The 113969-nt window shown below is 67.7% G+C and carries 110 protein-coding genes, 2 tRNA genes and 1 pseudogene (1 of these 113 running past the window's edge); 75 read left to right on the forward strand and 38 right to left on the reverse strand.

The features are described from left to right. The first annotated feature begins 227 nt into the window (after positions 1-227). Both E3O48_RS17575 and cls read left to right on the forward strand, forming a co-directional pair. Positions 228-404 carry a hypothetical protein gene (locus tag E3O48_RS17575; RefSeq protein WP_166788623.1) on the forward strand — a complete coding sequence of 59 codons (177 nt, stop codon included), beginning with the start codon at positions 228-230 and terminating at the stop codon, positions 402-404. A 6-nt stretch (positions 405-410) separates the two neighbouring features. Continuing rightward, positions 411-1874, forward strand: coding sequence for a cardiolipin synthase (cls, locus tag E3O48_RS05560; protein ID WP_134537624.1), 1464 nt, complete (start codon positions 411-413; stop codon positions 1872-1874). A gap of 59 nt (positions 1875-1933) precedes the next feature. Here the strand turns inward: cls and E3O48_RS05565 are convergent, their stop codons facing one another. From E3O48_RS05565 to E3O48_RS05600, 8 genes are all read right to left on the reverse strand, one after another. Next, positions 1934-3040, reverse strand: a complete 1107-nt coding sequence (locus E3O48_RS05565; RefSeq protein WP_134537625.1) for a Gfo/Idh/MocA family protein — start codon at positions 3038-3040, stop codon at positions 1934-1936. Then, positions 3037-3864 (reverse strand): sugar phosphate isomerase/epimerase, encoded by an 828-nt coding sequence (locus E3O48_RS05570; RefSeq protein ID WP_134537626.1) that lies wholly within the window; start codon positions 3862-3864, stop codon positions 3037-3039. Before E3O48_RS05570 ends, E3O48_RS05565 begins: the two co-directional genes overlap by 4 nt. A 73-nt stretch (positions 3865-3937) precedes the next feature. Beyond that, entirely contained in the window at positions 3938-6205 is a 2268-nt protein-coding gene (locus tag E3O48_RS05575; protein WP_134537627.1) for a glycoside hydrolase family 3 N-terminal domain-containing protein, read from the reverse strand. Next, positions 6202-7260, reverse strand: a complete 1059-nt coding sequence (locus E3O48_RS05580) for an ABC transporter permease (RefSeq protein WP_134537628.1) — start codon at positions 7258-7260, stop codon at positions 6202-6204. The genes E3O48_RS05575 and E3O48_RS05580 overlap by 4 nt, the downstream gene beginning before the upstream one ends. A gap of 1 nt (position 7261) precedes the next feature. Further along, on the reverse strand, positions 7262-8257 hold the full coding sequence (locus E3O48_RS05585; RefSeq protein ID WP_134510914.1) for an ABC transporter permease: 996 nt from the start codon (positions 8255-8257) through the stop codon (positions 7262-7264). Beyond that, complete coding sequence (locus tag E3O48_RS05590; RefSeq protein ID WP_134537630.1) at positions 8254-9066, reverse strand: ABC transporter ATP-binding protein; 813 nt, start codon at positions 9064-9066, stop codon at positions 8254-8256. The genes E3O48_RS05585 and E3O48_RS05590 overlap by 4 nt, the downstream gene beginning before the upstream one ends. Next, positions 9063-9887: an ABC transporter ATP-binding protein gene (locus E3O48_RS05595; RefSeq protein WP_134537631.1), complete on the reverse strand. Its 825-nt coding sequence runs from the start codon at positions 9885-9887 to the stop codon at positions 9063-9065. Before E3O48_RS05595 ends, E3O48_RS05590 begins: the two co-directional genes overlap by 4 nt. Before the next feature lie 71 nt (positions 9888-9958). Continuing rightward, a complete protein-coding gene (locus E3O48_RS05600) occupies positions 9959-11614 on the reverse strand; it encodes an ABC transporter substrate-binding protein (protein WP_134537632.1) in 1656 nt (551 codons plus the stop codon). A 175-nt stretch (positions 11615-11789) separates the two neighbouring features. On the opposite strand from E3O48_RS05600, the gene E3O48_RS05605 reads away from it, so the two are divergent. The 6 genes from E3O48_RS05605 to E3O48_RS05630 all read left to right on the forward strand — a co-directional run bounded on the left by E3O48_RS05605 (position 11790) and on the right by E3O48_RS05630 (position 23050). Next, on the forward strand, positions 11790-12416 hold the full coding sequence (locus E3O48_RS05605) for a TetR/AcrR family transcriptional regulator (RefSeq protein ID WP_134537710.1): 627 nt from the start codon (positions 11790-11792) through the stop codon (positions 12414-12416). Between the two features lie 165 nt (positions 12417-12581). Further along, positions 12582-15107, forward strand: a complete 2526-nt coding sequence (locus E3O48_RS05610) for an ATP-dependent Clp protease ATP-binding subunit (RefSeq protein ID WP_134510918.1) — start codon at positions 12582-12584, stop codon at positions 15105-15107. Between the two features lie 245 nt (positions 15108-15352). Beyond that, entirely contained in the window at positions 15353-15859 is a 507-nt protein-coding gene (locus E3O48_RS05615; protein ID WP_134510919.1) for an amino-acid N-acetyltransferase, read from the forward strand. Between the two features lie 185 nt (positions 15860-16044). Continuing rightward, positions 16045-20820 carry an ExeM/NucH family extracellular endonuclease gene (locus E3O48_RS05620; protein WP_134537633.1) on the forward strand — a complete coding sequence of 1592 codons (4776 nt, stop codon included), beginning with the start codon at positions 16045-16047 and terminating at the stop codon, positions 20818-20820. Positions 20821-20953: 133 nt separating this feature from the next. Beyond that, the gene (locus E3O48_RS05625; protein WP_134537634.1) at positions 20954-21586 is read left to right on the forward strand and encodes a hypothetical protein; all 633 of its coding nucleotides are present in this window, start codon (positions 20954-20956) and stop codon (positions 21584-21586) included. 150 nt (positions 21587-21736) lie between these two features. Beyond that, complete coding sequence (locus E3O48_RS05630; RefSeq protein WP_134537635.1) at positions 21737-23050, forward strand: UDP-glucose/GDP-mannose dehydrogenase family protein; 1314 nt, start codon at positions 21737-21739, stop codon at positions 23048-23050. A gap of 88 nt (positions 23051-23138) precedes the next feature. Here E3O48_RS05630 and E3O48_RS17760 read toward each other — a convergent pair whose 3' ends face one another. Beyond that, complete coding sequence (locus E3O48_RS17760; RefSeq protein ID WP_174774760.1) at positions 23139-23915, reverse strand: CPBP family intramembrane glutamic endopeptidase; 777 nt, start codon at positions 23913-23915, stop codon at positions 23139-23141. 126 nt (positions 23916-24041) lie between these two features. Here E3O48_RS17760 and E3O48_RS05640 point away from each other — a divergent pair, with 126 nt between their 5' ends. The 7 genes from E3O48_RS05640 to E3O48_RS18285 all read left to right on the forward strand — a co-directional run bounded on the left by E3O48_RS05640 (position 24042) and on the right by E3O48_RS18285 (position 31670). After that, the gene (locus tag E3O48_RS05640) at positions 24042-25457 is read left to right on the forward strand and encodes a polysaccharide biosynthesis tyrosine autokinase (RefSeq protein ID WP_134537636.1); all 1416 of its coding nucleotides are present in this window, start codon (positions 24042-24044) and stop codon (positions 25455-25457) included. A 2-nt stretch (positions 25458-25459) separates the two neighbouring features. Then, positions 25460-26083 carry a low molecular weight phosphatase family protein gene (locus E3O48_RS05645; RefSeq protein WP_241982415.1) on the forward strand — a complete coding sequence of 208 codons (624 nt, stop codon included), beginning with the start codon at positions 25460-25462 and terminating at the stop codon, positions 26081-26083. A gap of 1 nt (position 26084) precedes the next feature. Next, positions 26085-27074, forward strand: coding sequence for a hypothetical protein (locus E3O48_RS05650; protein WP_134537637.1), 990 nt, complete (start codon positions 26085-26087; stop codon positions 27072-27074). 77 nt (positions 27075-27151) lie between these two features. Beyond that, the gene (locus E3O48_RS05655) at positions 27152-28639 is read left to right on the forward strand and encodes a sugar transferase (RefSeq protein WP_134537638.1); all 1488 of its coding nucleotides are present in this window, start codon (positions 27152-27154) and stop codon (positions 28637-28639) included. Between the two features lie 152 nt (positions 28640-28791). Continuing rightward, on the forward strand, positions 28792-29742 hold the full coding sequence (locus tag E3O48_RS05660; protein ID WP_166788624.1) for a glycosyltransferase family 2 protein: 951 nt from the start codon (positions 28792-28794) through the stop codon (positions 29740-29742). Beyond that, positions 29743-30963: a lipopolysaccharide biosynthesis protein gene (locus E3O48_RS05665; RefSeq protein ID WP_134537640.1), complete on the forward strand. Its 1221-nt coding sequence runs from the start codon at positions 29743-29745 to the stop codon at positions 30961-30963. Positions 30964-31193: 230 nt separating this feature from the next. After that, entirely contained in the window at positions 31194-31670 is a 477-nt protein-coding gene (locus E3O48_RS18285) for a DapH/DapD/GlmU-related protein (protein ID WP_370249255.1), read from the forward strand. Between the two features lie 34 nt (positions 31671-31704). On the opposite strand, the gene E3O48_RS05675 is transcribed toward E3O48_RS18285, so the two are convergent. Then, complete coding sequence (locus E3O48_RS05675; protein WP_134537642.1) at positions 31705-32385, reverse strand: glycosyltransferase; 681 nt, start codon at positions 32383-32385, stop codon at positions 31705-31707. A 497-nt stretch (positions 32386-32882) separates the two neighbouring features. Beyond that, positions 32883-33536: a hypothetical protein gene (locus tag E3O48_RS18290; RefSeq protein ID WP_134537643.1), complete on the reverse strand. Its 654-nt coding sequence runs from the start codon at positions 33534-33536 to the stop codon at positions 32883-32885. 1137 nt (positions 33537-34673) lie between these two features. Between E3O48_RS18290 and E3O48_RS18295 the strand changes: the two genes are divergently transcribed. From E3O48_RS18295 to E3O48_RS18305, 9 genes are all read left to right on the forward strand, one after another. Beyond that, positions 34674-35087, forward strand: coding sequence for a serine O-acetyltransferase (locus tag E3O48_RS18295; protein ID WP_370249295.1), 414 nt, complete (start codon positions 34674-34676; stop codon positions 35085-35087). 336 nt (positions 35088-35423) lie between these two features. Then, positions 35424-37235, forward strand: coding sequence for a DUF4012 domain-containing protein (locus E3O48_RS05690; protein WP_134537645.1), 1812 nt, complete (start codon positions 35424-35426; stop codon positions 37233-37235). Positions 37236-37290: 55 nt separating this feature from the next. Continuing rightward, entirely contained in the window at positions 37291-37821 is a 531-nt protein-coding gene (locus tag E3O48_RS05695) for a sortase (protein WP_134537646.1), read from the forward strand. 280 nt (positions 37822-38101) lie between these two features. Further along, a complete protein-coding gene (locus tag E3O48_RS05700; protein WP_134537647.1) occupies positions 38102-38377 on the forward strand; it encodes a type II toxin-antitoxin system Phd/YefM family antitoxin in 276 nt (91 codons plus the stop codon). Next, positions 38374-38637: a type II toxin-antitoxin system RelE/ParE family toxin gene (locus tag E3O48_RS05705; protein WP_134537648.1), complete on the forward strand. Its 264-nt coding sequence runs from the start codon at positions 38374-38376 to the stop codon at positions 38635-38637. The genes E3O48_RS05700 and E3O48_RS05705 overlap by 4 nt, the downstream gene beginning before the upstream one ends. A gap of 293 nt (positions 38638-38930) precedes the next feature. Beyond that, complete coding sequence (locus E3O48_RS05710; protein ID WP_134537649.1) at positions 38931-39257, forward strand: biopolymer transporter Tol; 327 nt, start codon at positions 38931-38933, stop codon at positions 39255-39257. A 134-nt stretch (positions 39258-39391) separates the two neighbouring features. Beyond that, on the forward strand, positions 39392-39844 hold the full coding sequence (locus E3O48_RS05715) for a hypothetical protein (protein ID WP_134537650.1): 453 nt from the start codon (positions 39392-39394) through the stop codon (positions 39842-39844). An 85-nt stretch (positions 39845-39929) separates the two neighbouring features. Next, positions 39930-40325, forward strand: a complete 396-nt coding sequence (locus E3O48_RS18300; RefSeq protein WP_370249261.1) for a hypothetical protein — start codon at positions 39930-39932, stop codon at positions 40323-40325. Positions 40326-40347: 22 nt separating this feature from the next. After that, a complete protein-coding gene (locus E3O48_RS18305) occupies positions 40348-40755 on the forward strand; it encodes a hypothetical protein (protein ID WP_370249264.1) in 408 nt (135 codons plus the stop codon). Here the strand turns inward: E3O48_RS18305 and E3O48_RS18170 are convergent. Both E3O48_RS18170 and E3O48_RS05725 read right to left on the reverse strand, forming a co-directional pair. After that, on the reverse strand, positions 40752-40874 hold the full coding sequence (locus E3O48_RS18170; protein ID WP_255453714.1) for a hypothetical protein: 123 nt from the start codon (positions 40872-40874) through the stop codon (positions 40752-40754). The genes E3O48_RS18305 and E3O48_RS18170 overlap by 4 nt on opposite strands. A 162-nt stretch (positions 40875-41036) precedes the next feature. Beyond that, positions 41037-41375, reverse strand: coding sequence for a hypothetical protein (locus E3O48_RS05725; RefSeq protein WP_134537651.1), 339 nt, complete (start codon positions 41373-41375; stop codon positions 41037-41039). On the opposite strand from E3O48_RS05725, the gene E3O48_RS05730 reads away from it, so the two are divergent. The 5 genes from E3O48_RS05730 (at position 41368) to E3O48_RS05735 (ending at position 43447) form a co-directional block, all read left to right on the forward strand. Continuing rightward, positions 41368-42003: a hypothetical protein gene (locus E3O48_RS05730; protein WP_134537652.1), complete on the forward strand. Its 636-nt coding sequence runs from the start codon at positions 41368-41370 to the stop codon at positions 42001-42003. The two genes, E3O48_RS05725 and E3O48_RS05730, sit on opposite strands and share 8 nt — an antisense overlap. Before the next feature lie 60 nt (positions 42004-42063). Then, positions 42064-42216 carry a hypothetical protein gene (locus E3O48_RS17585; protein ID WP_166788627.1) on the forward strand — a complete coding sequence of 51 codons (153 nt, stop codon included), beginning with the start codon at positions 42064-42066 and terminating at the stop codon, positions 42214-42216. A gap of 109 nt (positions 42217-42325) precedes the next feature. Beyond that, positions 42326-42472 carry a hypothetical protein gene (locus E3O48_RS17590; protein ID WP_166788628.1) on the forward strand — a complete coding sequence of 49 codons (147 nt, stop codon included), beginning with the start codon at positions 42326-42328 and terminating at the stop codon, positions 42470-42472. Positions 42473-42627: 155 nt separating this feature from the next. Next, on the forward strand, positions 42628-42783 hold the full coding sequence (locus E3O48_RS17595; RefSeq protein WP_166788629.1) for a hypothetical protein: 156 nt from the start codon (positions 42628-42630) through the stop codon (positions 42781-42783). A gap of 112 nt (positions 42784-42895) precedes the next feature. Further along, positions 42896-43447 carry a hypothetical protein gene (locus E3O48_RS05735; RefSeq protein ID WP_134537653.1) on the forward strand — a complete coding sequence of 184 codons (552 nt, stop codon included), beginning with the start codon at positions 42896-42898 and terminating at the stop codon, positions 43445-43447. A 118-nt stretch (positions 43448-43565) separates the two neighbouring features. Here the strand turns inward: E3O48_RS05735 and E3O48_RS05740 are convergent, their stop codons facing one another. Genes E3O48_RS05740 through E3O48_RS05750 form a run of 3 tightly spaced genes read right to left on the reverse strand, consistent with a single transcriptional unit; the run spans position 43566 to position 45108 of the window. Then, a complete protein-coding gene (locus E3O48_RS05740) occupies positions 43566-43901 on the reverse strand; it encodes a hypothetical protein (RefSeq protein ID WP_134537654.1) in 336 nt (111 codons plus the stop codon). A gap of 56 nt (positions 43902-43957) precedes the next feature. After that, on the reverse strand, positions 43958-44599 hold the full coding sequence (locus tag E3O48_RS05745; RefSeq protein ID WP_134537655.1) for a hypothetical protein: 642 nt from the start codon (positions 44597-44599) through the stop codon (positions 43958-43960). Then, complete coding sequence (locus E3O48_RS05750; protein WP_370249269.1) at positions 44596-45108, reverse strand: RNA polymerase sigma factor; 513 nt, start codon at positions 45106-45108, stop codon at positions 44596-44598. The genes E3O48_RS05745 and E3O48_RS05750 overlap by 4 nt, the downstream gene beginning before the upstream one ends. Before the next feature lie 175 nt (positions 45109-45283). Here E3O48_RS05750 and E3O48_RS05755 point away from each other — a divergent pair, with 175 nt between their 5' ends. From E3O48_RS05755 to E3O48_RS17960, 10 genes and pseudogenes are all read left to right on the forward strand, one after another. After that, on the forward strand, positions 45284-45721 hold the full coding sequence (locus E3O48_RS05755; RefSeq protein WP_134537657.1) for an Asp23/Gls24 family envelope stress response protein: 438 nt from the start codon (positions 45284-45286) through the stop codon (positions 45719-45721). Further along, on the forward strand, positions 45718-45912 hold the full coding sequence (locus tag E3O48_RS05760; protein ID WP_241982416.1) for a DUF2273 domain-containing protein: 195 nt from the start codon (positions 45718-45720) through the stop codon (positions 45910-45912). Before E3O48_RS05755 ends, E3O48_RS05760 begins: the two co-directional genes overlap by 4 nt. Before the next feature lie 101 nt (positions 45913-46013). Then, on the forward strand, positions 46014-46325 hold the full coding sequence (locus tag E3O48_RS05765; RefSeq protein WP_174774761.1) for a hypothetical protein: 312 nt from the start codon (positions 46014-46016) through the stop codon (positions 46323-46325). Continuing rightward, entirely contained in the window at positions 46322-46903 is a 582-nt protein-coding gene (locus tag E3O48_RS05770) for a DUF6286 domain-containing protein (RefSeq protein ID WP_134537658.1), read from the forward strand. Before E3O48_RS05765 ends, E3O48_RS05770 begins: the two co-directional genes overlap by 4 nt. Next, a complete protein-coding gene (locus E3O48_RS05775; protein ID WP_134537659.1) occupies positions 46900-47526 on the forward strand; it encodes a hypothetical protein in 627 nt (208 codons plus the stop codon). Before E3O48_RS05770 ends, E3O48_RS05775 begins: the two co-directional genes overlap by 4 nt. A 78-nt stretch (positions 47527-47604) precedes the next feature. Further along, complete coding sequence (locus E3O48_RS05780; protein ID WP_370249297.1) at positions 47605-48228, forward strand: Dps family protein; 624 nt, start codon at positions 47605-47607, stop codon at positions 48226-48228. Positions 48229-48281: 53 nt separating this feature from the next. Beyond that, positions 48282-49337, forward strand: a complete 1056-nt coding sequence (locus E3O48_RS05785; protein ID WP_134537661.1) for an acyl-CoA dehydrogenase — start codon at positions 48282-48284, stop codon at positions 49335-49337. Next, a complete protein-coding gene (locus E3O48_RS05790; RefSeq protein ID WP_134537662.1) occupies positions 49331-50728 on the forward strand; it encodes a bifunctional PIG-L family deacetylase/class I SAM-dependent methyltransferase in 1398 nt (465 codons plus the stop codon). Before E3O48_RS05785 ends, E3O48_RS05790 begins: the two co-directional genes overlap by 7 nt. Further along, positions 50725-51528: a glycosyltransferase family 2 protein gene (locus E3O48_RS05795; protein WP_241982417.1), complete on the forward strand. Its 804-nt coding sequence runs from the start codon at positions 50725-50727 to the stop codon at positions 51526-51528. The genes E3O48_RS05790 and E3O48_RS05795 overlap by 4 nt, the downstream gene beginning before the upstream one ends. Positions 51529-51732: 204 nt before the next feature. Beyond that, positions 51733-51903 (forward strand): annotated as a pseudogene (locus E3O48_RS17960) (IS3 family transposase); the annotation flags it as partial. A 421-nt stretch (positions 51904-52324) separates the two neighbouring features. Here the strand turns inward: E3O48_RS17960 and E3O48_RS05800 are convergent. Both E3O48_RS05800 and E3O48_RS17865 read right to left on the reverse strand, forming a co-directional pair. After that, positions 52325-53113 carry a hypothetical protein gene (locus tag E3O48_RS05800; RefSeq protein WP_134537663.1) on the reverse strand — a complete coding sequence of 263 codons (789 nt, stop codon included), beginning with the start codon at positions 53111-53113 and terminating at the stop codon, positions 52325-52327. A gap of 424 nt (positions 53114-53537) precedes the next feature. After that, positions 53538-53744, reverse strand: coding sequence for a hypothetical protein (locus E3O48_RS17865; protein ID WP_134537664.1), 207 nt, complete (start codon positions 53742-53744; stop codon positions 53538-53540). Between the two features lie 86 nt (positions 53745-53830). On the opposite strand from E3O48_RS17865, the gene E3O48_RS05810 reads away from it, so the two are divergent. Then, positions 53831-54667, forward strand: coding sequence for an alpha/beta fold hydrolase (locus tag E3O48_RS05810; RefSeq protein WP_134537665.1), 837 nt, complete (start codon positions 53831-53833; stop codon positions 54665-54667). A gap of 386 nt (positions 54668-55053) precedes the next feature. Beyond that, positions 55054-55683, forward strand: coding sequence for a glutamate-cysteine ligase family protein (locus E3O48_RS05815; protein ID WP_134537666.1), 630 nt, complete (start codon positions 55054-55056; stop codon positions 55681-55683). Positions 55684-55697: 14 nt separating this feature from the next. Here the strand turns inward: E3O48_RS05815 and E3O48_RS05820 are convergent, their stop codons facing one another. The 4 genes from E3O48_RS05820 to E3O48_RS05835 all read right to left on the reverse strand — a co-directional run bounded on the left by E3O48_RS05820 (position 55698) and on the right by E3O48_RS05835 (position 58987). Then, a complete protein-coding gene (locus tag E3O48_RS05820; protein ID WP_134537667.1) occupies positions 55698-57338 on the reverse strand; it encodes a hypothetical protein in 1641 nt (546 codons plus the stop codon). A 7-nt stretch (positions 57339-57345) separates the two neighbouring features. Next, positions 57346-57996, reverse strand: coding sequence for an RNA polymerase sigma factor (locus E3O48_RS05825; protein WP_166788630.1), 651 nt, complete (start codon positions 57994-57996; stop codon positions 57346-57348). Positions 57997-58162: 166 nt separating this feature from the next. Then, positions 58163-58549: a hypothetical protein gene (locus E3O48_RS05830; protein ID WP_134537669.1), complete on the reverse strand. Its 387-nt coding sequence runs from the start codon at positions 58547-58549 to the stop codon at positions 58163-58165. After that, entirely contained in the window at positions 58550-58987 is a 438-nt protein-coding gene (locus E3O48_RS05835; protein WP_134537670.1) for a hypothetical protein, read from the reverse strand. Positions 58988-59438: 451 nt separating this feature from the next. Here E3O48_RS05835 and E3O48_RS05840 point away from each other — a divergent pair, with 451 nt between their 5' ends. From E3O48_RS05840 to E3O48_RS05855, 4 genes are all read left to right on the forward strand, one after another. Beyond that, on the forward strand, positions 59439-60743 hold the full coding sequence (locus E3O48_RS05840; protein WP_166788631.1) for an HNH endonuclease signature motif containing protein: 1305 nt from the start codon (positions 59439-59441) through the stop codon (positions 60741-60743). 135 nt (positions 60744-60878) lie between these two features. Then, positions 60879-63122: a UvrD-helicase domain-containing protein gene (locus E3O48_RS05845; protein ID WP_134537672.1), complete on the forward strand. Its 2244-nt coding sequence runs from the start codon at positions 60879-60881 to the stop codon at positions 63120-63122. Between the two features lie 353 nt (positions 63123-63475). Then, positions 63476-64249, forward strand: coding sequence for an HAD-IIB family hydrolase (locus E3O48_RS05850; RefSeq protein ID WP_134537673.1), 774 nt, complete (start codon positions 63476-63478; stop codon positions 64247-64249). A gap of 306 nt (positions 64250-64555) precedes the next feature. Beyond that, a complete protein-coding gene (locus E3O48_RS05855; RefSeq protein WP_134537674.1) occupies positions 64556-65641 on the forward strand; it encodes an LCP family protein in 1086 nt (361 codons plus the stop codon). Between the two features lie 31 nt (positions 65642-65672). Here E3O48_RS05855 and E3O48_RS05860 read toward each other — a convergent pair whose 3' ends face one another. Beyond that, positions 65673-66302: a VanZ family protein gene (locus E3O48_RS05860; protein ID WP_134537675.1), complete on the reverse strand. Its 630-nt coding sequence runs from the start codon at positions 66300-66302 to the stop codon at positions 65673-65675. A 189-nt stretch (positions 66303-66491) separates the two neighbouring features. Here E3O48_RS05860 and E3O48_RS17970 point away from each other — a divergent pair, with 189 nt between their 5' ends. Both E3O48_RS17970 and E3O48_RS05865 read left to right on the forward strand, forming a co-directional pair. Continuing rightward, positions 66492-66668 (forward strand): hypothetical protein, encoded by a 177-nt coding sequence (locus tag E3O48_RS17970; protein WP_241982418.1) that lies wholly within the window; start codon positions 66492-66494, stop codon positions 66666-66668. Beyond that, the gene (locus E3O48_RS05865; protein WP_241982419.1) at positions 66662-67519 is read left to right on the forward strand and encodes an MsnO8 family LLM class oxidoreductase; all 858 of its coding nucleotides are present in this window, start codon (positions 66662-66664) and stop codon (positions 67517-67519) included. Before E3O48_RS17970 ends, E3O48_RS05865 begins: the two co-directional genes overlap by 7 nt. 42 nt (positions 67520-67561) lie before the next feature. Here the strand turns inward: E3O48_RS05865 and E3O48_RS05870 are convergent, their stop codons facing one another. The 5 genes from E3O48_RS05870 to E3O48_RS05890 all read right to left on the reverse strand — a co-directional run bounded on the left by E3O48_RS05870 (position 67562) and on the right by E3O48_RS05890 (position 73361). Next, positions 67562-69031 (reverse strand): DHA2 family efflux MFS transporter permease subunit, encoded by a 1470-nt coding sequence (locus E3O48_RS05870; RefSeq protein ID WP_134537676.1) that lies wholly within the window; start codon positions 69029-69031, stop codon positions 67562-67564. 2 nt (positions 69032-69033) lie between these two features. After that, a complete protein-coding gene (locus E3O48_RS05875; protein ID WP_134537677.1) occupies positions 69034-69597 on the reverse strand; it encodes a PadR family transcriptional regulator in 564 nt (187 codons plus the stop codon). A gap of 101 nt (positions 69598-69698) precedes the next feature. After that, a tRNA-Pro gene (locus E3O48_RS05880) sits at positions 69699-69772 on the reverse strand. A gap of 56 nt (positions 69773-69828) precedes the next feature. Next, positions 69829-70803, reverse strand: coding sequence for a metallophosphoesterase (locus tag E3O48_RS05885; protein ID WP_134537678.1), 975 nt, complete (start codon positions 70801-70803; stop codon positions 69829-69831). After that, on the reverse strand, positions 70800-73361 hold the full coding sequence (locus E3O48_RS05890; RefSeq protein WP_134537679.1) for a transglycosylase domain-containing protein: 2562 nt from the start codon (positions 73359-73361) through the stop codon (positions 70800-70802). The genes E3O48_RS05885 and E3O48_RS05890 overlap by 4 nt, the downstream gene beginning before the upstream one ends. Positions 73362-73445: 84 nt before the next feature. Here E3O48_RS05890 and E3O48_RS05895 point away from each other — a divergent pair, with 84 nt between their 5' ends. Continuing rightward, positions 73446-73580 carry a DUF4177 domain-containing protein gene (locus E3O48_RS05895; protein ID WP_241975069.1) on the forward strand — a complete coding sequence of 45 codons (135 nt, stop codon included), beginning with the start codon at positions 73446-73448 and terminating at the stop codon, positions 73578-73580. Between the two features lie 2 nt (positions 73581-73582). Next, positions 73583-74053 carry a RidA family protein gene (locus E3O48_RS05900; RefSeq protein WP_134510945.1) on the forward strand — a complete coding sequence of 157 codons (471 nt, stop codon included), beginning with the start codon at positions 73583-73585 and terminating at the stop codon, positions 74051-74053. A 165-nt stretch (positions 74054-74218) separates the two neighbouring features. Here the strand turns inward: E3O48_RS05900 and E3O48_RS05905 are convergent, their stop codons facing one another. Then, positions 74219-75406: an acyltransferase gene (locus E3O48_RS05905; RefSeq protein ID WP_134537680.1), complete on the reverse strand. Its 1188-nt coding sequence runs from the start codon at positions 75404-75406 to the stop codon at positions 74219-74221. A 163-nt stretch (positions 75407-75569) separates the two neighbouring features. Next, positions 75570-77525, reverse strand: a complete 1956-nt coding sequence (gene acs / locus E3O48_RS05910) for an acetate--CoA ligase (protein ID WP_134537681.1) — start codon at positions 77523-77525, stop codon at positions 75570-75572. A 691-nt stretch (positions 77526-78216) separates the two neighbouring features. On the opposite strand from acs, the gene E3O48_RS05915 reads away from it, so the two are divergent. From E3O48_RS05915 to E3O48_RS05935, 5 genes are all read left to right on the forward strand, one after another. Continuing rightward, complete coding sequence (locus E3O48_RS05915; protein WP_134537714.1) at positions 78217-79248, forward strand: TadA family conjugal transfer-associated ATPase; 1032 nt, start codon at positions 78217-78219, stop codon at positions 79246-79248. Beyond that, on the forward strand, positions 79245-80237 hold the full coding sequence (locus E3O48_RS05920; RefSeq protein ID WP_241982421.1) for a type II secretion system F family protein: 993 nt from the start codon (positions 79245-79247) through the stop codon (positions 80235-80237). Before E3O48_RS05915 ends, E3O48_RS05920 begins: the two co-directional genes overlap by 4 nt. A 505-nt stretch (positions 80238-80742) precedes the next feature. Beyond that, entirely contained in the window at positions 80743-80943 is a 201-nt protein-coding gene (locus E3O48_RS05925; RefSeq protein ID WP_134537682.1) for a DUF4244 domain-containing protein, read from the forward strand. Further along, positions 80924-81271, forward strand: coding sequence for a TadE family type IV pilus minor pilin (locus tag E3O48_RS05930; RefSeq protein ID WP_134510949.1), 348 nt, complete (start codon positions 80924-80926; stop codon positions 81269-81271). Before E3O48_RS05925 ends, E3O48_RS05930 begins: the two co-directional genes overlap by 20 nt. Next, on the forward strand, positions 81271-81633 hold the full coding sequence (locus E3O48_RS05935) for an Rv3654c family TadE-like protein (RefSeq protein ID WP_134537683.1): 363 nt from the start codon (positions 81271-81273) through the stop codon (positions 81631-81633). The genes E3O48_RS05930 and E3O48_RS05935 overlap by 1 nt, the downstream gene beginning before the upstream one ends. Before the next feature lie 60 nt (positions 81634-81693). Here E3O48_RS05935 and E3O48_RS05940 read toward each other — a convergent pair whose 3' ends face one another. After that, positions 81694-81936: a hypothetical protein gene (locus tag E3O48_RS05940; protein WP_134537684.1), complete on the reverse strand. Its 243-nt coding sequence runs from the start codon at positions 81934-81936 to the stop codon at positions 81694-81696. Positions 81937-82124: 188 nt separating this feature from the next. Here E3O48_RS05940 and topA point away from each other — a divergent pair, with 188 nt between their 5' ends. The 16 genes from topA (at position 82125) to E3O48_RS06020 (ending at position 100199) form a co-directional block, all read left to right on the forward strand. Continuing rightward, positions 82125-85112 (forward strand): type I DNA topoisomerase, encoded by a 2988-nt coding sequence (gene topA / locus E3O48_RS05945; protein WP_134537685.1) that lies wholly within the window; start codon positions 82125-82127, stop codon positions 85110-85112. Beyond that, entirely contained in the window at positions 85109-85729 is a 621-nt protein-coding gene (gene tmk, locus E3O48_RS05950) for a dTMP kinase (RefSeq protein WP_241982422.1), read from the forward strand. Before topA ends, tmk begins: the two co-directional genes overlap by 4 nt. A gap of 60 nt (positions 85730-85789) precedes the next feature. Next, positions 85790-87013 carry a DNA polymerase III subunit delta' gene (locus E3O48_RS05955; RefSeq protein WP_134537687.1) on the forward strand — a complete coding sequence of 408 codons (1224 nt, stop codon included), beginning with the start codon at positions 85790-85792 and terminating at the stop codon, positions 87011-87013. A gap of 33 nt (positions 87014-87046) precedes the next feature. Continuing rightward, the gene (locus E3O48_RS05960; protein WP_241982423.1) at positions 87047-88597 is read left to right on the forward strand and encodes an alpha/beta hydrolase; all 1551 of its coding nucleotides are present in this window, start codon (positions 87047-87049) and stop codon (positions 88595-88597) included. Between the two features lie 72 nt (positions 88598-88669). Further along, positions 88670-89308 (forward strand): TetR/AcrR family transcriptional regulator, encoded by a 639-nt coding sequence (locus E3O48_RS05965; RefSeq protein WP_134537688.1) that lies wholly within the window; start codon positions 88670-88672, stop codon positions 89306-89308. 52 nt (positions 89309-89360) lie between these two features. After that, positions 89361-89436, forward strand: a tRNA-Thr gene (locus tag E3O48_RS05970). Between the two features lie 219 nt (positions 89437-89655). Further along, the gene (locus E3O48_RS05975; RefSeq protein ID WP_134537689.1) at positions 89656-90639 is read left to right on the forward strand and encodes a Gfo/Idh/MocA family protein; all 984 of its coding nucleotides are present in this window, start codon (positions 89656-89658) and stop codon (positions 90637-90639) included. A gap of 109 nt (positions 90640-90748) precedes the next feature. Continuing rightward, complete coding sequence (locus tag E3O48_RS17780; protein ID WP_134537690.1) at positions 90749-93031, forward strand: bifunctional diguanylate cyclase/phosphodiesterase; 2283 nt, start codon at positions 90749-90751, stop codon at positions 93029-93031. Positions 93032-93095: 64 nt separating this feature from the next. Beyond that, positions 93096-94538, forward strand: a complete 1443-nt coding sequence (locus tag E3O48_RS05985; RefSeq protein ID WP_194088063.1) for a D-alanyl-D-alanine carboxypeptidase/D-alanyl-D-alanine-endopeptidase — start codon at positions 93096-93098, stop codon at positions 94536-94538. A 28-nt stretch (positions 94539-94566) separates the two neighbouring features. Beyond that, positions 94567-95157 (forward strand): isochorismatase family protein, encoded by a 591-nt coding sequence (locus E3O48_RS05990; RefSeq protein WP_134537692.1) that lies wholly within the window; start codon positions 94567-94569, stop codon positions 95155-95157. Continuing rightward, complete coding sequence (locus E3O48_RS05995) at positions 95158-95922, forward strand: alpha/beta fold hydrolase (protein WP_241982424.1); 765 nt, start codon at positions 95158-95160, stop codon at positions 95920-95922. It begins immediately after the preceding gene. Positions 95923-96185: 263 nt separating this feature from the next. Further along, complete coding sequence (locus E3O48_RS06000) at positions 96186-96791, forward strand: DUF4397 domain-containing protein (protein WP_134537693.1); 606 nt, start codon at positions 96186-96188, stop codon at positions 96789-96791. Positions 96792-97017: 226 nt separating this feature from the next. Further along, the gene (locus tag E3O48_RS06005) at positions 97018-97860 is read left to right on the forward strand and encodes a DUF4397 domain-containing protein (RefSeq protein WP_134537694.1); all 843 of its coding nucleotides are present in this window, start codon (positions 97018-97020) and stop codon (positions 97858-97860) included. 13 nt (positions 97861-97873) lie between these two features. Beyond that, complete coding sequence (locus tag E3O48_RS06010; protein WP_134537695.1) at positions 97874-98530, forward strand: sortase domain-bontaining protein; 657 nt, start codon at positions 97874-97876, stop codon at positions 98528-98530. 33 nt (positions 98531-98563) lie between these two features. After that, positions 98564-99220: an RNA polymerase sigma factor gene (locus E3O48_RS06015; protein WP_134537696.1), complete on the forward strand. Its 657-nt coding sequence runs from the start codon at positions 98564-98566 to the stop codon at positions 99218-99220. Next, entirely contained in the window at positions 99207-100199 is a 993-nt protein-coding gene (locus E3O48_RS06020) for an anti-sigma factor domain-containing protein (protein WP_134537697.1), read from the forward strand. Before E3O48_RS06015 ends, E3O48_RS06020 begins: the two co-directional genes overlap by 14 nt. A gap of 129 nt (positions 100200-100328) precedes the next feature. Here E3O48_RS06020 and hpaD read toward each other — a convergent pair whose 3' ends face one another. The 7 genes from hpaD to E3O48_RS06055 form a co-directional block, all read right to left on the reverse strand. Beyond that, entirely contained in the window at positions 100329-101405 is a 1077-nt protein-coding gene (gene hpaD / locus E3O48_RS06025; protein WP_134537698.1) for a 3,4-dihydroxyphenylacetate 2,3-dioxygenase, read from the reverse strand. Positions 101406-101544: 139 nt separating this feature from the next. Further along, complete coding sequence (hpaE, locus tag E3O48_RS06030) at positions 101545-103083, reverse strand: 5-carboxymethyl-2-hydroxymuconate semialdehyde dehydrogenase (RefSeq protein WP_134537699.1); 1539 nt, start codon at positions 103081-103083, stop codon at positions 101545-101547. A gap of 2 nt (positions 103084-103085) precedes the next feature. Further along, the gene (gene dapA / locus E3O48_RS06035) at positions 103086-104045 is read right to left on the reverse strand and encodes a 4-hydroxy-tetrahydrodipicolinate synthase (protein WP_134537700.1); all 960 of its coding nucleotides are present in this window, start codon (positions 104043-104045) and stop codon (positions 103086-103088) included. A 107-nt stretch (positions 104046-104152) separates the two neighbouring features. Continuing rightward, a complete protein-coding gene (locus tag E3O48_RS06040; protein WP_134537701.1) occupies positions 104153-104836 on the reverse strand; it encodes a GntR family transcriptional regulator in 684 nt (227 codons plus the stop codon). Beyond that, the gene (locus E3O48_RS06045) at positions 104836-106317 is read right to left on the reverse strand and encodes a fumarylacetoacetate hydrolase family protein (RefSeq protein WP_134537702.1); all 1482 of its coding nucleotides are present in this window, start codon (positions 106315-106317) and stop codon (positions 104836-104838) included. Before E3O48_RS06045 ends, E3O48_RS06040 begins: the two co-directional genes overlap by 1 nt. Positions 106318-106528: 211 nt before the next feature. Next, positions 106529-107872, reverse strand: a complete 1344-nt coding sequence (locus E3O48_RS06050) for an MFS transporter (protein ID WP_134537703.1) — start codon at positions 107870-107872, stop codon at positions 106529-106531. A 161-nt stretch (positions 107873-108033) separates the two neighbouring features. Then, entirely contained in the window at positions 108034-108753 is a 720-nt protein-coding gene (locus tag E3O48_RS06055) for an IclR family transcriptional regulator (protein ID WP_134510990.1), read from the reverse strand. Positions 108754-109047: 294 nt separating this feature from the next. On the opposite strand from E3O48_RS06055, the gene E3O48_RS06060 reads away from it, so the two are divergent. The 5 genes from E3O48_RS06060 to E3O48_RS06085 all read left to right on the forward strand — a co-directional run. Next, the gene (locus E3O48_RS06060) at positions 109048-109716 is read left to right on the forward strand and encodes a hypothetical protein (RefSeq protein WP_134537704.1); all 669 of its coding nucleotides are present in this window, start codon (positions 109048-109050) and stop codon (positions 109714-109716) included. A gap of 82 nt (positions 109717-109798) precedes the next feature. After that, complete coding sequence (locus E3O48_RS06065; protein ID WP_134537705.1) at positions 109799-111274, forward strand: NAD-dependent succinate-semialdehyde dehydrogenase; 1476 nt, start codon at positions 109799-109801, stop codon at positions 111272-111274. 309 nt (positions 111275-111583) lie between these two features. After that, positions 111584-112381, forward strand: a complete 798-nt coding sequence (locus E3O48_RS06070) for an RNA methyltransferase (RefSeq protein WP_134537706.1) — start codon at positions 111584-111586, stop codon at positions 112379-112381. Positions 112382-112663: 282 nt separating this feature from the next. Then, the gene (locus tag E3O48_RS06080; protein WP_134537707.1) at positions 112664-113890 is read left to right on the forward strand and encodes a thiolase family protein; all 1227 of its coding nucleotides are present in this window, start codon (positions 112664-112666) and stop codon (positions 113888-113890) included. Beyond that, a protein-coding gene (locus E3O48_RS06085) for an SDR family NAD(P)-dependent oxidoreductase (RefSeq protein WP_134537708.1) crosses the window boundary here: on the forward strand, positions 113890-113969 show its 5' portion. 997 nt of this gene lie beyond the right edge of the window; only the first 80 of its 1077 coding nucleotides appear in the window; its start codon is at positions 113890-113892; its stop codon lies beyond the right edge, outside the window. The genes E3O48_RS06080 and E3O48_RS06085 overlap by 1 nt, the downstream gene beginning before the upstream one ends.

Genomic DNA, 113969 nt, shown 5'->3' on the forward strand with positions numbered 1-113969 from the left:
TTCAGCTGTGGATAGGCCAACCCTCCAAGGTCGGTAACCCACGTATATCTGAACGGAGGCCCCAGCCTCAAGAGCCGGACACCCTCATATCGTCTAGCGGATTCGGCGGCGGGCCAGGCGGGCCAGGCGGGCCGGGCGGCCCGGGCGGGCCGGTCGCCCGTGCCTGGGCAAGCATCCGGGAACCGGTCCGTTCCCGGCGCCGGTTATCCCGTATCGTAGAGAAGGATATGGACAACTTCTGGGTTAGCGCATTCTGGTCGCTCGTGCCCACCGTGCTGGTCGGGCTGATCTTCTGGCTGGTGATGCGGTCCATCCTCCGGGCCGACCGCACCGAGCGGAAGGTCTACGCCCGCATCGAGGCGGAAGAACGCGCCAAACTCGGGCTCGACAAGCCGGTCACCTGACCCGGCATGTTCGGCATCGACATCTCGACCTTCATCCTGGTGGTCGCCCTCGCCGTTGACTTCACCATCCGCGTGGTCGCCGTCATCGTCGTGCCGCGCAACCGCCGACCCACCTCCGGCATGGCCTGGCTGCTGACCATCTTCTTCATCCCCTACCTCGGCGCCCTGCTCTTCCTGATGATCGGCTACCGCACCCTGCCGAAGAAACGGCTGGAGAAGCAGGAGGAGATCAACCAGTTCATCCTCGATAGCACCGAGGGGATGGAACAGGTGCGCCGGGACCACGTCTGGCCGCCGTGGTTGGATTCCGTCGTCGAACTCAACCGCAACCTCGGGTCGATGCCGCTGGTCGGCGGCAACCAGGCCCGGCTGCTCGGCGACTACGAGGGCACCCTCGCCGAGATGGTCGCCGACATCGACAAGGCCCGCAAGTATGTGCACGTCGAGTTCTACATCCTCTCCCTCGACAAGACCACGGCCTCGTTCTTCGACGCCCTGGAGAACGCCGTCAAACGCGGAGTGACCGTGCGGGTGCTGATGGACCACATCCAGTCGATGCGCAAGCCCGGCTACCGCAAGACCCTGCGCCGGCTCACGGCGTCCGGCGTGAAGTGGGAGCTGCTGCTGCCGCTCCAGCCGCTCAAGGGCAAGTGGCAGCGCCCCGACCTGCGCAACCACCGCAAGCTCGTCATCGTCGACGGCGAGGTCGGCTACATGGGCTCGCAGAACATCATCGACCGCAGCTACAACATGCCTGGCAACATCCGTCGCGGACTCAAATGGAAAGACCTGATGACCCGGCTCGAGGGGCCGATCGTGTCCGGGCTCAACGCGATCTTCATCACCGACTGGTACGGCGAGACCGACGACCTGCTCACCCGTGACATCGAACCGGCGGATGCCGAGGTCGTGCCGCACTCGCTGGACTGCCAGGTCGTGCCCAGCGGTCCCGGGTTCGAAGGCGAGAACAACCTGCGCCTGTTCCTCGCGCTGCTCTACTACGCCCAGGAACGCATCATCATCACCAGCCCGTACTTCGTGCCGGACGAGTCGATCATGTACGCGATCACCACGGCCACCCAGCGCGGGCTGCACGTGGAACTGTTCGTCTCCGAGGTCGGCGACCAGGCGCTGGTCTACCACGCGCAGCGCTCCTACTACGAGGAGTTGTTGCGGGCCGGCGTGATCATCTACCTGTACAAGGCGCCGTACGTGCTGCACGCCAAGCACTTCACCATCGACGACGAGGTCGCCGTGATCGGGTCGAGCAACATGGATATGCGCTCGTTCAGCCTCAACTTCGAGGTGTCGCTGATGGTGCGCGGCCGCTCCTTCGTGCGCGAGCTCCGGGCGGTCGAGGACGGCTACCGGGCCGACAGCCGCCGGCTCACGCTCGACGAGTGGATGCAGCAGCCGCTGCGCTCCACCGTGCTCGACAACCTCGCCCGGCTCACCAGCGCCGTGCAGTAGCGGCGAGGGGCGCCGAGTCCGCACGATCGTCGCCCTGCACTGGGGCGCCGCCGACCTGGTCAGCAGGTCCGGGAGGCGGGATTCCAGGTGGCATCCAGCGGTGTGGGCTGGGCGACGCGCGACGTCACGTCGACCGGCAGGCCGGACTCCGCCGCGACCGAGATTGCGAGCAACACGTCGAGCACATGGGCCGCGACGGCACCGCTCGCGCGCTCGCGCTCGCCGCCGCGAATCGCTCGGGCGAGGTCGAGCACGCCCGAACCGCGTCCGTAGGTGGAACCTGTCGCGGTGAGGGTCATCGGCTCCGTGTGGCCGAAACGCCACAGTGTGGAGTCGCCCTCGAACGTGTTCGGATCAGGCAGGACGATCGTGCCGGCCGTGCCGCTGATCTCCATGAAACCCATCCGCGGCAGGGCGTTCTGAAAGCTGAACGTCGACTGTGCCGACTGCCCGCCGGCGAACTCGACGAGAGCGGCGTAGTGCGTGGGCACCTCGACGGGGAACTCGAGACCGGCACGCGGGCCGCTGCCGATGGTGCGCACGGGGAACGACTTCGAGGAGACGGCGCTCACCCGGCTGGCGGCACCGAATGCGTGTATCAGCGTCGCGACGTAGTACGGACCCATATCGAACAGCGGGCCGGCGCCGTGGGCGAAGAGAAACTCCGGATTCGGGTGCCAGGCCTCCGGGCCGGGGACATGGAACATCGTCGTCGCCGTCAGCGGGTCGCCGATGTCACCGCGAGCGATTGCCCGCATGGCTGTCTGGATGCCCGCCCCGAGCACAGTGTCCGGCGCGCAGGCGACTCGCAGGCCCGCCGCGTCGGCTGCGGCGAGCAGGGCCGCCCCCGCCTGCTGGTCGAGGGCGAGCGGCTTCTCACTCCAGACGTGCTTGCCGGCCGCGATGATGAGCTCGCCGACCTCCGTGTGGACGGCCGGGATGGTGAGGTTCACGACGATCTCGATATCGTCGATCGCAAGGAGCTCGTCGACGGAGCCGTGCCCGGGTATCCCGAAGGCCTCGGCCTGCGCACGAGCACGGCTTAGGTCGATGTCGGCGACGAACAGGACCGACAGGTCCGGGAACGCCGTCATGTTCTCCAAGTAGGTACCACTGATCACCCCGGCACCGATGACGCCGACGCCGACCGGACCGGTGCCGCTCACTGGGCAACCGCCGCGTCGCCGGCGGTGTCGTTCCGGGCGAGCCAGGCGAAGGACGCCGCGACGCCCTCGAAGATGTCACCGCTGTATCCATCGAACTCCACCACCCGTAGCGCGTGCGGCGCCGCCGCGAGGATAGCGGGGATGTCGACGTCCCCGCTGCCCGCGGGAACCTGGTCCCTGAAGGCCTTCGCGAGGGCGTCGGGCACCTCCAGGGCGCTTTCGCTGCTCGGCAACGAGGTGGCGATGTCTCCGGCGACGCGGCCGTCCTTGATGTGCAGGAACTGCACGCGCTCACCGAGCGACCGAAGCAGCGCTGGGGTGTCCGCGCCGCCGACCGTCGACCAGAATGTGTCGATCTCCAGGGTGACGTCGGGGGCGAGGCGCTCGAGGAACAACTCGAAGATCGACCGGCCGGTGACCCGGTTCGAGAACTCCCAGTTGTGGTTGTGGTAGCCGAACCGCAGGCCGGCAGCAGCCGCCTGGACCTGCAGTTCGTTCACCCGGCCGGCAAGGCGGGAGGCGTCGTCGGCCGTCTGCCAGCGGGCGCTCGGAATGAACGGGTCGATCACGGTGCCGATGCCGAGCTGGGCAGCCGCGTCGAAGGTCCGTGCCGGGTCGTCCGAGTCGATGACGGAGGCGTGACCGGACGGAGCGGAGACGCCCGCAGCGGCGAAGGCCCGCTCGTACTCGTCCGCTCGCTCAACGAAGGCGTACGGTTCGACCTTCGTGAAGCCGATCTCGGCGAGTCGCGCGACGGCGCCGTCGAGATCGGCGGAAATCGCATCCCGCACCGTGTAGAGCTGGATGGAGGGTGAGGTCGTCATTTGCTACTCCTGGTGATGGTGTTGGTGTTGGTGTTGCGGCGGATTCGCACATCCGTTGACGAGGTCTCACGCCCTACGGGCGCGGGGTCGTTACGGTGAACGCCGCCCCGAGCAGCGTGGAATCCCGTGACGACGGACCGACCAGGAGCTCGAACTGCCCCGGTTCCACGACTCGTCGACCTGCGGCATCCACGATGCTGCACTCGGCGACGGGAAGTTCCAGCCGCACGCGCGCGGACTCACCGGGTGCCAGCCCGACCTGACGGTAGGTCTTGAGCTCCTTGTCGGTCCAGCTCACCGAGGTGACCGCATCCCGAACGTATGCCTGCACCGTTTCCAGCGCCGGCCGCGCACCGGTGTTTCGCACCGTTATCTGCGCGACGATCGTGTCCGATGCCGTGAGCGCCGTCTCCTCCAGCACGAGATCCTCGTACTGGACGGTGGTGTAACTGCGCCCCTCACCGAAGGCCCAGGCAGGCGACTGGGTGAGGTCCGCGTAGCGGTCGCCGTGCTGGCCGCGGATCTGGTTGTAGTACGTCGGCTGCTGCCCGGCGTGCCGCGCGAACGAGATCGGCAGGCGCCCGGACGGCTCCACCTCGCCGACGAGGATCTCGGCGAGAGCACGCCCACCCTGCATTCCCGGACTCGCCGTCCAGACCACGGCTGCGGCTCGCTGGACGGATGCCGGCAGCACGAGCGGTTTTGACGCGAGCAGCACGACGACCACCGGCTTCCCGGTCGAGATCAGCGCGTCCAGAAGGGCGTTCTGCCCGCCGATGAGCTCGAGCGTCGCCGTGGACCGACCCTCGCCGACGAGTTCGATCCTGTCGCCGACGACGGCGATCACGACATCCGCCTGGTCCGCCGCGGCGACGGCCTCGATGATGAGCGTCTGATCGGGCTCGCACGGCACGACGTGCGACGGGCGGGGCTGACCATCCGGGAAGGTCGGGCCGGCGGGATCCGGCTCCAGGGTGAGGATGTCGGCGCCGCGCGCATGGGTCACGACCCAGTCAGCCGGCGCGATCCGCCGGATGCCGTCGAGCACGGTCGTGATCATCTCCCGCGGCTGCCCGGCGAGCCAGCCGACCTGGCCCGATCCACCGGCCCAGTCGCCCAGTTGCGTCTGAGCGTCGTCAGCCAGTGGTCCCACCACGGCGACCCGCGTCGAGCGCGCAGCGGACAGCGGCAACACTCCGTCGTTCTCGAGCAGCACGATCGATCGGCGGGCCACCTCCAGGTTCAGCTCCGCGTGCGCAGCATTGCCCACGATTCCGGCCAGGTCCGCACGGGGAAGCCGCGGGTTCTCGAAGAGCCCGAGCTCGAACTTCAGCGTGAGGATGCGGGCCACAGCCGGGTCGAACGCGCTCGCGTCGAGAAGTCCCTGGTCGACGGCGGCCAGCGCACCCTCGAAGAACCCCGGGGTCGTCATGATCATGTCGTTGCCGGCCTGCACGGCGGCGGCGGCCGCGTGCGCATAGTCGGGTTGCACCTTCTGCTCCCAGACCATCCGGCCGACGTTGTCCCAGTCGGTGACCAGGGTGCCGGTGTACCCCCACTCGCCACGCAAGACGTCGCTGAGCAGCCACTCATTGATCGTGATCGGCACGCCGTCCATGCTCTGGTAGCCGAGCATGAAGGAACGGCAGCCCGCGCGGGCCACCCGCTCGAACGGCGGCAAGAACCAGGAGCGGAGCTTGCGACGGGAGAGGTCCGACTCGCTCGAGTCACGCCCGCCCTGCGTCTCCGAGTAGCCGGCGAAGTGCTTGGCGGTCGCGAGGATCGCCGTCGGATCGGCCAGGCCGTTTCCCTGATAGCCCCGCACCATCGCCGCCGCGAGCTCGCCGATGAGGAAGGGATCCTCGCCGAACGTTTCGCCCACCCGCCCCCAGCGCAGGTCGCGAGCGATGCACAGCACGGGGGAGAAGGTCCAGTGCACACCCGTGGCCGCCACCTCGACCGCCGTCGCCCGGGCGACCCGCTCGAGCAGGTCTGCGTCCCAGGATGCCGCCATCGCCAGCTGCGTCGGGTAGATCGTCGCGCCCTCCCAGAACGAGTGGCCGTGGATGCAATCCTCAGCGACAATCAGCGGAATGCGCAGCCGGGTGTGGGCGGAGAGTTCATTGGCACGCAGGATCGACTCCGGTGAGGTGTGCAGGATCGATCCGGCATGTTTCCGCAGCACCTGGTCGTCGAGGTCCTCCTGCGCATCGAGTTGGAGCATCTGCCCGACCTTCTCCTCCACCGACATCCGTGCGAGGAGGTCGGCGACGCGTTCGGGAATGGGGAGCGCGGGGTCCTGGTACGGGAGGGAGTCGGTGGAAGACCTGGAGATCGTCATTTCGTGTTCCCTGCCTGACGCCGCGCCGGGGTCTCGACGGTGCGGACGACGGTCATCGTGGCGTTGACGTCGAGGCCCTTCTTCTTCATCGCCCTGGCTCGCTCCCCGGCCGAACGCAGGCGCGGGTTGACGTACTCGTCGATGCCGAAGTTGATCAGCGACAGCGCGACGCCGAGGATGGCGATGCAGAGTCCTGCCGGGACGTACCACCACCAGAAGTCCGGGAAGGCGCCGTTCTGCTGGGCCCAGAACAGGATCGTGCCCCAGTTCAGGTTGGTGATGGGGATCACGCCGATGAAAGCGAGGGTGGTGAGGCCCAGCACCGCTGCGGTGACGGTGCCGACGAAGCTGGAGGCGATGATCGCCATCAGGTTCGGCAGCATCTCCACGAGGATGATGCGGTGCAGAGGCTCGCCGTTCGCGCGGGCGGCCTGAATGAAATCGCGGTTTCGCAGCGACATCGTCTGCGCACGGAGCACGCGTGCGCCCCATGCCCAGCCGGTTGCGGCCAGCACGGCGGCGATGAGGATGAGCGGCGGGTTCTCGAACTGGGACGCGACGATGATGATCAGCGGCAGCCCGGGGATGACGAGGAACACATTCGTCACCGCGGAAAGCGACTCGCTCCGCCAGCCTCGGGTGTACCCCGCGACGACACCCATGACCACGGCGATCGCGGTGCCGATGATCCCGGCCAGGAATCCGACGATGAGCACACCGCGGGTGCCGTAGATGATCTGGCTGAGGATGTCTTCCCCCATGTGCGTCGTGCCGAGCAGGTGGGTCCAGGACGGCGCCTGACGGAGAGCCGTGAAGTCCTTCTCGAGCGCGCCGTACGGGGCGAGGAAATCGCCGAGCAGAGCGACCGCGACGAAGGCGCCCAGGATGACGAGTCCGGTCAGTGACTTCGGGTTGCGGAACATCGCGAACGCCGACGCCAGCTGCGACCAGAACGTCTTCTCCCTGGGCGGAGTGGTCGCTGCCGGTGAACGCCCTGTCTCCGGTTCCGGGCTGCCGACGCTTGCCGGTCCGGCCAGGTTTTCTGCGGTTGTCATCTCAGGCCTCCGTCTGACGTGTGCGGGGATCGAGGATCGCATAGGCGACGTCCGCGAGGACGTTCGCGCACAACACCGCCATCGTGATGATGAGGAACACGCCCTGCATGAGCGGGTAGTCCTTCGCATTGGTCGCGTCCAGCAACAGCTTGCCGATGCCGGGATAGGAGAACACCATCTCCATCACGATCGTGCCGCCGACGATGAATCCGATGGACAGCGCGAAACTGGACAGCTGCGGCAGCATCGCGTTGCGGGCGGCATAGTGCCAGAGCACGCGACGGTTCGGCAGGCCCTTGGCCTGTGCCACAGTGATGTAGTCCTCGTCGAGCACAGTGAGCATCATGTTGCGCATGCCGAGGATCCATCCGCCCAGCGACGCGATGACGATCGTGATCGCCGGCAGTGCGCCGTGAGCGATCACCTGCCCGATGAAGTCGGCCGTGAAAACCGGCGACGACCCCTTGTCGTAGGCGTGCGAGGCGGGGAACCAGCCCAGGGTCGACGAGAAGACCGCGATCGCGATCAGTCCGAGCCAGAAGTACGGCACCGTGCTGAAGAAGGTCGAGATCGGGACGATCACATCCGCTCTGCTGCCGCGCCGCCAGCCGATGAGGGCGCCGGTTGCGGTGCCGAGAACGAACGACACGATCGTGGCGATCCCGACGAGGCCGAGCGTCCACGGCAGAGCCGAGGAGATGATGTCACCGACGGGCGCGAGGCCGTTGGAAAAGGAGCGTCCGAGGTCGCCGCTGAACAGGAGCTGCCAGTAGCCCGTGTACTGCTCCCAGACGGAGCTGTTCTGGTCGAGGCCGAAGAGGATGCGCAGGGACCGCTCGGCCTCCGGGCTGATCTGCCCGGCATTGCGCTGCATGTAGGCGGTGACGGGGTCGCCCGCCATCATGCGCGGCAGGAAGAAGTTGATGGTGATCGCCGCCCACGCCGTGAACAGGTAGAACGCGGAACGGCTGGCGATGAAGCGGACCGGGATCTTCACGCGACACCGCCCCGGGGGCGAGTCGATGCCCTGGCGAAGTGCTTCTCCGGGTCGGGCGAAGCCGACCGGAGCTCCCGGGTGTACTCGTGCTGAGGGTTCAGGATGACGTCGTCGGCGGGTCCGTGTTCGACCACGCGGCCCTGGTGCAGCACCATGATCTGGTCGCTGAAGTGACGCGCTGTGGCGAGGTCGTGGGTGATGTAGAGCACACCCAGCCCCTCCTCCCTCTGCAGATCGGCGAGCAGGTTCAGCACACCGAGGCGGATCGACACGTCCAGCATCGACACCGGCTCATCGGCGACGAGCAGCGAGGGTCGCGACGCGAGCGCCCGGGCGATCGCGACGCGTTGGCGCTGTCCGCCCGAGAGTTCGTGCGGGCGGCGGTCGATGACCGCATCCGCGTCCAGGCGCACCCGTTCCAGGAGGCGCCTGACCACTGTCTCGGTCTCAGCCTTGGGGACGACGTTGTCCAGCCGCAGCGGACGCTCGATGTGGTATCGGATCGAGTGGTAGGGGTTGAGCGAGGCGAACGGATCCTGAAAGATCATCCGCAACGTCTGGCGGTAGCTGCGAAGGCCTCGGCCGTGGCGCGGGATCGGCTTGCCGTCCAGCAGCACCTCCCCACTGGTGGGGGTCTCCAGCTGGGTGAGGATTTTCGCGATGGTCGACTTGCCGCTGCCGGACTGGCCGACCAGGGCGATGGTCTCCCGATCGTGCAGGGTGAAGCTGACGTCGTCGAGGGCGAGCATTGTCGATGCCCCGCGCACCCGGTAGCGTTTGGAGACGTTCACAAATTCGAGCGTGGTCATCGGACCAGCACTCCCCTCTCGCCGGTCAGGCGGGGAAAGGACGCCAGCAGCGTCTTGGTGTACTCGTGCTGCGGGTGCTCCCAGAGCTCGCGCGCGGGTGCGAGTTCGATGATTTCGCCGCCCCGCATCACGGCGATCCGGTCGCTGATCTCCAGCAGCAGGGGGAGGTCATGGGTGATGAAGATCACCGAGAAGCCGAATTCGTGGCGCAGCATCGAGATCTGACTCAGGATCTCGCGCTGCACGAGCACATCCAGTGCCGTGGTCGGCTCGTCCATCACCATCAGCTGGGGGCGCAGAGCGAGCGCCATGGCGATCATCACGCGCTGGCGCATGCCACCGGAGAGCTCGTGCGGAAAGGAGCGGATGCGCTCGCGTCCGACGGCGACGAGCTCCAGCAACTCCTCGCACGCGGCGCGGCGCTCGCGCCTGCTCAGGTCGGGACGGTGCACGCGGAACACGTCGCCCAGTTGTGCGCCGATCGTGGTGACGGGATTGAGCGCGTTCATCGCCCCCTGGAACACCATCGAGATCTTGTCCCACCGGAAGCGTCGCATCTCTTCGACGTCGAGCGCGTTGACGTCGATGTCGACACCGGATGCGTCGTGGAAGGTCACGCTCCCGCTTTCGATCACCGCGGGTGCACGCAGCAGGCGCTGCAGGCCATAGGCGAGCGTGGTCTTGCCGCACCCGCTTTCGCCGGCGAGCCCGAGGATCTCGCCGCGCTGCAGTTCGAGGGTGACATGTTTCACCGCTTCGACGGGCGGATCGACGTCATACACGATCGAGAAGTCGTGCACAGTGAGGAGAGGATCAGGCATGGTTCGTCGCTTTCGTGAAGGTCGGCGATGAAGGGGCGGATGCTGCGGCATCCGCCCCTCCCTGATTCGAGTTACTCGACCGGCTTGAGTTTCGTGAGGATCAGCGGGACGGTGACCTGCAGGGGGTCGGCCGTCGCGTACTGGTCCTTCTCGTTCGGCCAGCCCACGTAGTTGCGGGTGTTGTACTCGCCCAGCACCGGGTGGGTGCCGACCGGGATGACCGGCACGTCATCGACGAAGACGCTCTGGATCTCTCCCAGCGCTGCCGTGCGCTCCTCATCGGTCGCCGAGGTCGCGTACGTGTCCAGCAGTTCGGTGGCACGCGCGTTGTCGTAGCGACCGAAGTTGTAGTCCACCTCGTCGCCCGTCAGGAGCCAGCGTCCGTCCATCGTGTCGGAGTAGAGGTCGTACGGTGTGGTGCCGCTGTCGGTCCAGTGCATGATGGCGTCGAAGTTGCCGGAGCGCTTGTTGGCCCACCAGGTGTCGGCGTCAGGCGTGTTCACCTTCGCGTCGGCGCCGAGGGTCTTCGTGACCTGGTCGGCGATGAGGCTGATGCCGGTGACGTAGTCGTTCCAGCCCTGCGGAACCTCGACGGTGAACGAAACAGGCTCGCCGTCGGGGTCGATCAGGGCCTTCTTGGCCCAGGTGTATCCGGCGTCGGTGAGGAGCGCCCGAGCACCCTTGACGTCCATCGAGAGTTCCTTGCCCTGGTACTGGGTCGCGATGTACTGCTCGCCGACGGGGGTCGGCAGACCGGTCACCGACTTCAGTTGGGGGCCGGCCTTCTCGCGGGCGATCTCGGTGTGCGCCGCGCGGTCGATGACCATGTTGACCGCCTGACGGAATGCCAGGTTGTTGAAGGGCTTCTTCTGGTGGTTGAGGAACAATACGTCGGGCGCCATCACATTCGCCGCCCAGAAGACGTTGTGGTCGGGGTCCTTGTCGACGAATGCGCTCTTCACATTGGGGATGAACGCCTGCGCCCAGTCGGCATCGCCGCTGGCGAGGGCCGTGGTCAGCGCGGTGTTGTCGTTGTACGAGACGTAGTACAGGGTCGGCACGGCGAGGTCGCCGCCCCAGTAATCGTCGCGGGCCCGCATCGTGACCGACTGGCTGCTGAAGCTGTCCAGCGTGTACGGGCCGGTGCCGACGGGCTTGGGGTTGGTGTCCGTGGTCGGGTCAGCCACATCGGCCCAGATGTGCTTCGGAACCATCGGGATGTGCAGAACCTGCGCCTGCTTGACGAACTTCGACTCGGCGAAGGTGAGGACAACGGTCTCGCCGTCCTTCACGATGTCGGTCAGTTGCAGGTTGCCCGTGTCGAACGCGGGAGTATTGCGGATGATGTCGAAGGAGAAGACGACGTCGTCGGCGGTGAATTTCTCACCGTCGTTCCAGGTCACGCCGGAGCGTGGGGTGACGGTGAGCTGGGTGTAGTCGGCATTCCAGTCGACCTTCTCGGCCAACCAGGGGGTGGTCTCGTTCTTGCCGACCGCGTTCACCATCGCGAGGGGTTCGAAGATGACGTTCTTGTAGCCGAACTTGTTCGCGGACGAATCGCCGACCCAGGGGTTGTTCGACTCCGTGGCAATCACGCCGTCGGGCTTCGCGATGGTGAGTGCGGCTCCGGCCTCCGGCTGCGAGCCGGGTGCGGCGCCCCCGGCGCAGCCGGTGAGGGCGAGAGCCGCCACCAGTCCGACGCCGATGAAGGTTGATCTGAGCCTCATTGCTACTCCTTCTGTGATGCAGCACCACCGTGGTGCCCTTTCCCCATCAACTTACTTACTGGTCAGTAAGTTGAGGCCGACGCTACCAACAAGTCACTAATATGGCAAGCGTTGGATGTTGGACCTGATCGTCGTCGCTGAAGGGAGCACCGTGCCGCACGAAGCCAAGAGCAACATGCCCCGCACCAGGCCGGCGACACAGCGCAAGCGCCGGGAGATCCTCGATGCGGCCATCGACATCTTCGGGAACAAGGGCTACGCCAACGGAACCCTTGCCGAGATCGCCGAACAGGTCGACATCACCCACGCCGGAGTGCTCCATCACTTCGGGTCGAAGCAGAACCTGCTGCTCGAGATGCTCACCTACCGCGATGAGACGGACGTCGCGGATCTCGACGAGCACCACATCCCGAACGGACCGGAGCTGTTCCTGCACCTGGTGCGAACCGCCCTCGTGAACTCGCGGCGCGCCGGCGTCGTGCAGGTCTACACCGTTCTCTCGGCCGAGTCCGTCACGGACGATCACCCGGCACGCCCGTTCTTCGAGGATCGGTACTCGACACTGCGAGGCCTGGTCGCGGATGCATTCCGCGTACTGTGCGAGCAAGAGGGAATCGCCGAGCCTGCGACGATCGGCGCCGCGTCGGCCAGCATCCTCGCCGTGATGGACGGGTTGCAGCTGCAATGGCTCCTGCACCCGCAGGACATCGAGCTCGCGGAGACCAGTGAGTTCGCCATCCGAGCGATCGTCAACGGGGTGCTTCATCCGGGACCGGAGCTGTCCCAATATATTCGAGGGTGACGCGAGCACTCGGGGTGCGCGTCGTGTCGCCGCAGGTCAGCCGCGGATCAGCCGCGGAGCGTCATCCGTCACGCCTGCGGCGAACAGAGGCGCGGTTTGGGGGGTTCCCTCGTTACTCTCGATGTATCGGCGCCACAACTGCCCTGGTGCCAAGGGAGCGATCACATGTTTGAGAGATTTACCGACCGAGCTCGTCGCGTCGTCGTCCTGGCCCAAGAAGAGGCCAAGATGCTCAACCACAATTACATCGGCACCGAGCACATCCTGCTCGGGCTGATCCACGAAGGCGAGGGTGTGGCCGCCAAGGCCCTCGAGAGCCTGGGCATTTCCCTCGACGCCGTGCGCGAGCAGGTGCAGGACATCATCGGCCAGGGCCAGCAGCAGCCGACCGGGCACATCCCGTTCACGCCGCGCGCCAAGAAGGTGCTCGAACTGAGCCTGCGCGAAGCGCTGCAGCTCGGCCACAACTACATCGGCACCGAGCACATCCTGCTCGGCCTCATCCGCGAGGGTGAAGGCGTTGCCGCCCAGGTGCTCGTCAAGCTCGGCGCCGACCTCAACCGGGTGCGTCAGCAGGTCATCCAGCTCCTCTCCGGCTACCAGGGCAAGGAGCAGGTCCAGGTTGGGGCCAATGAGACGGCGAGCGGTCCGGCGGGCAGCCAGATTCTCGACCAGTTCGGCCGCAACCTCACCCAGGCCGCGCGCGAGAACAAGCTCGACCCGGTGATCGGGCGCGAGAAGGAGATCGAACGGGTCATGCAGATCCTGTCCCGGCGATCGAAGAACAACCCTGTCCTGATCGGCGAGCCCGGCGTCGGCAAGACCGCCGTCGTCGAGGGCCTCGCCCAGGCCATCGTCAAGGGCGACGTGCCCGAGACCCTGAAGGACAAGCAGCTCTACTCGCTCGACCTCGGCTCCCTGATCGCCGGCAGCCGCTACCGCGGTGACTTCGAGGAACGCCTGAAGAAGGTCACCAAGGAGATCCGCACCCGCGGCGACATCATCATCTTCATCGACGAGATCCACACCCTCGTCGGTGCCGGTGCCGCCGAGGGCGCCATCGACGCGGCCTCGATCCTCAAGCCGCTCCTCGCCCGCGGCGAGCTGCAGACCATCGGTGCGACCACGATCGACGAGTACCGCAAGCACTTCGAGAAGGATGCCGCGCTCGAGCGCCGCTTCCAGCCGATCCAGGTGGCCGAGCCGTCTCTGCCCCACACCATCAACATCCTCAAGGGGCTGCGCGACCGCTACGAGGCGCACCACAAGGTCTCGATCACCGACGGGGCCCTCGTGGCCGCGGCGAACCTCGCCGACCGCTACGTCTCCGACCGGTTCCTCCCCGACAAGGCCATCGACCTGATCGACGAGGCCGGCGCGCGCCTGCGCCTGTCGATCCTCTCCAGCCCGCCCGAGCTGCGCGAATTCGACGAGAAGATCGCCGTGGTGCGCGCCGCCAAGGAGACCGCGATCGAGGAGCAGGACTTCGAGAAGGCCGCCGGCCTGCGCGACGAGGAGAAGAACCTCCTCGGCGAGCGTCTGCGCCTGGAGAAGAAGTGGAAGTCCGGCGACGTCAAGACCACCGCCGTCGTCGACGAGGGCCTGATCGCCGAGGTGCTCGCCCAGGCGACCGGCATCCCCGTGTTCAAGCTCACCGAGGAGGAGTCCTCGCGGCTCGTCTTCATGGAGAAGGCCCTGCACCAGCGTGTCATCGGCCAGGAGCAGGCCATCGCAGCCCTCGCCAAGACCATCCGCCGCACCCGCGCCGGCCTGAAGGACCCCAAGCGTCCCTCCGGTTCGTTCATCTTCGCCGGCCCCACCGGCGTCGGCAAGACCGAGCTGGCCAAGGCGCTCGCCGAGTTCCTCTTCGACGACGAGGCCGCCATGATCTCCCTCGACATGAGCGAGTACGGCGAGAAGCACACCGTCTCCCGGCTGTTCGGTGCACCTCCCGGCTTCGTCGGCTTCGAAGAGGGCGGCCAGCTCACCGAGAAGGTGCGCCGCAAGCCGTTCTCCGTGGTGCTGTTCGACGAGATCGAGAAGGCCCACCCCGACATCTTCAACTCGCTCCTCCAGATCCTGGAGGAGGGCCGGTTGACGGACGGCCAGGGTCGCGTGATCGACTTCAAGAACACCGTGATCATCATGACCACCAACCTCGGCACCAAGGACATCAGCGGCGCGCCCGTCGGGTTCCAGCTCGAGGGTGACACGACCACCAGCTACGACCGGATGGCCGGCAAGGTCAAGGAAGAACTCAAGAAGAACTTCAAGCCCGAGTTCCTCAACCGCGTCGACGAGGTCATCGTCTTCCCGCAGCTGACCAAGCCCGAGCTGCTGCAGATCGTGGACCTGTTCATCAAGCGTTTGAGCGACCGCCTGCTCGACCGCGACATGACCGTCGAGCTGACCCTCCCGGCCAAGGAGCACCTGATCGAGGTCGGCTTCGACCCCACGCTCGGCGCCCGGCCGCTGCGCCGCGCGATCCAGCGCGAGGTGGAGGACCGCCTGTCGGAGAAGATCCTGCAGGGCGAGCTGAACGCGGGCGACCACGTGCACGTCGACTTCGTGGCCGGCGAGTACGTCTTCACCACCACGGCGCGCAAGTCCGCGGTGTCGGTCGGCGTCAACACGACCGCTGCCCTGGGCACCGGGCCGGGCACGCCCGACCTCGCCGTGACCAGCGAGTAACAGCACAGCAGCAGCGAACCAGGCGGCAACGCCTCGAAGGGCCCGGCCATCCGCCGGGCCCTTCCTCGTTCCCTTCCTCGTTCCCTGCCGGTGTTCCCCGGTCGGGGAGGGCGAGGTGGGAGGGTGGCTAACTCAGGAGATCCGGCCGGGCCCGCCGCCGCACCCTCGGAAAACCGGGGGCGACTTCCGTAGACTGGAACGGTTTTCCTGAATTAGCCACGCGAGGAAGGGCCGGTAAGCGCCACATGCAGGAGTATTCGGTGCGCCGGGCGCGCACAAGCGACGTGCCGCGCATCCAGGCGCTGGTCGCGCCGCTCGTGCAGGAGCGCATCCTGCTCGGCAAGGAGAGCGTGGTCTTCTACGAGGCCGTGCAGGAGTTCCGGGTGGTCGAAGACGCCGACGGCAACCTGATCGGCTGCGGCGCCCTGCACGTGATGTGGGAGGACCTCGGCGAGGTGCGCACCCTGGCCGTCACCGCCGACCGGCTCGGCCGCGGCGTCGGCCACGCCCTGATCGACCGGCTCGAAGCGGATGCCCGCGAGCTCGGCCTGACCCGCCTCTTCTGCCTCACGTTCGAGGTGCCGTTCTTCAGCCGGCACGGCTTCACCGACATGGGCTCGGAGACGGTCGACCCGCTCGTCTACGCCGAGTTGGTGCGCTCCCATGACGAGGGGGTCGCCGAGTTCCTCGACCTCGCCCGGGTGAAGCCGAACACCCTCGGAAACACCCGGATGGTCAAGCGGCTGGTCTGATCCGGAACGGTCGGCGCAGAGGTTACCCGTTCGGGTGCCGCTCATGTGGGGGTAATTCCGGCCGATCCTGCTCATTAGAGCGACACGCCGGTGCCGCCCGAACCGTTCACCGTTTGGTCTGCCATTTGTCGCCGGTCTTCCCTATCTTGGCCTTGACCGCTTCCGGTCGATGAATGGGGAGAACAATGTCATCTGCACCTCGAAGCCGGTTGCGCCTATTCGGCGCCGCACTGCTGGGAGTGAGCCTCGTCGCCGCTCCGCTCTTCGCCCTCCCGGCGCAGGCGAGCACGGCCGGCACCGGCGTCATCATCAACGAGGCGTACCTCAACGGTGGCAGCGCGGGGGCGAGCTACCTGAACAAGTTCGTCGAGCTCTACAACCCCACGGATGCCCCGGTCACCCTCGACGGAACCTCGCTCCAGTACCGCTCCGCCACCGGGGCCGCGAACCCGACCGGCGTGCTCGCGCTGACCGGCCAGATCCCGGCCAGGGGCTACTTCCTCGTGCAGGGCAACTCGAACGCCGCCAACGGCGCCGCGCTGCCGGCCCCCGACGCTTCCCTCGCCTTCTCCTTCGCCGCCGGCGGCGGAACGCTCTTCCTCGCCGGCCAGGCCACCGCGCTGACCATGCCGGCCACCGGCTCGCTCGTCGGCACGCCGGGGATCATCGACCTGCTCGGCTACGGCAGCTCCAACACCTTCGAGACCGCGGCCGCCCCCGCCGCATCCGTCACTACCTCGCTCGCCCGCACCGGCCAGGTCGACACCGACGCCAACGCGGCGGACTTCACCGCCGCCGCGCCGACCCCAATGAACGCGGCGTCCACCCCGACGCCCACACCGACCCCGACCCCGACGCCGACGCCGACGGACACCCCGACGCCGACTCCCACCCCGACGCCGACCCCCACGCCCACCCCGGCCGACGCCCTGCCGATCAGCGAGATCCAGGGCACGACCGACGTGAGCCCCAAGGTCGGCAGCACCGTGACCACCTCCGGGGTCGTCACCGCCGCCTACCCGGCCGGCGGCTTCAAGGGCTTCTACCTGCAGACGCCCGGCACCGGCGGCGCCCTCGACCCGGCCGCCCACCCGGCCTCCGACGGCATCTTCGTCTACACCGGCACCCTGGCCTCCACGGTGGCCGTCGGCGACTTCCTCTCCGTCACCGGCGCCGTCAGCGAGTACTTCGGCCTGACCCAGCTGAGCGTCCCCGCCCTCACCGACCTCGCCCCGCTCGATCCGGCCGGCATCGTGCCGCCGCAGCCGGCCACCGTCGCCCTGCCGCGTGAGGCCGCCGCCCGCGAATCCCTCGAGGGCATGCTCCTTGCCCCGGCCGGCGACTTCACCGTCACCAACAACTACTCGACCAACCAGTACGGCGAGATCGGCCTCGCCGCCGGCACCACCGCGCTCGTCACGCCGACCGCCGTGGCCCGCCCCGGCACGGCCGAGTACACCGCCGCCGTCGCCGACAACAAGGCCAGGGCGGTGACCCTCGACGACGGTGCCACCACCAACTATCTGGCCGCCGCGAACAAGGCCAAGCCTGTCCCTTACCTGTCGACGGATGCCCCGGTGCGCGTCGGCGCGGCCGTCACCTTCACCAGGCCGGTCATCCTCGACTTCCGCAACAGCGCCTGGAAGTTCCAGCCGACCGCCGAGCTCGTGCCCGCCACGGCCGCCACCGTGCAGCCGGCCACCTTCGCCGACACCCGCACGGCGGCGCCGCGCGAGGTGGGCGGCGACATCCGCCTGGCCACCTTCAACGTGCTCAACTACTTCCCGACCACCGGCGACTCGCTCACCGGCTGCACCTACTACACCGACCGGGCCGGCACGCCGATCACCGTGAACAGCGGCTGCGACGCCCGCGGCGCAGCCACCCAGGTCAGCTTCGAACGGCAGCAGGCCAAGATCGTCTCGGCGATCAACGCGCTCGGCGCCCAGGTCGTCTCGCTCGAGGAGATCGAGAACACGGCCCGGTTCGGCCAGAACCGCGACGCCGCCCTGTCCACCCTGGTCGACGCGCTCAACGCCGCCGCCGGCAGTCCGGTCTGGGCGTTCGTGCCCTCACCGGCCGTGCTCCCCGCCTCCGAAGACGTGATCCGCACCGCGTTCATCTACAAGAAGGACGCCGTCGAGACCGTCGGGGCCTCGAGTATCCTCGACGTGCCGGCCTTCGTCAACGCCCGCCAGCCGCTCGCCCAGGCGTTCCAGCTGGTCGGCGACACCGGCAGCTCGTTCCTCGCCATCGTCAACCACTTCAAGTCGAAGGGGTCCGGCACCGGCGTCGACGCCGACACCGGCGACGGCCAGGGTGCCTCGAACGCCTCCCGGGTCAACCAGGCGACCGCCCTCGTCGGCTTCGCCGACAAGCTCAAGACCGACACCGGCATCAAGCGGGTCTTCCTCACCGGCGACTTCAACGCCTACGACAAGGAAGACCCGATCAAGGTCATCACCGACGCCGGCTACCTCAGCCAGGAGGCCAAGAGCGGCGAGTACACCTACGCGTTCGGCGGGGCCGTCGGCTCCCTCGACCACGTGTTCGCCTCGACCGAAGCGGATGCCGCCGTCACCGACGTCGACGTTTGGAACATCAACTCGGTCGAGTCCGTCGCACTCGAGTACAGCCGGTACAACAACAACGTCACCGACTTCTACCGCGCCGACCCGTACCGTTCCTCCGACCACGACCCCGCGGTCGTCGGCCTGAAGCTGGCCAGTCCCACCGATGTGAACATCAACCTGCTGAACATCAACGACTTCCACGGCCGGATCGACGCGAACACGGTCAAGTTCGCCGGAACCGTCGAGCAGCTCCGCGCCGAGTACGGTGACGCGGCCACCCTGTTCCTCTCCAGCGGCGACAACATCGGCGCCTCGCTCTTCGCGTCGGCGTCGCAGAAGGACAAGCCCACCATCGACGTGCTGAACGCCCTCGGGCTCAAGGCCTCCGCGGTCGGCAATCACGAGTTCGACCAGGGCTTCGCCGACCTCACCGGCCGGGTCACCGGCGCCGCCGACTTCGACTACCTCAGCGCCAACGTCTACCTCGCGGGCACCCAGACCCCGGCCCTGCCGGAGTACACGATCGTCGACGTCTCCGGAGTCAGGGTGGGCGTGATCGGCGCCGTCACCGAGGAGACCCCCTCGCTCGTCTCGCCCAACGGCATCTCCACCCTCAGCTTCGGCGACCCGGTCGCCGCGGTGAACCGGGTCGCGGCGCAACTGAGCGACGGCAACCCGGCCAACGGTGAAGCCGACGTGCTCGTCGCCGAATACCACGAGGGTGCCGGGGCCGGCGCGCCCGAGGGTGCCACCCTCGAGCGGGAGCTCGCCGTCACCGACAGCGCCTTCGCGAAGATCGTCACCCAGACCGCCGCCGGCGTCGACGCGATCTTCACGGGCCACACCCACAAGCAGTACGCGTGGAACGCCCAGGTACCCGGAGCCGCGGCGGGCGTCACCCGCCCGGTGCTGCAGACCGGCAGCTACGGCGAGAACATCGGCCAGGTCGTGCTCAACTTCAACAAGGCATCCGGCGTCACCACCACCGTCAAGAACCAGGACGTGAAGCGGTCGACGACCGCCGACGCCACCCTGGTCGCCGCCTACCCGCGGGTCGCCACCGTGAAGACGATCACGGATGCCGCCCTCGCCCAGGCCGCCGTCATCGGCAACCAGCCGATCGGCTCGGTGACCGCCGACGTGACCCGCGCCTGCACCGGCGGCACCGCGCCCTGCGCCGAGAACCGTGCGGCCCCGTCGGCGATGGGAACCCTCGTCGCCAACTCGCTGCGCGAGTCGCTCGCCGACCCGCTCAAGGGCGGCGCCGAGATCGGCGTCGTCAACCCCGGCGGCATGCGCGCCGACCTCAGCCAGGCGCCGGACGGCGTCGTCACCTACGCCGAGGCCAACGCGGTGCTGCCGTTCCTGAACAACCTGTGGACGACCAGCCTCACCGGGGCCCAGTTCAAGACGGTGCTCGAGCAGCAATGGCAGCGCGACGCGGCCGGCAACGTGCCGAGCCGGCCCTACCTGCAGCTCGGGTTGTCCGACAACGTGAACTACACCTTCGACGCCACCCGCGCCGAGGGTGACCGGATCACCGGCATCTGGATCAACGGCGCCGCCATCGACCCGGCGCGCTCCTACCGGGTCGGGTCGTTCAACTTCCTGCTCACCGGCGGGGACAACTTCCGCGGTTTCCTCGCCGGCACGGGAACGCGCGACTCCGGTCTCGTCGACCGGGACGCGTGGATCAGCTACCTCAGCGCCCGCAGCCCGGTCACCCCGTCATTCGCCGCCCGCCAGGCGAGTGTCACGGGTGCGCCGACCACACCGGTCAGCCGCGGCGACTCCGTCACGTTCAGGGTCGGCGACCTCAACCTGACCTCGCTCGGCGCACCGAAGAACACCGAGCTGACCCTGCTCTGGCCGGGCAGCAACGCCACCCTCGGCACGGTCGCGGTGGATGCCGCAGGCACCGCAGCGGTCACGGTCACCGTGCCCGCCGACGCCCCGGCAGCCGGCGTGCTCGAGCTGACGGCGAAGGAGTCCGGCACGATCGTGCGAGTCCCGTTCGCGGTCAACGTGCCGGTGCCGCCCGCCGCCGCGCCGACCCCGGCGTCGTCCCGCGCCCTGACCAAGGCCCTGAAGAACACGATCGCCACCGACCAGCGGGTCTACCACGCCGGGGACACCGTGACCATCTCGGTCGGAGCCTCCCACGCGGCCGAGTTCGTCTCGGCCTGGGTGCGGTCCACGCCGGTCAACCTCGGCGGCTGGCTCACCGTGGACGCGCAGGGCACGGTCACGGTGACCCTCCCGGCCGACCTCCGTCCTGGCAACCACGACATCGTCGTGCAGGATGCGTCGGGTGCCGTGATCGGCTGGTCCGAGATCAAGGTTGACAAGGTGAAGACCCCGAAGCCGCCGCACGGTCACGACGACTAAGACCAACCGTGCAGAGGTCGGAACCGGTGCCATCCAGGCCCGGTTCCGACCTTTGTTCGATGGGAACCCGGCAAAGAGGACCGACACGCTCGGCATTCCCGGCCGCGGGCGGGAACCTCGTTAGCCTTGATCCATGTCGACGATCAAACATCCGGTCGGCCCCCAGTCCAGCAAGGTGTACTGGCGCCGTCGTCTCGTAGTGGGCCTCGGCCTGCTCTTCGTGCTTGTCATCATCATCCTCATCATCGTGCGCCCCGGCGCCAGCAACGGCCAGCCCGACGGCAAGCCGAAGGCGCCGGCATCCACCGCGTCGACGGATGCCCCCGCCGCCGCGGCCACCGATCCGGCCGCCGTCCCCGCGAAGTGTGACCCGGCGCAGGTGCAGGTGGAGGCCACCACCGACGCCGACACCTATGAGCCCGGCACGATGCCGCAACTCTCGCTCAGCATCACCAACACGGGCTCGGCGCCCTGCGTCATCAACGCGGGCACCGCGAAGCAGGTGTTCACGATCTCCAGTGGCAAGGACGTCTACTGGAAGTCCACGGACTGCCAGACCGACCCCAGCGACGCCGACGTCACCCTGGAGCCCACTGTTCCGGTGAGCTCGACCACCCCCGTCACCTGGGACCGGATCCGTTCCAGCCCCGACACCTGCGATTCCGACTCCCGGCCGGCAGCCCCGGCCGGCGGCGCCTCGTACCACCTGGCCGTGACCGTGGACGGCATCGAGGCGACGACCCCGAAGCAGTTCATCCTCGACTGACCGCCCCGTCGCCCAGGCTGCCCGACACCGGCTGGACTGCAGCAGAATCGTCACCCCATCGAAGGCCCTGAACTCGCGTTCGGGGCCTCCCGACTGCGGACAGGTCCCGTTCACGGACTGCCCGTAGGCTGAATGGATGGAGAACATCGCATGAGAATTTCCGTGATCGGCTGCGGCTACCTGGGTGCCGTGCACGCGTCGGCGATGGCCGAACTCGGCCACGACGTCATCGGCATCGACATCGACTCCCGCAAGATCGAGCAGCTCGCCGCGGGCAAACCGCCGTTCTACGAGCCGGGGCTGCCGGAGATCCTCACCTCGGCCATGGCCTCCGGCCGGCTTCGGTTCAGCACCGACATCGAGGATGCCGCGGGCGCCCAGGTGCACTTCATCGGCGTCGGCACGCCGCAGAAGGCCGGCAGCCACGCCGCCGACCTCCGCTACGTCGACGCCGCCGTGCAGTCCCTGTTGCCGCATCTGGCCGACGGCGACCTGGTCGTGGGCAAGAGCACGGTTCCCGTCGGAACGGCCGCCCGCCTCGCCGAGGTCATCGAGCGCTCCGGCACGGGCGCGACCCTGGCCTGGAACCCCGAGTTCCTGCGCGAGGGCTTCGCCGTGAAAGACACGATCAGCCCCGACCGGCTGGTCTACGGAGTGCCGTCCGGTCACGCGGGGGAGCAGGCCACGGCTCTGCTCAACGAGGTCTACGCCTCGGCCATGGCCGCGAACACACCGCTGATCGTCACCGACTATGCCACGGCCGAGCTCGTCAAGGTGGCCGCCAACGCGTTCCTGGCCACCAAGATCAGCTTCATCAACGCCATGAGCGAGATCGCCGATGTCTCCGGCGCCAACATCACCGAGTTGGCGGATGCGATCGGCTTCGACAACCGCATCGGCCGCCGGTTCCTCAACGCGGGCGTCGGCTTCGGCGGCGGTTGCCTGCCCAAGGACATCCGCGCCTTCACCGCCCGGGCGGAGGAGCTCGGCCGGGGAGACTCGGTCGCCTTCCTCAAGGAGGTCGACACGATCAACATGCGCCAGCGCCAGCGCGTCGTCGCGATGACCCTGCAGGCGCTGGACAAGCCGGTCTACACCGCGAAGGTGGCGGTGCTCGGCCTGAGTTTCAAGCCGCACTCCGACGATGTGCGCGACTCGCCGGCGCTTGACGTGGCCGTGCAGTTGCGCGGGCTGGGCGCCGATGTCGTGGCGACCGACCCGCAGGGGATCGAGAACTCGCGGCTGCGGCATCCGCAGCTCACCTACTCGACCTCGGTCGAGGAGACCCTGCGGGGCGCCGACGCGGTGGTGCTCGTCACCGAATGGGCCGAGTTCAAGAAGATCGACCCGATCTGGGCGGCCGGCCTGGTCCGAGTTCCCATCATCATCGACGGCCGCAACACCCTCGACGCCGCCGCCTGGCGAGCCGCCGGCTGGACCTACCAGGGCCTCGGCCGCCCGTAGCCCCGCCCGGTGGTCGAGCGAGTCTCGGGGGTTGAGCCAGTCTCGGTGGTCGAGCCTGCACCGGTGGTCGAGCCTGTCGAGACCCCACTCACCCCAGGGCGCCGAACACGGCCGGCAGCACAACCAGCGCATTGAACGTGACATGCGCAATCACCGCCCCGCCGAGCCTCCCGGTCGCCGCGGCGACGGATCCGGCCGCGAGCCCGAACACGAACGTCGACAGCCCGGCCACGACGACCACGGTGACCGACTCCGCGTCGAGCACGTGCAGCAGCGCGAACACGGCGGCGCTGACGACTACGGCGAGGCCGAGTGCCACGGGGCGCGGCGCATCCGTGCTGCCGGCCACCGCGCGCAGCAGCAGGCCGCGGAAGAAGACCTCCTCAACGAACGGCGCGATGAGAACGGGCGCGAGCAGCGCGCCGAACAGCCACCAGCCGTCGTAGACCGGGGTGCCGAGCAGCGCGGGAGAGCCGCCCATCTGCCCATAGCCGGCGATCTCGATCAGGCTCGCGGCGACCCGGGCGAGCAGCCCGACCGCCAGACCCCAGAGCAGGTCGAGTGGCTCAAACCGCAGCCCGAGGCCGCGCACAAACGACCCGGCGCCAGACCGGACGCCCAACACAGCGCCCAGCCGCCGCCGAACACTCACCCCGACAACAACAACCGCCCCGCCAAGCGGCACCCAGACCGCCAAATAGCTGACCAACAACGCAACCCGCGAGTCAGCGATCCACAGTCGTTCCGCCGCCACACCCACCAAGACCACGAGCCCCACGGCCAGCAGCACCCCGATCGCGGCGACCCGAAGCGCCCACGGCTCGCCGAGCACACGTGCTTCCGCAGAGTTCGAGCTGACCGCCATGAACCCCAAACTATCGGGCCTGACCGACCCGCCGACCCATGTGCCACCCCGCCCTCCGATGTATGGCAACATGAGAGCGGGGCGGAATGATCGGCCTTGATCTGTTAATCACGGAAAGGCCGCAGCGTGGAGCTTCGCGACTACATTCGAATCCTGCGCAAGAGCTGGGTGATGATCCTCCTGCTCGCTCTTGTGGCCGTCGGTGCCGCTTCCACGTTCTCCATTCTGCAGACGCCCAAGTTCAGCGCCACCTCCAAGGTGTTCGTCTCCACCCAGTCCGGTGGCACCACCAGCGACCTCGTGCAGGGCAGCAGCTTCACCATCCAGCGGGTCAAGACCTACTCCGACCTCGTCAACACCCCGATCGTGCTCCTGCCGGTGATCGGCAGCCTCAACCTCGGCATCACGGCCGACGACCTCGTCAAGAAGATCACCGCGTCGGCCCCCCTCGACACCTCCATCATCGAGATCACGGTCATCGACACCGATCCGGTGCGCGCCGCCGAGATCGCAAACGCCACCTCGCAGAGCCTCACCGCAGTCGTGCAAGACATCGAAACTCCGGTCGGCACAGACGCGGTCTCCCCGGTCAAGCTCACCCGCGCGCAAGAGGCCTCCGTTCCCTCCGTTCCGGTCAGCCCCAACGTTCCGCTGAACATCGCCCTCGGCGCTCTGGTCGGCCTGGCCCTCGGTGTTGGCCTGGCCGTGCTGCGTGAAACACTCGACACCCGCATCCGCAACGAGCGTGACGTGGAGAGCGTCACGGATGCCGCCATCCTCGGCGGCATCGTCTTCGACCCCAAGGCGCAGGACCGCCCGCTGATCGTGCACGTCGACCCGCGCAGCCCGCGTGCCGAGTCGTTCCGCACCCTGCGCACCAACCTGCAGTTCCTCGACGTGGGCCGCACCGACCGCAGCTTCGTGATCACCTCCTCCATCGAGAGCGAGGGCAAGAGCACCACCGGCGCCAACCTGGCCATCGCCCTGGCCGACTCCGGCGCCACAGTGCTGCTCGTCGACGCCGACCTGCGCCGCCCCAAGATCGCCGAATACATGGGCATCGACGGCACCGTCGGCCTCACCGACCTTCTGGTGGGCCGCGCCGAGCTCAAGGACATCGTCCAGCCCTGGGGCAAGGGCAAGCTCTACGTGCTTCCGGCCGGAATGGTGCCGCCGAACCCGAGCGAGCTGCTCGGCTCCGCCCGCATGAGCCACTTCATTGGCGAGTTCAACAAAACCTTCGACGTGGTCATCTTCGACGCCCCGCCGCTGCTTCCGGTCACGGATGCCGCCATCCTGGCCAAGAACGTCGGCGGCGCCATCATCGTGGTCGCCGCGGGCCGCACGCAGAAGGGCCAGCTCAAGGGCGCCCTCTCCGCACTCGATACCGTGGGCGCCACGGTCTCGGGCCTCGTGCTCACCATGCTGCCCACCAAGGGTCCGGATGCCTACGGCTACGGCCACTACGGCTACGGCTACGGCGAAGACCTCACCGAGCCCCCCGCCAAGCGCAAGTCCCGATCCTTGACGAAGGTGAAGTAACGGTGGTCGAGCAACCGGTGGTCGAGCTTGTCGAGACCCCCCTCGCAGTCCTCATCGTCTGCACCGGCAACATCTGCCGTTCCCCGCTCGCCGAACAGTTACTGCAAACCGCGCTGACCACCGCCGGCATCCCCGCCACCGTCTCAAGCGCCGGAACCCACGCAATGGTCGGCCACCCCATGACTCAAGAAGCGGCAGCCCTAGCCCTCCGTCACGGCGCCCCGGAGCAACTCCACTCCGCCCGCCAACTCACGCCCGATCTAATCAAGTCCGCCGACCTGGTCCTCACCGCAACCCGTGAGCACCGAGGCGAAGTCATCTCCCTACACCCGCGAGCCTCCCGCTACGCCTACACCCTCAACCAATTCGCGCGCTTGGTAGCCGCCGCGCCGGTGGTCGAGCCTGTCGAGACCAAAGAGCTTGTCGAGACCCCCAAGATCACCTCCTACCTAGCCGAAATCGCCGCCACAAAGGGCCTCACCCCACCCCCCGCCAACCCAACCGACGACGACATCGAAGACCCCTACCGCCGCTCCGCCGCCATGTACAACCGCGTAGCCGAGCAGATCGCCGCCGACGTCACCACCATCACCAAGGGCCTCGCCACAACAGCCGGCGGCCGCTGACATGGCCCGCCCGATCCGGCATGTCCCCCGCGACACCTCCCGTCGCCGCGCCTGGGTCTACGTCGCCGTCACCGCCTTCATCGCCGCCGACATTCTCTTGGTCGTCCTGGCCCTCGGCTCCACCCGCAACACCGACGCCGCCGAGGCAACCCGCCCCATCCCCACCTTCACCTCCGCCAGCGTGATCGACCCGACCGCCGCCCCCACCCCGACGCCCACTCCCACGGCAACCCCTGCGGCCGCCACAATCCTCCCGCTCCCGACCACCCGCCTCCTCGGAGCCGTCGACGCACAAACCGCCTGGCGAGCTCAGACCGGCGCCTGCCCCGCAACCGCGGCGTCCCCTGAACTCACCACTGACGGCGGTGCAACCTGGAAGCCGACGGACGCCACCGGCAAGGCGAAGGTCACGTCCATCCAGCGCCTGATGGCCACGAGCGAGAGCGTTGTCGAAATGGTCGGCCTCACCAAAACCGACTGCGCCCCACAGTTCGTGAAGTCCTTCGTGGCGGGCGACAACTACTCCGCCTACCCTGACAAACTCACCGGCACCTGGTTCGTCAACCCCGCCGATCGCGCCACCGTCCATGCCCCCGACGGCGATGCCAAGGCGCCATGCACTTCCGTGGTCACCCTCGCAGTGCGCAACGACACGTCCGCCGCAGCCCTGTGCGCCGATGGCCGCCTCTTTGCGACCGAGGATTCCGCCGCGACCTGGTCATCCCCGGTGACAGTCCCCGGGGCGGTCGCCCTCAACGCCACAGACACCGGTTACCTGGCCGCCGCCGTAGTTCGCCCAGACTGTGCCGGCGTGCAGCTCCTCACCCTTTCGCCGGCCCTCGAATCCACCGAGGCCGGCTGCTTCAAGACCGCCGCACAACCGGCGAGCCTGGCGGGCAACCTAGCCGTGTCAAGTGCTGCCGGTACAATTTGGTTGTGGGCCGGTGACGCATTCAAGCGCTCGGCCGATGGGGGAGTGACCTGGGAGTAGCCGGTTCATCACAACGGTGAGCAATCACTCGCCGATCGAAGCATGACTGCGGTGCGCCAATCACCGCACGGGGGAAAATGAGCGCGAAACCAGGATCAACGGCCCGACCCGTTGATCAGAAATCCACCAGCCGAGACTGGCGACACGTCTACGCAGGCCGACTGATCATCACCGACCTGCTCGTGCTGATCTGGGTGGTCTTCGGCGTACAAATTCTCTGGTTTGGCCTGGAAACCGCGGATGTCTCCCTTCGTGGCGACGCGCGCGACCTCCAGGTGAGCTACACCACGGTCTCCGTTGTTCTGATCATCGCCTGGATGGCCATGCTCGGCGCCTACGGTTCCCGAGGCTACCGCGTGCTCGGAACCGGCCCCGACGAATACAAGCTCATCGCCAATGCCTCGCTGCGTCTCTTCGGAATTCTCGCGATCATCGCATTCCTCCTCCGCATCGACGTGGCCCGTGGCTACATCCTCATCGCCTTCCCGTTCGGTGTTGCCGTGCTCGTCTTCTCCCGCTGGATGTGGCGCCAATGGCTAGGCGTGCAACGTCAGCGTGGGCTCTACTCATCGACCGTACTGCTGGTTGGTTCGGTTCCCTCTGCGGCCCACCTCGCACGCGTGCTGGCGTCATCGACATCGGCAGGCTACCGAGTGGTCGGCGCGTGTGTGCCCGCAGGCCGGTCCGGCACACTGCTGTCGACAACGGATGTCCCCGTACTCGGCGACTTCGACGACCTCCACCCAGCGCTCGAGGCAACGGGCGCAGACACTGTAGTGATCACGAGCAGCGACGACCTGCCACCCGAGCGTCTTCGCCAGATCAGCTGGAGCCTCGAGCCCGGGCGGCAGCACCTAGTCATGGCCCCCAGCCTCACGGACGTCGGGGGCCCCCGAATTCACGCCCGCCCGGTCGCCGGCCTTCCACTGATTCACGTGGAGACGCCAAGCTACGACGGCCTGAAGCACTTCGCTAAGCGCGCCTTTGACGTGATCGGCGCCGCCACTCTCTTGATCACCTTGTCTCCGCTCATCATCATCGTCGCCATCATTGTGCGATTCACGAGCGTTGGCCCGGTCCTTTACCGGCAGGAACGCATCGGTTTGAACGGTAAACCCTTCAGCATGCTGAAGTTCCGATCGATGACCGTCAATGCTGACGGTCAGCTGGTGGAGCTACTCAAGGCCCAGGGCACAAGCGCCAGGCCCCTATTCAAAGTCGCCGACGACCCGAGATTGACTCGCGTGGGTGGATTCCTTCGCAGGTACTCCCTTGACGAATTGCTTCAACTCCTCAACGTAGTGCTTGGCGACATGAGTCTTGTGGGCCCGCGTCCTCAGCGGGACGGCGAGGTGGCTCTCTACGACTCTGCCGCACACCGCCGTCTCTTGCTGAAACCGGGCATGAGTGGGCTGTGGCAGGTGAGCGGTCGATCCAACCTCTCGTGGGAAGACAGCATCCGACTTGACCTGTACTACGTCGAAAACTGGTCTATAGCCGGTGACCTGGTGATTCTCTGGCGCACACTCAGGGCTGTTACCTCACCACAAGGAAGCGCACTTTGATGCATGGACAAATCCGAGCTACTGCTCGAGGGATGCGGGGCTCAAGAAGTGGTCAGGGGGAATCCGAATTGACCCAGGGGTTGGGACGCCGTCCCGATAGCGCGATCAAGTCGGCGACCGTCGACTTGAATATACGTCATTTGAAAGTAGACATGGGTCATTTGCACAACCAAGCGTCTGTTCTGACAGTTACATTCAACAATTCAGCAAGCATTGAGAGCTATTTTTTCGGGTTGGAAGCGCAAGGCGCTGCAGTTGGCGAAGTGATAGTAGTAGACAATGGCAGCGTCGACGACACTGTTGCCAAGCTGCTGCTTGCAGCCAGGCGCTGTCGATTCCCGATCAGGATTATCAAGTCGAAGAATGAAGGTTTCAGCGCCGGCATGAATCGTGCGGCTGCAGCACGGACGTTGGCCGGGCTTCCACTGCTTTCCTTGAATCCTGATGTCATGTTGTCGGATTCGGTTTTAGCAACTATGCTCGCGACACTCGGAATTGCGACAGATATCGGGATTGTTACGGCGCCCCTGATCGATGAGCACGGTGACGCCGACTCTGCCAGCGTCCGGTCATTACCAGAGCTGAAGAGCGCGATGGCGTACTCCATCGCTGGCCGCTTTCTTCCCTCCCGCCTTCGCTACAACGCCCAGCCCTACGGGTTTGATGCTCCGGATAATTCGAAAGCGTTTCAAATTGGGGCGACTACTGGGGCACTAATGCTCCTTCAGCCAAGTTTTCGAGCCTCAGGAGACGTTTTTGATCCGTCATATTGGATGTACGGGGAGGACCTACAAATGTGTCGGGACGCGCAGGCGTTGGGTATGAAAGTTCTCATGGCGCAGGCTGCTCCGTCCTTGCACTTAAAGGGGCTTTCCAGCGGACGACCTCGTCGACTGCGGTCCAATTGGGCATTCCATGAAGCCCTGTTCATCTACTATCGAAAGAACCTAAATCGCAACCCCGCGTTTCTACCACTTATGTATGGTGGAGTGTTGATGAGGTTTGTAATTTCTGCGGTCTCATCGGGTTGCGTTAGGACATCAAGAACGCTGTTGCGTCGTCTTGGACGAGCGCAGTCGCGTTTCTCAACCTCGCATCCTTAGATGTTGGATTTGCTGCGCAGACTAGGGAACAAAGACGCCCTGTTGGTAGCTGGAATGCTCTTGGCATCCCTGCTGCCCCTGGTCCTCGCTCCCGTGAGAGCTCAAATCTTGGGGCCGACAGGCAGGGGTGAATTCGCATACTTTCAATCTGCGATAACGATCATCTATGCAGTATCGGCGTTGGGGGTTCGGCACGCGGTGTACCAGAAGCGCGAGATTGGAGCGGCGAGATTTCTGACTTCAAAGAAACCCGTCTTTGCCGTCGCTCTTGCAGCGAGCCTCACATCCGCTGCTCTTCTTGCAGTTCTTGCTGGTGAAGGGTTCAATCCCTGGATCGACGTGATCATTCTGATTATCGGCTGCTTTGGGCCGATTTACGCATTGACGCAGCTCGAAATCGGTAATGCCCAACTTGGGAGATATCGCCGTCGAATTGCCATAACAGCAGGCGGACCGGCCGTCGTGGAGTTTGCAGCCGGAATGGTCCTACTGGCGATTAGGCAGTTCAACCTGGGCACCGTGGTCGCGGGAACGATGCTCGCAGAACTCCTACGGAATAGCGCTGGGGTGTTTGTGTACGTCCGCGATCGGCGCCAGATGGGTATCAGTAACACGAATGGTACTGAATCCGGCATGCCCCTGCTTAGAGCGAGTCTGTTGGCAGCGCCGGCCGTTCTAGTGCCGATTCTGGCCAGCAATCTGGACTCGATCATCTACGGAGCGATGCTTGGGCCGGCGACCCTGGGTATGTATGCAGTTGCGAAACTCGGCTTCACTCTGCTCGTTTTGGCGTCTCTTACTGCCGAGGGATACGTTGTATCGAGATGGGCGAGTCGGCGGCCATTGCAGTTTCTCGTGCGTTTCGTCTTGATCGGTCTCCCGATAGCCGCTTTTGTCTCGACACTTGGTTTCGTTCTCTTCCCGTTCTTCTTTGGGAGTGCTTTCGAGGAGGCTAGGCGTGCCTTCCCGCTTGCGGTTGGTGCCGGAATGTGTGGGGCCGTCTTCGTCAGCTGTCTCTCGATAGCCGCGTTCAACAATAGGCAGAAACCAGCGGTTGTTGCTGCGACATTTTCGATGGCTGCCCTGAGCCTTGGCGCAATAGGGATAGGGCTCATCGGTCGACCCGGACCCTCAGAGATGTGTCTGGTGCTGATGGTCGCTCAAATCGTCGGCGTGGTTCTGATCGCTTTCAGGATGGCGCCCACTTTGGACAAAGGATGAAGAATATGGTGAGTCTGATTTCTCGAATTGTCGGTCAAGCTCGGCCATCGCACAGCGATGTCGTTGGACAAGCTCCCGTTGGAGCTTCCCAACTCGTTGGATGGTACGGAAGAAAGGGTCTAATCCCGGGGGTCCGGGGGGCAATGGTAGCGTTGCGCCTTGGAAATCGAACCCAGCTACCGATCTTCATCGGGCGCGGAGTCTCAATCGGGTATGCCCGACAACTTCACATGGGTCAATACTCTGTGATTGGTAGCCGGGCCACGATACTGGCGCTGTCCACTCGTGACGTGAATATCGGCCAGAGAGTCACGATTCGCGAGGGAGCCTGGATCCAGTGTTCTTCGCATCCGGGGAATCCAGGAGTGGGCCTCTGGATCGGCGATGGGACGTACATCGGCCCACACGCCGTACTTGGGATCGGCGGAGCAGTAAGGATCGGTGAGCGTTGTCAGATTGGCGCCGGAGTCGTGATTGTAGCGGAGAATCACGAATTGGTGGAAGGCGTGTCGAGTGCGTCTGCGGTTCGCAGACAAGGAATCGACCTTGGCGACGACTGCTGGCTCGGACACCGAGTCACAATTCTCGACGGAGTGTCTCTGGGGGATCGATGTGTAGTTGGCGCTGGCGCTGTTGTGACACACAGTTTTCCAGCGGGATCCAAGATCGCTGGCGTGCCCGCACGACTCGTCAAATCTGGACGGTGAGGGGCCGCTTTGTTTGATCGACTTCAAGTCGAGCCTACGACAGGTTTCCAATGGCTATCTCGCGATAGGAGGCCTCGAGTCGCTGGACGGCATCATCCCAGGACCACGCGTCGGTGATCGGCGGCGGTGAAGTCAATTCAGATTCGGCCAGAGTTGTCGCCCTCAATAGCTCTGCGATTCCCCCGGCGACTTCGCTAACGTTACGAGGCAAGAATTCAGTGGAGTTTCCTCCCTCTGCCACAACCACCCGACATCCGCACGAGGCAGCTTCGATATCAACAAGGCTTTGCACTTCAACCCAAGATGCATTAATCAGGACCCGCGAGTCACCCATCGTGGCGAGGACCGCTTCGTGCGTCATGGTCCTACGCCAGGTAAGAAGCCCTTCTGAACCCTCAACTATTCGTGCGAACTCGTTGGAGTACCGAGAGCCGCCGGCTGGCGCTCCACCAATGAAGGTCATCTTCACCCCGTTTTGGACGGCTTCACGAGCGACGTCCACTTGGCGTTTTCGCGGTTCAATACGCCCAACCGAGAGAATTCCAAGCGAGCGAGACTTCACGTCCTTCGCGATGATCGATGCATCGAACACTGGCCGCCCGTTTGGAATTGAAACTGCGTTCAAAGCCAGCCAACCAGTGTCGCGTTCAATGTTCGCGCCTTCACGAGTTGCGAGAAGCGCAACAATCGCGACCTGATCGAGCGCGTAGCCCACCAGGTGCCAGATTCGTCTCGCATCCCTTGTGGCTCGGTAGAACGACCTCACAACTCCAAGGCGCCCTCGGAGGGTATTCGCATCGACCAGGGATCTGACTCCGAATGCAAGGAGCTCGCGAATGCTTTCCGGAAAGGCGCGCCCAACGATGGCTCGGGGGGTCAGCCCTTGCTCCGCGCGTCTCATTTTGCGGACGAACCTCAGATCATGGTGAATGGGAGAGACGACAATCTGGTGGCCAGCTGCCAGTCGGATCGTTGCCAAGAAATCGAACGGCCGGTCAATGTTCACTATGTGGACAATCGCACCGTCCCGAATGCAGGCGTCCCAGCTATACGGAACCACTTTGCAATCAATGTTCCGCCTTGATAGCCGATCTATATACTCCGCGACCTGAACGGAATCTCCGCCAGCCTTCTTGCGCGAATCTGATCGAACAATGAAATCAACAAGGAGGCGATTGCTTTTCGGTAGCGAGGAAACCCTGTCGGTTGGAATCATTTCGCCCTCAGGTAAGTTGACTGGCCGGACGCGATTTCGTCTTTGATATTGGCGAGACTTGCTGGCTGAATTTCGAACTTTGCGATTGCGAAGAGCAGCCAGAGAAGCACCATCGGGCGTAGCGCGAATGTTAGATCGATGAAGATGGAACCAATCAGGACTGTGACCGCCGCAGCCGCGAACCAGTTCGGGACGGAACGGAACCATCTTCTGAAAAGTGCAAGCCACGCTAGCGACCCAAGTATTCCGGTTTCGACGAATATCCGGAGGAAAGCTCCGTCAACGGAAGGGCCAGGAAACGAAGGGCCAAGGCCGAGGGGAAGATCCAACGGTACTGACATTGAATTCAGGAGTATGTGCCACCGATAGAACCGAATGAGGTTGCTGGCATCCCCACCTCCATTGTTGGAGAGCACATTCCCTACGCCTTCATACGCAACTTGTGTGTATTCTGCACTACTCGAAATGGAGTTCATCGAACGAGTCAGTGAGTCGGCACTAGTCCAGCTGCTCAGTATTGAAGTAGTGCCAATGCGTTCAAACGCAGGACCTGCTAGGTCACTTGTCAGAAATGGCCAGAGTAGAATCACGCCGATGGTTCCAAGAGTGACCACGATCGTCGATACCGAACGAACTTCCTTCGACTTCATGATCGATCCTTGGCGCCGATCTCGAGCGCGAGGTTTCAGTCGTCGTATCAGTAGAAAGCTGACCGCAACTACGACGGCCGCGAGAGAAATGCGGGATTGTGACATTGCGATTCCCGCAAGGCTCAAAACAAAGAGTCCATATCGTTCGCGATGGAGCCAATAGCACGCCAACAGGGCACAAATTGCACCCAGTTCATAAGGGCCAGCTGCGAGTCCCGCACCTCGTTCATAGCTGAATTTCGAAAAGCCGATCGAAAATCCGCCCAGATACTGGAGGGCGCAGACGCCAACTTGGGCCACAGTGACTACTAAGAGGAGGGATGTCAGCCAGCGTTGACGGAATTCAAGCGGCATTCTATCCATTGCGATGACTGCGCATGGCAGAACGAACCAATACTCGAGGGGGCGCAGCGCGAATAGAAGCCCTGAGGCAGGCGAAATTCGAGACATGAGGATTCCGGAAATGCACGCGGCCATCCCAACCAAAACAACCAAAAGCATGCCGGTTGGCCCGACTATCTGGCGTCTGGCTCGCGTCCACTTCGCAACCGCTATTGCAGCAAGGGACGCAAGGATGAGGTCTTCGAACCTGATCGATGAATCCGCGATTCTTACGATCTCAAGGCGTGGTCCTATCAGAAGCCAGAGGATCGATCCCCAGACGTAGAGCTCGACGGCATTGGCGCGGAATCCTTTGTCGGCATACCGGCGCACCGGAGCTGATTGTCGAATGGCCTGGCTTGGCAACGCGCCCCCAGTAGCTGTCATTCAGCCGATCGCCCCCATTTGTTGTTGGGCAGCTTCAGCAACACGAGCAGCCCACACAACCGTACCGCAGGGGAGTCACCGCGCATGGAGCGAGGCTGGTTCGCTCTGGATTCACTAAACCTCTAGTGACAGCGTTCGAGCGCACCATGTGCTGATACATGCCCATACCAAAGGTTCGATTGTTTGGAGCAGCGCAATATAACCTTTGCATGAGCGTCTTGCAGTAATTTGTGCAGGGCCTGCGCGTGCTGATCTTGTCTCCGCATTCGCGAAACAACGCCTCTAGAGTCGAAATGAGTTCTGATGTCGCTAGTGTTTTCAGATTGGGCCACAAATCGTGGCGACAAGAGAATTCAACTGGCTCTACTGATGTTTCGCATTGCTCGTGGTTTTCGCACGTCCTCGAATGCAGCCGTGCGTGGGTTTGGACGATTGGTTTGTCTGTGCTATCTGATCATTGTCGAGTGGACCTGGGGCATTGAACTTCCTTGGGGAACAGAAGTTGGACCGAGACTTAGGATCTACCATGGCACTGGGCTGGTCGTGAATGCCAACACTAAGATTGGCTGCGATGTCGTATTGCGGCAGGGTGTGTGCATAGGCGCAAGGACAAACGACGGCGGGGCGCCCCGTATCGGTGACCGCGTTAGCTTTGGCGCTAACTCAATGGTTCTGGGCGGAGTTCACATCGGAGATGATGCCCTGATTGGCGCGGGGGCCGTAGTCCTTGCTGACGTTTCGGCTGGTAGATCTGTTGTTGGAAATCCTGCGCGGAGTTTGTAAGACACTCAACTCCTTGAGAAATCCGGCCTCAACCGGGCGGTCACATTTGGCGCATTCGTGCTGCCTGGGTATGGAAGGAGAGGGCCCCATGAAGGCCCGAGCAGTGGGACAGGCAGTTCCCCGCGCTTGCAGTTCGAGTTCGGGCGCGCCAGGCCTTGCCGACTCGCGCGCCAAGTCAGTCCCGCATCTATTCGTCGCGAACGTGATGTTTCAGAAAGCAGGGCGAGATTCCTTGTTGACTTGCCGTCGAGGGAAGTGCAGCTCGCCCCGATACTTTTGCAGTCGTGCTTGTAGCTCGTGGTGAATCCTGGAGGGCCCGTCTGATTGACTGGGAAGATGTCGCTCTCCCAATCCACCGCAGGCGCCCGCATGCGCCGGTCGCGCCGACGGAGGGTTGGCGTCTGGATATGTACGGCGACGCTCGTGCTCGCAATTGGCGCGGGTACGTGGGTCGGTGTACGCGGTTCGCTCGCGAAGGGAGAACTCGAAACTGCCATGCCGCTTGCGTCGAAGATTCAAGGAGAGATTCTGTCTGGCCACGGCGCAGAGGCTTCCGCGACCGCGGCAGAATTGGGTCGTCATTTAGAGAGCGCAGCGAGCCTGACTGGAGACCCTATCTGGCGGGCCTTCGAGGCTCTACCAGTGGTTGGGCCCACCCTTGCTGCCGTGCGGCAATTCGCTACAGTCGCTGACGACGTGGCTCGGGGTGCGGTCAGGCCTCTGGCCGAAGTCGCCGGGGCAGTCCAGCTGGCCGACTTAAAGCCAGTCGGCGGCGCGATCAGCCTCAAGCCGCTTGTTGATGCCCAACAGCAGCTTGCGGCGGCGAATGCCGCCTTGGTTGCCGCCAATAAGGCAGTCGCAAGAATTGACACATCGGCGACGCTTCCGGTGGTTCGCGACGCACGTGTGCAGCTGTCTGCGGCAGTCGATAACGCTCTAAAGAGCATCAGCAACGCGAACCGGGCCGTGCAGTTGGTTCCGAACATGCTGGGCAGATCGGGTCCGCGAAACTACGTGCTCTTATTTCAGAACCCGGCCGAGCCGCGGGCCACCGGGGGGAGCCCGTCGGCGTTGGCGCTCCTGCACACCGAAAACGGGCAGATCTCGCTGGCGCGGCAGGCCTCGAGCAATGATTTCCCGCCGTATGAAAAGTCGGTGCTGGATTTGCCGACCGAGACGCGGGGTCTCTATGGCGACATCACCGGGCAATACATTCAAGACGTGAACCTCACGCCTAACTTTCCGCAGTCTGCGATGCTCGCTCGGGAAATGTGGAAGCGGCAGTTCGGGGTCGAGGCAGACGGCGTGATCTCCCTCGACCCGGTGACCCTGGGCTACCTGCTGCGGGCGACCGGTCCGATCATGCTGGCCACCAGCGACGTGCTCACCGCGGACAACGCCGTGCAGCTGCTGCTGACCGATGTCTATGCGCGCTATGAAGACCCCGCTGAGCAGGACGCGTTCTTCGCGGCTGCGGCGGCATCCGTTTTCTCGGCGGTGTCGAGCGGCAATGCCGACCCGAAGGCGCTAATCGAAGCGCTGGCCCAGGCTGGCAGCGAGCACCGGGTGCTGGTGTGGAGCGCGCACGCGGAAGACCAGGCGCTGCTGGCCGACACCACTCTGGCGGGCGGGCTGCCGGTGAGCGATGCGAGCGGCACCCGGTTCGGCGTGTACCTCAATGACGCCACCGGGTCGAAGATGGGCGTCTACCTTGACACGAACGTTGACCTCGGGCAGGCGACCTGCCGAAATGACAAACGCCCCAGTTATGGGGTCAGCGTGACGCTGACCAACACGGCTCCGGCCGACGCGGCGACGTCGCTGTCGGACTATGTGACCGGTGCAGGCTTCTATGGAGTGCCGCCCGGCAACGTGAAAACGGTGCTCTCGGTCTATGGGGCGCCGGGCATGCAGAACCTCGGTGTCACTCGCGATGGCGCAGTGATTGATTACCATCCGGCCACGGATGCCACCTATCCGGTCAGCTCCCTTGGCATTGAGCTGGCACCGGGCGAGAGTGCCGTGCTGCACTTCAACTGGCTCGGCGATAGAGCTGATTCCGCCTCACTTATAGCCCAGATGACACCCGGAATTCACACAACGGAAACAGGGGTTGCCAACGTTACCTGTGAATCTCCTCTATGGTGAGATACGTGCTCTTTGACGCTGCTCAGCGTCAGCACGAACTGGGGGGATTCCACCAATGATCAAAAAGACTTTCGCTGTCGTCGCGCTCGCCGCGCTGGCGCTCTTCGCTGTTCCGGCCGCAGCTAATGCCGCCGGCTATGTCGCCAATGACAAGGTCACTACCTCGGGCGCCGCAGTCGCGGGTGGAACGGTAACCGTCAACTTCGCGGCTGGCTCTTTCACCGCGGGCGAGAACGTCATGTTCTCCGTCTCCGGCTCCGGCACCGCCACCCTCTCCGTCTTCAAGGCAGCCACCGTCTCGCTGGTCAAGGCAGCATCCTCGACCGGTGCAGCCTCCGTTGCCGTCAAGCTTCCGGCCGACGCGACCGGTTCGTACACGGTCACCGCCACGGGCGCCACCTCGGCCAACGTGGGCACCGCCACCATCACCGTTGCCGCCGCTGACGCGGGCACGGCCAAGGGCCTCGCCCACACCGGCTACGAGGCACCCATGCTCCTCATCTGGGGTGCCGCCGGCGCCCTAATGCTCGGCATCGCACTCGTTGTCGTCATGGGCATCGTTCGCCGCCAGCGCGCAAACGCGTAACAGGCTCCAGGCGCAACTCGCCACCTAGGATTCACCCAGAACGGCCTCGTGCTTCGGTGCGAGGCCGTTTGGCGTTGGCTGGGCAGGTCGGTGCCTACGCGGCGGTCCACCCGCCCGACCTGTCGGGGGCCCCGTTCAACCACAGGGCTTCAGCCCAGTAGTCGGCTGATTCCTTTGTGCGTCTTGTGCGTCTTGTACGTCTTGTGCGTCTTGTGCGTCTTGTACGTCTTGTACGTCTCGTACGTCTTGTACGTCCAGCTCCAGAACGTACAATTAGTACATGTCGTCCACAAATTCTGTCGCCGTCTCGGATGCGCGTGACCAGCTTGCATCGATCATCGACCGCGCCCGCACTGAGCACGAGCCGGTCTTCCTGTCGCGGCGGGGACGACGAGTCGCGGCCGTGATCGACTCTGACGACTTAGCGCGTCTGATCGAGTTGGCGGAAGACATGGCGGACATCCGTGCTGCCGAGGAATCGCGCGAGGAGATGCGCCGCACCAGGATCGAACCGACGCCGTGGAACGAAGTGAAGGCAGACCTCGGCCTCGTATGACCTACACGGTGAGCATCGCGCCAGCCGCTGAAAGGCAACTGCGCAAGTTCGACCCTCAGGTGAGGCGTCGCGTGCAAGCCGCGATTGATCTACTGGCGGGTGAGCCGCGACCTCCCAGAGCGATTCAACTCGTCGGCGGCTCCGGAGAGTGGCGAGTTCGAACTGGGGACTATCGCATCGTCTACGAGATTCGCGACGAGCAACTGATCGTGCTCGTCCTCCGGGTCGGCCTTCGTCGTGAGATCAACCAATCCCGATAGCGAGTCCTGGCGACACGCGGACCTGCGGTTGAGACGACGACTTGAGCCCAAGCCGGAGCGAAGGTGCTTTGTCCGCAAACGAGCGCCAAATGCTCGAGCTCGGCAAGGCAAATACACGATCCCAGTCCTCGATGAGGTTGGAGCGGCCTCGGCCCTCAGATGCCCAGAACCCGTCGGATGCTGTCGGCGATCTCGAAGAAAATGTAGCGTGACGCAGGCCCGACCTGAACGGTTCCCATCAACGTCGCCCAAGGTCAGGCTTTTGTCGGGAATTACGGCTAGACCAGGGTGTCATGACACCTGCGCCCCACGACAAGCCGGCAAGCTCGGAAGAGGAGCGGTGGCTCGTCATCAACGGTCGCCGGTGGCGCCGCACCGATCCGTGCCTGCCCGAGGATGTCGTCACCGAGCTGAAATCGCAGCTGGGTCGGGGAAGATCGGGCGTTCGCGCGGCCAAGGCGGCTGGAGATGACCAAGCCGTGGCGCTGGCGCGCCGACGCGTGGGAAAGGCCAAACACGGTCTGGGGGAGCGCGGCCCGTATTGGTGGGAGGAACCCGAAACGGCGCGGGTGATGCGGGCACGCCAGGTGCTCGAGGAGCTCGCCGCCCTCGACAGTTGATCTCGTGCCTATGCGGGAGGAGCGGCGTCCCTGGGTTCAGTCGACGTCAACCAGTAGGTAATGCGGTGGATCTCCGACAGGAAGGCTTACACTAATCCGATCTAGCCGGTCCGCACACCCACGGAGGAACGTACATGACCACACCGGATGCGCCCGACCAGGCACACCGCAGGCCGGCGAACGTCTCCGATGAGACGGTCGAGGCGCTCGGCAGACTTTCTGAAGCGTTGGAAGTCGTCGAGCACGCCCGCGGGCTTCTCTATGGGTTTCACCGCCTCACCGGGAAGGCAGATCTCGCTCTTGGGGAGGCTGCGGAGCTGATGCGAGCCGCGGGCCACGGTGCCATTGCCGACGGCCTGGAACAGACGCTGATCGGCAGAAATGTGAACGACGGCCGCTGGACCTTCCAAATCGTGGAGGACTACGACACCAATTACTACGCCGTATTCGTCGACGCGGAACGAGAGGCGCGGCAGACCCTGGTCGAGGGCAAGAAGCACCTTTACGAAGCAGAAATGAAAGAAGATCGACGCAGTCACGGACTGCCGCACCACGAAGCACGGCCCCCGCACCCGCGGGACACCTGAGCCGGCACCAAAACGGCTCCCACCTGCACTCTGAAGCTGTTCGCGCCGGGTGTCGGGTATCGCCTTAGATTACTGGGAGGTTCTCGTGTCGAAATCGAAGAAGTCTGGCGACGTGAAACGCGTTCCCAAGCCCCTGTACGAGAAGGAACTGGAGCGGCTGCAGGCAGAGCTGGTGGGAATGCAACAGTGGGTCATCGAAACCGGGGCGCGAGTTCTCGTCATTTTCGAGGGTCGGGATGCGGCGGGGAAGGGCGGCGCCATCAAGCGAATCGTGCAGTACCTGAACCCGCGCGCCGCCCGAGTGGTCGCACTCCCCACGCCGAGCGAGCGGGAGAAGGGGCAGTGGTACTTCCAGCGCTACATCGAGCGGCTGCCCACCGCCGGAGAAATCGTTCTGATGGACCGCTCCTGGTACAACCGGGGCGGAGTCGAGCGGGTCATGGGATTATTGCACCGACGAGCAGTACCACAGGTTCCTTGAGCAGGTTCCCCTCGTCGAGCGCATGCTGGTCGACGAGGGAATCATCCTGATCAAGTTCTGGTTCTCCGTTTCAGACACTGTGCAGGAGGAGAGGTTTCGCTCTCGCCTGGAAGATCCGATGCGTCGGTGGAAGCTCTCCGACACTGACCTCTTCTCGATCACCCGCTGGGAGGACTACTCCCGAGCCAAAGACGACATGTTCGACGCCACAGACCTCGATTTCGCCCCATGGTGGTCGATCGAAAGTGACGACAAGAGGGCATCCCGAATCAATGCAATCAAGCACCTGCTCACGCAGATTCCCTATGAGCACCGGGTGCCGGACAAGGTGAGTATCCCCGAGCGTCCCGACGCGAATGATTCCGACCGGCCGCCGCGTGAACAGACGAAGTTCGTCGCCGACCATGCCAGGACGCTGAAGAAGAACTAGATCTGCTGCCGCTCGCGAACGTCGCAATCCTGGTCTTTCAAGCGGAGCACATCATCGTGAGCCTGATCCGCCGGGGTGACCGCGACGTGGGCGAGAATCTCCTCGTAGCGGTCGATCATCGCCTCGAAAGAGAAGCGCAGCGACGGCCGTGCCGCTGGCCAGAGCCTCAACCAGGGTGACAGTCGGCTCGAGCGGGGCCACGTCGGTGTCCATCGGCAAGTCCAGCCCGCGAGATTGATTGCCCCCGATGTGTGACGGACTCGCCCCGAGATGCGACTACATCATAAGAGAATCTCTGCGGAAACCGACCCCGTGAGCTTCGCTTCCGGCGTGCCCTTTTTCGACGAGTTGTCGGGCACTGTCGCCGACGATTCGCTGTCCCCCGCTTTGCTGTCCACCGCCACACCCCGCACAATTTGAGGAGCTCCTGCCATGGTCACATCCGACTCAACCCGTTCCGATCGCAGTCGCGATACTCGCGATCGCGATGAAACCGTCGCCGCCGTGCCGGTGAACACCGCGACGCCGGTGAACACCGCGACGCCGGTCAACACCGCAGCGCCAGTGCACAGCGCAGCGCCCACCAGTACCGCAGCGCCGGTAAACACCGCCGTGCCCACCAGCAACGCCGTGCCCACCGAAACCGGGCGCGCAGAAACCGGGCGCACTGACAACGGGCTCACGGTTCGCGACGATGTCGTCAACCGCGAGAAGGCCCGCTTCGGCGGGATCAAATGGGGAGCCGCATTCTTCGGCTGGCTCACCGCCACCGGCACCGCCGTCATCCTCACCGCCCTGTTCGCCGGCATCGGCACGGTCGTCGGTTTCAATTCAACGGATTCGGCCGATCAGGCGGCCGGAGCCGCCGCCGACAACGCAGACACCCTTGCGCTGATCGGCGCGATCGCGCTCGCGGTCGTCGTGTTCCTTTCCTACCTCTGCGGCGGCTACGTCGCCGGGCGGATGGCGCGCTTCAACGGTGCCAAACAGGGCGTGGCGGTCTGGGTCTGGGCCATCATTATCGCGTTCATCACCGCGATCATCGGCGCCATCGCCGGCAGCCAGCTCAACGTGCTGGAGAACATGAACAGCCTGCCCAGCATCCCGCTCAATGGGGGAAACCTGACCGCAGGCAGCATCATCACGGCGCTCGTCGTCGTGGTAGTCAGCCTCGCCGGCGCGATCCTCGGCGGCCTCGCCGGAATGCGCTTCCACCGTCGCGTCGACCGTGAAGGGCTCGGGCGCTAGCCTGCCGGCTCACCAACCCCACCCGCGTTCGGACACCTGGTAGGGGGAAAGGAAACTCGCATGATTGACAAGAGCAACCTCGACTCTCTCTTCGGCGCAACGGTCACGGATGCCGATGGCGACAAGATCGGCACCGGCGCCGACTCCGCCGGTGTTGGCGTCTCCGCTGACACGGATGGCCGCGCGCCCCGCGAACCGCGGGCAGCGGAGTAACACCGGACACCAGCACGAATCACCAACACAGAAGGTGGCTGGGCAGGGTAACCGGCCCAGCCACCTTCTGTGCCCAGCACCCCTTGATTGCAGTCGAAAAGAGATCACCATGGCCCGCTTGCTCAAATTCCTTCCTGTCGTCGTGACTCTGGTCACCAAGTACCTGCGCAGTCCGCAGGGAAAGGCCGCGCTCCAGAAGCTGCGGTCTGCGCGTCGTCAGCCGAAGAACGCCCGCACGGCCCGTCGCGGGTACTGAGCCCGGTGATGGCTGCCGGCGATGAAGCATCGCAGGCAGAAAGCGAAGGGACATCCGTTCCTTCCGACCCCGTCACCGTGATTGACTCCGAAGAGCAGGTGCGCTTCCGCTTGGCGAGCATCCCGATCTAAGGGGTGCGGTTCGAGCGATACATCGTGTCGGAGGAACGCGTCATCACCGTCGTCGTGCAGCGAGAAGAGGTGCGCCCGGTTCGTGAGCCGATTCCGTCCGGCGAGCAGGAACAGGTCGACGTGGCGCGGCACGCAGCGGCGAGTGGATTTCGCGACGGGCTCCCTGAGAAGGTCCTGTGACGGCACCGTGCAACCTATGCCGGGCATGAGAAATCGGCGTCGGCCCCCGTCATAAGGAGTATCTGCCGCGCATTCCCGTGCGGGACGAAATCGCACCGATGAGGAGTTCACTGTGACTGGACGCAATACTTTTGTTCGAAGCCTGCACGACCTGGGGTTGGCCGTGTGGTCCGGCGGCGCGCTGATGGGGGCCGTCGGCCTCAACGGGAGCGCAGCGACGGCGAAGAACCCGCGGGAGCGGGTGGCCCTGGCCAGTGAAGGATGGAAGAGGTGGGCGCCGGTGCAGGTGGCCGCGCTCGTCGCCCACGGCGTGGGTGGTGCGGGTCTGATCCTCGGCAACAAGGCACGTCTGGCAGGTCAGCCCGAAGGGCGTGCGAACACGATCGTGAAGCTTGCTCTCACCGGCGTGGCAGCAGGCACAACCCTGTACTCCGGCATCCTCGGCAAGAAGATGGCCGAGCACTTCGGAGAGCCCACCGACGGAACCACCGAGGCCGGGGCAGGCACGTCGGCGGAGGTTGAAGCGCTTCAGCGCCGGCAGCGCGTGATGCAGTGGGTGACTCCCGCCGTGACGGCCGTCTTGATCGTTCTGGCTGCCCAGCAGGGCGAGCAGCAGCGCCCGGTCGTCGGGTTGCTCGCGCGCTTCACACCCCACTCCCGCTGACCGGGTCTCGCCCGCGGTGATTGAGCTTGTCGAAATCCCGGTGGTTGGGTCTCGACAGGCTCGACCACCGGTCCGGTGATCGAACCTGTCGTCACACCGGGCCAAATCGACCGCGTGTTTAGTCGATGCTGGCTACGGTCACGGTAATCGAGTCGATGACGGCGACATCGGCCAAGCCCGCACTCGCGGCGATTGCGTCATACACGTTCCGGCACACCTCAGTTGACGAGTCGGCGCTGGCGACCCCGATGCTTGCGGCCACCTTGAGTCCGTCTTTCCCCGTGGTCACCGCGACGAGGGTAGGAGTAGCGGCGCGCTCTGTGGGGGCGTCACCGCCAGTGCCGACGACAGCAGAGACAGCGGAAACCGTGGAGGTAACCGTGGAAACAACCGCCGAGACGACGGCGGCAACGACCGTGACAAGGACCGGCGACGCGGGGTAGACGGCGGTCACCCCAGGAACGGACCTCACGACTGACTCCAGCTGCCCGGCTAATTCGGCGGGATCTGTCATGGCTGTGAATCTCCGACTTCGGGCTCAGGCTTTGTCAGGAAGATGTCGCGAACGGTGACGTCTATGCCAGCGATGGTGAGCTCGGTGTGGCTGTGGAGCGCGCCGAGGAGCGTGGCGCGCAAGGTGTCTGCGAGTGCGGGGATGTTCTCGCCCTTGTACATGTTGGCGTCGACGGTGACGGTGACCGGGGCCCCCGGCGTGGTGACATCCCCGTCCAGCCGGCATCGACCGACGATGATGTTCTCGACGCTGTCGCCCGTAGAGCGTAAGAGCCCGCGCACGGCCCCTTCGGTGACCAAAAGCCGGGCTGTGGGCGCCGAATGCGAGATCGGGATGTCTCGCCCCGACCGAGAATCTCGAACGATCCCCTGCAAAATGGTGGCGACCCAGCTGTCGTCGCGCACCGGCGCGCGGGTTGCCTCTTCCTGCACCATCGAGCCCATCGCTCCGTGCAGCCGCTCCAAGGAGGCGAGCGCCATCTGGCAGGCCGCGGACTGGTCGATAGCTGGGTCGGCAGGCTCTTTGCCTCGGTCGAGGTAGTCGCTGAGTTCTTCGATGGTGTGGCCGTCGAGGTGATCAGGCTCGTCGTCCGCCGCATACCACGGCTGACTGGAGTCGGGCGTAGGGGATAAGGTCATCGCCACACCTCCATTTCACGAATCAGGGTTTTGCGCGCTCGAGCCAGAAGGCCGCGCACGGTCGAGACCGGCAGGTCGAGCTCTTCAGCGATCTTGACGTAACTGTAGTCCGCAAACTCTTTCAGTTCCCAGCATCGTCGCTGATCCTCCGGAAGCGCCGTGAGTACCTGGGAAAGCGCCTCGCTGCGTGAGCGTGCCTCCACCAGCCGCGTCGGAGAATGATCCTCCGATGCCGGCACGTCGATGTCGTCGAGGTTGGAGTGATGTCGCCGCGCGCGGATCCGATCGATGCTCTTGTGGTTGGCGATGCGCATCAGCCAACTTCTTACCAGCGCGGGGTTCTCCAGAGTCGGCAGCTTCGCCCACGCGGTGATGAAGGTGTCCTGCACGACATCGTCCGCGTCGTGGCTGGAACCGAGGATGCGGGTCGCGTACGCACGCACTAACGGGCCGTGCCGGCGCACGAGCACTTCAAAGGCTCGAAGGTCGCCATCGACGGCGCGGTCCACCAGGGTGTGGTCGTCGGCGTGCTCAAGCAGCGCCCTGCTTCTGCTGTCTGGAATAGTCGCCCTCGATTCACAGGAAACTGTAGCGCCCAGGTGTGACGAACACGTCGCGGCATTCGACTACATCATAACTACCCAAACGCGCCCCTCGCGGGCACATAGTCAAGGAGCGTTACTCATGGCCAATCCCACATCGTCAGCGCCTTCCTCCGCACCCACCACCGCCACGACGGCCAACGGCCGCGGCAAGACGGTGATCAACGACGCTGTGGTGGCGAAGGTGGCCGGCATCGCCGCCAGCGAGGTCAGTGGCGTGTACGCCCTCGGCGGCGGCGCCGCCCGCGCGCTCGGTGCCATCCGCGACGCCTTGAACACCTCGGATGCCGGGCAGGGCATCAGCGTCGAGGTTGGCGAGACTCAGGTCGCCGCCGACGTCACCATTGTGGCGGAGTACCCCGTCGCTCTGCAGGATGTGGCCGAGCGGGTGCGTTCCGCAGTGATTCGGGTCATTGAGGACCTGGTCGGCATGGAAGTCACCGAGGTGAACGTGAACATCAACGATGTGCACCTGCCGACCGATGACAAGGACGAGAAGGCCGAGGCTCGGGTCCGGTGAGCACCCTGGCGAAAACGGGGGCCGTGTTCGGGGCCATCCTCGCCCTGACCTGGGCGGTCCTGGGCTTTTGGTCCTTCCTGTTAGTGGCCATTGCCATGACGGTCGGCGCCCTCGTCGGCCGCATCATGGACGGAGAACTGAACGTGACGAACCTGGTGGAAGCCTTTCGGGGCAAGCGTTCATCGTCATGACCGTTCTCACTCCGGCGCCGACAGCCCGCCCCGGGCTTCCGTCGGCAGCGCTTGCGGCGAGGACGGTTAGCCGCGGTCGGACCACGGTCTCAACCCGGGCCTTGAACCGACTGGTCTGTGCGGTTGCGGCTGACGAACTCGGCGTCAACCCGTCAACGGTCGGCGCAGAAATAACGGATGACCTTGGCAAGCTCGCGCTCACCGTCAGCGCACCCATCCGGATCGTCTCACTCACCCAGGTGCACCGAGACCCCTCGGTCGTGCGGCGGATGGGCGGCACAATCGTAGACCGAGCCGAGCGGGCGCGGCAGCACATACAGCATCGCGTCGGTGAGCTGACCGGTTCCACCCTGTCCAAGGTGACCGTGCGGCTGACCGGCGCCGACATTCAGCCAGAGAGCCGCGTGAAATGACCACGTATCGTTCGACCTACCAACGAATCAGCCGTCGCGAGTTGCACTCGCCGCGATCGGTTGCCGCGATCACCCTTGCGATCCTGGCCATTGTCGTTCTCGGGTGGCTCATCATCGAAATCGTGTCAAATCTGCTCGGCCGGCCGGGCCTCCTCGCCACCCCCGCCGGTATGGTGGGCGCGGTGGCAGGCATCTCCTCCGCACCAGCCGTGCTGATTGCCGGGCTCGGTGCGGCCGGCGTGCTCCTCGGGCTGCTTCTCCTCGTCGTAGCCGTCACCCCTGGCCGGCGTTCACGCCACTTGCTCCAATCCGAGCGGGCGGCGACTATCGTCGACGACGAGGTGATCGCCTCCGCGTTGGCTCGCGAAGCCGCCCGGGTTGCCGGGTTGGCGCCAGACAACGCCAGGGTCACCGTGACACGTGGGCGAGCACTCGTGCACCTCACCCCCACCTCGGGAACTGCGATCGACCAGCAGGCGGTGCTCACGGCCGTGCGCAATCAAATCGACACCTTCGGGTTGCTGCGCGACCTTCGAGCCGAAATCACCGTTGCCCCCAACGGGAGGGTGGGCGCATGAATTCCACCAATCGCGTACTCAACCGCGGCTTCATTTTTCTGGTCGGACTGCTCATTCTGGCCACTGGCACGGTCCTGGCCCTGGTGGCGCTCGTTCCGGTCGTGCGCGAGCGCTGGGCTGCTGCGACGAAGGCCGTCATTGACACGGTAACCCGCTGGCTGAAGGCCACCCCACTGCCTGAATTCGCCGGCCCGCTCATGGGCAGCTGGTTGTGGCTGCTAGCCATTGCGGCGGGAGCACTACTCATCGCCGCGCTGGTCGTCTTCAGCGTGCGTCAGGGCCACGGCCATACCAATCGACTCGCCTCGGTGAGCGGGAACGGGAACGCGAACACCGGTGCGGTCATCGTCGAGGCCAAGGTCGCCGAGCACGCCATTCAGGATGCCTTGGCCAACCGCCCGGAACTTGTCGCCGCCCACGTCTCCACCTACCTAGTGAAGCGCCAATCGGCATTGAAGGTGGCGATCACCTGCCGCCGCGGAATCTCGCCGCGGGAGGCCAGCCGCATTGTCAACGAGGTGCTGGTGGCTTTTGACGAGCTCCTCGGTCTGCAGCTGCCCGCGCTCGTGCAGATCAGCGGCGGCTTTCGCGCACGCACCACGACGGTCGCCCGCCTGCGCTGATGTTCGGCGCTGCCCTCGTCAGGACGGATACGTACCCGGCTGCGGAACATCATCAGCAGGTGGCTAGGCGGGAAGTCACTGTCCCGCCCAGCTACTATCTCCGCCCGGCCCGGCATCACCCCTGCTACAGTGCCTTTTGAATCCACACGGGGGCAGCGGCCGAACAGCCGTTGGACTGTACTTCCATTGCGCGAGAGGGGTAACACCATGAAGGCATCAGCGAAACTCGGCGCCAACTTGCAGTCGGTGCTCGTCGACTTGATCGAGTTGCACGTGCAGGGCAAGCAGGCGCACTGGAGCGTCGTCGGCAAGAATTTCCGCGACCTGCACCTGCAGCTCGACGAGATCATCGACGACGCCCGCCTGTTCTCCGACGAGCTCGCCGAGCGGATGCGCGCGCTCGACGCCCTGCCCGACGGCCGCAGCGAGACGGTCACGGCGACCACGCACCTGCCGAAGTTCCCCGCGGGAGAGGTGGACACCACCGAGACCATCGGACTGATCACCGACCGGCTGGGTGCGACGGTCGACAACATCCGTGCCGTGCACGACAAGGTCGACGAGGAAGACCCGACGAGCGCCGACATCCTGCACGGCGTCATCGAGAAGCTGGAACAGTACGCCTGGATGGTCAGCGCCGAGAATCGCACCCCGCGTAAACCGACGGCCAAGTCCCCGACCAAGCCAACCAGCAAGGCCTGAACCAGCGACCCTGACTACAATCGAGCACCAGGTCGTATGCGAATCGAGGACCCATGATCGTGCACAGCGCGCCGGTGACGGTGCCGGCCGGTAAGTCGCCCTCGCCGGAACTCGCGCGCATCGCGGAGGCGGCCCACGCTGTCGATGGTGACGCCGGCCGGGCGCGCGAGCTTGCCCTCGAGCTGGGCGTAGCGGTGGCCGGGCCGGGCCACGGCTCGACGCTTCGACTCTTCGAGACTCTTGCCACGCTCGCCGCGTCCGACCTCACGTCCGCCAGGGTCGTGGAGGCGCACCTGGACGCTCTCGGCATCCTCGATCAGGCCGGTGCCGACCCGACGGCCCTGGCCGGCTCGCCGCGCGCCAGCTGGGGAGTGTTCGCAGCAGAGGCGCCAGGGGTGAGCCTTGCGGCGGTGTCAGACTCCGGACGATGGCGGATCGATGGCACGAAACCGTGGTGCTCCCTCGCGGGATCCCTGACGGACGCCCTCGTCACCGCCCACACGGCGGACGGGCACCGACGATTATTCGCCGTGCGCCTGGGCGATCCTGGCGTCGTCATCCGCGACGCCGGCTGGGTGGGGTACGGCCTTCCCGGAGTGCCGAGCGGGCCTGTGGACTTCACCAATGTCGCCGCCACCCCGATCGGTGCGGACGGGTGGTATCTGAACAGGCCCGGCTTCGCCTGGGGCGGGATCGGCGTCGCGGCCTGCTGGTGGGGCGGCGCGATCGGGATCGCCCGCCGGGTGCACGCCGCCGTCGCCGAACGGCAACCCGATCAACTCGCCCTGGCCCATCTCGGCGCCTTGGATGTCGCCCTCGCCGCAGCGGGGGCTTCTCTCGCGGCCGCCTCGGTCGCGATCGACGACGGCACGGCGACCGGCGCCGCAGGAGAACTGCTCGCGGCGCGTGTGCGCGGAATTGTCGCGCGCACGGTAGACGAGGTGATCGGTCGCACCGGCCGGGCGCTCGGCCCCGCCCCGCTCGCTTTCGAAGCTCGTCACGCCCGCCGTGTCGCCGATCTGCAGCTCTACGTTCGCCAGCACCACGCGGAGCGTGACGATGCGGCGCTCGGCCGGCTGCTCCTCACCGGTGGCTCCGCGCCGTGGTGAGCTTCAGCCATCACGACGACGGTGCGCCCGAGTCGGTCTGGGGCTCCGCGGCCTGGGCGGAAATGCTCTCCCCGCTGAGCTGCGAGGGCCTGGAGCGCCTTGTCGTCGTCGCGGCGCACCCCGATGATGAGACCTTTGGCGCGGGTGGCCTCATTGCGCGAGCGTCCCGGCTTGGCGTGCGCATCTCGGTTGTGGTGCTGAGCAATGGGGAGGCATCGCACCCGCTTTCGACGACGCACGACCGGGCGCAACTCGCGGCCCTTCGTCGGGTCGAAGTGACGGCTGCGCTGGCCAGGCTCGCCCCCGGCGCGAGCCTGCGTCTGCTTAACTTGCCCGACGGTGCGCTCGCGGATCACCGGGAAGAGATCGCCGCGCTGCTCACCGCCGATCTCGGCGACGGCGGCCGCGGCACCTGGCTCGTTGCTCCGTGGCGATCGGACGGGCACCCGGATCACGCTGCCGCCGGCGAGGCAGCGCTTTCGGCCGCCCGCACAGGCGGGGCCCGACTACTCGAGTATCCGATCTGGGCATGGAGCTGGGCGAAGCCCGAGGACCCAGTGTGGCCAGCCCACGCATTGCGAAGCCTCGCTGTCGAGCCGGCGGACCAGGCCGCGAAGGCATCTGCGATGTCCCTGCACCGCAGCCAGGTGCAGGCGCTATCCGCGCTGCCAGGGGACGAGGCGATTATCCGGCCCGGGTTCATCGCGCACTTCACTCGCGCCCAAGAGACCTTCATTGAGACGAAGGCCATCGAGACGAGGGCCGAGTCGACGGCCGACGGCGCGGACAGCCTTCCACGCCCGTTCTTCAACGATTTCTATGTGGGGGTGACCGACCCGTGGGGGTTCGAGACGCGGTGGTATGAATGGCGCAAACGCGCGCTCACTCTCGGCGCATTGCCTCGGGAACGGTTCGGGGCCGCCCTCGAATTGGGCTGTTCGATCGGGGTGCTTACTGCAGAGCTCGCCCGCCGGTGCGACACCGTGCTCGGCGTCGACATCGCCGAGCGACCGCTCGAGCTCGCGCGCGCCCGGCTTGCCTGGGCTCCCGGCGTCACATTCGAGCGGCGTACCCTTCCCGCCGACTGGCCCCCCGGAACCTTCGACCTGATCGTGCTCTCCGAGGTCGGCTACTATTTTTCGGCCCCTGACCTGCGGCAGTTGATTGAGCGCTGTCGCAGCAGCCTCGCCCCCGCCGGGGCGCTCGTTGCCTGTCACTGGCGGCATCCAGTGCCAAACTACCCGCTGAGCGGTGACCGCGTGCACGAGGAAATTGGGAGGCTACCGGGGTTCGAACGTACTGTGCAGCACCGCGAACGGGACTTCGTGCTTGAGGTCTTCGAGCCGACACCGGCCACCTCGGTCGCTGAACGCGAGGGACTCACACCGTGACCGGGACCATCCGGATCGAGCGGATCGCGGTCGTAGTTCCCGCCCGCAACGAGGAGCGGCTCCTCCCGCGATGCCTGGATGCCCTGAGCAGGGCGGTCACGGCCGTGGGCTCCGTCGGGGATCCGTGTCCGCCCGGGGTATCCGTCGTCATCGTACTTGATCGTTGCACCGATTCCTCCGCCGAGGTCGCCGCCGGTTTCCCCAAGTTCGTGGCCATCCGGACGAACCTGGGAGCTGTCGGGTCCGCACGACGGGCCGGCGTCCGCGAGGTCGTACCAGCCCGGCATCGTACCCGCCACACGTGGATCGCCACGACGGATGCCGACTCCGCGGTCCCGGAAAATTGGCTGACGACGCAGCTGACGTTCGCCCGAAACGGTGTTGACCTTGTCCTCGGCACGGTCCGCCCCGATGAGTGCCTTGCAGCTGCGGATCAGGAACGGTGGCTGGCACAGCACGAGCTGGTCGAGGGGCATCCGCATGTTCACGGCGCGAATCTCGGAGTGCGGGCGGATCGCTATTTCGCGGCCGGGGAATTCGCCCGCACCGACGCGCACGAGGACGTGCGCCTGGTCGGGGCGCTTCGTGAGTTGCGCGTGCGCGAGATCAGCACCGCGCGGATCGCAGTGCTGACGAGCGGCCGGCTCGCCGGGCGTGCCCCTTCGGGCTTCGCCGGGTTCCTGCGCGCACACGTAAACGCTGCACCGGACAGTGCCGCATCGAACCGTACTGCGGAGAACAGTGCTGCCGAGAGCGGTGCTGCCGAGAACAGCGAGGGCTTTGTCACGACGGGCGGGTAGGGGTTAGCCGCCGGCCCGGCGGACACGACGGCCGCCGTCGACAGGAATTTTCGCGACCTTGACCCGCGGTCGAACACCGAAGCGCTCGCGCATCTGGCGTGGGCGATCGGGTATCGCTGTGCCCGTCACCATGTCGCTCAAGCTGGGGTCAGCTCACGAAACGGAATAAATATCACGCTCAAAGTTTTCCGGGTCGGCGCAGCCGCCATCCAAACCAGTGGAGGTGGTGCCTATTTGCGGGAGCAGGGGATCTATTCCTCGCAGATCACCGAGTGGCGACAGCTCCGCGACGCGGGCGTGCTGGCGGGGAAGAAGCCCGGGGAGAGGATTGGCCGGTTGACGCCGGAGCAGGCCGTAATGCGCGTCTACCGGCAAAGCCATCGCCGACCTAGCCTCGCGATGACTGGAGACCGTGAATGATCCCGCGTCACCACTGACAACCACCACGTCACCATCCTGACGAAAGCCCCGCCAGAATCCACTGGCGGGGCTGCCTCACGACCCAGCATGGTCACCAGACGCCACGCCCCCAACGTCAAATAACGCGACGGGCGACAACACAAGGCACCATAGCTCTGGCTGCCGAAGCAGCAGTTCATTTGAGAGGTGGACGTGGGTTGTCGGGGCTGATCCAGTGAGGGCCCCGCGAACCTCTCTCGGTTCTGCAACAAGTGCTGTGCTGACGTGCAGCGGGCAAAGTTGGCCGGTGGCACGGTGGCACGGTGGCACGGTCGGACGCGAGCACTGTCGCATCCGCCCGGGCCACCCAATCACGGTGATGTCGGGCTATGGCGCTTTAGCGCCCGGTGTTCATCCGGCGCGTGGTGCCGGTGTCGGCGGAGTTCAGACTGTTCTGAACCTTGTTCTTCGCCTGCTCAGCCTGCTCCTTCACGCTGGGGGCGTTTCGGGCTTCTGCCTGCATTTTGGGTGCCTCTTCCTCGGCCTTGGTGAGGTAGGACTCCCAGCGGGCCTGCATCGGCTTGATCAGGCCGCCGCCGGCCCCCACGATGACGACGCCGGCGATGATGGCGAGCACGGCGATCAGGATCGGCGTGGTCACGGTGGTGGCAACCTCGATTTGGTTCAGTGCGGCCGTCACGCCGAGGAACAGGATGAAGATGCTGGCGATGTTGGCGAGGACCTTGCCGTAGGAGAGTCCGCCGAGCGTGCCCTGGATCAGGGTCTTCACACCCGCGGCGATGGCCGCGGCGATGACGATGATGACGATCGCGACGATGATCTTGGGCAGGAAGGCGATGATTCCGGCGAGCAGGTCGCTTACGGGGTTCGACCCGAACACTCCGAACGCGAACTGCAGGACGAACAACACCAGGGTGTAGTACAGGATCTTGGCGATGATGTCCGACGCGTCAAGGGAGGAGCTCGCGAGGGCCTTCTTCACGCCGCCGCGCTCAACGACACGGTCGAAGCCCACCTTTTCGAGCAACTTCGCCAGAGCCTTCGAGATCAGCTTCGCCACGATCAGGCCGACGATCAGGATCACCAGGAACAGCAGCAGTTTCGGGACGAAGTCCACGACAGCGGCCAGCCCTACTGCGAGGGCATTAGTGAATTCGTTTGACATATCAATCTCCAGGGTTGAGTCGCGCCGATGACGGCAGGGGAATGGGCAGGGGGCGGCATGGCTTGGTGCACCGCGTCCCTCTCTCTCTCTGAGGTAGCCGAGGCCCGAGGTCCACTGATCGCACATCTCGAATGACGAAATAGCTACACCTAGGACGCACGGACGGGATGATTCCTCACGCGCGCACTCAAAGTGCGCCGATCCGAACGCGTAGGCGCGTTAGTTGATGGTGGCGACGATGATGGGCCACGGGCGTTGCATAGGCCGTTACCGAATGGCGATGCTGAGTGCCCCGGCCAGCCAGCGCTCGACGTCGTGCTGCGATCGCAGCCTAACCACGACGAGGTGTGGGTACTCCAATCCCAGCAGCGGCACCTGCACGTCGTACTTCCGCCTGGGCGAGATAGCCCACCGCACGATGTGCTCACGGTCGGTGAAAAGCGTTCAAAATGGTGCCTCGACATTGCCGTTCCACAATTGCGTCGAAGTTGAACTGCTCCATGAGAGAAATGAGGGTGAGGATCACCGCGATCAAGATATGAAGGACGGCCAACAAGACTGCGACGCTGACGTCAGTCCCTGACGTTCTTCGGGTGGTGCCGTCACCGGTTTCGGGATAGAACAGTGTCACCGGAACTGCATCGTGGGCCTGATACGACTTTTGAGTGTTGGGGACCGCCGGTGCGGTAGCACCCTCGATGAAATGGAGACATCAGCATGACGGAGATCACTGCACACCACGGATTGTTCAAAGACACTAACCTGCACGTGGACGACACCGGCGGGTCGGGCCGCCCTGTAGTCCTAATCCACGGATGGCCGCTCTCGGGTGAAGCATGGAAGGACCAGGTGCCTGCGCTCCAGCAGGCCGGATATCGGGTCATCACCTACGACCGCCGCGGGTTTGGTCGCAGTGACAAACCCGCCCGGGGTTGCACCTACGACACGCTGACCGAGGACCTGCACACTCTTCTCGCGCAGATGAACCTGAACGACGTGACCCTAGTCGGGTTCTCCATGGGCGGCGGCGAAGTGGCCCGCTACTTCAGTAAGTACGGCGACCAACGGCTACGCAGCGTGGTCTTTGCCTCTGCTGTCCCCCCCTATATGATGCAGGGCGATGGCAATCCCGACGGCCCCCTGACGCCGGAAGCCGCCGCGAAGATGACTGCTGACCTGACTCAGGACGAAGACTCGTTCTACGACGGGTTCACACGCGATTTCTTCTCGGTGAACGGTGAGCTGAAGGTCACTGAAGCGCAACGCCAGGAGGCCCTCGCCCTCTGCAGACAGGCCGACAAGACAGCAGCGCTTGCTTGTATGGCAGCGTTTGGTGGAACTGACTTCCGCGACGATCTGCCCCAAGTGACCGTTCCGACACTGGTCCTTCACGGCGACGGGGACGCAGTGGTTCCCTTCGCGGGTTCCGGACAACGCACCCACGCCGCACTGCCGGGAAGTGACCTCTACGTAATCTCCGGCGCACCGCACGGATGTAACGTCAGTCATCCCGACGAATGGAACACCGCCCTCCTCGCCTTCCTCGCCAAATAGCTCTCTTTGTGCGAGGACCCAGTACCCGGTCAGGCCCTCCCAGCGGGCCGGGTGGGCGTCTTCTTGGATGGTTTACGTGGGACCCGGTTTTCAGCGCTGACCATCCAAACGAACTGCTCCAGCTTCTCGATGACTCCGTGCAGAATGTCCGCGCTGGTGGGGTCTTCCGCATCGACCGCATCGTGCACGGCGCGAATGTTCCCCACCGTGACCGTGAGGCGTTCAGTGATCAGGACAACCGTCTGCCCCTTGTCAACATTTCCGGTGGCACCACCGGCTGGTGGTGCCGGGTGTCGCGGGAAGGGCGGGGCAATGATTCAGGAGTCTGCTAAACGGGCTCATCAAGTCCGATACTGCTGGGCCTGCGGCACCAATCCACGGTTCCCGTGGAAGCCCTTCACGCCACGCTGATATACAGGTTCGCGACACTAAGTCTGATCGGCTTCGACCGCGGCACTTCCTATCTTCCAGCGCTGCTCAGCCCAGCCACAAGCCGTTTCCTTCCACCACCACGCCGCGAAGCGGCGCCTCCGCTGATATACGCGGGTTGGTTACCGCAGGGCGAAGTGTTCGGCAGGAGAGGAGCCGCTGGTCTAGAAATCGGGCGTCGCCAGGGGAAAGAAATGGTGACGTGCGGCATTGAGGAGGAATTCTTCCTCGTCGACAGGTCGAGCCTGGAACCCGTGTCCGTCGCAGAGGGCGTTCTAGATGATCTTGCCTCGGAATCAACAGCATCCGGTCGAGTCACAGGCGAGTTCCTGGCGAGTCGAATCGAATGGTTGACGCAGATCCTGACCGAGATGGAATCAGCGGTGACCAGCCTGGCGAGGTTCCGTGCGCAGTTGGATTCCGCAGCTCGGCTGCATGGCGTGATGGCCGTCGGAACGGGCACGCCCTTCGACGTTCCGGCTACGCCAACGGTTGCGGAAGGCGATCGGTACCGCCGAGTCGTCCGTGATGTTCGCGGGGTTCTTCGCGATCTCCCGGTGGTCGAGCTCTCCCGGTGGTCGATCTAGTCGACCCTGGAGTGTCAGCCCTCCTTGCGAATCACGGTCCCGTCGAGCGGGGCGATCTCGATCGGCTTCGGCAGCTGGATCACACCGTCCTCGAGGGAGACGATCGTGTTCCACCAACCGTCGGGATGCTTCATCGCGAAGCCCGGAACGAGCCAGGCGTTGCCGTCCGCGTCCCACATCATCAGCAGGGTCGATGTGGCCTTGTCGACCGTCACCACGACGACCTTCGGCGTCTCGGGCAGCGGCTGGGGCTCGATCGTCGGTTCGGGCAGAGGTTCGGCCGTCGGCGGCACCGACGGGGTCGGCGCGGGCACCGGCTCCGCGGTCGGCGGGGCGACCGGCTCCTCGGTCTTGCCTGGGCCCGGCTCGATGATCGGGTTGTCGCGCGGGTCGACGCCCTGAGGCGTCGGCTTCGTCTCTCCATCCTGCGGGTCGGTCGCGGTGCCGCCGTTCGCATCGGTGGTGACGGGGGTGTCCGGGCCGACGAGGGCGTCGGGGCTGACCGGCGAGCCCGTCGCATCCGCTGAGCGGAGCATGTCGGCGGCGAGCAGTCGCACTCCGCCCTGAAACTCCGGGCCGGCGGCCCCGAACCAGCGGTAGTCGCTGAGCCGCTTGACCGCGTCGGTCGCCGAGATCGTGCCGAAGCTGCCCCGGTCGACGACGTCGATGGAGTGGCCGGAGGCCCAGGCGATCTTGCCGGAGGGCGCCCACGCCACGGTCCATTCGAGGGCGGTCTGGGTGCCGTCCACGGTGAGGTTGGTGGTCGCCGTCGTCTGGCCGGGGTCAGCCGTCACCCGGATGTCGTCGGCCGACACGTCGAGACCGGTCTTGGCGAAAAGGCCGCGGGCCTCTGCTCGTGCCTCGGACTCGCTTGGGGCCTTGCTTGCGCCGGCGGGGGCCGGAGGCACCTCGCAGACGGGCAGCACGTCGATGGCAGGGCCACCGGCGGCATCCGCAGGCGGCACCGCGGCGCAGACCACCTGCGGCGTGGCCGTCGGGTCGTTGTACCACCAGTCGCCGGTGCCCGCCCAGGTGATGGTGACGGATGCCGCGGAGCCGTCCTCCGGGCCGACCATCCAGGTGGGGTAGGCCGGGTCGGAGTAGGTGGTCTTCTTCGCCTCGCCGGAGACGCCGAGCGCCCCGGCGACGTCGCGGAGCCGCGACTCCGCCGTGCCCGTGCGCTTCAGTTGATAGACCGAGCCGGTGCCGGCTTCGGTGCCGAGGTCGGCGCCCGCTTCGTAGCGGTAATCGATCCACTGGGCGATGCGCATGTCGCTGGGGGCGGCATCCGCGCCCATTTTGAGGCTGGAGCTCGCTGCGCCGCCGCCCTGTGCGCTGGCGTTGCCGCTGCTGCTGCTCGCGGCGAGGAAGAGCGGCGCGCGCTGGGTCGGCAGCGAGACTACGAGTGCTCCCACGGTGACCGCGGCCACGGCGAGGGTCAGGCCGCCGGCGGCCTGGATGCGGCGTTGGCGGTTGACAAGGCGGGGTGCCTCCCGGGTCGCGGCGTTCGCGATGAGGTCCGAGGACAGGTCGGGGGTCGCGCCCCGGGCGCCGAGGCTTCGCCGCAGTCGCGCGTCGACGTTGCTGTCGCCGTCGCTGTCGACGTTGCTGTCGGTGACACCGTCGGGGTCGCGGTCGTCAGAATGTGCGCTCATGCAATGGTTATGTCGGCTGAGGGGCCGATCTTTCAGAAGGGACCGATTCGTCTTTGTCGGTCGGGTCGGCATCCGGGGCGGTGTCGGCTTTCGGGGTCGCATCAGCCTTCGAGGCTGGGCCGGCTTTCGGACCCGCGTCAGCCTTCGAGGCTGGGCCGGCTTTCGGGGCGGTGTCGTCTGTCCCGTCCATCAGCCGCGCGAGCGTCTTCTTCGCCCGGTGCAAACGGATGCTCACCGCATTCGCGCTGACACCCAGCGACGTCGAGATGGCGGGGATGGGCAGGTCCTCGAGCACCGCCAGAGCGAGAACCTCACGGTCGCGCGGGCGAAGCCGGCGCCACGCTTCGGCCAGGGCGAGGTCGGTGATCGCGATGTCCTCGGCAGAGGGCGCGGTGTCGGTCGCCCGGAGCGCGAACAGCAGCGAGGCCGCAGTGGCCTGCTGGCGCCGGTGATTCGCGACGAGGTTGGCCGCGATGCGGTAGAGCCACGGCAACTCCTCGCCCGCGGTCACCGTGGCGCGCCGGCGCCAGGCGATCGCGAAGACGTCGGCGGCGAGATCCTCCACGAAACGGTGCTCGACCCGGCGCGCAAGGAAACCGCCGATCGCCGGCAGGTACTTCGAATAGACGGCGGCGAACGCGTCGTCAACAGGGGGCATACCGTCAGTCTGGCCGAGGGCCCGGTGCGGAACAACCCGACGTATTGGGTGTGTCGGGCGCTTGGGGCCGCCCGCCACGGCCTCCGGCGCCGCACGGCGCTGCAACTCAGCCTTCCGCATTGGCAGCTGGTGCCGTGACGCCGCGGGTGAAAGTGATCTGGGTCTACTACCGAAAGTTCTTTTTCGAGTCGGTCTCATTGGGGTGGCCGGTCGCTGCTTTCGTGACGTAGACCCGTCCTTGTCTCTTCCCCTTTGGGTTGGGCTCTTCGACGGCGTACCAGAGGCGAGCGCCATCGGTCACTTTGTACTGCCACTGTGGTAGCGCAACGCCGTCAACCAGGACTGTGGAGAGATCTCCTCGAAGTCGGTAGCAGCGATCCGGGTCGTACTCGGCGGGATGGGCCGTGAGATAGTCGTAGGCGTCCGCGAGGGCGTTCTTCGCGGCCGCCTTTAGATCGGTCCACCCGCGTTGGGCCGCGGCATTGCCGAAAAAGATCTCGTACTCGGTTCCTTTTGTCGGTCGGGGAACCGCCGCGCCACGCTTTCCCGCCACTTACGGACGATCGACCCGGATCGGGGCTGCAGGCAGCTCGAGGTGCTCCACAGGGCGCATGCCCATTGTGTACGCGACGGCTGTTTCCTTCCACTCCTGCTGTGCCCGAAGCAGCCGCTCGAACGTGCCGAGTTCGCTGGCGGCATAGAGGAGCTGTTCAATCTCGGCGGCGTACGCGCGCAGCTCGCCAGGGGCAAACTCCCCCGTCCAGGCGAAAAGTTCCGTGAGCGCGGCCACGACATCGCCCTTGTTTCGGCCGATCGCGCGGATCAGAAGGCTCGACAGCGCGACACCATTCTCGAGCACGTCGAGATCATGACCGCGCAGGATCACGAGATCGTCACCATCACGGCGCGTAATGCGCACCTGGCCTTCGTCGATGTGGGCCAGGACTTCCTTGGGCTTTCGCAGGAGGTCGGTGAATGTGGCGGTTCTCATTCCCACACACTACATCAGATAAACATCTGTTGCGCTGAGAATTCGGCAATCGGCGCGGAGGAATCGTATTCAAGCCTTCGGTAGACCACAAGCGCTTGGTCGGCCTGGATAGCTTCACCCGGGCAGCCGGGCAGCCGGCCGGGCGCTCGGGTCGTGGCGGTTCTCGGCCACCGACTCGGTGGGCACCCGCAGGTCTAGCTGCAGGCGGACCTCCTCGGAGAACCTTCGGTGCTGCCGACCTGGGCCATGGCGGTGGCCACCAGGTCGTTCACGTTCGCATTGGGCATGTCACGAGGGCGTTGCAGACGAGCCGTGGCCGGCAGCGTCATTTCGGGTCCTTGGGGTAGTTCTGAGAGGTGGTCTTCTCCTCCACATATACCTTCTGACCAGCTTATCCACACTCTTTTGGTATGTCGGGCGAATGTCGGTGGGTCGTCGTAAAGTGACCGGTATGACGATCCTCGTGAACGCCCGGCAGGAGGCCCTTGGTGAGCGTTTCGACGCGATCAAGGAGGCCGAGCGTGACATCGCCCGGGCCTTCGCCCGGCGTGCGGAACTCATCGACGAGGCCCGCCGTTACCGCGAGGAGACGGCGGCGATGACTGTCGCATCCGCCGCGTGTGCGTCGTCGCTGTCGCGCTGGAACGAATCGATGATCGCCGAGCGGGAATTCGTCAGCGAGCTGGCCTGCACCCTCCTGGTGCCGCAACGCACCGCCGAAACCGTGATCGCCGAGAGCCGGGCCCTCGCCGACGACCTTCCCGGCACCCGGGCCGCTCTGCAGCGCGGGGAGATCTCCTACCGGAACGCGCAGACCCTGATGGGTCAGGCGTGCTCGGTGCCGGCCGATGCGAAGGCGGCGTTCGAAGCGGCTTTGCTTCCGTCGGCGGCGAACCTGACGGCGTCGAAGCTGAAGACGAAGGCGCGGATGCTGCGGGAGCGGCTGCACCCCGAGACGATCACCGCCCGGCACGACACGTCGATCACCGATCGGAAGGTGTCTGTCGAGCCTGAGACCGACGGGATGGCGTCGCTCTACTGGTACGACACCGCGGAGCAGATCGATGCCGCCTATCGGCGGATCACCACGACTGCGCTGAGCCTGCAGGGCCCCGAGGAGCCTCGCACTCTCACCCAATTGCGCGCGGATGTTCTCAAGGACCTGTTGATCGACGGCGTCACCCCCGCCGGGCTCGCGAAAGGCATCCGGGCCACGGTCCATGTGACGGTGCCGGTGCTGACCCTGATGGGCCTCTCCGAGGAACCGGCGCACCTCGCGGGGTACGGTCCGATCGACCCGGAGACGGCAAGGCGGCTTGCGGCCGGGGCGCCGAGCTTCACCAGGTTGCTGACGCATCCCGAGACCGGGGTCGTGCTCTCGGTCGGCCGCGACCGTTACAAGGTCCCGAAGGATCTCAAGAGATATGTGCAGCTTCGTGACGAAACGTGCCGGTTTCCGGGGTGTAATCGTCCGGCGCACGAGTGCGACCTCGATCACACCCTCGACTGGCAGTTTCAGGGTTGCACCGAGCACGAGAATCTGGCTTCCGTGTGTGCCGGCGACCATGGGTTGAAGAGCGAGACCGGGTGGACAGCGAAACAGCTCCCGGGCGGCGTCATCGAGTGGACGTCGCCGACCGGCCGACACTTCCGCACCGAGCCTGCCGTCGACATCCGCCCCTCGCCGCCGCGCCGGGTGCCAGCGCCGCCCCCGCCGGTCGATCCGGCGGAGCCCGCCGAACCGCCGCCGTTCTGACCCGAGGCCACCGGTGGTCGAGCCTGTCGAGACCCCCCGCGCCGTGGTTTCGACAAGCTCAACCACCGGTTGGCGCGGAGGGAGCGTACATCTGCATCGACTAAACTCAAAGGTCGGATTTCAAGGGGTGTGTGAGTGGTCGACCTGGAGCTTCAGCGGGAACAGAACTATGTGGCCACGCTGTACGCGCGGCTGGACGCGCTGCAGCGTGAGGCCGAGCAGCAGCTGACCGCGGTGCGGCGGCTGAACGTGGGCGGCAACCACCAGGCGCGTTCCGAGCGCGACACCTTCGCGCGCCTCTACGAGGACCGCATCGTGCAGCTGCGGGAGGTCGACGACCGGCTGGCGTTCGGCCGGCTGGAGACGGCCCCAGGCACAGACGACGATGACGGCGACGGCTCGATCTACCGTTACATCGGCCGGGTCGGGCTGCGCGACGAAGATTTGCAACCGATCCTGCTCGACTGGCGCGTGCCGCAGGCCAGCGCCTTCTACCAGGCCACGGCCGCGACACCGCTCGGCGCCCGCGCCCGCCGCCACCTGCTCTCGAAGGGGCGCAGCATCATCCGGATCGAAGACGAGATCCTCGACGCCGAGCTGCTCGAGGGGGAGGCGGCCACCCGCCACCAGGGCGAGGGCGCCCTGCTCGCCGCGCTCACCGCGCAGCGCACCGGGCACATGTCCGACATCGTGGCGACCATCCAGGCCGAGCAGGACCGCATCATCCGCTCCGACCTCAAGGGTGTGCTCGTGGTGCAGGGCGGCCCGGGCACCGGCAAGACTGCCGTGGCGCTGCACCGTGCCGCCTACCTGCTCTACACGCACCGCGACCGGCTCAAGCACTCCGGCGTGCTCATCGTGGGCCCATCGCCGTCGTTCCTGCAGTACATCGAGGCCGTGCTGCCCTCGCTCGGCGAGACCGGGGTGGTGCTCGCCAGCGTCGGCCAGCTGTTCCCGGGCGTCGACGCGACCCACGAGGATGCCCCGGCCGTCGCCGCGCTCAAGGGCCAGACCGCGATGGCCGGCGTGATCGAGCGCGCCGTGCGCTCCCGGCAGCGCATCCCCGAGCGGGACGCCCTGCTCGAGGTGAACGGCGATCGGGTGAAGCTCACCTCCGAGCTGGTGGCGAAGGCCATTCACCGGGCGCAGACCAGCGGCAAGCCGCACAACGAGGCCAGGGCCACCTTCGTGAAGAACGCGCTCAACGCGCTGTCGCGGGAGTGGCTGGCCACGCTCAAGGCCGGCGGCGCCTCGATGGACGAGAGCGACCTGCCCATGCTGCGGGAAGACCTGCGCTCGGCGGAGGCCGTGCGCGTCGCCCTGAACACGGCCTGGCTGCCGCTCACGCCCCAGAAGCTGCTGCAGGACCTCTACGCGCGGCCGGAATGGCTCGCATCCCTCACCCCCAGGTTTTCGCCCGAGCAGCGCGCCCTGCTGCACCGCCCGCGGAACGCCCCGTTCACCATCGCCGACGTGCCGCTGCTCGACGAGGCGGCCATGCACCTCGGCGAGTACAACGTGGTCGACGCGGCGCAGAAGCGCGAGCAGAAGGAGCAGCGCAAGCGCGACATCGAGAACGCCGAGGCCGCCATCGCCAACATGGCCGTCAAAGGACTCGTGAACGCCAAGTCGCTCGCCGACAACTTCGCCGAGCTGGGCGACCGCGCCACCACCGCCGAGCGCGCGGCCGTCGACCGCACCTGGACCTACGGGCACGTCGTCGTCGACGAGGCGCAGGAACTCTCGCCGATGCAGTGGCGCCTGCTGCTGCGCCGCGGCCCGCAGCGCTCGTTCACCATCGTCGGCGACATCGCCCAGGCGGCGTCGGCGGCGGCGGCCACCAGCTGGAAGGACGCACTCCGGCCCGTGCTCGGCTCTTCCCTCGAGGCCGACCGCTGGCGGCTCGAAGAGCTCACCGTGAACTACCGCACGCCCAGCCAGATCGCGGAGGCGGCCGAGGCGATGGCGCTCGCACACAACCTGCCGATCACCCCGGCCCGGTCGGTGCGGGCCAGCGACTGGCCGATCGAAACGGTGACGGATGCCGCCACCGCCGTGCGCCGCGACCTCGCCCTGGATGCCGGCGGCACCCTCGCGGTGATCGTGGTCGAGGCATCCCTCGCCGCCGTGAACGCGGCCCTCACCGCGGAGTTCGGCGACGCCGTCGGCCTCGGCGCGCTCGGCCTCACCCGGCAGGTCGCGCTGCTCACACCGCAGGACGCGAAGGGGCTCGAGTTCGATGCGGTGGTCGTGGTCGATCCGAACGCGATCGTGGCATCCTCTTCTCGCGGCGTCGGCGCCCTCTACGTGGCGCTCACCCGCGCCACCCAGCGCCTCTACCTCGTGACCGACGGCCCCCTGCCGGCGGGACTCGCGTAGCTCGCGTCGCTCGTCTCGCGCGCCTAGCTCGCTTCGCTCGCGCGTAACTCGCTTCGCTCGTCCTCTCGCTCATCGCGCTCGCCTTCTCGCGCGCCGTCGCGCTCCTCAAGGTGGAGGAACTCGCGACACGCCGTAATCCGTGGCGGGGAACACGGTGTGTCGCGAAAAACTCCATCCCGGCGTGCGGCGTCAGCGGCTCAACCGCCGCGAGCGGCCGACGGATGCGTGCTCCCGGTCTCGATGAGAAAGCATCCAGCGGTCGCCTGTAGAGTTTTTTGTGACGTTGCGAATGGGTGACGCTCCGCGCCGGCCTGATTCCCGGCGCACTGATCCTGATAAAGGAACCACCAGACATGACTTCCCTGCCCCGGCTCGTGGCCTTCGACCTCGACGACACCCTCGCCGCCTCCAAGTCGCCGCTCGACCCCCGGATGGCGGCGTTGATGGTGCGCCTGCTCGGCGCAGTCGAAGTGTGCGTGATCTCCGGCGGCCAGATCGCCCAGTTCCATATGCAGCTGATCGACAACCTCGACAACGTCAGCGACGAGGCCCTCGCCGGGCTGCATCTGATGCCCACCTGCGGAACCCAGTACTACCGCCACATCGAGGGTTCGTGGACCCAGATCTACGCCGAGCTCCTCACCGACGCGGAGAAGGCCAGCGCGCTGATCGCGGTCGAAGCCACCGCCCGCGAGCTCGGCTACTGGGAGAGCGACACCTGGGGTCCGATCCTCGAGGACCGCGGCTCGCAGATCACCTTCTCCGCGCTCGGCCAGGCTGCCCCGGTCGCCGCGAAGACCGCCTGGGACCCGAGCGGGGAGAAGAAGAACACCCTTCGCGAAGCGGTGCAGGCGCTGCTGCCCGACCTCGAGGTGCGCTCCGGCGGCTCCACCTCGGTGGACATCACCCGGCGTGGCATCGACAAGGCCTACGGCATGAACAAGCTCGCCGCGCTCACCGGAGTTTCCCTCGACGAGATGCTCTTCGTCGGCGACCGCCTCGACGAGAACGGCAACGACTACCCGGTGAAGGTGCTCGGGGTTGAATGCGTCGCCGTGGGCGGCTGGGAAGACACCGCAGCGTTCCTGGAGACCCTGATCCCGAGGCTCGAGGCCGGCGCAGTCTGATTTCCGGTGAATCACGGTCGGGGGTCGATGTTCGCACGGTCCAGGCCTGAACGGATCGGCACGGCCCCGGCGTTGCGGTCCGATAGCCCATTCCCATTCAGGGGGTACGGCGCTACGATCGCCTAACCGTTTACCCGAGCGGTAGCTGGAGGCAACCCGAATGCCGAACGTGCCCTGCATATTGTCGCGCCAGAAAACACCCATTTTGTGGGGCGACGAACCATCCTCCCCAGCCGACCGGCGCGCCTGCGCTCCGCCGACCGGCTTCTGCCCTGCTGCCCGCTGCTCGGCGCACCGAGGTGTCTCATGACTGAGACAGCCGCGGTTGCCCGCAAACGCCATCCCTGGCGAATCGCCTGGGGTGTCTTCGGGGCGGTCGTGCTGCTGCTCGTGTCGATCGGCGGCGTCTACGCGTTCACGTTGATTCGCACCTTCGACACCCAGACCGAGAAGATCTCGAACGCCTTTCCGGCGGATGCCGTGCGCCCACCGGCGGCGCCCGCCGCCGGCTCCACGGCCGTGCAACCGACCCCTGAACCCGGTGCGGCGACCCCGGCGCCGGTCGCCGCGCCGACGACACCGGCCCAGAACATCCTGTTGCTCGGCTCGGACACCCGTGGCGCCACCGATCGCGACCTGGCGGGCATCCGTGGCGAACGCTCCGACACCATCATGGTCGTGCACGTTCCGGCCGACCGCAAGAACCTGTACGTCATGTCGATCCTGCGGGACAGCTGGTTGGAGATTCCCGGGCACGGCACGGCGAAGATCAACGCCGCGCTGTCCTGGGGCGGAGTGCCCCTGGCCGTGCAGACGGTTGAGACGCTGCTCGGCGTGCGCATCGACCATGTCGCGGTGGTCGACTTCGCCGGTTTCAAGGGAGTGACCGACCTGCTCGGCGGCGTCGACATCAGCAACCCGATCGGATTCGAGTCCTACCACCTGAAGGGGCACTACTTCCAGGAGGGCGCGCTGCACCTGAACGGCACGGAAGCCATGGCGTTCGCCCGGGAGCGGTACGCCTTCGCCGACGGCGACTTCCAGCGGGTGCGCAACCAGCAGCTCATCATCCAGGCGGTGCTCGTGGCGATAATGCACAAGTCGGTGCTGGCCGACGTCGGGAAGACGACCAGCCTGGTCAGCTCCGTGACGCCCTACCTCGCGGTGGACGAAGGCCTCACCTCCGCCTATCTGACCGGGCTGGCGTGGGAGTTGCGTGCGGTCCGCGAGCCGGAGGTCGAATTCTTCACCATGCCGACCAACGGAACCGGCACCTCGAGCGACGGGCAGTCGATCGTGAACATCGACTGGTCGGCACTCGCGGCCGTGCAGAACGGGTTCAAGACCGACACCCTGGGCGCCTACCAGCCGGAGGTGCAGACGATGGGTTGACCGTGCGCGGCGACCAACGGGCCGCTGCGCCCTAGTGTTCCCGGGGCGCCTGGCGCCTGCGGGACAGCCGGGAGGCGCTCATCGGGTTGGGTGCCTCCCGGTCAAAATCCTCCTCGGGATACGGAGGGGTGCTCGGTCGCGGCTGCTCAGTGGCGGGGCGGGGCGACGGAGTCCGGCCGGTGCGACCGGACAGCGACGGTGCCAGCGCAAGCAGCAGCAGCCCGAGAGACGTTCCCACCGCCGCGCCCGCGGTGTTCGCGACGACATCCGCCACGGTCGCGAAACGGTCGGGCAGGAACAGGAGCTGGCCGAGTTCGATGGCGCAGCTCGCGGCGAAGCCGGTCAGGAGGGCCAGCCACCAGCGCCGGGGGCCGGCCAGGATCAGCGCGAAGACACCGACGGGGGCGAACAAGGCGATATTGGCGGAGAACTCGACGACGTCGTAGCGCACCCAGGGCGGGGCCCCGTGCAGTTGCAGCCAGCGGAGAACGCCGAGGATGTCGTGGTGGGCGCTCCGGTCGACGGGCGTCGGCCATAACGCGATCAGGACGAGAGCGACGAGATACGCGGCGGTGAGCCAGAACGTCCACCGGTGCAGCGTTCCGTGCCTCCGTGCTGCGGTGGCCAGCGAGCCGTTGGCGGGGGAGTGTCGTGTTCCGATCGCGCAGTCCTCCTCGTTCGGGCGGCCGGATCAGTCCGGTGCTGCCGGCAAGCGGTGCTGCCGGAAAGCAGTGTTGCCGGAAAGCAGATCGGGACACCGTAGGTCTTGACAGCTTAGGCGGGTCGGGTGCGAAGCGCCCGATTCCCTCCCCGGGGAATCCAACGGCCCGGTCTGCGGTTGAATCGGGAGATGCAAACGCTACCGATCAACGTGCTCGACCTGGCCAGCCGCCCCGCGGGCGGCACCAACGCGGATGCGGTGGCCGGCAGCATCCGTCTGGCGCAGGTCGCCGAGAACCTCGGCTACGACCGCTTCTCGGTGGCCGAGCACCCCCGGCGATCGCCTCGAGCGCTCCGCCCGTGCTGATCGCGGGAATTGCGGCCCGCACCGAGCGCATCCGGGTCGGATCGGGCGGGGTCATGCTGCCCAACCATGCCCCGCTCGTCGTGGCCGAGCAGTTCGGCACCCTGCGCGCCCTCTCCGGCGACCGGATCGACCTCGGCGTTGGGCGCGCGCCGGGAACGGATGGCGCCACCGCCCTGGCCCTGCGCCGCAGCATTGAGGGCCTCGGTGTCGATGACTTCCCGCAGCAGCTCGTGGACCTGATCGGTTTCTTCCACGGCGGGCTGGCCGAGGACAACCCGCTGCGCGGGATCACCGCCTACCCCGGGCTCGGCGACGCCCCCGAGCTGTGGCTGCTCGGCTCGAGCGGCTTCAGCGCCCAGCTCGCCGGCGTGCTCGGCCTGCCGTTCACCTTCGCTCACCACTTCGCCGGCGACGGCACCGAGGCGGCGCTCGCGCTCTACCGCGACCGGTTCGAGCCGAGCAGTTTCCTCGCCGAGCCGCACGCCATGATCGCGGTCGGGGTGATCAGCGACGACGACGCCGAAGTCGTGCGCCGCGAATCGCTGCCGGGCCTGATCACCTTCATCCGGATGCGCCAGGGCAAGAAGCCCGCGCCCGTCTCGATGGAGGAAGCGCTCGCCTACCGGTTCTCGCCCTACGAGCAGGAGCTAGTGCAGGCCCGCAACCGGCGCCAGGCGGTCGGCACCCCCGATCAGGTCGATGCCGCGCTGACCCGCCTGCTGGGGTCGACCGGTGCGGACGAGCTGATGGTGAGCGCGCAGTCGTCCAGCCTGGCCGGCCGCATCCGCTCGCTGGAGATCGTGGCCGGCCTGCGTGCGTCGAGCCCGGCCGCGGCCGTCCCCGCCGCCTGACCGAGCTCGCCGTCGAGGTGCTTTGTCCGAAACTCAGCCGCGTCAGTAGCGGGCGTCGACCCGCTTGGGCAGCACGAAGACGAGCAGCAGCGCGAGCACGCTGAACGCGGCGCTGACGCCCATCGCGGCCGTCGCGCTGGTGGTGAAACCTGCGGCGAGGGCCGCCGGTCCGGGGCCGGCGACGACGAGGGTGCCGAAGAACACGCTGCCGATCACGGCGATGCCGATTGCGCTGCCGACTCGCTGCATCACTCCGACGACGCCGCTGGCCGCACCCGCCTCGGTGCGATCCACGGTCGCCACGATGAACTGGGCGTTCGGCGCGATGAAGAACCCGCTGCCGAGGCCGGCGATCGCCAGCGGCGGCAGCAGCTGCCAGTTTGTGATCTCCGGGCCGATCAGGAGCAGATCGAGCCAGATCCAGACCAGGCCGACGGTGACCAGGGCCACGCCGATGACGAGCACGGTTCGGCCGAGGCGCTGGGCCAGCCGGTTGCTCTGGGAGGCGCCGATGATCGTGCCGAACGCGAACGGGATCGACACCAACCCCGACTCGAGCGCGGTGTGGCCGAGGCCGGCCTGCCAGAGGATGGAAATGGTGAAGAAGATGCTGGTGAACGCCGCGAAGTAGACCAGGGCGAGCACGATGCCGCCGGAGAACGCCGGATGCCGGAACAACCGCGGCGGGACCAGCGGGCTCTTGCCCCAGCGGGTGAACATGACCTCCCAGGCGCCGAAGGCGACGACGAGCAGTGCGCCGGCGGCGAGGGTGAGGTAGGTCCAGAGCGGCCAGCCCTGGTCCTGGCCCTCGATCAGCGGCACGAGGAGGGCGACCAGGCCCGCGGAGATGAGGAGCAGGCCGACCCAGTCGATTCCCGAGCGTGCCTCGTCGGAAGCGCGTTCGGAGCCGGACGGCAGCAGCAGGGCGGCGGCGATCAACGCCGCGACGCCGATCGGCAGGTTGACCCAGAAGACCAGGCGCCAGCCGTTCTCGTTGCCGAAGGCCTGGATGATCAGCCCGCCGAGGATCGGCCCGAGCGCCGTGGAGACGCCGATGACGGAGCCCATGATCGCGAAGGCCTTGCCGCGCGCCATCGGCGGGAACAACAGCTGGATCACCGCGGTGACGGCAGGCACGAACATGCCGCCGGCGAGACCCTGCACCACCCGGGCGATGATCATCTGGAGGTCGTTCTGGGCCAGGCCGCAGGCCAGGCTGGCCAGGGTGAACAAGGCCAGACCGGTGAAGAAGACCCACTTGTGCCCGATCCGGTCGCCGAGACGCCCGGACGGGATCAGGGCCAGGCCGAAGGCGAGGGCGTAACCGGAGATGATCCAGGAGAGCGTCGCTTCGGAGGCGTTCAGGCTCGTGCGGATCGTCGGCAGCGCAACGTTCACGATGGTCGTGTCGAGCAGGGCCATGAACATGCCGGCGAGCAGCACGACGAGGGCCTGCCAGGCGTGGCGGGGGATGACCGCCATGGGGCGGCCGGCCTGGGTGGTGTCTGACATTGTCAATGGTCCTTTCGGGCGAGTTCGTCCGCGATGATGTCGGGCAGCACGGTGACGAGTTGGTCATGCCAGGCGATCTCGGCACGGATGCGATCGGCCTTGTGGCGCATGACGAAGCGTTCACTGGCGGTGAGATAGGGGAGTGCCGAGGCCGTGACGGCTTCGGCGTCGGCGAGCATGGCGCGGAGGGAGAGCAGCCGGGCGTCGATCATCCGGGGAAGCTCGTCGAGGCGGTCGGGGTCGAGCCGGGTCATGGCGAGGTCGAACGGATCCGGCTTGATCACGATCGTGCAGAGGCCCTCGAGCCGCAGTGCGGACAGCGCCTGCCGGCCGGTCGGCGAGACCTCGTAGACCTGGCGCTCCGGGTAGTTGCCCTCCCGCTCGACCCGGACCACGTCGATCAGTCCTTCGGCGGCGAGCCGTTTCATCGCGCCGTAGACCGAGCCGACGGAGATGTCCGTCCACAGGTGCACGTGTTCCTGCTCGGCGAGGAGCCGCAGCTGGTGGCCGTGCATGGGCCCGCGTTCGGCAAGGGAGCCGAGAATGAACAGGCGGATGGACGACATCCGTTTACTCTCGCATGAGTAGTCTTGCAGGTCAACCGGATGCGGGGTGATCCGGAATGCACAAAACCCCCACTCCGCAGAGTGGGGGTTGTGTGCATTTGTCGGGGTAACAGGATTTGAACCTGCGACCTCGTCGTCCCGAACGACGCGCGCTACCAAGCTGCGCCATACCCCGATGGCCCGTAAGCCTTGTCAAGTATAACCCCACCGGGGAGGTGGGTCTCGACAGACCTAAGCGGACGTGAGGGTGAGCAGCGTCGCCTCGGGCGGGCAGGCGAACCGCACGGGCGCGTAGATGGAGGTTCCGAGCCCCGCCGACACGTTGAGGTACGCGGTGTGCAGGCCGGAGTCCCAGAGGCTGAGTCCCTTGACCTGCTTGCGCGGGATGTCGCAGTTGGTGACGAGGGCGCCGAACCGGGGCACGCAGACCTGGCCGCCGTGGGTGTGGCCGGCGAGGATCAGCTGGGCGCCGTGGTTCACGAAGGAATTCAGCACCCGTTGGTAGGGCGCGTGCACGACGCCGATGGTGAGCGTCGGCCGGGGCGCGGCAGCCTCCTCCGGGTCAGGCCAGGATTCGTCGGCCAGCGGGTCGTTCGCGCGCAGGTCGTCGACGGCGCGCGTGATCACATCGAGCCGGTCGCGACGGATGTGCGGGTCGTCGACGCCGAACAGTTCCAGGTGCGTGCCGTTGACGTCGAGAGCCTCCGCCGTGTTGTTCAGGTCCGTCCAGCCGAGGTCGGCGAAGACCCGGTGCAGGCTGTCGATGTCGAGCTTCTGGTGCATCGCGTTTCGCAGCAGCGACGGTGCGCCGAAGTAGCGGAACGGGTTCTTGAGAATCGGGCCGAAGTAGTCGTTCGAGCCGTTGACGAAGATGCCCGGCACGCCCTTGAACGGTTCCAACGCGTAGGCGATGCCGGAAACGCCGTCCTCGTGGCCGAGGTTGTCGCCCGTGTTCACGACGAGGTCGGGCCGGAGGTCGGCGAGGCCGCGCACCCAGTCCTGCTTGTCGCGCTGCCACGGCGCCATGTGCAGATCGGACAGGTGCAGCACCTTGATCGGATCAGACCCGGGGGCGAGCACCGGAACGGTCACCTCGCGCAGCGTGAACAGGCGGCGTTCGACCAGGGAGCCCCAGGCGAAGGCGGCGAGCCCGGCCGTGGCCAGGGCTCCGAGGCTCACCGCGACGGCCTTACCGCCGGTGGTCATCCGTTGCCCTTGCCATTGCCGTTGCCGGCGCCGAGCTTGCCGATTGTGATCGACACCTGGCCGCCGGGCGCGGAGCCGGTACCGGCCGCCGGCGTCATCGCCAGGACAACGCCGACCTGCTTGGGATCGGTGACGTCCTGTTCGGCCTTGGTCACGGCGAAGCCGCTCAGGGTTGCCCGGGCTTCGGCCTCGCTCTTCCCGACGACGTCGGGAACAACAACCTGGGTTCCGTTGCTCGAGAACACCGTCACGGTCGATCCGCGGCTGGCGCTCGTGCCGCCGGCCGGGTCGGTCCGGGCGACGGTGCCTGCGGGCATCTCGGAGTCCGTCACGCCGCCGTCCGCGAAGCTGAAGCCGGCCGCTTCGAGAGTGGACTGGGCATCCGCCATCGTCTTGCCACGCAGGTCCGGGATGGGCACCTGAACGGCCTGCAGCACCTTCGAGGAGGCCTCCGCGAAGGCGTCACCGCCATACTTCGCGTTCGCCACTGACATGACGTCCGGCCACATCCGGTGTCGCGCGGTGGCGGCCGTGCCGCCCGGGAAGCTCACCTGTCGCTGGTTGATGTCGCCGGTGACGCTGACCACGCCGACCACGGTGGCGACCTTGGAGCTCGCACCGCTCATCCAGGTGTCCTTGTTGCCGTCGGTGGTTCCGGTCTTGCCGATCATCGGGACCTTCGGCGACGTCGCGCCGTTCGACGCCGTGGCCGTACCACTGGTCATCACCTTCTGCATGGCGAAGGTCATCCCCGCATCGACGGCCGGGTCGACCGACTGTTTGCAGGCGGACTTCGGCGCCGTGAGCTCCTTGCCGTCAGGCCCGGTGATCTTGTCGATCGCAACAGGGCTGCAGGTGACGCCGTTGTTGGCGATCCCGGCGAAGGCGACGGCCATGCTCAGGGGAGCGACCTCGTTCGTGCCGAGCACCGCCGATACCCCCTGTTCGAGAGGATCGCCGTCGGCGCGGTGCACGCCGAAGTTCTCGGCCGTCTTGCGGATGCCGCACAGGTCGAGTTTCTTGGCCATGCCGATGAAACCCGTGTTGATGGAGCCGACCGTGGATTCGAGAGCGGTGTAGTTCGTGCCGCCCTCGTTCGCGTCGTTCTTCGGGTTGTAGCCGGGGAAGTTCTGCGGCCCGTTGCAGGAGTCCTTGAACGTGCCCCAGTCCGACTTGCGCCGGGAGTCGACCCGTTCGTTGAGGGAGTGCCCCTCGGTCAGCCACTCACCGAGGGTGAAGACCTTGTAGGTGGATCCAGGCTGGAAGCCGTGGGACCCGCCCTGGTCGATGTCGGTGTTGTAGTTGACGCCCGTGGCGTTGGGGTTGGTCTTGGCAACCTCCGGGTCCTGCGTGTAGTCCTTGTTCTGGGTCATCGCCAGGACGCGCCCGGTGCCCACCTGCACGCTCGTGATCACACTGCCGACGTCCCAGCCGTCGTAGCTCTTGGGCACGTACTTGTTCATCGTGTCCACGGCCGCGTTCTGCAGGTCGAGATCCAGGGTCGTGTAGACGTTGTAGCCGCCGCGGCGGAAGTTCGCGAAGCGGGTTTCCTCATCCGGACCGAATGTCGGGTCGGTCTGGAGGATCTTGGTGACGTAGTCGCAGAAGTAGGCGCTGGTGCCGGCGGTCGTGCATCCCGTGCTCGGTTCGGTGATGACCGGCTCGATCGGGGTGGCGATCGCCGCGTCATGATCAGCCTGGGTGATCTTCTTGTACTTGAGCATTTCGCCGAGGATGTAGTCGCGGCGCTGTTTGTTCGCCGCGTAGCCGTTCGCCGCGCCGTTGGTCTTGCTATCGGGGTAGTCCAGCTGGAATTTGACCGGGTTGTTCACGATCGCTACGAGGCTGGCCGCCTGCGGCAGGGTCAATGCCGCGGCGGTGGTGTTGAAGTAGTAGTTGGAGGCGGATTCGATTCCGTAGACCGTGCCGCCGAAGCCCGTGATGTTCAGGTACTGGCGGAGGATGTCGTCCTTGGGGTACTTCTTCTCCACGCCGATGGCGAGTCGCATCTCCTTGAGCTTGCGATCAGGGCTGGTCTCCGTGGCCGCGTCGTAGCAGGTCGTGCGCTTCTTCTGGCTGGTGAGCACCTCGCATTTCTGCACGAGAACGTTCTTGACGTACTGCTGGGTGATCGACGATCCGCCGCGGGCCGATCCGCTGGCCAGGGTGGTGACCAGGCCGGTGACCGTGCCCTGCAAATCGACGCCGCCATGCTCGTAGAAGCGCGGGTCCTCGCCTGAGATCGCCGCATCCTTGACGAAGGGACTGATCGCGTCCCACTTCACCTCCACGCGGTTCTGGTCGTAGAACGATGCCAGAAGGCCGGTCGATCCGTCACTGCGGGTGGCGTAGATGTTGCTGCGCTGCGCGAGCTGGTCGATCGCCAGGTAGTCGGGAAGGTTCTCGAACACGTTGATCGTGTTCGTTGCGGCCATACCGGACAGGGCGAGAGCGGGGGTCACAGCGGCGGTGACGAGGATGCCGGCGATGGCACTCATCCCGACGAAGCCCAGGAACCCGCCGAGCGCTCCGCTAACCGTTCGATTTTTGGCAGACATACACTTGAGGTTACGGGACAAAACCTGAAAGACCGCCTGAATCGGAGCCATATGCCTGCCTGGGAGTACCTTACGACGCCGCTGATGATTCATAACACGGCCGCAATCTTGAACAACTGGGGCTCTGACGGCTGGGAATTGGTGCAGGTCGTCCCCGGGCCGGAGGGCGGGCTCGTCGCCTACCTCAAGCGCCCGGTCGCCCCAACGGAAGGATCATAGTCTTGTCGCAAATCGAAGCGCGTCTCGCCGAACTGGGGATCGACCTGCCGAGCGTGGTGCCCCCGGTGGCGTCTTACGTGCCCGCCGTCGTGTCCGGGTCGCTCGTGTTCACCTCCGGCCAGCTGCCGATGGTGTCCGGCGCCCTCCCGGCAACGGGCAAGGTCGGCGACGGCCACGGCCTCGTGCCGGCCGGCGACGCCAAGGAGTACGCCCGGCAGTGCGCCCTCAACGGCCTGGCCGCCATCAAGGCCGTGATCGGGTCGCTCGACCGGATCACGCAGGTCGTCAAGGTCACCGGTTTCGTGGCATCCGACCCGTCGTTCACCGGCCAGCCCGGCGTGATCAACGGCGCCTCCCAGGTGCTGGCCGAGATCTTCGGCGACCAGGGCGTGCACGCCCGGTCGGCCGTGGGCGTCGCGGTGCTGCCGCTGGACTCCCCGGTCGAGGTCGAGCTGATCGTCTCGTTCGCCTAGCCGGCATCCGGTCCTCGCGGGCGCGCCAGCGCGCCGCCCGGTCACTCGCGAGCGCGCCACTTCCGCCGCTGCGCGCCAGGCGCACTTGGCGCGCAGCGGCGCAACTGGAGCGCTCGGCAGGGCGCGGGCGCCGGGCGCACGGGCGCGGGCTAGGGCGCCAGCCGACTAGTTGTCGGCGCGACCATTGTCGGCTTGGAGCCTCGCGGCGTGAAACGGATGCGCGAACGCCCGCCCGGCCGCGGCGGCCAGTTTCAGCGAGGGCTGTTCGACCCAGCGCGTCATCAGCTCGGCGAGCACGAGGCTGAGCGGCACCGAGACCAGCGCGCCGAGCCACCACAGCTCCGGCCCGAACAGGTTGCCGAAGGTGACCACGATCGGGAAGTGCACGAGGTAGAGGGTGAAGCTCACCGTGCCGAGCCAGACCAGCGGGGGCGCGGTCAACGGCCGGTGCAGCGGCGGCCAGAGCGCGACGGCGGCGACGACCAGCACGGCGCCCGGCACGCGCAGGGCGAGGGTGAGATCGCTCCACGGGCCGGTCAGGAGCGGGCGCGCGAGCCAGTGCGCGATCAGCAGCAGCGGGCCCAGGGCGGTGAGGCCGATCCACGCGGCGGTGCCCCAGCGCCGGGCGGCCAGGGAGGCCGCGCCCGCCTGGAGGGACTCGAAGTTGGCTGCCAGCAGGGCGCCGAGTGCGAACGCGGGCAGGTACATCAGCGGTTCGATCCCGGTGACGTAGCCGTAGGCGGAGACGGCGAGGAACAGCGCGGCCCAGAGCCCGGTCCAGCGCCGGGTGGCCGCGGCGAGCACCACGCCCACCGGGAGCAGCAGTGAGAACCACATCTCCCAGGCCAGCGACCAGAGCGGCGGGTTGACGTCGGGCCGGCTGGTCTCGGTGATGATGCTCGCCTCGCGCAGCAGGTTGCCGAGGCCGAGGCTGGGGTTGTCCTGCCGGGCCAGCCACGCGCCGCCGCCCGGGTCGCCGGTGCGCGGGAAGAAGTAGATCCAGGCCGCCGCCAGCCCCACTGAGATCACGACGGGAACGACGAGCCGGATCACCCGCCGCGGGTAGTAGGCCATCCAGTCGTAGGCGGGTGCCGCGAGGGGAGACCGCACGAGCACGAAGCCGCTCAGCACGAAGAACACCAGCACGAATTCCGGCCCCGCGAAGAGCAGCTTCAGGGGCGACAGCGTCGTCCACCAGCCGACCGACAGGAACTCGACGCCGGCGCTCGACTCGTAGGCCGCCGAGACCGCCGGCGCCGTCATCGAGACGTGGTGCACGAGAACGATCAGGGCCGCGACGCCGCGCAGGGAATCGAGGGCAACCAGACGGCCGGGCGAGGGGAGTCGGGACATTGACCCCACGGTAGGGGAGCCCCTTGTGAATTCCCTCCGCGCGGCATCCGTCACCGTCCTCCGCCGAACTGTGAGAAAAGCCGCCTCCCGGGCGGTTCGGAGGCGGCTTTTCTCACAGGTCGCCGCCGTGGCGGTGGGCCAGGGCGACGGGGCGGGCCGGGGGCTACTTCAGTGTGGACATGATCGCCGTCATCACCGAGGTGTCGGCGAGGGTGGTCGTGTCGCCGATCTCCCGGCCCTCGGCCACATCCTGCAGCAGACGCCGGATGATCTTGCCCGACCGTGTCTTCGGCAGCTCGCTCACGATGAAGATCTGCCGGGGCCTGGCGATCGCGCCGATCTGCTGGGACACGTGCGCCCGCAGCACCGCGGTGAGGTCCGCGTGCGAGGACTCCTCCAGGTGGCTGTACTTGATGATCACGAAGGCGACGACGGCCTGGCCGGTCGTGTCGTCGTGCGCACCGACCACGGCGGCCTCGGCGGTCATCGGATGCGCGACCAGCGACGACTCGATCTCCGCCGTCGACAGGCGGTGCCCGGACACGTTCATCACGTCGTCGACCCGGCCGAGCAGCCAGATCTCGCCGTCCCGGTCGAGCCGGGCGCCGTCTCCGGCGAAGTACCGGGGGTTCTCCGAACCGAACTTCTCCCAGTAGGTCTCCTTGAACCGATCGGGGTCACCCCAGATTCCGCGCAGCATCGACGGCCACGGCTCGGTCACCACCAGCAGCCCGCCGTTGTCCCGGCCGACATGGTTGCCCTCGTCGTCGAGCACGTCGATCACGACGCCCGGGATCGGCACCTGGGCGGAGCCGGGCTTGGTCGTGGTCACCCCGGGCAGGGCGGAGATCATGATCGCGCCGGTCTCGGTCTGCCACCAGGTGTCGACCACGGGGGCGACGTTTCCGCCGATCACCTCGCGGTACCACATCCAGGCCTCGGGGTTGATCGGCTCGCCGACCGACCCGAGCAGCCGCAGGCTGGTCAGGTCGAAGCCCTGCGGGATCTGCCGGCCGAGCTTCATAAAGGTACGGATGGCGGTGGGCGCCGTATAGAGGATGCTCACCTTGTACTTCTCGACGATCTCCCACCACCGGCCGGGGTGCGGGGTGTCGGGGGTTCCCTCGAACAATACCTGGGTGGCGCCGTTGGCGAGAGGCCCGTAGACGACGTAGCTGTGGCCGGTGATCCAGCCGACGTCTGCGGTGCACCAGTAGACATCCGTCTCGGGGTGCAGGTCGAACACGTTCTTGTGGGTGAAGGCCACCTGGGTGAGATAGCCGCCGCTGGTGTGCAGGATGCCCTTGGGCTTTCCCGTCGTGCCGGAGGTGTAGAGGATGAACAGCGGGTTCTCCGCGGGGAAGCCCTCCGCCTCGTGCTCTCCCGCGACCGAGGCGAGTTCGTCGTGCCACCACAGGTCGCGCTCGGTCCAGTCCACCTCGCCGTTCGTGCGTTTGACCACGAGAACGTTGCGCACGGTGGTGTCGTTGCCGGCCAGGGCCTCGTCCACGGCCGGTTTCAGTGCGGAGGCCTTGCCCTTGCGGTAACCGCCGTCGGCGGTGATCACGAGCACGGCGTTGGCGTCGTCGATGCGCGAACGCAGGCTCTCGGCGCTGAACCCGCCGAAGATGACCGAGTGCACGGCGCCGATCCGGGCCACGGCGAGCATCGCGATCACGGCCTCGGGGATCATCGGGAGGTAGATCGCCACCCGGTCCCCGGCGTTGACGCCGAGCTTTCTCAGCACATTCGCAGCACGCTTCACTTCGGCCGTGAGTTCGGCGTAGGTGATGTCGCGGGAATCGCCCGGCTCGCCCTCGAAATGCAGGGCGACGCGGTCGCCGTTGCCGGCCAGCACGTGCCGGTCGAGGCAGTTCCAGGCCACGTTCAGTTCGCCGTCTTCGAACCATTTCGCGAACGGCGGGTTCGTCCAGTCCAGCGTCTTCGTGAACGGCTTCTGCCAGTGCAGCAATTCACGTGCCTGATCAGCCCAGAATTCAAGACGATCGGCGGCGGCATCCCGATAGAGCTGGGCGGTCCCGACGGCCTGTGCGGCGAATTCGGGCGTCGGCGGGAACCTGCGGGTCTCGTGCAGAAGGTTGTCGATCTTTACGCTCATACCTGGTTCGCTCCTTTGCGATGCATTGATGGGCGCGTAGCCAGCCCCCCTGAACCATACTCCGCGGGTCTGAACCGACGGGTTGCGGCCGATTGCGAGGCCTTGCAGCGTCCCCTTGAGGGGTGAAAAGGGTCTGTCGGTTCCGTGTCCTCATTTATGAGGACAAAAGGGACTTGCGCATCTCCGTTTTCCTTATACACTTGGACACGTCCGAACGAAAGTTTTGACCTGCGGTGCGTTTGGTTCCCCCCAATCAACGTGCTGCCGAGGCGGCACCTGTTCCCCCCAATAGGTGCCGCCCCCCTTTTTTTGACGGCTGTGACGGCTGTAACGGCTGTGACGGTCGCTGTGACGGCCCGCTCCTCCGTCTCTTCCTCCACAGGAGCGCCAGGCGGCGACAGCGCCCGGGCCGGCGTCTCGTCTCAGGGCCGGCGCCCGGCCGGCCTAGGGTCGGTCCATGCCGGAACCCTTCGTCGCCGTCCCGTCGTTCGCCAGCTCAGTCGCGGCAGGGCCGCTGGCAGAACCGCTGGCTAACCCGCTGGCGAATCCGCTGACCGAGCCGGGGGAGGGCGTGCCCGCGCGCGTGCCGGCCCGGCATGCGCGGGCGGGAGGATTCGGTGCACGCCTTCTCGTGCCGGATGCCGTCGGCCGCGTCGGCTTCACGGCACCCGTCCCACCAGCCGCCGTTCCGATGCCCGCCGTTTCGCCGCCTGATGCCCGGGTCGATCTCTCCGGACTGGGCCCGCTCGCCGGTTTCGCCTCCGCCGCCGGCGTCACCGACCTGTTCGTCAACGGTGAGGCCGGCCTCTGGGTCGACGCCGGCCGCGGACTCGTGCGCGAACCCGGCTGGGACCGTGGCGAGACGGCCGTGCGCGAGCTCGCCGTGCGCCTGATCGCCCTCGGCGGGCGGCACATCGACGAGGCCAGCCCGTGCGTGGACGTGCGGCTGTCCGACGGGATCCGGGTGCACGCCGTGCTGCCGCCGGTCTCGAGCACGGGCACCCTGCTGTCGATCCGGCTGCCGCGGGCGGAGCGGCCGAACCTGGCGGCCCTCGCCGCGGCCGGATTGTGCGGCACCGGGGAGCCGGCCCGGCTGCTCGTCGACCGGCTCCGCTCCGCGGTGAGCGACCGGGAGAACCTGCTCATCACGGGCGCGGCCGGCAGCGGCAAGACCACCCTGCTCGCGGCCCTGCTCGGGGAGGCCCCGCCGGGAGAACGCATCGTGGCGATCGAAGACGTCGCGGAGCTCCGCGTCGACCACCCGCACTTCGTTGCCCTCGAGTCACGACAGCCCAACCTGGAGGGTGCCGGCCGGATCGGCCTGGACAGCCTGCTCCGCGAGGCGCTGCGGATGCGGCCGGACCGGCTCGTGCTCGGCGAGTGCCGCGGCGCGGAGATCCGGGAGCTGCTCACCGCCCTGAACACCGGCCACGACGGCGGCGCCGGCACCCTGCACGCCAATTCGCTCCGGGACGTGCCCGCCCGGCTCGAGGCCCTGGGCGCCCTTGCCGGGATGAGCGCCGAGGCCGTGGCCCGCCAGGCGGTCAGCGCGATCGGCCTGGTGCTGCACCTCGAACGCCGGGGCGGCCGGCGCCGGCTCGCGCAGGTGGGCCGGTTCGTGCTGGACGAGGCGGGACGGCTCGGGACCGTCACCGCAGGCGGCGGCGCGGGAGCCGGGCCCGGAGCCGGAGCAGACACCGTGCCGCAAAGGGCGATCACGTGAGGCAGCGAAGGCGCGAGGCCTCCCCGGGCATCGACGATGTCGCCCGGGTCGCCCAGCGGCTCGCCGTGCTGCTCTCAGCCGGAGTCACCCCGACCTCCGCCTGGCAGCACCTGGTCGAGGTCGAACCTCCGGGCTCGCCGCGACCCGGACGACCGCCGCGGGGCTCGGGCGCGGAGCCGCTGCCGACCGCCCGGATCATCCGGGCGGCGGCCACCGCCGGGCAGACGGGCGACAGCATCGCGGATGCCGTGGCCGCCGAAGCCGCCGCGGCCGGCGGGCAGGTCGGTGAGGCCTGGCTCGGCCTGGCCGCGGCCTGGCGCGTGGCAACCCAGGCAGGCTCACCCCTGGCGGCCTGCCTGCGAGAGCTCGCCGCGTCGCTTCGCGAGCTGGGCCGCCTGCACGCCGACCTCGCTGTGGCGCTCGCCGGGCCGGCCGCGACAGCCCGCATGGTCATGTTCCTGCCCGTGATCGGCCTGCTGTTCGGCAGCCTGATGGGCTTCAACACCCTGCGGATGCTCTTCCTCACCCTGCCGGGCTGGCTCTGCCTCGTCGCCGGAGCGGCCCTGATGTTCGCCGCGGACCGGTGGAACCGGCGCCTGGTGAGCACGGCCAGAGCCAGGGACCCGACTCCGGGACTCGAGTTCGACCTCACCGCCATCGCCATGGGCGGCGGCGGCTCCGTGGACCGCGCGCGAGCCATCGTGGAGGACACGGTCGACCGATTCGCGCTGCACCGGGCCGACGCGACGGCCGCCATCGGGCAGGTGCTCGACCTGTCGGTTCGTGCGGGAGTGCCGGCCGCCGAGTTGCTGCGCGCCGAGGCGGAGCAGTTGCGGCGGGACGCCCGAGCCGAGGGCCAGCGCCGGGCCGCGACGCTCGAGGTGACGCTGATGATCCCCCTCGGGGTGTGCGTGCTTCCGGCCTTCATGCTCGTCGGCGTTGTGCCACTGCTGATGACGGTGTTGTCGTCGACCCTGACCGTGTTCTGAGACGACGGCGGCGATGCCGAAAGACGATGCCGACAGTGTCCGGTTAACGAAAAGAGCCGGGCCCGAGGCCCGGCTCCCGAAGTCACGGCAACTGCCGTCCAACTGCTCTAGCTGTTCCGTGCCGTTCTGATGTTCAAGGCGGCGCGCTGTACCTTCGGAGACTCCGTTGCGACGGTCTTACCTGTGCTCTTCTTCGGTGATTGGTCTGCCATCAGCGCCCCGATTCTCCGAGCCCATTGGCTCCGGTGGACAAAGACTACGCCTCGAAACGACCGGGCGGAAGAGCTCCGCGAAAATGATCCACCAACACACGAAAAGGGCAAGCCCGCGTCCGGTCGGCCAGGGAACGACGGGCCATGCGGAGCGTGTTCTCCACCACTGCCCGCGCCGACCGATCTTGCGCACCGATCGGTCCCGACGCCGCACCGGGCGGGCGCCGCAGGCGAGGCTGGTGCCGGTCGTGCCGCCCACAACCGCGTCGAGGGACGCGAGAGGAGACGAACAGATGCCCGGACACACCCCGCCTGCGGACCGCACGAGATTCCTGCGCCGCCTGCGCACCGACGCCGGTGCCGCCACCGCGGAGTACGTGATCGCGACCATGGCCGCTGTCGGCTTCGCCGGCCTGCTCATCGTGATTCTGCGCGGGGACGAGGTGCGCGGCATCCTGACCGACCTGGTGCGCAATGCCCTCACCGTGGGGTGACCGGGGCACGGTGACGGCGGAGTTCGCCGCGGTCGTTCCCGCCGTGCTCCTGGTGCTCGCCCTCTGCCTCGGTGCGGTGCAGGTCTCCGGAGAGCAGGTGCGCCTCACGGGTGCCGCCGCCGCCGCCGCTCGGTCACTGGCCCGCGGCGACGGCGACGACGCCGCCGCCGGGCTCGTTCGCCGTCTGGTCGGACCGGCCTCGATGACCACCGAGCGGCAGGGAGACTTCGTCTGCGTGCGCCTGCGCATGCCGAGCGGGTTCGGCGCCTTCGCCGCGTTCGGGGTCACGGTGGCGGCCGCATCCTGCGCGCTCGGCGGAGGCGCGTGATGAACCGTCCACGGGACGGACCGGGCCGGGCGGAGCGAGGGTCGGGTTCGGTCCTCGCGGTCGGGGTGATCGGCGCCGTGCTCGCCCTGACCATGGTGCTGCTGCCGCTGATGACCGTGCTCGCCGCCGGTGCGGCCGTGCGGGCCGCCGCCGATGCGGCCGCGCTCGCCGCAGCCGACACGGCCTCAGGCCTGGTGGCGGGGGTGCCGTGCCAGGCCGCTGCCACGGCGGCGGAACTCGGCGGTGCCGCGCTGACCGGGTGCGCGGTGGACGGCTTGATCGCATCCGTCACCGTGGCGCGCACCGTGCTGGGCTTCGAACTCGGCTCGCGCGCCCGTGCCGGACCCCCGCCCGGTGCATAGCCCGGCCACGCCCGGTCCTGTGCCGGGCGGATCAGTCGGGGCGGATCAGAACGGGGCGGATCAGTCGAAAACGGCCTCGAGGTACCGGTAGTCGACGGCGGTCGGCCGTTCCGGGAATTCCGACGACTCGAACTCGAGTCCGGCGCCGCGGGTATAGAGGTAGCGTTTAGTGCCCGTGTCCGCCGGGATCTCGAGCCGGGGTCGCGGGTCACCCGATTCCAGGAACTCGGTGGTGATGGTCTTGCCTTCGAGGGGGCCGTCCGTGAGCTTCGCGGTGTATGTGCCCGTTGCTGGTGTACCCATGCCTCCATTGTCCTCACCAGCGCAGAACTGGCAAGCCCCAAAGCCTGTCCCCAAGCCGGTCACCAAGCCCGTCACCAAGCCCGTCACCAAGGCCTTCACCGGCGCGGCCGATTAGGCAGGCACCCGATTGCTGTGTGTATGGTGTGCCTTGGCCCCTCATTGGGTCGTTACCTATAAAGAGGAGTCTGGTGCCAGGCACTAAGAAGCTGGTCATTGTCGAATCGCCGACCAAGATGAAGTCGATTGCGGCTTATCTGGGCGACGGCTACGAGGTTTTGTCCTCGGTCGGCCACATCCGCGACCTGATCGAGCCCAAGAATCTGCCGCCCGAGCTGAAGAAGGGCCCGCTCGGCAAGTTCTCCGTGGACGTCGACAACGGCTTCGAACCGTACTACGTGGTGTCCGACGCCAAGAAGAAGACCGTCGCCGAACTCAAGCGGGCGATGAAGAACGCCGACGAACTCCTGCTCGCAACTGATGAGGACCGCGAAGGCGAGGCCATCGCCTGGCATCTTCTGCAGGTGCTGCAGCCCAAGGTCCCCGTGAAGCGCATGGTGTTCCACGAGATCACCAAGGAGGCCATCCTCCAGGCCAGGGACAACACCCGCGACCTCGACACCGCGCTGGTCGACGCCCAGGAGACCCGGCGCATCCTCGACCGCATCTACGGCTACGAGATCTCCCCGGTGCTCTGGCGCAAGGTCGGCCCCGGCCTCTCCGCCGGCCGGGTGCAGTCCGCGGCGACCCGGCTCGTCGTCGAACGCGAACGTGAACGCCTCGCGTTCGTCTCGGCCGGCTACTGGGACCTGTTGGCGCAGCTCGCTCCCGGCGCCGACCAGACGGCTGCCGCCTTCCAGGCCAAGCTCGTGCGCCTCGGCGGCGAGCGCATCGCCACCGGTGGCGACTTCGACGACCTGGGAAAGCTCAAGCCGAAGGTGGCCGCGGCGACCCTCGACGAGGCATCCGCCCTCGCCCTCGCCGAGGCGCTCAAGGCGCCCGACGTTGCCGTGACCGTGACGAAGGTGGCCTCCAAGCCCTACCGTCGCAGCCCCGCCGCGCCGTTCACCACCTCGACGCTGCAGCAGGAGGCGGCGCGCAAGCTCCGCTTCACCGCCCGCCAGACCATGAGCGTGGCCCAGTCGCTGTACGAAAACGGGTACATCACCTACATGCGTACCGACTCGCCGTCGTTGTCGCAGCAGGCCATCACCGCCGCACGCACCCAGGCGTCCGCCCTCTACGGCCCCGAAACGGTGCCGGCCCAGCCGCGCCTCTACAAGGGCAAGAGCAAGAACGCCCAGGAGGCGCACGAGGCGATCCGCCCGTCGGGCGACACCTTCCGCACGCCGGCCTCGCTGTCGTCGTCGCTCCGCGGCAACGACTACAAGCTCTACGACCTGATCTGGAAGCGCACCGTCGCATCGCAGATGGCGGATGCGACCGGCTCGACCGCGTCGGTCACCATCGCGGCCGGCCCCACCGGCCCCGCCGAGCACCCCGCGGCATCCGGAGCGATCGCCGAGTTCTCGGCCAGCGGCACCGTGATCACCTTCCGCGGCTTCCTGCTCGCCTACGAGGAATCCCGTGACGAGGAACGCAACGCCCCGACCGACCCGACCGAGTCGAAGCTGCCGCCGCTCGCGGAGGGCCAGGCCCTGACCATGCTCGAACTGGAAGCCAAGGGCCACGAGACCACCCCGGCCGCCCGGTACACGGAGGCGAGCCTGGTCAAGAAGCTCGAGGAGCTCGGCATCGGGCGTCCGTCGACGTACGCGTCCATCATCTCCACGATCACCGAGCGTGGTTACGTCACTCCCCGCGGCCAGTCGCTCGTGCCCAACTGGATCGCATTCTCCGTCGTGCGGCTGCTCGAGGAGTACTTCTCCGACCTGGTCGAATACGACTTCACCGCCGAGATGGAAGACGACCTCGACCGCATCGCCGACGGCAAGGCCGACCGGGTGGACTGGCTGACCAGTTTCTACTTCGGCTCGGACAAACACCGAGGCCTGCGCCAGGTGATCGACAACCTCGGTGAGATCGACGCCCGCAGGGTCAACTCGATGCCGATCGGCGACGACATCACCCTGCGAATCGGCAAGTACGGCCCCTACCTCGAGGTCGCCGACGAGGGCGCCGGCCCGGATGCCCCGCCGCGCCGGGTGAACATCCCGCCGGCCCTCGCACCGGACGAGCTGACCCCGGCCAAGGCCAGGGAGCTCATCGACGCGCCGGTCATCACCGACCGGGTGATCGGGATCAACCCCGACAACGGCAAGTCCATCGTGGCCAAGGACGGCCGGTTCGGCCCGTACGTCACCGAGCTGGAGCCCGAGCCCGAGGTCATCGAGCCCGGCGAGACCGTGGACCCGGTCACCGGTGAGGTGACCCTGCTGGCCGACTCGGCCGCTCCGGCAGCGACCGCCACCGCGACCAAGCCCAAGCGCAAGCCGGCCGCGAAGAAGGCGGCCGCGGTCAAGCCCCGCACTGCATCGCTGTTCAAGTCGATGGACCTGGCCACGATCGACCTGGACACCGCACTGCACCTGCTGGCGCTGCCGCGCGTCGTCGGGATCGACCCGGAGACGGGCGCCGAGATCACCGCGCAGAACGGCAAGTTCGGCCCCTATCTCAAGAAGGGCGTCGACACCCGGTCGCTGAGCGGAGAGGACCAGATCTTCGAGATCGACCTCGCCGGCGCGATCGAACTCTACGCGCAGCCCAAGTACGGGGCGAAACGCGCCTCGAGCGCGCTCAAGGAGTTCGAGACGCCCGACCCCGAGAGCGGCAAGGCGATCAAGATCAAGGACGGCCGCTTCGGCGCCTACGTCACCGACGGGGTCACCAACGCGACCATCCCCAAGGCCGAAAGCGTCGAGGAGGTCGATTTCGACCGTGCCGTTCAGCTGCTCGCCGACAAGCGCGCCAAGGGCCCCGTCGTGAAAAAGACGGCCGCCAAGAAGGCGCCGGCGAAGAAGGCCCCGGCGAAGAAGGCCGTGGCCGGGAAGGCGCCCGTGAAGAAGGCTGCCGTCAGGAAGCCGGCTGCATCGGGGGCGAGCACGACCGTGCGCAAGCCGGCCACCCCGGCCCAGAAGGCGGCCACCGCGGCGAAGGCCGCAGCCACCCGTGCAACGAACGCGGCGATCAAGGCGGCGACGGCATCCGCGCAGTCGTGACCGGCCTCTTCATCACGCTCGAGGGCGGCGACGGCTCCGGCAAGTCCACCCAGGCGGGGCTGCTCTCCGACTGGCTCGCCGGCCAGGGCCGCACGGTGCTGCGCACCCGCGAGCCCGGCGGAACGCCGGTCGGGGTCCTGATCCGCGACATCGTGCTGCACCACCGCGGCGAGGTGGCGCCCCGCGCCGAGGCCCTGCTCTACGCGGCCGACCGCGCGCAGCACATCGCGACCGCGGTGCGCCCGGCCCTGGCTCGCGGCGAGGTCGTCATCCAGGACCGCTACCTCGACTCCTCGGTCGCCTACCAGGGTGCCGGCCGGGTTCTCGGCGGCACCGAGATCCGCGACCTGTCGCTCTGGGCGGCGGAGGGCCTGCTGCCACAGCTGACGATCCTGCTCGACCTGGACGAGACCGCCGCCCGCGGACGACTCGACAACGCCAACAAGCGCTTCGACCGGCTCGAGGCGGAGAAGGCCGACTTCCACCGCCGGGTGCGCGCCTCCTTCCTCGGGCTGGCCGCCGCCGAACCGGAGCGATTCCTCATCGTGGATGCCACCGAGCCGGTCGAGACGATCGCCGCGACCATCCGGGCCCGGGTCGCCACCCTCCTCCGCTAGCCCGCGCGGGCCGACGCGTCTGCTCAGGAGAGTGTCACCGACGAAAGGTATTCTGGTCCGATGAACGTGTGGGATGACCTGACCGGTCAGGCGGACGCGATCGCCATCTTCCGGGCGGCGGCGGAGCGGCCGGCCGCGAAAGCGGCCGGGACGCCCGGTTCCGGGACCGCGGGGTCCTCGTCCGCGGGGTCGTCCTCCGCGGGGTCGCCCTCCGCAGGGTCGTCGATGACGCACTCCTGGCTGATCACCGGTCCGCCCGGGTCCGGCCGGTCCAACCTCGCCTTCGCCTTCGCCACGGCCCTGCTCAGCCCCGGCACGCCGGAGGGCGACGAGAGCGCCCGCCGCCTGGTCGACGCGCGCACCCACCCCGACCTGATCGTGTTGTCGACCGAGGGCGTCATCATCAAGATGGAGTCGGTGAAAGAGGCCGTGCAGCGCTCCCAGTACTCGCCGTCGGTGGGCCGCTACCGGGTGATCGTCGTCGAAGACGCCGACCGGATGGTCGAACGCACCTCGAACGTGCTGCTCAAGGCCCTTGAGGAGCCGCCTGAGCGCACCGTCTGGATCCTCTGCGCCCCGAGCGAAGCCGACCTGCTGCCCACCATCCGGTCCCGGGTGCGCTCGGTGCGCCTGCGCGTGCCCAGCGTCGACGACGTCGCCGCACTGCTGATGAGCCGCGACGGCGTCGAACCGGCCACCGCGGAACGGGCGGCCCGGGAGGCGCAGAGCCACATCGGCATGGCCCGCCGCCTGGCGACCAACCCCGAGGCGCGGGCCAGGCGTGAGGAGACCCTGCGGGCGGCCCTCGGCATCCGCGGGGTGTCTGCCGCCGTCAATGCGGCGGCCCGACTGCTCGCCATCGCCGGCGACGACGCCAAGGCCATCACCCTGGAGCGGGACGCCGTCGAACGGGAGGGCGTTCTGCGCTCCCTCGGAGTCGAGCCGGGCCAGTCCGTGCCGCCGGGGCTGCGCAGCCAGATCAAGGCCCTCGAGGACGACCAGAAACGGCGGGCGACCCGCAGCCTCCGCGACGGCATCGACCGGATCCTGGTCGACCTCACCTCGCTCTACCGCGACGTCATCATGGTGCAGCTGGGGCGCGAACAGAGCGTGATCAACCGCGAGCTCCTCACCGAGGTGCGCGGCGCCGGCAGCGCCTGCCAGCCGACTGCGACACTCGCCACCCTGGATGCGATCGCCCTGGCCCGCCAGAGAATCGAATCAAACGTTGCACCGGCCCTCGCCCTCGAGGCGATGCTGGTGTCCGCGATCCGCCGCACCTAGCCCGGTACAGCACCCTTCACGGAAGAGGAACCATTGAGCAGACGAACCCGCACGCGCACCGTCACGGTGCTGGTGGCGACCCTGGCGGCCGCGCTCGCAGTGACGATGGGACTGAGCGCGTGCGTGCCGTTGTTCCTTCCCCAGCAGGCCCGGTCCACCTCATCGCCGACCACCGAGAAGGTCAGCGCCGACCTCGAACCGTTCTACAGCCAGGTGCTGAAATGGAAGGACTGCGGCTCCGGGCTGCAGTGCACCACGGCATCCGCGCCCCTGGACTGGGCCGACCCGGCGGCGGGCACCGTTGACCTCGCCCTGGTGCGTCACCCTGCCTCCGGCAGCCGGGTCGGCTCGCTGCTGGTCAATCCCGGCGGCCCCGGAGGCTCCGGCTATGACTTCGTGAAGGATTCGCTGGACTACGCCACGGATGCGAAGCTGCAGGCAGGGTTCGACATCGTGGGCTTCGACCCGCGCGGGGTCGGCCGGTCCTCCGCGGTGAAGTGCTACCAGCCCGCCCAGATGGACGAGTACCTCTACGGCCTGACCACGGCCGCGCGCGGAACGGATGCCTGGATCCAGGAGCTCGAAACCGCGTCCGCCGACTTCGGCGCAGCCTGCGCGAAGAACACCGGGGCGCTGCTCGGGCACGTGGACACCGTGAGCGCCGCCCGCGACCTCGACCTGTTGCGCGCCGCCCTCGGCGACAAGAAGCTCAGCTACCTCGGCTACTCCTACGGGACATTCCTCGGTGCCACCTACGCAGACCTCTACCCCGGCAAGGTCGGCCGGCTCGCCCTCGACGGCGCGCTCGACCCGTCCACCAGCAACGCCGAGGTGACCCGGGTGCAGGCGACGGGTTTCGAGAATGCGCTGCGCGCCTATCTCGCCGACTGCCTCGACGGCGCGAAGTGCCCGTTCGACGGTACCGTCGACGACGCCATGTCCACCATCGGCTCGCTGCTCGCCTCGGTAGACGCGAGCCCGATCACGGCCACCGACGGCAGGAAGCTCGGCGCCAACACGCTGCTCACCGCGATCATCTACCCGCTCTACCAGGCCGAGGCGTGGCCCAACCTGAGCGAGATGTTCACCACTGTTCTGCAGGGCGACGCGGATGCCGCCTTCCAGTTCGCGGACGGTTACAACGGCCGCAACACGGACGGCAGCTACCGCGACAACTCCACCGAGGCGTTCATGGCCATCAACTGCGTCGACTACAGCTACAACGACGACCCTGCTGCGATGCGTGCCCAGGCCGCCCAGATCGAAGCCGCCGCGCCCGTGATCGGCAAGTACATGGCGTTCGGGGACATCGGTTGCGCCAACTGGCCGCACACGTTCACCGGTCAGCGCGCGCAGATCCACGCCACGGGCGCCGCACCGATCCTCGTCGTCGGCACGACGAACGACCCGGCCACCCCCTACGTGTGGGCGAAGAACCTGGCCGGCCAGCTCGACAGCGGCCACCTCGTCACCTACACGGGCGAGGGCCACACCGCCTACAACAAGTCCAACGCCTGCGTCAACAACGCGGTGGACGACTACCTGCTCAAGGGCACGGTGCCGGCGACCGACCCCAGGTGCTGACCGTCCGGGCCGGAGAATCGACCATCCTCGACTCCCGGGGTGCAGAATTGCGCACTGTGTAAGAATTGAAGGATGTCGGCGGAACACGAAGAACCAGGCCTGCGCGAGCGTAAGCGGCTGGCCACCAGGCGAGCCATCCAGCGAGCGGTGCTGCTCCTCTCCTGCGAGCGCGGAATGGACAAGGTGACCGTGGAGGACATCAGCCGGGCCGCCGACGTGTCCCCGCGCACCTTCTTCAACTACTTCTCCTCCAAGGACGCCGCCATGGTCGGCGACGAACTGGACCTGGCCTCCGCGGAAGACATCGCCGCCTTCGTGCACGGCGGTCCCTCGGGGGACATCCTCGCCCAGCTCGCCGAACTGCTCGCCTCGAGCCTGAAGAACACCGAGGGTGACCGGGAGATCCACCAGCTGCGCCGCACCGTGATGAAGGAGAACCCCTACCTGTTCGGCCTGCGGATGGCGACCCTGCGCAACTTCGAAGCCCGGCTGCAGGACATCATCACCGAGCGTTTCGCCGCCGACGATCCCGACCTCGCCGCCGACCCGGTGCGGCTGAACCAGCGCGCGCTGCTCTTCACGCTCGTGGCGGTGGCCGCCGTACGCCACGCCTGGCGGTGCTGGGCCGAGGGCGACGCGTCCCGGCCGCTGGCCGACCAGGTCAGCGAGTCATTCGCCGAACTGTACGAGATGACCCTCCGGACCAGCTAAGCTTTGTTGCTGTGTCACCGAGCCCTTCCGTGAGGGAGGAATCGTGCGTCACGCCGCCTTAGCTCAGTCGGTAGAGCGTCTCACTCGTAATGAGAAGGTCATCAGTTCGATTCTGATAGGCGGCTCCACTGTCTCTCGTGGCCGGCGTCCTGGAAACCGGCTCACGGGGCACCCTGCGCCGGCTTCTCACAGCGGCGCCGCGAGCGCCCTGCCCGTCGAATTCGACGGAGATTTTGGCCTGGATGCCCCAAAAACGGCGTTCTGTGCGCCAAAACGTGAAAATCTCCGTCGAATTCGACGGGAGGTGCGCGGGGGCGGGCCATTCCGCCGTGGGTAGGCTGAAGCCCATGACCGACGCAATCCGCTGGGGAATCCTGGCCACGGGCGGGATCGCCCACGCATTCACCAACGACCTCGTCCTGGGCGGTTTCCGGGTGCAGGCGGTGGCCTCCCGCGCCCAGGCCTCTGCCGACGCGTTCGCGGCCGAGTTCGGCATCCCCACCGCCCACCCGAGCTACGAGGCCCTCGCCGACGACCCCGACGTCGACATCGTCTACATCTCCACGCCGCATCCGTTCCACGCCGAGAACGCCCGACTGATGCTCAACGCGGGCAAGCACGTGCTGATCGAGAAGCCGATCACGCTGAACGGCCGCGAAGCCCGGGAGATCGTCGACCTCGCGGCGAGCAAGGGGCTGCTCGTGCTCGAGGGCATGTGGACCAGGTTCCTGCCGCACATGGTGCGGATCAGGGAGATCCTCGCCGCCGGCACGATCGGGGACGTGCACACGCTCATCGCCGACCACACCCAGAGTCTGCCGGAAGCCCCGGAGCACCGCCTCAACTCGATGGCACTCGGCGGCGGCGCCCTCCTCGACCTCGGAATCTACCCGCTCACCTTCGCCTCCGAACTGTTCGGGCGCCCGGAGACGATCCTGGCGACCGCGACGTTCAAGCCGACCGGCGTCGACGCCCAGGTCGCGACGACGTTCCGCTACCCGGGCGGTCAGATCGCCCAGACCCTCTCCGCGAGCGACACGGCCGGCCCGAACACCGCGACCATCCTCGGCACCGCCGGCCGGATCGACATCGACCGGGTCTGGTACGCGCCGACGACCATCCGGGTGCGCGACAGCGCGAACGCGGTGATCGAAACCTTCAGCGCCCCGATCACGGGGCGCGGCATGCAGTTCCAGGCGATCGAGGCCGAGAAGCTCATCCGGGCAGGGAAAATCTCGAGCGACATCCTGCCGGTCGAGGAAATGGTCGCGATCATGGAGACCCTCGACGCCGTGCGCGAGCAGATCGGGCTGCGCTACCCCGGCGAGTAGCCGCCGGACTCTGCCGCGTCACCCATTCTGGGGTGCGCGCGGCCCAGCCAAACCGGCCGGCCCGCCTGGTGCCGCCGATATCCTGATCAAGGAGCAGGAGGGGGCAGGTGTGGGGACAGCCGCGACGACCAGCCTGCCGACACGTTCCGCCCGCGTGTTCGGACCCGGCAATCGGCTGGTCTGGGCGATGCTGCTGCTGCTCACCGTCTACCTGGCCGGGCTGGCGCTCCCCAGCGACGACCTCCGTCCGGTGGTCAACGGCTGGCTGGGCACGATAACCCAGTGGATCCCCGCGGCTTTGTGCTGGCGCGCGGTCTACCGCTCCGGCTTCCGACGGATGCTGGTGCTCCTGGCCGGGGCCGCCGTCACCGTGTTCGCGGCCTCGAACCAGTACTACGTGCTGGCGCTCGGCGATGGGGAGGCGCTGAGCTTCCCCTCGTCCGCCGACTTCGGATACCTGCTGTTCTACCCGCTCATCCTCGGGGCGCTCGCCATTCTGGTCTCCCGGCAGCTTCGCGCGCTTCCCCGGGCGGTCTCGCTCGACAGCGCGGTCGGCGCGCTCGGCGCCGCGGCCCTGCTCGCGGCCCTGCTCAGTCCGATCCTCCTCGCGGCCCAGGCCGGCGGGTTCAGTCTTGCCACGGCGGTCGCGACCGCCTTCCCCCTGCTCGACCTCGTGCTGGTCGCCGCCGTGGTCGGCGTCGCCTCCGCCCGGGGGCTGGACGTCGGCGGTCGCTGGGGCATCCTCGTCTCCGGCCTGCTGGTCTTCGCCGCCACCGACGTGATCTACGCGGAGCAGATCGCCGGCGACAGCTACGCGATCGGCACGCTGCTGGACGGCGGCTGGGCCGTCGGCCTGACCCTCATCGCCCTCTGGGTGGACGGCCTGACCCAGCCGCCAAGTGCGGTCGGCCGCCGGCTGACCGGCGTCCTCTCCCTGATCGTACCCGTGGTGGCCACGGCCGCCGGGGTCCTGGTGCTCCTCCTCGGCACCCAGGTGAGGCTCTCCCTCCTCGCCGTCGCGCTGGCGACCGCGACCCTCGCCGGGGCGAGCCTGCGCACGGCCGTCGCGTTCCGGGATCTCGGCCGGATGGCCGACCTCCGCCGCCAGGCGCGCACCGACGACCTCACCGGACTGCCCAACCGGCGGGCGCTCTACCTCGACGTGCCCCTGCGCCTCGCCTCGGGAGGCCCGAGGAGCGCACTGATGCTGCTCGACCTGGACCGGTTCAAGGAGGTGAACGACAGCCTCGGCCACGATGTCGGCGACGAGCTGCTCGTGCAGGTCGGGCGACGCCTGGCCGACCAATTGCGAACGCGGGACCTGCTGGCACGCCTCGGCGGAGACGAATTCGCGATCCTCCTCGACGACGCGGGCCCCGCCGAGGCGGAGGCCGTCGCGGCGACGGTGCAGGCGGCCCTGGCCGAACCGTTCACCCTCGCCGGGATCACCCTGCAGACCAGCGTCTCGGTCGGGATCGCGCTCTACCCGGAGCAGAGCGACAACCTGACCGGGCTGCTGCGGAAGGCCGACATGGCCATGTACAAGGCGAAGGCCGGCGGCACCGGGCACCACGTCTACCGCAGCTCCGACGACAGCCACGGGGACGCCCGGCTGCGCACCGTGCAGGAGCTGCGCCTGGCACTTCACGAGGACCAGCTGGTGCTCCACTACCAGCCGCAGATCGACCTGCCGACGGGGCAGGTGAACTGCGTCGAGGCGCTCGTGCGCTGGCAGCACCCCGCCCGCGGCCTGCTTCAGCCGGGGCAGTTCCTCGACCTGGTCGAGGAATCCGGGCTGATGCACGCCATGACGCATGTGGTGCTCGACAAGGCCCTCGACCAGGCCGCGCTCTGGCGGGCCGAGGGTCATCCGCTCGCGGTCGCCGTGAACCTCTCGGCGCGTTCCCTGCTCGACGCCGAACTGCCGGCGCGGGTTCGCGCGCAGCTCTCGTCCCGGGGCCTGCCGACCTCCGCCCTGACCCTGGAGATCACCGAGGAATTCCTGCTGAACGACCGGGAGCGGGCGCGGGAGATCCTCACCCAGTTGCGCGAGACGGGAATCCGGATCGCCGTCGACGACTTCGGGACCGGCTACAGCTCGCTCGCCTACCTGCGGGACCTGCCCATCGACGAGCTCAAGCTGGACCGGTCCTTCATCATGCCGATGGCCGACGACGCGCGCGCCGCAGCGCTCGTCTCCTCCATCGTCGACCTCGCCCACAGCCTGGGGATGAGCGCCGTCGCCGAGGGGGTGGAGGATGCCGTGGCCTACGACGAGCTCGTGCGGTACGGCTGCGACCAGGCACAGGGATTCCACCTGTCGCGGCCGCTCCCCGTGGCCGACCTGGACGCCTGGCTCCTCCTGCGTCGCGCGGCGGTTGCCACGGCGTAACGGGCGGAGACGCGGGCCCGCCAAGCCGAGGCTGCCTCACATCGACGGCAGGTACAGTACACGGGTGGAAGAACAGGACACCCCGCGGCCCGGCATCGCCGGCTTCATCGCCCGGCACCGCACGCTGGCCCTGATCGGAGCCGGTGCGGCGCTGTTCGCCCTCCTCGGCACCGGGGCCGTCGTCGCGGGCGCCTCGACCGTCCCGGCCAACGCTCCCGCCGCCCTCCGTGTCCGGGCCGCCACCCCCAGCCCCACCCCGACGGCCGCGCCGCCCCGGCCCGCCCCGTCCGATGCCACCACCGCCAGCCGGCTCCGCAGCTGCTCGGTGGCCGGCCTGGCCGCCGACCCCCGGCTCGCGAACTTCCAGGCCCAGGTGGTCAACGCCAGCACCGGCGAGGTCCTCTTCGACCGTGGCGGCAACACGCCGTCCCGCACCGCGAGCGTGCTCAAAGTGCTGACCTCGACAGCCGCGCTGAGCGTGCTCGGCCCCGACTACCGGGCCACGACGACAGTGCTGGCCGGCAGCGAACCGGGAACGGTCGTGCTGGTCGGCGGGGGAGACCTCACCCTGTCCCGCACCCCGACCGGCGATGAATCGGTGTACACCGGAGCCGCGCACCTCGACGACCTTGCCGCGAAGACCATCGCGGCGTGGCAGGCCGACCCGGCGCATCCGCCGATCACGCGGCTCGTGCTCGACTCCTCCTCCTTCGGCGACCCCGGCTGGGACCCGAGCTGGAACCGCAAGGAACTCGGCGACGGGTACATGCCCGAGATCACCGCACTCCAGGTCGACGGCGACCGGGACAACCCGGGCCGCAGCACCTCCGCCCGCAGCAGCGACCCGATCGGGCGCGCCGGGCGGGCGTTCGCCGACGCGCTCGGCGGAAACGTGGAGATCAGCCGCGGAACGGCCCCGGCAGGCGCCGCAGAACTCGCCTCGGTGCAGTCCCAGCCGGTGTCCACCCTGATCAAACAGGCACTGATCGTGTCGGACAACGCGCTCGCCGAGATGCTCGCCCGGCTCGTCGCGGTGAAATCCGGGGCCGGGAACACCTTCGGGGCACTGCAGAAATCCACCCTCTCCGGGCTCGCCCCCTACGGCATCGACACGACCGGCATCCTGATCGCCGACGGCTCAGGCCTGAGCGACAACAACGCCGTTCCGCCGTCCTACCTGACGAAACTGTTCGTCAAGATCAATGCCAGGGAAGGGAACCTCGGCGTCATCTTCGACGGCCTGCCCGTCGCCGGCGGGGAGCGCGGGTCACTGTCCTACAGCGACCGGTTCACGGGCGACAACGCCGTCGCGGACGGTTCCGTCTTCGCCAAGACCGGGTGGATCGACACCGGCTACACCCTGGCCGGTGTGATCCACGCCGCGGACGGCACGCCGCTGACCTTCGCCGTTTACGCGCTCGGGGATGTGGGCGATAATGCGAAGCAGGCGATCGACACCATCACCGCCGGTTTCTACCGATGCGGTGACAACCTGTCGAACACCTGATCCCATCCGGCGAGCGAAGGAGCCACCTGTGACACGGGCACTGTTCATCATCGACGTCCAGAACGATTTCACAGAGGGTGGCGCACTTGTCGTCGCGGGCGGGTCGGCCGTCGCCGCCGGGGTGAGCGCGCTCCTGGCACAGCACCCGAACGCCTACGCGTGTGTGTTCGCCTCCCGGGACTGGCACGACCCCGACGGCGACAACGGCGGCCACTTCGCCCTGTCCGGCGAACCCGACTACTCCGAGAGCTGGCCGGTGCACTGCGTGGCGGGCACCCCGGGCGCCGAGTACCACCAGGCGCTCAAGCTGCCGGAACACACCATCCACATTCGTAAGGGCCAGGGCGAGGCCGGCTACTCGATCTTCGACGGCGTCTCGGAGGGCGGTGACAAGACGGGCGAATTGCTGATCACGAACGGTGTGACGGATGTCGACATCGTCGGCCTGGCCACCGACCACTGCGTGCGCGCGAGCGGACTCGATGCCCTCGAACACGGCCAGCACCTGCGCGTGCTCACCGACCTGGTCGCCGGGGTCAACCCGGATGCCAGCGAGGCGGCGCTGGCCGAACTGGCCTACGCGGGGGCTGTCCTGGCAACCTCAGACGTGGTCGCCTAGGTGGGGGCCGGACGCGCGCCCGTGCTGGACTCCTTCGCCCGGCGCCTCGACGGCGTGCGGATCGCCTACGACCTCGTGCCGGGGGATCGCCCGATCCTCCTCGTGCACGGGTTTGCGTCGACCGCCAGGCTCAGCTGGGCCGGCACGGGCTGGCTGCGCTTCCTCGAGGAGGCCGGACGCGGCGTGATCGCGCCCGACCTGCGCGGCCACGGGCGGAGCGACAAACCGCACCGGGCCGCCGACTATGCACCCCGGCAGCTGGCCGCCGACCTCGTGGTCGTGCTCGACGCGCTCGGCCTGGACCAGGTCGACGTGGTGGCCTATTCGATGGGGTCCCGGGTCGCGGCGGCGCTCGCCCGGCTGGCACCGGAACGCGTAGGTCGCCTGGTGCTCGGCGGTGCGGGGCCGGTCGAACTGTTCGAGTCCGTCGGCCCGGCGACGCTGGCCGGGCTGCTGGCCGGGCAGACCCCGGCCGATCCGGTGGTCGCGGCCGTGCTCGGGCCCGTACTCGCATCCGCCGTCGCCGCGGGAGGAGACCTGGCTGCGCTGCTGGCCTGCGTGGAGGGATTCGCCGGGGCAGCACTCGACCTGCCGCCGGGCATCCCCGTGCTGTACGTCGCGGGCGGCGCCGACCCGATCCCGGACGGGGTGGCCGAGCTGGCCCGTGCCCGAGGCTCCGCCTACCGGGAGCTGCCCGGCCGCGATCACGTGAACTCGCTTACCTCCCGCGAGTTCAAGCAGGCGGCCCTGGACTTCCTGTCCTGATTCCGTCCCCTATTCGGGGGGTTTGTCAAACTTTTCTTCAAGGGTTGCATCCAGAACTACCGTGTTGCTGGAATTGACAGCGGGAGGCCGCGCGGTCACCCGTCCAACGAAATGCAGGAGGTAACCATGCACAGGACCATCGCAATTGGCACCGCAGCCGGCCTACTCGTCGCTCTCGCAGGACGGCCAGCGCCGGCGAAAACCACGGTGACGGCGGGCACCACTCCGACGGAGGCACCGCCGAACTCACCGTCTTCCACGGCGTGCCGGGCCTGACCGTGGACGTCTACGTCGACGGCACGCTCACCCTCGACGACTTCGAGCCGGGCACGTTCTCCGACACTCTCACCCTCGACGCCGGAACGTACTCGGTGGCCGTCACGGCCGCCGACGCGACCGACGACAGCCACCCGGTGATCGGTCCGATCGACCTGACGCTGGAAGAAGGCGACAACTACACGGTCGCAGCGCACCTCACCGAAGCCGGTGACCCCACCGCCACCCTGTTCACGAACAACCTCGACAAGGCAGGCAAGGGCAACGGGCGCCTCACCGTGCGCCACATCGCAGCCGCGCCATCCGTGGACGTGCTCGCGAACGATGCGGCCGCGGTGACCGACCTGACCAACCCCGACGAGGAAGAGCTGACCCTGCCGGTCGGCACCATCTCCGCCGTGGTGGCCGCAACCGGAACGACCGACCCGCTGATCGGGCCGACCGACGTCGAGATCGCCAAGCGCACGAACACCATCGTCTACGCCTGGGGCAGCCTGAACGCTGACAACCTCGCGTTCGCCGTGCAGACGGTCGGCCTCACCGGGGGTGGACACCACCACCACGACGACCACCACAACGACCACCACAAGTAAGGATCGCCACTTACGACGCCCGGTCGCATCGACCGACGGGGCTTCGTCCGCACCTCGAGGGCCGCACGCCCAACGACAGTTGACGTGCGGCCCTCGACGTGCCCGGGCGAAAGAAATCAGGTTCGGGTGCATCCGATCCGGGCCGTCCGCCGGAAGTAATGGCTAAAGAGTGCTCCGGCACACCCGGCGGGGATTCCCCCCGCGACCCACACATCAGGAGGAAATCATGCGCAAGTCCCTCACGATCGGCATGACGGCGGCCTCGCTCGGCGCCCTCATCGCCCTGACCGGCCTCGCACCGGCGCAGGCAGCCGACCCGGTCGCCAAACTGTCCGTCTTCCACGGCGTACCCGGCCTCACCGTCGACGTGTACGTGAACGACAAGCTGACCCTGGACAACTTCAAGCCGGGCGACCTCGCCGGGCCGCTCGACCTGCCGGCCGGCACCTACAAGGTTGCGATCACCGCGTCGGATGCGGCCGACGCGAGCAAGCCCGCCATCGGGCCGGTTGACCTGCCCCTCGTGGCGGGGATGGACTACACCGCCGTCGCCCATCTCGACGCCGCCGGCAAGCCGACCGCGACGCTCTTCACCAACGATATCGGCAAGCTGGAGGCCGGCCAGGGCCGGCTGACCGTGCGGCACGTGGCCGCTGCGCCCGCGGTCGACGTGCTCGCCAACGGAGCGGCCGCCATCACCAACCTGGTCAATCCGAAGGAGTCGGTGCTGAACCTGCCGGCAGGCACCATCTCGGCGGCGGTCGCCGCCACGGGGACCACGGCCCCGGTGATCGGGCCGGCGGATGTCAACGTCGCGGAAGGCACGAACACGATCGTCTACGCCTGGGGCAGCCTGGCCGACAAGAACCTCGCCCTCGGCGTGCAGACGATCGCCGGACTGCACTCGAACCCCGGCAGCATCCCCGCCGGTGAGGCAGGCCTGGTCGCCACGAACAAGCCGGCGGACACGACCGGACTCTGGCTCGGCGCCTTCGCCGCAATGCTGCTCGCACTCGGCGCAGCCGCGGTCGTCGGACTGCGTCGCTCGGCCGCGGCCGCGCGCCGCTAGCAGGGACCGCACGATGAGAGCCACAGTGGGCGCCATCGGGATGCTCGCTGTGGCTCTCGTTCTGCTCAGCGGATGCTCCGGGGCTCAGGTTCCGCCGGCATCCGCGCCGACGGCGGTCACAACGCCCGCGCCGGCATCCGTGCTTCCGCCCCCCAGGCCGGCCCCCGAGGTGACGGTGCCGACGGTGAGCGCCACCCTGAGCGCCAACCAGGCGCCGGCCCCGCTGCCCCCCGTGCGGATCCGAGTGGAGACCCTGGGCATCGACATGGCGGTCGAGGCGGTCGGCCAGACTGCGGAGAAAGTCATGGAACTGCCGAAGAACCCCGCCGTGGCCGCCTGGTACCGGTTCGGCCCCTCACCGGCCAGCCCGGCCGGGGCGACCGTGATCGCCGCCCATGTCGACTCGCTCGTCTACGACATCGGCCCGTTCGCCCGGCTCGCCTCGGCGACTGCCGGAACCCGGGTCGTGCTGACGCTCAGCGACGGGTCGGAGCGGGGCTACTCGGTCACCGGCCTGCAGTCGATCCTCAAACCGGATGTCCCGTGGGACAGTGTCTTCGACAGGTCGGGTGCCTCCCGGCTGACACTGGTGACCTGCGGCGGCGAATTCGACTACGAGGCGAAGCGCTACCTCTCCAACGTGATCGTCTCGGCGGATCCGCTCCCATGATCACGATCCATCCCATAGTGAGAAGGTGTGGCTATGCTGAGGCCGACGGTGGTCGAGGCGTCCTTCGCGGGGAGGCCTGAGGTGTACGACCAGTCGCAGCGCCATTCGACCGGGAGGCACCCCAGCGTGGTGAGCGCAATCACCGATGCAGACGACCACGCACGGCTGGCCACCGCCTTCCGTTCGGGGGACGAACGCGCGCTCGCCGAGACGTACGCCCGCTGGGCAGCGCTCGTGCACACCATCGCCGTGCGCTCGCTCGGCGACCACGGCGAGGCGGAGGACGTGACCCAGAAGGTCTTCATCTCGGCCTGGAACGGCCGGGCCGGCTTCGACCCCTCCCGCGCCCGGCTCCCGGCGTGGCTCGTCGGCATCACCCGGCACGCGGTGGCCGACGCGCACGAAGCCCGCTCGCGGCGACGCCGGATCGAGGCGGCCGTGATGGGGGAACTCCAGTTCAGCCAGCCCGACCAATCGGCCGACGTCGCCGACCGGCTGCTGATCAGCGAGGAGCTGCAACGCCTCGAACCGGTGCCGCAGCGGGTGATGCAGCTGGCGTTCTACGACGACCTGACGCACGCGCAGATCGCCGATAGCCTCGGATTGCCGCTCGGCACCGTGAAGAGTCACATCAGACGAAGCCTGACCAGGCTGCGCACCAGATTGGAGGCGAACGATGACACACATTGACCGGGACGATCTCGCGCTCATAGCCATGGCTGAGCTCGACCTCACCGAACCGGAGCGCCTCCACCTGGCCGAATGCCCGGAGTGCTCGCTCGAACTGATCTCGCTGCAGCACACCGTCGCGGTCGGACGCGCGGCGCGCGACGTGCAGCTCCTCGAGCCGGGCGACGCCGTCTGGGGTCGCATCCACTCCGCCCTCGGGCTCTCCGACGCGGTCGCGGGCACTCCGCGGCGCTCCGACTTTCCGGCGAGTGCGGGGCCGACAAGCGCAGCACCGGTGACGGATGCCGCGGCGCTCGCGCCAGCCGGTGCTGCCGGTCCCGGCCCGGCTCCCGGTCCCCGTCCGGTCCCGGCTGCTGGCACCGTCCCGGCTCCCGCTCCGGCTGCCGGTCCCGGCCCGGCTGCCGGCCCCGGCCCGGCTGCCGGTCCCGTCCCGGCTCCCGGTCCCGTCCCGGCTCCCGTCGAGCCGGCGCCTCCGGCCGGTCCCGCGCCGGTCGCCCGGATCGACGCTCACGGCCGGTCCCGCCGCGCCCGTTTCTGGCTGCCGCTGACCGTCGCGGCCGGGATCGTCGGCCTGGTCGGCGGCCTCGGCGGCGGGATCTGGTGGGACTCGCTGCGACAGGACGCCGCGCCCCCCGTCGTCGAAGCGAAGATCGCCGAGGCGACACTGGACCCGTTCCCCGGCTGGAAGGCCGGCGGCACCGCCTACGTGGAGAAGGCCGCCGACGGTCACCGGGAGGTGGTGGTCGACCTCACCGGGGCGACGGGCAGCGCCCCCCTGCGCGAGGTGTGGCTGATCAAGGCGGATGCCTCCGGCCTGGTCAGCATCGGACTGCTCGACGGCGCCACCGGCCGGTTCTCGATCCCCGACGGGCTCGACCTTGCCCAGTACCCGCTCGTCGACGTGTCCGCCGAACCGGACAACGGCGACCCGGCCCACTCCGGCGACTCCATCGTGCGCGGCGAGTTGCACGCCACCTGACCGGCCCCTGCTCCTTCGTTCGACAACTGTCGCCGGGCCGGACGACTGTCGCCCGTGCATTGGCGACTATTGTCCGCATTGGCGACACTTCTCATCGCCCTCGACCGGAACCGTGGGGCGCCCGGGCGGTTAGAGCTGGTGGCCGAGCTTGTATTCGGGCATCTCCTCGCCCTTGCGGGTGTAGGAGAAGCCGTCGGCGCCGACGGTCACGGCCATCTCGCTCGACTGGGTGCGTTCGATCACGGGCTGGGGGGTGCCGTCGAGGTCGAGCACGAGGGAGGCATCCGTGTACCAGCTCGGCACCACCGGGTTTCCCCACCAGTCGCGACGCTGGTTGTCGTGCACGTCCCAGGTGACGACGGGGTTGTCGGGGTCGCCGGTGTAGTAGTCCTGGGTGTAGATCTCGACCCGGTGGCCGTCGGGGTCGCGCAGGTAGAGGTAGAACGCGTTGGACACGCCGTGCCGGCCGGGGCCGCGCTCGATCAAGTCGGACTTGCGCAGCGCGCCGAGCTTGTCGCAGATGTAGATGATGTTGTGCTTCTCGTGCGTGGAGAAGGCGATGTGGTGCATCCGTGGGCCGTCGCCGCCGGTCAGGGCGGTGTCGTGCACGGTGTCCTTGCGGCGCAGCCAGGCCGCGTAGGTGACGCCGTCCGCGTCCTGGATGTCCTCGGTGACCCGGAAGCCGAGGTCCTCCAGATAGCCGCGGCCGAGGCCGACGTCGGGGGTGACCTGGTTGAAGTGGTCGAGGCGCACGAGCGCGCCCGGACCCTGCAGGTCGTAGCGCCAGGCGAGGCGTTCCACGTGCTCGGTGTCGAAGAAGAACTCGTAGGGGAAGCCGAGCGGGTCTTCGACGCGCACGGAGTCGCCGATCCCCGTGACGAAGCCGTTCGCGCGGCGCTCGGTGCGGCAGCCGAGCTCGCGGTAGTACGCCTCGGCAAGGTCCACGTCGAGGGGGGAACGCACCCGGAACGCGAACGCGGCCACCGCGGCCACCGGGCCCTGGCGCAGCACCAGGTTGTGGTGGATGAACTCCTCGAAGCTGCGCAGGTAGATCTCGGTTTCGTTCTCCTCCGTCACGACGAGGCCGAGGATGTCCACGTAGAACTCGCGGGAGGCGGCCAGGTCGGTGACGACGAGGTCCATGTAGGCGCAGCGCAGGATGTCGGGCGGGGTGGCCGCGGGGGTGGGGATGGGGGTGGTGGTCATGGGGATCCTCCTCATTGAGTGTCAGTGGTTGTGGTCTCGACGGGCTCGACCGCCGGTGACGGGCTCAGCCGTCGGTGATCGAGCCTGACCGCCGGTGATCGAGCCTGACCGCCGGTGATCGAGCCTGTCGAGATCCAGGTCAGGCGGCGCCGAAGCGGGCGGTGTGCACGGCGCCGAGGGTGATGTGCACGGCCTGCTGGTCGGTGTAGAAATCGATCGAACGGTAGCCGCCCTCGTGGCCCAGTCCCGAGGCCTTGACCCCGCCGAACGGGGTGCGGAGGTCGCGCACATTGTGCGAGTTGAGCCAGACCATGCCGGCCTCGATCGCCTGGGCGAAGGTGTGCGCCCGGGTGAGGTTGCTGGTCCAGAGGTACGCGGCGAGGCCGTATTTGACTCCGTTGGCCAGCGCCAGGGCCTCCTCATCGGTGTCGAACGGGGTGATCGACACCACCGGGCCGAAGATCTCCTCCTGGAAGATGCGGGCCGTGGGCGGGACATCCGCGAACACGGTCGGCGACACGTAGTTGCCCTCGGCCAGGTGCGCCGGGCGGCCGCCGCCGGCGAGCAGGCGGCCCTCGGTCTTGCCGATCTCGACGTAGCTCATCACCTTGGCGTAGTGCTCGGGGTGAACGAGCGCGCCGACCTCGGTCTTCGGGTCGTGCGGGTCGCCGACGACGATGTTCCGGGCGCGGGCGGCGTAGCGGGCGCAGAAGTCGTCGTAGACGGTGCGTTCGACCAGGATCCGGCTGCCGGCCGTGCAGCGTTCGCCGTTGAGCGAGAAGACGCCGAACAGGGTCGAGTCGATCGCGGCGTCGAGGTCGGCGTCGGCGAAGACGATGGCGGGGGATTTGCCGCCGAGTTCCATCGACATTCCCTTGAGGTTGGCGGCGCAGTTGCGGTAGATGGTCTGGCCGGTCGTGGTCTCGCCGGTGAACGAGATGAGGGGCACGCCCGGATGCTTGACCAGCGCGTCGCCGGCCTCCTCGCCGATGCCGTTGACCAGGTTGAAGACCCCGTCGGGGAGACCTGCGGCGGAGAAGATCCCGGCCCACAGGCTGGCCGAGAGCGGCGTGAACTCGGCGGGCTTGAGCACGACGGTGCAGCCGGAGGCCAGCGCCGGGGCGAGCTTCCAGCTCTCCAGCATGAACGGGGTGTTCCACGGGGTGATCAGCCCGGCGACGCCGATCGGCTTGCGGTTGACGTAGTTGATCTGGCTGCCGGGCACCTTGTAGGTGTCGTCGGCCTGCGCCACGATCAGGTCGGCGAAGAAGCGGAAGTTCTCGGCCGCCCGGTTGGCCTGGCCGAGGGCCTGGGTGATCGGCAGGCCGGTGTCGAACGTTTCCAGTTCGGCGAGGCGGGCATCCTGCGCCTCGATCGCGTCGGCGATCCGGTTCAGGATGCGGGACCGCTCGCGCGGCTTCATGCCCGGCCACGGCCCGTTCTGGAAGGCTTCCGTGGCGGCGGCCACGGCCAGGTCGATGTCCTCCCGCTGGCCGGCGGCGGCGGTGGCGTAGGTCTGGTTGGAGACCGGATCGAGCACGTCGAAGGTCTTGCCGGAGACGCTGTCGACGAAGCGGCCGCCGATGTAGTGCTGGATGCGGGTCGGCAGGTTCTCGGGGACGAAGTGGCCGGCCGTGCGGGAGCCGGCGGTGGTGGCGGTGGCGTCGGTCGTGGTCATGGTCAGGCTCCTGCCGGGGTGTGGCCGTCGATCGTGAAACCGTCGACGGGGGAGAGGTAGGCTTCGCCGGCGGCCAGGAATTTCTTCATGGTGACGAGGCCGGCATCCGTGGGGGTGATCAGCGGAGGGCGCACGAACCCGGAGGCGATCAGGCCGCGCTGTTCGAGCACCCACTTGCCCGGTGCCGGGTTGGTCTCGACGAAGAGCAGGTCGACGAGAGGGTGCAGGCCGTAGTGGATCTCGCGGGCCCGGGCGAGGTCGCCGGCCATCCACGCGTTGTACAGCTCGACGTGGGCGACGGGGGCGATGTTAGAGGTGGCGCTGATCAGGCCGACGCCGCCGAGCGCGAGCAGCGGCAGGCAGAGCAGCTCGATTCCGCTCCAGACCAGCAGTTCCTTTCCGCAGAGGTGCAGCACCCGGGAGAAGTGTTCGAAGTCCTTGGTGGTCTCCTTGACCCCGACGAAGTTGTCGAAGTCCCGGTAGAGCCGATTGATGGTCTCCGGGGCGATGTCCACGGCGGTGCGGCTGGGCACGTTGTAGGCCACGATCGGCAGGTCGGGGAACTCCTCGGCCACGGTCTTGTACCAGACGTAGAGGGCCTCCTGGGTGGGCCGGGCATAGTACGGAGTGATGATCAGGGCGGCGTCCACGCCGGCGTCCCGTGCGGCGGCGGTCAGCTCGAGGGTCTCGTCGAGTTTCGCCGAGCCGGTGCCGGGCATGAACGGGACGCGGTCGCCGATGGTCTCGGCCACGGTGCGGATCGCGGCGGCGCGTTCGGCGATGCTCTGCGAGCTCGGTTCCCCGGTCGACCCGCCGAGCGAGATGCCGTGGGTGCCGGAGGCCAGCTGCCAGTTGACGAGGTTGGCCAGGCCGGCATGGTCGATCGCGCCGTCGGCCGTGAACGGCGTCATCAGGGGCGCGATGGAGCCCCTGATCTGGCTGGGGTCACTGCGGAACTTCATTGTTCTTCCTTTCGAGGGCAACGGATGCGTTCGCGACTGTTGCCGAATCGGACGGATGTTCCCGGTGTGCGGGCAACAGATGTCCGGTACGGGAACAGTTGCGGCTGTTAGGGGGCGGAGGGGGACTTCTGGCGGGTGAGGAAGGCGTCCAGGGTGCCGAGGCGGTGGTTGCGGGCGGCGAGCTCGACCTGCAGGGCGTCAGCGCCGTTCTCGATCAGGTCGAGCAGCGCGGTGTGTTCGGCGACGGATTCGTGGGCGCGGCCGGGCACGAAGCTGAAGATGGAGTCGCGGAGGGCGCTCAGCCGGCTCCAGCCGCGGTGCACGAGGTCGAGCAGGTGCGGGTTCGGGCAGGCCTCGAACAGCGTGGAGTGGAACTCCAGGTTCAGCCGGGTGAAGCTGACCGGGTCGAAATGGTCGAGGCAGTCGGCCATCTCCGCGTTGATCCGCCGGGCGCGTTCGAGCGTGTCCGCGTCGAGCACGGGCGCGGAGAGCGCCGTCGCGTAGCCCTCGACCAGGCTGAGCGTCTGCATGGTGTGCACATACTCCGTGGCGTCGAGCATCGCGACCTGCGCGCCGATGTTGCGTTCGAAGGTGACCAGACCCTCCGCCTCGAGCAGGCGGATGGCCTCCCGCACGGGAACCGCGCTGACGTCGAGTTCGCGGGCGATCTGGCCGAGCACCAGGCGGTAGCCGGGGCTGTAGGTGCCGTCACTGATCCGCGACCTGATCCACTGGTGGGCCAGCTGGGCCTTGCTCAGGCCGTCGGCGGCCGAACCCGGGGAAACCGTCATCACTTCTCCTCCTGCCAGTGCCGGTAGCGGGCCTTCCAGTCCGCGTTCATCGGGTACAACCCGTCGACGTCGTGGCCGGCGGCGACCATCTCGGCGATGAAGGCCTCCTCGCGTTCCTGCTCGATGGCGGAGGCGACGACCTCCTCGACCAGGTGCGGCGGGATGACGAGAACGCCGTCGGCGTCGCCGACGATGACGTCGCCCGGTTGCACGGCGGCGCCGCCGCAGGCGATCGCCAGGTCGGTGTCCCACGGCACGTGGCGACGGCCGAGCACCGCCGGGTGCCCGCCGGCGTGGTAGGTGGGGATGGCGAGGGCGCTGACGGCCGCGAGGTCGCGCACGCCGCCATCCGTCACGATCCCGGCCGCGCCGCGAACCTGGGCGCGCAGGGCGAGGATGTCGCCGACGGTGCCGGTGCCGCGCTCGCCGCGGGCCTCCATCACGATCACGTCGTCGGGCCCGAGCGAATCGAAGGCGCGTTTCTGGGCGTTGTAGCCGCCGCCGTGGGACTCGAACAGGTCTTCCCGGTTCGGCAGATAGCGCAGGGTGCGCGCCCGGCCGACGAGGCGGGCATCGGGCCTGGTCGAGCGGAGACCGTCGATCGACACGTTGTTGAGGCCGCGTTTGCGCAGCTGGGCGCTCAGGGTGGCGGTGCCGACGCTGTTGATGCGTTCCTTCAGGGTGGCGGTGAGCGTGAATGCGGGAGCCTCCGGAGCGAGCCCGGCGGCCTCCGCCGAGCCCCAGGCCTCGGTGCGCTGCAGGTCATCGACCTGGGGTGCGGCGCCGTAGCCGGCCAGCGGGACGGTGCCGTCGACGACGACGGTGCGGAGCCGGCCCGTGGACAACGGCGTCGGTATGGTCGGGGCGTCGACCTCGACCTCGACGACGTCGCCCGGCCGCAGCACCGAGGCGCCGGCGGGAGTGCCGGTCAGGATGATGTCGCCCGGTTCGAGGGTGATCAGCTGGGAGAGGTCGGCGACGAGCCGGCCGAACGGGAAGTACAGGGTGCCGGTGGTGTCCTCCTGGGCGAGGACGCCGTTGACCCAGGTGCGGATGCGCAGGGCCGCCGGGTCGACCTCGCCGGCCGGCAGCACGACCGGCCCGATCGGGGTGAAGCCGTCGCCGCCCTTGGAGCGGAGGTTGGAGCCCTTGTCGGCGTGACGCAGGTCGTAGACGCCGAAGTCGTTGGCGGCGGTGACCCCGGCCACCGCGTTCCAGCCCTCGACGGGGTCGACCCGGCGGGCCGTCCGGCCGATGATCAGGGCGATCTCCCCCTCGAAGGCGAGCAACTCGGTGCCGGCCGGGCGTTCGATCTCGCCGGAGAGGGCGAGCGAGCTGGCGGGCTTCAGGAAGTACGACGGCTGGGCCGGGACCCGTCCCCGCTGCGCGGCTCGACTGGGGTAGTTGATGTGCACGGCGATGACCTTGCCGGGCCGGGCGCCGACGAGCGCCTCGACGGCGGATGCGATGGTGTCGCTCATCCCACACTCCTCTGTGTTGAAAGCCTGCGGTGTTGAAGCCTGCGGTGCTGTGAAGTCTGCGGGGCTGGTGGCCGCCGGCCTTCTCGACCGGCATGTATCAAATCATATACGATCTGGGCAAGCGGCACAACGGCGGCACAACGTGGGCACAACGGCGGGGCAGGGGATCAGCGTTTCCGCCGCTCCCCTGCCCCGTCATTGCCGGTCTGCCCTAGTCGCGGGCAGACACCCCGAGGTGCACCCCGCGCGTCTCCTTGACCACGGAGACCGCGGCGAAGGAGATGGCGGCGAGCACCATGATGTAGATGCCGATCGAGGGCGACCAGCTGGTCTCATCGAGCAGCAGCTGGGCGATCAGGGGGGCGAAGGCCCCGCCGAGAATAGCCCCGAGGGCGTAGCCGATCGACACGCCGGAGTAGCGCACGTGGGCCGGGAACATCTCGGCGTAGAGCGCAGCCTGGGGTCCGTAGGACAGGCCGAGGCCGACCGCGAGCACGACCAGGGCGACCGCGAATAGGACGATGTTCTTCGTGTCGATCAGCAGGAACATCGGGATGGCCCAGGCGAAGAGCCAGGCGTAGCCGATCTGGAAGGTGCGGATGCGGCCGATCCGGTCGGACAGGATCCCGCCGAACATCGTGGCCGCCAGCCAGAAGACCGCCGCGACCGTGCTCGCCAGCAGCACCGGGGAGCGCTCCATGCCGAGGCCGCCGGCCTCGGCCGGCTTCGTGGCGTAGGAGGAGAAGAAGGCGATCAACAGGTAGCCGGCGGCGTTGTTGGCGATGAAGATGAGGGCGGTGAGCACGACCTGGCGCCAGTTGTGCGCGAAGAGTTCCTTCAGTGGTGCGGCGGACTCCTTCTTGCGCTCCTGGAGTTCGGTGAAGACCGGGCTCTCGTTGACGGAGCGACGGATGATGTAGCCGATCCCGATCAGGACGACGGACAGGAGGAACGGGATCCGCCAGCCCCAGGCGAGGAACGCCTCCTCGGTCATCGAGTTGGTCACGACGAGCATGACGCCGGTGGCGAGGATGAGCCCGGACGGCACGCCGATCTGCGGGTAGGCGCCGAAGAAGCCGCGCTTGTTGTCCGGCGCGTGCTCGACCGACATGAGTGCGGCGCCGCCCCACTCGCCACCGGCGGAGAAGCCCTGCAGGATGCGCAGCAGGATGAGCAGCAGCGGAGCCGTGACACCGATTTGCGCGTAGGTCGGCAGCACGCCGATGAGCACGGTCGACGCGCCCATCATCACGAGGGTGACCACGAGCATGGCCTTGCGGCCGAGCCGGTCGCCGAGGTGCCCGGCGACGATCGCGCCGAGCGGGCGGAACAGGAAGCTGATCCCGATCGACGCCCAGGCGACGAGCTGGGCGAGTGCGGCGTTGTCGCTGCCGAGGGGGGCGAAGTAGAGGCCGGCCAGTACGAGGCCGGCGGCCTGCGCGTAGATGAAGAAGTCGTACCACTCGATCGTGGTCCCGACCATTGTGCCGACGAGGACGCGTCGTTCCTCGAGTCGTTTCGCGTTCGTCGTCGTTGGTTCATGCGTCAGAGCCATGGAATACTCCCTTGTATTCGGTGCGGGGAAAGTCGAGCGGTGGTGCACGGGCGGTGCCCAGATGGTGCGTCACGATCTGCGAGGACCATATCACAAATCGTATATTATGTGTGGCAGGGGGCCGGACCGACGCCGGACCGTGACCTGCGCGCCTGGCCGGGCTAGCGCATCCGTGCCGCGATCGCCGCGGCGGCGAGGCCGAGCCGGGCGCCGAGCTCGGCGGGCTCACGCGCCCCGGCCAGGTAGACCACGGCGAGGGCGGCGGGCGGTTCGCCCGGCACGGACAGCGGAACGGCGACGGACGCCAGGCCGGGGATGACCTCGTCGTGGCTCGTCGCGAAGCCCGGGGCGCCGAGGGCGGAGGCCTCCGCCCGCCGGCCGGCGTCGCCGCCGAGCTCGGCCCACTGGGCCGAGGAGAGCAGCGACTGGATGGCGATCCCCGGCGCACCGGCGGCGAGCGGATGCCGCGTCCCCGGCCGCTGGGCCACCGTCGCGTGCGCCTGCCGGGGCTCGACGCTGACGAGGGTGACGACCTCGACCCGGTCGAGCACGGCGATGAAGGCCGTCATCCCGAACTCGTTCGCGACGCTGGTCAGCTCGGGCAGCGCCGCGGCCTGCAGGTCGCGGGACACCCCGCGGGCGAGCGCGGCCATCCGCGGGCCCAGGCGCACGGCGCCGGCGGCGTTCCGCACCACGACGCCGTGGTCCTCGAGGGTGCGGAGAATCCGGTAGGCGATCGACCGGTGCACGCCGAGGGCGGCGGCGACCTCGGCGATGGTGAGCGGGGAGTCGGCGTCGGCCAGGATCTCGAGCACGCGGATGCCGCGGGAGAGGGTCTGCGAGTGCGGCGCGGCGCTCGCGCCGGCCTGGCTGGGTTGAATCGACACGTCGCCATTCTCGCATCCGCCTCCCCGGCGAGGTCTCGGGTGCGGCTAACTCAGGAGAATGACGGGACGGCGAGTCGGCGGCCGGACTGGTCCGCGGGCGGCGATCGGTCGGCCAGGCAGTCATCCTGAGTTGGCCCCGCGCCGCAGCGACCCGGAGAGGAGGGTGGGCTGCTCCGGGCGACCGGCCACGGGCGGAGGCGAGTGCGGGCCGCGGTCGTGCGCCGGCCCGCCGCAGCCGTGCGCCGAGAATCAACACGGACCGGGTGGACCGGCCTAGTTTGGTGCTCAATGAGCGCGATCTGGGTCTCCGTCTGCCTGGCCGCCGCCGCCGGTGCGGCCGGCCTCGCTGCCGTCTGCGCGCTCGCGGCTCTCCGCACGCCGGGGCGCAGCGCCGCGGCGGCACCGGCCATGGTGGTGATGGCGGCGTCCACGTTCGACATGGTCCGGTCGGACGCGCACCTGCTCAGCCCCCTGGCCTGGGCCGCTCTGCTGGTCGGGGCGGCCCTCCTCGCACTGCTGGACCGGCGCCGGCGGGTCGCGGCGGCGCACCACGCGGCGGCGCTGCTGCTGATGGCCGTGATGTGGGCCGGGATGCTGCCGGGCACGGCGGCGGGTGGTGGCGCCGACGGCGGGAATGCGGCGGCCGCCGCGTCAGCGCCCGGGCTGTCGGCCGCCGGGGCGTCGGTGTCCGCCGCCGGCACGGCGGTGTCCGCGGCCGCTCATTCCGGGCACGGGCCGGCGTGGACCGGCGGCGGGGTGCTGCTGGGCTGGCTGGTGGTGGCGGCATCCGTCGCCCTGGCGGCCGCCGCCGTGCGCGCCGTGCGCGCGGCGAAACACCGCGCCGGGTGGCGGGGAGCCGGTGTTGCTGACAGGCTGGAGGCGACCCAGCAGGTGAGCATGGCGCTGGCGATGGCCGCCATGGCCGCCGGCATGCTCCTGCCGCTGCCCTGGGGGTGAACCCGGGCTGCTGCCCCGACCACGTTGCCTTGGATAGAATTCGACCGTCGCTCGACGGGCACACACAAGTATGGGAGACCCTATGACGCATGTCACCGAAGCCGAACTGCTCCAGCACGTACCCAACGAGCTGTTCATCAACGGCAAATGGGTGCCCGCCGCCGACGGGGCCACCCTGACCGTGCACGACCCGGCCACCGGCAAGGTCATCAAGACGATCGCCGACGCGGGCGTCGCGGATGGCGCAGCCGCCCTCGACGCGGCCGTCGCGGCGCAGGCCGGCTGGGCGGCCACCCCGCCCCGGGTGCGCGGGGAGATCCTGCGCCGGGCCTTCGACCTGCTGCGGGAGCGCAAGGAGGAGTTCGCCCTGCTGATGACCATCGAGATGGGCAAGCCGCTCGCCGAAGCGTACGGCGAGGTGGCCTACGGCGGCGAGTTCCTGCGCTGGTTCAGCGAGGAGGCCGTGCGCGTCACCGGCCGCTACGGCACCAACCCGGAGGGCACCGGGCGGATGATCGTCTCCCAGCACCCGGTCGGGCCGTGCTTCCTGATCACCCCGTGGAACTTCCCGCTCGCGATGGCGACCCGCAAGATCGCCCCGGCGCTCGCCGCGGGCTGCACCGTCGTGATCAAGCCCGCCGAACTGACCCCGCTGACCACCCTGTTCTTCGTGCGGCTGCTCGAGGAGGTCGGTCTGCCGGCCGGGGTCGTCAACGTGATCACGACCTCGACGTCGGCCGCGGTGTCCGGGCCGATCATCGCCGACCCGCGCCTGCGCAAGCTCAGCTTCACCGGGTCGACCACGGTCGGGCAGAAGCTGATCCAGCAGTCCGCCCAGGGCGTGCTGCGCACCTCGATGGAGCTCGGCGGCAACGCCCCGTTCGTCGTCTTCGAAGACGCCGACCTGGACAAGGCCGTCGCCGGCGCGATCGCCGCGAAGTTCCGCAACGTGGGCCAGGCCTGCACCGCGGCGAACCGGTTCATCGTGCACGAGTCCGTCGCCGACGAATTCGCGCGCCGGGTCACCGAGAAGGTCGCCGACTTCACTGTCGGACGCGGCACCGAGGACGGCGTCACCATCGGCCCGCTGATCAACCAGGCCGCCATCGACAAGGCCGACACGCTCGTCCAGGACGCGCTCGGCAGGGGGGCGACGCTGCTGACCGGCGGGTCCGCCATCGCCGGGCACGGAACCTTCTACCAGCCCACGGTGCTCTCGGGCGTCGCGCCGGGCAGCGACATCCTGCGTGAAGAGATCTTCGGGCCGGTGCTGGCGATCTCCACGTTCGGCGACGAGGACGAGGCCGTGCGGCTCGCCAACGACACCGAGTACGGGCTGGTCGGCTACGTGTTCACCCGGGACCTGGCCCGCGGGCACCGGATGATCGAACGCCTGCACACGGGCATGATGGGCCTGAATGTCGGCGTGCTCTCCAACGCGGCGGCGCCGTTCGGCGGGGTCAAGCAGTCCGGCCTGGGCCGCGAGGGCGGGCTCGAGGGCATCCACGAGTACCTCTCGACCAAGTACACGCTCCTGCCCGATCCCTTCCTCGACTAGGAGGGCGCCGCCGGCGATCCCGCCGTCCCGCCTGATCCCCGTCCCGCCTGATCCCCGCCCCGCCTGATCCCCGCAGAGGGTGTGCCCACCGCCGTGTGCACAACTCCTGCAATTCGCTCCGACCGCGGTGGCGTGCCGCAGAATTCAGCGGATGCCGGTCCGGCCTGGCAGAATCCGCAGGAGTTATGCACGGGCGGGCGGGCGGGCGGATGGACGTGCACGCGGGCACGCGGGCACGCGGGCGGGCACTCGGGCGGTTGGGCGGTTGGGTCGGGCCGGGGCCGGCGGGCCCGCGGCTAGACTTTGCGGATGCCCGTCATCGAGATCAGCGACCTCAGCGATCCGAGGCTGGTCGACTACGCCCATCTGACCGATGTCGCCCTGAAGAAGGCGCGTGGCACCGAGCATGGCCTGTATATAGCCGAATCGGCATTGGTTCTGCAGCGTGCGCTGCGGGCCGGGCATCGGCCGCGGTCGGTGCTGGCGCTCGGCAACACCGTCGACGAGGCGCGCGCGCTCGTCGGCGAGGACGTGCCCGTTTTCGTCGGCCCGGGCGAGCTGCTCGCGGAGCTGACCGGGTATATCCTGCACCGCGGGGTGATCGCGGCGATGCACCGGCCCGAGCTTCCGGCCCCCGACGTCCTGCTCGCCGGCGCCCGCCGGATCGTCATCCTCGAGAACGTGTCGGACCCCACCAACGTCGGCGCGATCTTCCGCTCGGCCGGCGCGATCGGTGCGGATGCGATCCTGGTCACGCCGCGCTGCTCCGACCCGTTCTATCGCCGGGCGATCCGGGTGTCGATGGGCACCGTGCTGCAGGTGCCGTGGACCCGGGTCGGCGACTGGCCGAGCACCCGCGCCCTGCTGGACCGGCACGGTTTCCACGTGGCAGCCCTCTCCCTGGCCGAGGATGCCGTGAGCCTGCGCGACTTCCGCGGCGCCGAGCATGAGCGGCTGGCCCTGCTGCTCGGCGCGGAGGGTGAGGGGCTCACCGGCGACGCGCTCGCGGCATCCGACAGCATCGTGCAGATCCCGATGAAGCACGGCATCGACTCGCTCAATGTGGCCGCGGCCAGTGCCGTCGCCATGTGGGCGCTCTCCGGCTGACCGGCCCCCCGGCTGACCGGCCCCTGGCTGACCGGCCCCTGGCCGACCCCGCCCCAGCCGACCCGCCCCTGGCCGACCCGCGGCTCCTGACGCCCGAGTAGGCGCCACCCCCGTGGCTAATTCAGGAAATCCGGGGGCGGCCCCGTCCGCGCCCCCGGACCAGTGCGGCGGCGCGCGGATGCCGCGCCGGATCTCCTGAGTTGGCCACACTCGCGGGGCGGGCCGGCAGGGGGTGACGCGCGCGGACGACGCGGCGTCGGCGCGGAAGCCTAGGCTGAGGGCATGAGCAATGATGCTGTCATCGTCGATGTCGTGCGCACCGCGTCCGGCCGGGGCAAGCCGGGGGGTGCCCTCTCCGGTGTGCACCCGGCCGACCTGCTGGCCGGCGTGCTGCGCGAACTGGTCAGCCGTAACGGCCTCGACCCGGCGCTCGTCGAGGATGTGATCGGCGGCTGTGTCAGCCAGGTCGGCGAACAGAGCTACAACGTGGTGCGCACGGCACTGCTGAGCGCGGGGTTCCCCGAATCCGTGCCGGGGACCACCATCGACCGGCAGTGCGGCTCGAGCCAGCAGGCCGCGGCCTTCGCCGCGCAGGCGGTCATGTCCGGCAGCTGCGACGTGGTCATCGCCTGCGGCGTCGAATCGATGAGCCGGGTGCCGCTGGGCTCCTCGCTCGGTGCGAGGCCGAGGCCGGGGCAGGACTCCGGCACCGAGGGTCCCGGCCTGGACCCGCACGGCGCCCTGATGCACGCCCGCTACCCGCAGGGCCTGGTCAACCAGGGGGTCTCGGCCGAACTGATCAACCAGCAGTGGCGGCTCGGGCGCGGCGAGCTGGATGCCTTCGCCGCCCGCTCGCACCGACTCGCCGCCGCCGCCGCCGACCGCGGCGACTTCGACGGGGAGCTCCGGCCGACGACCCTCCCCGACGGCCGGGTCGTCACCGAGGACGAGACCATCCGCCCCGGCACCACCCTCGACTCCCTCGCCGCGCTTCCGCCGGCGTTCCGCACCGACGCGCTGGCCGCCCGGTTCCCGAAGCTCGACTGGCACATCACCGCGGGCAACTCCTCGCCGCTCACCGACGGGGCCTCCGCGGCGTTGATCATGAGCGCGAAGCGGGCCGTCCGGCTCGGGCTCAACCCGCGGGCGCGGTTCCACAGCTTCGCGGTCACCGGGAGCGACCCGAAGCTCATGCTGACCGGGGTGATCCCGGCGACCCGGCGCATCCTCGAACGCTCCGGCCTCGGCATCGACGACCTCGACGCCTACGAGGTCAACGAGGCGTTCGCCAGCGTCCCGCTCGTCTGGCTGCGCGAGATGGGCGCCGACCCGGCCCTGCTCAACCCGCGCGGCGGCGCAATCGCCCTCGGGCACGCGCTCGGCTCGTCCGGCACCCGGCTGCTCGGCACCCTGCTCAACCACCTCGAACTCACCGGCGGGCGGTGGGGCCTGCAGACCATGTGCGAGGGCGGCGGCATGGCCAACGCCACCATCATCGAGAGGCTCTGATGCGCATCGACGGATGCTCCGCGCTCGTCACCGGCGCGGCATCCGGCCTCGGCCTGGCGACCGCCCGCTCTCTCGCCGC

This window comes from Cryobacterium sp. HLT2-28, from assembly GCF_004402495.1.
Lineage (GTDB): Bacteria > Actinomycetota > Actinomycetes > Actinomycetales > Microbacteriaceae > Cryobacterium > Cryobacterium mannosilyticum.

What these genes read in the sequence shown, in the direction of transcription:
- E3O48_RS17575 (WP_166788623.1), top strand. Translation starts at nt 228, where the DNA reads ATGGACAACTTCTGGGTTAGCGCATTCTGGTCGCTCGTGCCCACCGTG.
- cls (WP_134537624.1), top strand. Translation starts at nt 411, where the DNA reads ATGTTCGGCATCGACATCTCGACCTTCATCCTGGTGGTCGCCCTCGCC.
- E3O48_RS05570 (WP_134537626.1), bottom strand. Translation starts at nt 3,864, where the DNA reads ATGACGACCTCACCCTCCATCCAGCTCTACACGGTGCGGGATGCGATT.
- E3O48_RS05575 (WP_134537627.1), bottom strand. Translation starts at nt 6,205, where the DNA reads ATGACGATCTCCAGGTCTTCCACCGACTCCCTCCCGTACCAGGACCCC.
- E3O48_RS05580 (WP_134537628.1), bottom strand. Translation starts at nt 7,260, where the DNA reads ATGACAACCGCAGAAAACCTGGCCGGACCGGCAAGCGTCGGCAGCCCG.
- E3O48_RS05590 (WP_134537630.1), bottom strand. Translation starts at nt 9,066, where the DNA reads ATGACCACGCTCGAATTTGTGAACGTCTCCAAACGCTACCGGGTGCGC.
- E3O48_RS05595 (WP_134537631.1), bottom strand. Translation starts at nt 9,887, where the DNA reads ATGCCTGATCCTCTCCTCACTGTGCACGACTTCTCGATCGTGTATGAC.
- E3O48_RS05600 (WP_134537632.1), bottom strand. Translation starts at nt 11,614, where the DNA reads ATGAGGCTCAGATCAACCTTCATCGGCGTCGGACTGGTGGCGGCTCTC.
- E3O48_RS05605 (WP_134537710.1), top strand. Translation starts at nt 11,790, where the DNA reads ATGCCCCGCACCAGGCCGGCGACACAGCGCAAGCGCCGGGAGATCCTC.
- E3O48_RS05610 (WP_134510918.1), top strand. Translation starts at nt 12,582, where the DNA reads ATGTTTGAGAGATTTACCGACCGAGCTCGTCGCGTCGTCGTCCTGGCC.
- E3O48_RS05615 (WP_134510919.1), top strand. Translation starts at nt 15,353, where the DNA reads ATGCAGGAGTATTCGGTGCGCCGGGCGCGCACAAGCGACGTGCCGCGC.
- E3O48_RS05620 (WP_134537633.1), top strand. Translation starts at nt 16,045, where the DNA reads ATGTCATCTGCACCTCGAAGCCGGTTGCGCCTATTCGGCGCCGCACTG.
- E3O48_RS05625 (WP_134537634.1), top strand. Translation starts at nt 20,954, where the DNA reads ATGTCGACGATCAAACATCCGGTCGGCCCCCAGTCCAGCAAGGTGTAC.
- E3O48_RS05630 (WP_134537635.1), top strand. Translation starts at nt 21,737, where the DNA reads ATGAGAATTTCCGTGATCGGCTGCGGCTACCTGGGTGCCGTGCACGCG.
- E3O48_RS17760 (WP_174774760.1), bottom strand. Translation starts at nt 23,915, where the DNA reads ATGGCGGTCAGCTCGAACTCTGCGGAAGCACGTGTGCTCGGCGAGCCG.
- E3O48_RS05650 (WP_134537637.1), top strand. Translation starts at nt 26,085, where the DNA reads ATGGCCCGCCCGATCCGGCATGTCCCCCGCGACACCTCCCGTCGCCGC.
- E3O48_RS05655 (WP_134537638.1), top strand. Translation starts at nt 27,152, where the DNA reads ATGAGCGCGAAACCAGGATCAACGGCCCGACCCGTTGATCAGAAATCC.
- E3O48_RS05660 (WP_166788624.1), top strand. Translation starts at nt 28,792, where the DNA reads ATGGGTCATTTGCACAACCAAGCGTCTGTTCTGACAGTTACATTCAAC.
- E3O48_RS05665 (WP_134537640.1), top strand. Translation starts at nt 29,743, where the DNA reads ATGTTGGATTTGCTGCGCAGACTAGGGAACAAAGACGCCCTGTTGGTA.
- E3O48_RS18285 (WP_370249255.1), top strand. Translation starts at nt 31,194, where the DNA reads ATGGGTCAATACTCTGTGATTGGTAGCCGGGCCACGATACTGGCGCTG.
- E3O48_RS18290 (WP_134537643.1), bottom strand. Translation starts at nt 33,536, where the DNA reads ATGAAGTCGAAGGAAGTTCGTTCGGTATCGACGATCGTGGTCACTCTT.
- E3O48_RS18295 (WP_370249295.1), top strand. Translation starts at nt 34,674, where the DNA reads ATGTTTCGCATTGCTCGTGGTTTTCGCACGTCCTCGAATGCAGCCGTG.
- E3O48_RS05690 (WP_134537645.1), top strand. Translation starts at nt 35,424, where the DNA reads ATGTCGCTCTCCCAATCCACCGCAGGCGCCCGCATGCGCCGGTCGCGC.
- E3O48_RS05695 (WP_134537646.1), top strand. Translation starts at nt 37,291, where the DNA reads ATGATCAAAAAGACTTTCGCTGTCGTCGCGCTCGCCGCGCTGGCGCTC.
- E3O48_RS05700 (WP_134537647.1), top strand. Translation starts at nt 38,102, where the DNA reads ATGTCGTCCACAAATTCTGTCGCCGTCTCGGATGCGCGTGACCAGCTT.
- E3O48_RS05705 (WP_134537648.1), top strand. Translation starts at nt 38,374, where the DNA reads ATGACCTACACGGTGAGCATCGCGCCAGCCGCTGAAAGGCAACTGCGC.
- E3O48_RS05710 (WP_134537649.1), top strand. Translation starts at nt 38,931, where the DNA reads ATGACACCTGCGCCCCACGACAAGCCGGCAAGCTCGGAAGAGGAGCGG.
- E3O48_RS05715 (WP_134537650.1), top strand. Translation starts at nt 39,392, where the DNA reads ATGACCACACCGGATGCGCCCGACCAGGCACACCGCAGGCCGGCGAAC.
- E3O48_RS18305 (WP_370249264.1), top strand. Translation starts at nt 40,348, where the DNA reads ATGCTGGTCGACGAGGGAATCATCCTGATCAAGTTCTGGTTCTCCGTT.
- E3O48_RS18170 (WP_255453714.1), bottom strand. Translation starts at nt 40,874, where the DNA reads ATGATCGACCGCTACGAGGAGATTCTCGCCCACGTCGCGGTCACCCCG.
- E3O48_RS17585 (WP_166788627.1), top strand. Translation starts at nt 42,064, where the DNA reads ATGATTGACAAGAGCAACCTCGACTCTCTCTTCGGCGCAACGGTCACG.
- E3O48_RS17590 (WP_166788628.1), top strand. Translation starts at nt 42,326, where the DNA reads ATGGCCCGCTTGCTCAAATTCCTTCCTGTCGTCGTGACTCTGGTCACC.
- E3O48_RS05745 (WP_134537655.1), bottom strand. Translation starts at nt 44,599, where the DNA reads ATGACCTTATCCCCTACGCCCGACTCCAGTCAGCCGTGGTATGCGGCG.
- E3O48_RS05755 (WP_134537657.1), top strand. Translation starts at nt 45,284, where the DNA reads ATGGCCAATCCCACATCGTCAGCGCCTTCCTCCGCACCCACCACCGCC.
- E3O48_RS05770 (WP_134537658.1), top strand. Translation starts at nt 46,322, where the DNA reads ATGACCACGTATCGTTCGACCTACCAACGAATCAGCCGTCGCGAGTTG.
- E3O48_RS05775 (WP_134537659.1), top strand. Translation starts at nt 46,900, where the DNA reads ATGAATTCCACCAATCGCGTACTCAACCGCGGCTTCATTTTTCTGGTC.
- E3O48_RS05785 (WP_134537661.1), top strand. Translation starts at nt 48,282, where the DNA reads ATGATCGTGCACAGCGCGCCGGTGACGGTGCCGGCCGGTAAGTCGCCC.
- E3O48_RS05800 (WP_134537663.1), bottom strand. Translation starts at nt 53,113, where the DNA reads ATGTCAAACGAATTCACTAATGCCCTCGCAGTAGGGCTGGCCGCTGTC.
- E3O48_RS05810 (WP_134537665.1), top strand. Translation starts at nt 53,831, where the DNA reads ATGACGGAGATCACTGCACACCACGGATTGTTCAAAGACACTAACCTG.
- E3O48_RS05820 (WP_134537667.1), bottom strand. Translation starts at nt 57,338, where the DNA reads ATGAGCGCACATTCTGACGACCGCGACCCCGACGGTGTCACCGACAGC.
- E3O48_RS05825 (WP_166788630.1), bottom strand. Translation starts at nt 57,996, where the DNA reads ATGCCCCCTGTTGACGACGCGTTCGCCGCCGTCTATTCGAAGTACCTG.
- E3O48_RS05835 (WP_134537670.1), bottom strand. Translation starts at nt 58,987, where the DNA reads ATGAGAACCGCCACATTCACCGACCTCCTGCGAAAGCCCAAGGAAGTC.
- E3O48_RS05840 (WP_166788631.1), top strand. Translation starts at nt 59,439, where the DNA reads ATGACGATCCTCGTGAACGCCCGGCAGGAGGCCCTTGGTGAGCGTTTC.
- E3O48_RS05850 (WP_134537673.1), top strand. Translation starts at nt 63,476, where the DNA reads ATGACTTCCCTGCCCCGGCTCGTGGCCTTCGACCTCGACGACACCCTC.
- E3O48_RS05855 (WP_134537674.1), top strand. Translation starts at nt 64,556, where the DNA reads ATGACTGAGACAGCCGCGGTTGCCCGCAAACGCCATCCCTGGCGAATC.
- E3O48_RS17970 (WP_241982418.1), top strand. Translation starts at nt 66,492, where the DNA reads ATGCAAACGCTACCGATCAACGTGCTCGACCTGGCCAGCCGCCCCGCG.
- E3O48_RS05870 (WP_134537676.1), bottom strand. Translation starts at nt 69,031, where the DNA reads ATGTCAGACACCACCCAGGCCGGCCGCCCCATGGCGGTCATCCCCCGC.
- E3O48_RS05875 (WP_134537677.1), bottom strand. Translation starts at nt 69,597, where the DNA reads ATGTCGTCCATCCGCCTGTTCATTCTCGGCTCCCTTGCCGAACGCGGG.
- E3O48_RS05885 (WP_134537678.1), bottom strand. Translation starts at nt 70,803, where the DNA reads ATGACCACCGGCGGTAAGGCCGTCGCGGTGAGCCTCGGAGCCCTGGCC.
- E3O48_RS05890 (WP_134537679.1), bottom strand. Translation starts at nt 73,361, where the DNA reads ATGTCTGCCAAAAATCGAACGGTTAGCGGAGCGCTCGGCGGGTTCCTG.
- E3O48_RS05895 (WP_241975069.1), top strand. Translation starts at nt 73,446, where the DNA reads ATGATTCATAACACGGCCGCAATCTTGAACAACTGGGGCTCTGACGGC.
- E3O48_RS05905 (WP_134537680.1), bottom strand. Translation starts at nt 75,406, where the DNA reads ATGTCCCGACTCCCCTCGCCCGGCCGTCTGGTTGCCCTCGATTCCCTG.
- acs (WP_134537681.1), bottom strand. Translation starts at nt 77,525, where the DNA reads ATGAGCGTAAAGATCGACAACCTTCTGCACGAGACCCGCAGGTTCCCG.
- E3O48_RS05915 (WP_134537714.1), top strand. Translation starts at nt 78,217, where the DNA reads ATGCCCGCCGTTTCGCCGCCTGATGCCCGGGTCGATCTCTCCGGACTG.
- E3O48_RS05925 (WP_134537682.1), top strand. Translation starts at nt 80,743, where the DNA reads ATGCCCGGACACACCCCGCCTGCGGACCGCACGAGATTCCTGCGCCGC.
- E3O48_RS05930 (WP_134510949.1), top strand. Translation starts at nt 80,924, where the DNA reads ATGCCCTCACCGTGGGGTGACCGGGGCACGGTGACGGCGGAGTTCGCC.
- E3O48_RS05935 (WP_134537683.1), top strand. Translation starts at nt 81,271, where the DNA reads ATGAACCGTCCACGGGACGGACCGGGCCGGGCGGAGCGAGGGTCGGGT.
- E3O48_RS05940 (WP_134537684.1), bottom strand. Translation starts at nt 81,936, where the DNA reads ATGGGTACACCAGCAACGGGCACATACACCGCGAAGCTCACGGACGGC.
- E3O48_RS05955 (WP_134537687.1), top strand. Translation starts at nt 85,790, where the DNA reads ATGAACGTGTGGGATGACCTGACCGGTCAGGCGGACGCGATCGCCATC.
- E3O48_RS05965 (WP_134537688.1), top strand. Translation starts at nt 88,670, where the DNA reads ATGTCGGCGGAACACGAAGAACCAGGCCTGCGCGAGCGTAAGCGGCTG.
- E3O48_RS05975 (WP_134537689.1), top strand. Translation starts at nt 89,656, where the DNA reads ATGACCGACGCAATCCGCTGGGGAATCCTGGCCACGGGCGGGATCGCC.
- E3O48_RS06005 (WP_134537694.1), top strand. Translation starts at nt 97,018, where the DNA reads ATGCGCAAGTCCCTCACGATCGGCATGACGGCGGCCTCGCTCGGCGCC.
- E3O48_RS06010 (WP_134537695.1), top strand. Translation starts at nt 97,874, where the DNA reads ATGAGAGCCACAGTGGGCGCCATCGGGATGCTCGCTGTGGCTCTCGTT.
- E3O48_RS06015 (WP_134537696.1), top strand. Translation starts at nt 98,564, where the DNA reads ATGCTGAGGCCGACGGTGGTCGAGGCGTCCTTCGCGGGGAGGCCTGAG.
- E3O48_RS06020 (WP_134537697.1), top strand. Translation starts at nt 99,207, where the DNA reads ATGACACACATTGACCGGGACGATCTCGCGCTCATAGCCATGGCTGAG.
- hpaD (WP_134537698.1), bottom strand. Translation starts at nt 101,405, where the DNA reads ATGACCACCACCCCCATCCCCACCCCCGCGGCCACCCCGCCCGACATC.
- hpaE (WP_134537699.1), bottom strand. Translation starts at nt 103,083, where the DNA reads ATGACCACGACCGACGCCACCGCCACCACCGCCGGCTCCCGCACGGCC.
- dapA (WP_134537700.1), bottom strand. Translation starts at nt 104,045, where the DNA reads ATGAAGTTCCGCAGTGACCCCAGCCAGATCAGGGGCTCCATCGCGCCC.
- E3O48_RS06040 (WP_134537701.1), bottom strand. Translation starts at nt 104,836, where the DNA reads ATGACGGTTTCCCCGGGTTCGGCCGCCGACGGCCTGAGCAAGGCCCAG.
- E3O48_RS06045 (WP_134537702.1), bottom strand. Translation starts at nt 106,317, where the DNA reads ATGAGCGACACCATCGCATCCGCCGTCGAGGCGCTCGTCGGCGCCCGG.
- E3O48_RS06050 (WP_134537703.1), bottom strand. Translation starts at nt 107,872, where the DNA reads ATGGCTCTGACGCATGAACCAACGACGACGAACGCGAAACGACTCGAG.
- E3O48_RS06060 (WP_134537704.1), top strand. Translation starts at nt 109,048, where the DNA reads ATGAGCGCGATCTGGGTCTCCGTCTGCCTGGCCGCCGCCGCCGGTGCG.
- E3O48_RS06065 (WP_134537705.1), top strand. Translation starts at nt 109,799, where the DNA reads ATGACGCATGTCACCGAAGCCGAACTGCTCCAGCACGTACCCAACGAG.
- E3O48_RS06070 (WP_134537706.1), top strand. Translation starts at nt 111,584, where the DNA reads ATGCCCGTCATCGAGATCAGCGACCTCAGCGATCCGAGGCTGGTCGAC.
- E3O48_RS06080 (WP_134537707.1), top strand. Translation starts at nt 112,664, where the DNA reads ATGAGCAATGATGCTGTCATCGTCGATGTCGTGCGCACCGCGTCCGGC.